Source organism: Stenotrophomonas sp. FBCC-B152 (genome assembly GCF_059134105.1).
Window position 1 is genome coordinate 3,580,628 of record NZ_CP101442.1, and the last position, 113,809, is coordinate 3,694,436.

The 113,809-nt window shown below is 63.9% G+C and carries 103 protein-coding genes, 2 tRNA genes and 3 pseudogenes (2 of these 108 cut by a window edge); 55 read left to right on the plus strand and 53 right to left on the minus strand.

Features of this window, described 5'->3' with window-relative positions:
• The 3 genes in view from NMB40_RS16360 to NMB40_RS16370 are tightly spaced (at most 38 nt apart) and all read left to right on the plus strand, a layout consistent with a single transcriptional unit that may run on beyond the window.
• Positions 1–59 carry the end of a DUF4126 domain-containing protein gene (locus NMB40_RS16360; RefSeq protein WP_494359111.1) on the plus strand. 565 nt of this gene lie to the left of the window's left edge, so 59 of the gene's 624 nt are visible here — the last part of the coding sequence; its start codon lies off the left edge, out of view; the stop codon is at positions 57–59.
• Between the two features lie 24 nt (positions 60–83).
• Positions 84–1,961: an EAL domain-containing protein gene (locus NMB40_RS16365; protein WP_448143749.1), complete on the plus strand. Its 1,878-nt coding sequence runs from the start codon at positions 84–86 to the stop codon at positions 1,959–1,961.
• Positions 1,962–1,999: 38 nt separating this feature from the next.
• Complete coding sequence (locus NMB40_RS16370) at positions 2,000–4,321, plus strand: hybrid sensor histidine kinase/response regulator (RefSeq protein WP_494361091.1); 2,322 nt, start codon at positions 2,000–2,002, stop codon at positions 4,319–4,321.
• A 1-nt stretch (position 4,322) separates the two neighbouring features.
• On the opposite strand, the gene bfr is transcribed toward NMB40_RS16370, so the two are convergent.
• Complete coding sequence (gene bfr, locus NMB40_RS16375) at positions 4,323–4,793, minus strand: bacterioferritin (RefSeq protein ID WP_282243312.1); 471 nt, start codon at positions 4,791–4,793, stop codon at positions 4,323–4,325.
• A 142-nt stretch (positions 4,794–4,935) separates the two neighbouring features.
• On the opposite strand from bfr, the gene NMB40_RS16380 reads away from it, so the two are divergent.
• Complete coding sequence (locus NMB40_RS16380) at positions 4,936–5,886, plus strand: hypothetical protein (RefSeq protein ID WP_494359112.1); 951 nt, start codon at positions 4,936–4,938, stop codon at positions 5,884–5,886.
• 4 nt (positions 5,887–5,890) lie between these two features.
• On the opposite strand, the gene NMB40_RS16385 is transcribed toward NMB40_RS16380, so the two are convergent.
• The 3 genes from NMB40_RS16385 to NMB40_RS16395 form a co-directional block, all read right to left on the minus strand.
• Positions 5,891–6,100 carry a (2Fe-2S)-binding protein gene (locus NMB40_RS16385; protein WP_068854279.1) on the minus strand — a complete coding sequence of 70 codons (210 nt, stop codon included), beginning with the start codon at positions 6,098–6,100 and terminating at the stop codon, positions 5,891–5,893.
• Between the two features lie 172 nt (positions 6,101–6,272).
• Positions 6,273–6,347 (minus strand) — tRNA-Gln (locus tag NMB40_RS16390).
• Between the two features lie 49 nt (positions 6,348–6,396).
• Positions 6,397–6,473: transfer RNA gene (locus NMB40_RS16395), tRNA-Met, on the minus strand.
• A gap of 121 nt (positions 6,474–6,594) precedes the next feature.
• Between NMB40_RS16395 and NMB40_RS16400 the strand changes: the two genes are divergently transcribed.
• Positions 6,595–7,230, plus strand: coding sequence for an RNA pyrophosphohydrolase (locus NMB40_RS16400; RefSeq protein ID WP_282243308.1), 636 nt, complete (start codon positions 6,595–6,597; stop codon positions 7,228–7,230).
• A gap of 70 nt (positions 7,231–7,300) precedes the next feature.
• Here NMB40_RS16400 and rpsI read toward each other — a convergent pair whose 3' ends face one another.
• Both rpsI and rplM read right to left on the minus strand, forming a co-directional pair.
• Positions 7,301–7,693, minus strand: coding sequence for a 30S ribosomal protein S9 (gene rpsI / locus NMB40_RS16405; RefSeq protein ID WP_017354549.1), 393 nt, complete (start codon positions 7,691–7,693; stop codon positions 7,301–7,303).
• Positions 7,694–7,695: 2 nt separating this feature from the next.
• A complete protein-coding gene (rplM, locus tag NMB40_RS16410) occupies positions 7,696–8,124 on the minus strand; it encodes a 50S ribosomal protein L13 (RefSeq protein ID WP_017354548.1) in 429 nt (142 codons plus the stop codon).
• A 182-nt stretch (positions 8,125–8,306) separates the two neighbouring features.
• On the opposite strand from rplM, the gene coq7 reads away from it, so the two are divergent.
• Positions 8,307–8,951 carry a 2-polyprenyl-3-methyl-6-methoxy-1,4-benzoquinone monooxygenase gene (coq7, locus tag NMB40_RS16415; RefSeq protein ID WP_494361092.1) on the plus strand — a complete coding sequence of 215 codons (645 nt, stop codon included), beginning with the start codon at positions 8,307–8,309 and terminating at the stop codon, positions 8,949–8,951.
• 2 nt (positions 8,952–8,953) lie between these two features.
• Here coq7 and NMB40_RS16420 read toward each other — a convergent pair.
• Positions 8,954–9,270 (minus strand): annotated as a pseudogene (locus NMB40_RS16420) (DMT family transporter).
• 171 nt (positions 9,271–9,441) lie between these two features.
• Complete coding sequence (gene speD / locus NMB40_RS16425) at positions 9,442–10,236, minus strand: adenosylmethionine decarboxylase (protein WP_017354544.1); 795 nt, start codon at positions 10,234–10,236, stop codon at positions 9,442–9,444.
• 171 nt (positions 10,237–10,407) lie between these two features.
• On the opposite strand from speD, the gene crp reads away from it, so the two are divergent.
• Positions 10,408–11,073 (plus strand): cAMP-activated global transcriptional regulator CRP, encoded by a 666-nt coding sequence (gene crp / locus NMB40_RS16430; RefSeq protein WP_068854282.1) that lies wholly within the window; start codon positions 10,408–10,410, stop codon positions 11,071–11,073.
• Positions 11,074–11,141: 68 nt separating this feature from the next.
• Positions 11,142–11,903 carry a sulfite exporter TauE/SafE family protein gene (locus NMB40_RS16435; RefSeq protein WP_494359113.1) on the plus strand — a complete coding sequence of 254 codons (762 nt, stop codon included), beginning with the start codon at positions 11,142–11,144 and terminating at the stop codon, positions 11,901–11,903.
• An 84-nt stretch (positions 11,904–11,987) separates the two neighbouring features.
• On the opposite strand, the gene NMB40_RS16440 is transcribed toward NMB40_RS16435, so the two are convergent.
• The 6 genes from NMB40_RS16440 to NMB40_RS16465 form a co-directional block, all read right to left on the minus strand.
• A complete protein-coding gene (locus NMB40_RS16440) occupies positions 11,988–12,701 on the minus strand; it encodes a haloacid dehalogenase-like hydrolase (protein ID WP_494359114.1) in 714 nt (237 codons plus the stop codon).
• Positions 12,698–13,501, minus strand: a complete 804-nt coding sequence (gene trpC / locus NMB40_RS16445; RefSeq protein WP_494359115.1) for an indole-3-glycerol phosphate synthase TrpC — start codon at positions 13,499–13,501, stop codon at positions 12,698–12,700. The genes NMB40_RS16440 and trpC overlap by 4 nt, the downstream gene beginning before the upstream one ends.
• 5 nt (positions 13,502–13,506) lie before the next feature.
• Positions 13,507–14,559, minus strand: a complete 1,053-nt coding sequence (trpD, locus tag NMB40_RS16450; protein ID WP_494359116.1) for an anthranilate phosphoribosyltransferase — start codon at positions 14,557–14,559, stop codon at positions 13,507–13,509.
• Entirely contained in the window at positions 14,556–15,143 is a 588-nt protein-coding gene (locus tag NMB40_RS16455) for an anthranilate synthase component II (protein WP_494359117.1), read from the minus strand. The genes trpD and NMB40_RS16455 overlap by 4 nt, the downstream gene beginning before the upstream one ends.
• 71 nt (positions 15,144–15,214) lie before the next feature.
• Entirely contained in the window at positions 15,215–16,690 is a 1,476-nt protein-coding gene (trpE, locus tag NMB40_RS16460; protein WP_093534930.1) for an anthranilate synthase component I, read from the minus strand.
• 212 nt (positions 16,691–16,902) lie between these two features.
• Positions 16,903–19,305: a Tle-like phospholipase domain-containing protein gene (locus tag NMB40_RS16465; RefSeq protein WP_494359118.1), complete on the minus strand. Its 2,403-nt coding sequence runs from the start codon at positions 19,303–19,305 to the stop codon at positions 16,903–16,905.
• Between the two features lie 243 nt (positions 19,306–19,548).
• Between NMB40_RS16465 and NMB40_RS16470 the strand changes: the two genes are divergently transcribed.
• Together NMB40_RS16470 and NMB40_RS16475 are read left to right on the plus strand one after the other, a co-directional pair.
• Positions 19,549–20,280: an ankyrin repeat domain-containing protein gene (locus tag NMB40_RS16470; protein WP_494359119.1), complete on the plus strand. Its 732-nt coding sequence runs from the start codon at positions 19,549–19,551 to the stop codon at positions 20,278–20,280.
• Positions 20,281–20,388: 108 nt separating this feature from the next.
• Complete coding sequence (locus NMB40_RS16475) at positions 20,389–21,195, plus strand: ankyrin repeat domain-containing protein (RefSeq protein ID WP_494359120.1); 807 nt, start codon at positions 20,389–20,391, stop codon at positions 21,193–21,195.
• A gap of 41 nt (positions 21,196–21,236) precedes the next feature.
• On the opposite strand, the gene yegS is transcribed toward NMB40_RS16475, so the two are convergent.
• The 4 genes from yegS to NMB40_RS16495 form a co-directional block, all read right to left on the minus strand.
• Positions 21,237–22,163 carry a lipid kinase YegS gene (yegS, locus tag NMB40_RS16480; protein ID WP_494359121.1) on the minus strand — a complete coding sequence of 309 codons (927 nt, stop codon included), beginning with the start codon at positions 22,161–22,163 and terminating at the stop codon, positions 21,237–21,239.
• A gap of 221 nt (positions 22,164–22,384) precedes the next feature.
• Entirely contained in the window at positions 22,385–22,876 is a 492-nt protein-coding gene (locus NMB40_RS16485) for a GNAT family N-acetyltransferase (RefSeq protein ID WP_494359122.1), read from the minus strand.
• A 2-nt stretch (positions 22,877–22,878) separates the two neighbouring features.
• Positions 22,879–23,556 carry a ribulose-phosphate 3-epimerase gene (gene rpe, locus NMB40_RS16490; RefSeq protein WP_068854293.1) on the minus strand — a complete coding sequence of 226 codons (678 nt, stop codon included), beginning with the start codon at positions 23,554–23,556 and terminating at the stop codon, positions 22,879–22,881.
• A gap of 40 nt (positions 23,557–23,596) precedes the next feature.
• Complete coding sequence (locus NMB40_RS16495; protein WP_282243259.1) at positions 23,597–23,926, minus strand: J domain-containing protein; 330 nt, start codon at positions 23,924–23,926, stop codon at positions 23,597–23,599.
• Positions 23,927–24,069: 143 nt separating this feature from the next.
• On the opposite strand from NMB40_RS16495, the gene NMB40_RS16500 reads away from it, so the two are divergent.
• The 8 genes from NMB40_RS16500 (at position 24,070) to NMB40_RS16535 (ending at position 31,861) form a co-directional block, all read left to right on the plus strand.
• Positions 24,070–24,996 (plus strand): phosphoribosylaminoimidazolesuccinocarboxamide synthase, encoded by a 927-nt coding sequence (locus NMB40_RS16500; protein WP_282243258.1) that lies wholly within the window; start codon positions 24,070–24,072, stop codon positions 24,994–24,996.
• 75 nt (positions 24,997–25,071) lie between these two features.
• A complete protein-coding gene (locus NMB40_RS16505; protein WP_093532758.1) occupies positions 25,072–25,557 on the plus strand; it encodes an Mpo1 family 2-hydroxy fatty acid dioxygenase in 486 nt (161 codons plus the stop codon).
• Between the two features lie 345 nt (positions 25,558–25,902).
• Positions 25,903–28,731: a monovalent cation/H+ antiporter subunit A gene (locus tag NMB40_RS16510; RefSeq protein WP_494359123.1), complete on the plus strand. Its 2,829-nt coding sequence runs from the start codon at positions 25,903–25,905 to the stop codon at positions 28,729–28,731.
• Complete coding sequence (locus tag NMB40_RS16515; RefSeq protein ID WP_494359124.1) at positions 28,731–29,117, plus strand: Na+/H+ antiporter subunit C; 387 nt, start codon at positions 28,731–28,733, stop codon at positions 29,115–29,117. Before NMB40_RS16510 ends, NMB40_RS16515 begins: the two co-directional genes overlap by 1 nt.
• The gene (locus NMB40_RS16520; protein ID WP_494359125.1) at positions 29,114–30,649 is read left to right on the plus strand and encodes a monovalent cation/H+ antiporter subunit D; all 1,536 of its coding nucleotides are present in this window, start codon (positions 29,114–29,116) and stop codon (positions 30,647–30,649) included. Before NMB40_RS16515 ends, NMB40_RS16520 begins: the two co-directional genes overlap by 4 nt.
• Positions 30,646–31,149, plus strand: coding sequence for a Na+/H+ antiporter subunit E (locus NMB40_RS16525; protein WP_282243249.1), 504 nt, complete (start codon positions 30,646–30,648; stop codon positions 31,147–31,149). The genes NMB40_RS16520 and NMB40_RS16525 overlap by 4 nt, the downstream gene beginning before the upstream one ends.
• On the plus strand, positions 31,146–31,430 hold the full coding sequence (locus NMB40_RS16530) for a K+/H+ antiporter subunit F (protein ID WP_068854300.1): 285 nt from the start codon (positions 31,146–31,148) through the stop codon (positions 31,428–31,430). Before NMB40_RS16525 ends, NMB40_RS16530 begins: the two co-directional genes overlap by 4 nt.
• On the plus strand, positions 31,427–31,861 hold the full coding sequence (locus NMB40_RS16535) for a Na+/H+ antiporter subunit G (RefSeq protein WP_494359126.1): 435 nt from the start codon (positions 31,427–31,429) through the stop codon (positions 31,859–31,861). The genes NMB40_RS16530 and NMB40_RS16535 overlap by 4 nt, the downstream gene beginning before the upstream one ends.
• 52 nt (positions 31,862–31,913) lie before the next feature.
• Here the strand turns inward: NMB40_RS16535 and NMB40_RS16540 are convergent, their stop codons facing one another.
• Positions 31,914–32,864, minus strand: a complete 951-nt coding sequence (locus tag NMB40_RS16540; protein WP_494359127.1) for a sodium:calcium antiporter — start codon at positions 32,862–32,864, stop codon at positions 31,914–31,916.
• Positions 32,865–32,964: 100 nt separating this feature from the next.
• The gene (locus tag NMB40_RS16545) at positions 32,965–33,567 is read right to left on the minus strand and encodes a hypothetical protein (protein ID WP_494359128.1); all 603 of its coding nucleotides are present in this window, start codon (positions 33,565–33,567) and stop codon (positions 32,965–32,967) included.
• 132 nt (positions 33,568–33,699) lie between these two features.
• Here NMB40_RS16545 and NMB40_RS16550 point away from each other — a divergent pair, with 132 nt between their 5' ends.
• Positions 33,700–34,242, plus strand: a complete 543-nt coding sequence (locus NMB40_RS16550) for a hypothetical protein (RefSeq protein ID WP_494359129.1) — start codon at positions 33,700–33,702, stop codon at positions 34,240–34,242.
• Positions 34,243–34,262: 20 nt separating this feature from the next.
• Here the strand turns inward: NMB40_RS16550 and hmgA are convergent, their stop codons facing one another.
• Positions 34,263–35,564, minus strand: coding sequence for a homogentisate 1,2-dioxygenase (gene hmgA, locus NMB40_RS16555; protein WP_494359130.1), 1,302 nt, complete (start codon positions 35,562–35,564; stop codon positions 34,263–34,265).
• A gap of 30 nt (positions 35,565–35,594) precedes the next feature.
• Positions 35,595–36,710 carry a 4-hydroxyphenylpyruvate dioxygenase gene (gene hppD / locus NMB40_RS16560; protein ID WP_494359131.1) on the minus strand — a complete coding sequence of 372 codons (1,116 nt, stop codon included), beginning with the start codon at positions 36,708–36,710 and terminating at the stop codon, positions 35,595–35,597.
• A gap of 129 nt (positions 36,711–36,839) precedes the next feature.
• Between hppD and NMB40_RS16565 the strand changes: the two genes are divergently transcribed.
• Positions 36,840–37,331, plus strand: coding sequence for a MarR family winged helix-turn-helix transcriptional regulator (locus NMB40_RS16565; RefSeq protein WP_494359132.1), 492 nt, complete (start codon positions 36,840–36,842; stop codon positions 37,329–37,331).
• On the opposite strand, the gene NMB40_RS16570 is transcribed toward NMB40_RS16565, so the two are convergent.
• The 4 genes from NMB40_RS16570 to NMB40_RS16585 all read right to left on the minus strand — a co-directional run bounded on the left by NMB40_RS16570 (position 37,332) and on the right by NMB40_RS16585 (position 41,809).
• Positions 37,332–38,471, minus strand: a complete 1,140-nt coding sequence (locus NMB40_RS16570; protein WP_494359133.1) for a hypothetical protein — start codon at positions 38,469–38,471, stop codon at positions 37,332–37,334. It lies immediately after the preceding gene.
• A 100-nt stretch (positions 38,472–38,571) separates the two neighbouring features.
• Positions 38,572–39,177 (minus strand): thioredoxin family protein, encoded by a 606-nt coding sequence (locus NMB40_RS16575; RefSeq protein ID WP_494359134.1) that lies wholly within the window; start codon positions 39,175–39,177, stop codon positions 38,572–38,574.
• 8 nt (positions 39,178–39,185) lie between these two features.
• Positions 39,186–40,688: a peptide MFS transporter gene (locus NMB40_RS16580; RefSeq protein WP_494359135.1), complete on the minus strand. Its 1,503-nt coding sequence runs from the start codon at positions 40,686–40,688 to the stop codon at positions 39,186–39,188.
• Positions 40,689–40,930: 242 nt separating this feature from the next.
• On the minus strand, positions 40,931–41,809 hold the full coding sequence (locus tag NMB40_RS16585; protein ID WP_448143767.1) for a tryptophan 2,3-dioxygenase: 879 nt from the start codon (positions 41,807–41,809) through the stop codon (positions 40,931–40,933).
• Between the two features lie 337 nt (positions 41,810–42,146).
• On the opposite strand from NMB40_RS16585, the gene pdhA reads away from it, so the two are divergent.
• Genes pdhA through NMB40_RS16605 form a run of 4 tightly spaced genes read left to right on the plus strand, consistent with a single transcriptional unit; the run spans position 42,147 to position 46,032 of the window.
• Positions 42,147–43,229, plus strand: coding sequence for a pyruvate dehydrogenase (acetyl-transferring) E1 component subunit alpha (gene pdhA / locus NMB40_RS16590; protein WP_494359136.1), 1,083 nt, complete (start codon positions 42,147–42,149; stop codon positions 43,227–43,229).
• The gene (locus NMB40_RS16595) at positions 43,222–44,289 is read left to right on the plus strand and encodes an alpha-ketoacid dehydrogenase subunit beta (protein WP_068854312.1); all 1,068 of its coding nucleotides are present in this window, start codon (positions 43,222–43,224) and stop codon (positions 44,287–44,289) included. Before pdhA ends, NMB40_RS16595 begins: the two co-directional genes overlap by 8 nt.
• 1 nt (position 44,290) lies before the next feature.
• Positions 44,291–44,644, plus strand: a complete 354-nt coding sequence (locus NMB40_RS16600) for an SH3 domain-containing protein (RefSeq protein ID WP_282243224.1) — start codon at positions 44,291–44,293, stop codon at positions 44,642–44,644.
• A complete protein-coding gene (locus NMB40_RS16605; RefSeq protein ID WP_494359137.1) occupies positions 44,641–46,032 on the plus strand; it encodes a dihydrolipoamide acetyltransferase family protein in 1,392 nt (463 codons plus the stop codon). The genes NMB40_RS16600 and NMB40_RS16605 overlap by 4 nt, the downstream gene beginning before the upstream one ends.
• Before the next feature lie 68 nt (positions 46,033–46,100).
• On the opposite strand, the gene NMB40_RS16610 is transcribed toward NMB40_RS16605, so the two are convergent.
• Positions 46,101–46,733 carry a Rossmann-fold NAD(P)-binding domain-containing protein gene (locus tag NMB40_RS16610; protein ID WP_494359138.1) on the minus strand — a complete coding sequence of 211 codons (633 nt, stop codon included), beginning with the start codon at positions 46,731–46,733 and terminating at the stop codon, positions 46,101–46,103.
• A gap of 103 nt (positions 46,734–46,836) precedes the next feature.
• On the opposite strand from NMB40_RS16610, the gene NMB40_RS16615 reads away from it, so the two are divergent.
• Positions 46,837–48,384, plus strand: coding sequence for a GGDEF domain-containing protein (locus NMB40_RS16615; protein ID WP_494359139.1), 1,548 nt, complete (start codon positions 46,837–46,839; stop codon positions 48,382–48,384).
• Between the two features lie 2 nt (positions 48,385–48,386).
• On the opposite strand, the gene NMB40_RS16620 is transcribed toward NMB40_RS16615, so the two are convergent.
• Positions 48,387–49,328, minus strand: a complete 942-nt coding sequence (locus NMB40_RS16620; protein WP_494359140.1) for a DUF808 domain-containing protein — start codon at positions 49,326–49,328, stop codon at positions 48,387–48,389.
• Positions 49,329–49,507: 179 nt separating this feature from the next.
• Here NMB40_RS16620 and NMB40_RS16625 point away from each other — a divergent pair, with 179 nt between their 5' ends.
• From NMB40_RS16625 to NMB40_RS16640, 4 genes are all read left to right on the plus strand, one after another.
• Entirely contained in the window at positions 49,508–51,148 is a 1,641-nt protein-coding gene (locus NMB40_RS16625; RefSeq protein ID WP_176472621.1) for an ABC1 kinase family protein, read from the plus strand.
• Positions 51,149–51,368: 220 nt separating this feature from the next.
• Positions 51,369–53,471, plus strand: coding sequence for a phosphoglycerol transferase I (locus NMB40_RS16630; RefSeq protein WP_494359141.1), 2,103 nt, complete (start codon positions 51,369–51,371; stop codon positions 53,469–53,471).
• 300 nt (positions 53,472–53,771) lie between these two features.
• Entirely contained in the window at positions 53,772–58,517 is a 4,746-nt protein-coding gene (locus tag NMB40_RS16635; RefSeq protein ID WP_494359142.1) for a hypothetical protein, read from the plus strand.
• The gene (locus NMB40_RS16640) at positions 58,453–59,508 is read left to right on the plus strand and encodes a hypothetical protein (protein ID WP_494359143.1); all 1,056 of its coding nucleotides are present in this window, start codon (positions 58,453–58,455) and stop codon (positions 59,506–59,508) included. The genes NMB40_RS16635 and NMB40_RS16640 overlap by 65 nt, the downstream gene beginning before the upstream one ends.
• A 16-nt stretch (positions 59,509–59,524) precedes the next feature.
• On the opposite strand, the gene NMB40_RS16645 is transcribed toward NMB40_RS16640, so the two are convergent.
• On the minus strand, positions 59,525–61,897 hold the full coding sequence (locus NMB40_RS16645; RefSeq protein WP_494361093.1) for a DUF3772 domain-containing protein: 2,373 nt from the start codon (positions 61,895–61,897) through the stop codon (positions 59,525–59,527).
• Positions 61,898–62,037: 140 nt separating this feature from the next.
• Positions 62,038–62,286 (minus strand): hypothetical protein, encoded by a 249-nt coding sequence (locus NMB40_RS16650; RefSeq protein ID WP_282243210.1) that lies wholly within the window; start codon positions 62,284–62,286, stop codon positions 62,038–62,040.
• A gap of 158 nt (positions 62,287–62,444) precedes the next feature.
• Here NMB40_RS16650 and NMB40_RS16655 point away from each other — a divergent pair, with 158 nt between their 5' ends.
• From NMB40_RS16655 to NMB40_RS16665, 3 genes are all read left to right on the plus strand, one after another.
• Positions 62,445–62,942, plus strand: a complete 498-nt coding sequence (locus NMB40_RS16655) for a lipocalin family protein (protein ID WP_494359144.1) — start codon at positions 62,445–62,447, stop codon at positions 62,940–62,942.
• A gap of 6 nt (positions 62,943–62,948) precedes the next feature.
• On the plus strand, positions 62,949–64,160 hold the full coding sequence (locus NMB40_RS16660; RefSeq protein ID WP_494359145.1) for an NAD(P)/FAD-dependent oxidoreductase: 1,212 nt from the start codon (positions 62,949–62,951) through the stop codon (positions 64,158–64,160).
• Between the two features lie 121 nt (positions 64,161–64,281).
• Positions 64,282–64,785: a hypothetical protein gene (locus NMB40_RS16665; RefSeq protein WP_448143778.1), complete on the plus strand. Its 504-nt coding sequence runs from the start codon at positions 64,282–64,284 to the stop codon at positions 64,783–64,785.
• A gap of 10 nt (positions 64,786–64,795) precedes the next feature.
• Here the strand turns inward: NMB40_RS16665 and NMB40_RS16670 are convergent, their stop codons facing one another.
• Positions 64,796–65,230: a PepSY domain-containing protein gene (locus tag NMB40_RS16670; RefSeq protein WP_494359146.1), complete on the minus strand. Its 435-nt coding sequence runs from the start codon at positions 65,228–65,230 to the stop codon at positions 64,796–64,798.
• A gap of 120 nt (positions 65,231–65,350) precedes the next feature.
• On the opposite strand from NMB40_RS16670, the gene NMB40_RS16675 reads away from it, so the two are divergent.
• From NMB40_RS16675 to NMB40_RS16685, 3 genes are read left to right on the plus strand one after another with little or no spacing between them, the layout of a single operon-like run.
• Complete coding sequence (locus tag NMB40_RS16675; protein WP_494359147.1) at positions 65,351–65,650, plus strand: PepSY domain-containing protein; 300 nt, start codon at positions 65,351–65,353, stop codon at positions 65,648–65,650.
• Positions 65,650–66,312, plus strand: a complete 663-nt coding sequence (locus NMB40_RS16680) for a response regulator transcription factor (protein WP_282243195.1) — start codon at positions 65,650–65,652, stop codon at positions 66,310–66,312. Before NMB40_RS16675 ends, NMB40_RS16680 begins: the two co-directional genes overlap by 1 nt.
• Positions 66,309–67,634, plus strand: a complete 1,326-nt coding sequence (locus tag NMB40_RS16685; protein ID WP_494359148.1) for an ATP-binding protein — start codon at positions 66,309–66,311, stop codon at positions 67,632–67,634. Before NMB40_RS16680 ends, NMB40_RS16685 begins: the two co-directional genes overlap by 4 nt.
• A gap of 95 nt (positions 67,635–67,729) precedes the next feature.
• Here the strand turns inward: NMB40_RS16685 and NMB40_RS16690 are convergent, their stop codons facing one another.
• Together NMB40_RS16690 and speA are read right to left on the minus strand one after the other, a co-directional pair.
• Positions 67,730–68,047 (minus strand): DUF6122 family protein, encoded by a 318-nt coding sequence (locus NMB40_RS16690; protein ID WP_494359149.1) that lies wholly within the window; start codon positions 68,045–68,047, stop codon positions 67,730–67,732.
• A gap of 40 nt (positions 68,048–68,087) precedes the next feature.
• On the minus strand, positions 68,088–69,977 hold the full coding sequence (gene speA / locus NMB40_RS16695; protein WP_494359150.1) for an arginine decarboxylase: 1,890 nt from the start codon (positions 69,975–69,977) through the stop codon (positions 68,088–68,090).
• Positions 69,978–70,127: 150 nt separating this feature from the next.
• On the opposite strand from speA, the gene speE reads away from it, so the two are divergent.
• Positions 70,128–70,982 (plus strand): polyamine aminopropyltransferase, encoded by an 855-nt coding sequence (gene speE / locus NMB40_RS16700; protein WP_494359151.1) that lies wholly within the window; start codon positions 70,128–70,130, stop codon positions 70,980–70,982.
• A gap of 141 nt (positions 70,983–71,123) precedes the next feature.
• Here the strand turns inward: speE and NMB40_RS16705 are convergent, their stop codons facing one another.
• Positions 71,124–72,029 carry an aspartyl/asparaginyl beta-hydroxylase domain-containing protein gene (locus NMB40_RS16705; RefSeq protein ID WP_494359152.1) on the minus strand — a complete coding sequence of 302 codons (906 nt, stop codon included), beginning with the start codon at positions 72,027–72,029 and terminating at the stop codon, positions 71,124–71,126.
• 457 nt (positions 72,030–72,486) lie between these two features.
• Between NMB40_RS16705 and NMB40_RS16710 the strand changes: the two genes are divergently transcribed.
• The gene (locus tag NMB40_RS16710) at positions 72,487–73,134 is read left to right on the plus strand and encodes an RIO1 family regulatory kinase/ATPase domain-containing protein (RefSeq protein ID WP_282243183.1); all 648 of its coding nucleotides are present in this window, start codon (positions 72,487–72,489) and stop codon (positions 73,132–73,134) included.
• Here NMB40_RS16710 and NMB40_RS16715 read toward each other — a convergent pair.
• On the minus strand, positions 73,131–73,469 hold the full coding sequence (locus NMB40_RS16715; RefSeq protein WP_068854331.1) for a P-II family nitrogen regulator: 339 nt from the start codon (positions 73,467–73,469) through the stop codon (positions 73,131–73,133). The two genes, NMB40_RS16710 and NMB40_RS16715, sit on opposite strands and share 4 nt — an antisense overlap.
• A 171-nt stretch (positions 73,470–73,640) precedes the next feature.
• On the opposite strand from NMB40_RS16715, the gene ubiK reads away from it, so the two are divergent.
• The 6 genes and pseudogenes from ubiK (at position 73,641) to NMB40_RS16745 (ending at position 81,021) form a co-directional block, all read left to right on the plus strand.
• Entirely contained in the window at positions 73,641–73,910 is a 270-nt protein-coding gene (ubiK, locus tag NMB40_RS16720; protein ID WP_068854332.1) for a ubiquinone biosynthesis accessory factor UbiK, read from the plus strand.
• Between the two features lie 11 nt (positions 73,911–73,921).
• Positions 73,922–74,821: pseudogene (locus NMB40_RS16725) on the plus strand (YifB family Mg chelatase-like AAA ATPase); the annotation flags it as partial.
• Positions 74,822–74,910: 89 nt separating this feature from the next.
• A complete protein-coding gene (locus tag NMB40_RS16730; RefSeq protein WP_494359153.1) occupies positions 74,911–77,139 on the plus strand; it encodes a hypothetical protein in 2,229 nt (742 codons plus the stop codon).
• Positions 77,132–79,234, plus strand: coding sequence for a hypothetical protein (locus tag NMB40_RS16735; protein WP_494359154.1), 2,103 nt, complete (start codon positions 77,132–77,134; stop codon positions 79,232–79,234). Before NMB40_RS16730 ends, NMB40_RS16735 begins: the two co-directional genes overlap by 8 nt.
• The gene (locus tag NMB40_RS16740; protein ID WP_494359155.1) at positions 79,227–79,781 is read left to right on the plus strand and encodes a hypothetical protein; all 555 of its coding nucleotides are present in this window, start codon (positions 79,227–79,229) and stop codon (positions 79,779–79,781) included. Before NMB40_RS16735 ends, NMB40_RS16740 begins: the two co-directional genes overlap by 8 nt.
• Before the next feature lie 535 nt (positions 79,782–80,316).
• The gene (locus tag NMB40_RS16745) at positions 80,317–81,021 is read left to right on the plus strand and encodes a tyrosine-type recombinase/integrase (protein ID WP_494359156.1); all 705 of its coding nucleotides are present in this window, start codon (positions 80,317–80,319) and stop codon (positions 81,019–81,021) included.
• Positions 81,022–81,083: 62 nt separating this feature from the next.
• On the opposite strand, the gene NMB40_RS16750 is transcribed toward NMB40_RS16745, so the two are convergent.
• A complete protein-coding gene (locus NMB40_RS16750; RefSeq protein ID WP_494359157.1) occupies positions 81,084–81,308 on the minus strand; it encodes a helix-turn-helix domain-containing protein in 225 nt (74 codons plus the stop codon).
• Between the two features lie 78 nt (positions 81,309–81,386).
• On the opposite strand from NMB40_RS16750, the gene NMB40_RS16755 reads away from it, so the two are divergent.
• Both NMB40_RS16755 and NMB40_RS16760 read left to right on the plus strand, forming a co-directional pair.
• Positions 81,387–81,782 carry a hypothetical protein gene (locus NMB40_RS16755; RefSeq protein ID WP_494359158.1) on the plus strand — a complete coding sequence of 132 codons (396 nt, stop codon included), beginning with the start codon at positions 81,387–81,389 and terminating at the stop codon, positions 81,780–81,782.
• An 85-nt stretch (positions 81,783–81,867) separates the two neighbouring features.
• On the plus strand, positions 81,868–82,383 hold the full coding sequence (locus tag NMB40_RS16760) for a hypothetical protein (protein WP_494359159.1): 516 nt from the start codon (positions 81,868–81,870) through the stop codon (positions 82,381–82,383).
• Between the two features lie 1,262 nt (positions 82,384–83,645).
• Here the strand turns inward: NMB40_RS16760 and NMB40_RS16765 are convergent.
• The 13 genes from NMB40_RS16765 to NMB40_RS16825 all read right to left on the minus strand — a co-directional run bounded on the left by NMB40_RS16765 (position 83,646) and on the right by NMB40_RS16825 (position 98,726).
• Positions 83,646–84,980 (minus strand): MFS transporter, encoded by a 1,335-nt coding sequence (locus NMB40_RS16765; protein ID WP_494359160.1) that lies wholly within the window; start codon positions 84,978–84,980, stop codon positions 83,646–83,648.
• 164 nt (positions 84,981–85,144) lie between these two features.
• A complete protein-coding gene (locus NMB40_RS16770; RefSeq protein WP_494359161.1) occupies positions 85,145–85,384 on the minus strand; it encodes a hypothetical protein in 240 nt (79 codons plus the stop codon).
• Positions 85,385–85,424: 40 nt separating this feature from the next.
• A complete protein-coding gene (locus tag NMB40_RS16775; RefSeq protein WP_494359162.1) occupies positions 85,425–86,063 on the minus strand; it encodes a hypothetical protein in 639 nt (212 codons plus the stop codon).
• A gap of 19 nt (positions 86,064–86,082) precedes the next feature.
• Positions 86,083–86,814, minus strand: coding sequence for a HupE/UreJ family protein (locus tag NMB40_RS16780; RefSeq protein ID WP_494359163.1), 732 nt, complete (start codon positions 86,812–86,814; stop codon positions 86,083–86,085).
• Entirely contained in the window at positions 86,811–89,948 is a 3,138-nt protein-coding gene (locus NMB40_RS16785) for an efflux RND transporter permease subunit (RefSeq protein WP_494359164.1), read from the minus strand. Before NMB40_RS16785 ends, NMB40_RS16780 begins: the two co-directional genes overlap by 4 nt.
• A gap of 9 nt (positions 89,949–89,957) precedes the next feature.
• A complete protein-coding gene (locus NMB40_RS16790; RefSeq protein ID WP_494359165.1) occupies positions 89,958–91,193 on the minus strand; it encodes an efflux RND transporter periplasmic adaptor subunit in 1,236 nt (411 codons plus the stop codon).
• Positions 91,190–92,440: a TolC family protein gene (locus NMB40_RS16795; RefSeq protein ID WP_494359166.1), complete on the minus strand. Its 1,251-nt coding sequence runs from the start codon at positions 92,438–92,440 to the stop codon at positions 91,190–91,192. The genes NMB40_RS16790 and NMB40_RS16795 overlap by 4 nt, the downstream gene beginning before the upstream one ends.
• Positions 92,441–92,531: 91 nt before the next feature.
• The gene (locus tag NMB40_RS16800; RefSeq protein WP_193069470.1) at positions 92,532–92,900 is read right to left on the minus strand and encodes a hypothetical protein; all 369 of its coding nucleotides are present in this window, start codon (positions 92,898–92,900) and stop codon (positions 92,532–92,534) included.
• 502 nt (positions 92,901–93,402) lie between these two features.
• Positions 93,403–94,731: a hypothetical protein gene (locus NMB40_RS16805; RefSeq protein ID WP_494359167.1), complete on the minus strand. Its 1,329-nt coding sequence runs from the start codon at positions 94,729–94,731 to the stop codon at positions 93,403–93,405.
• Between the two features lie 168 nt (positions 94,732–94,899).
• Positions 94,900–95,649 (minus strand): DUF3800 domain-containing protein, encoded by a 750-nt coding sequence (locus tag NMB40_RS16810; protein WP_494359168.1) that lies wholly within the window; start codon positions 95,647–95,649, stop codon positions 94,900–94,902.
• Between the two features lie 122 nt (positions 95,650–95,771).
• Positions 95,772–96,458, minus strand: a complete 687-nt coding sequence (locus tag NMB40_RS16815) for a hypothetical protein (protein WP_494359169.1) — start codon at positions 96,456–96,458, stop codon at positions 95,772–95,774.
• Positions 96,451–97,743: a hypothetical protein gene (locus NMB40_RS16820; protein ID WP_494359170.1), complete on the minus strand. Its 1,293-nt coding sequence runs from the start codon at positions 97,741–97,743 to the stop codon at positions 96,451–96,453. The genes NMB40_RS16815 and NMB40_RS16820 overlap by 8 nt, the downstream gene beginning before the upstream one ends.
• A complete protein-coding gene (locus NMB40_RS16825) occupies positions 97,743–98,726 on the minus strand; it encodes a PD-(D/E)XK nuclease domain-containing protein (protein WP_494359171.1) in 984 nt (327 codons plus the stop codon). The genes NMB40_RS16820 and NMB40_RS16825 overlap by 1 nt, the downstream gene beginning before the upstream one ends.
• 361 nt (positions 98,727–99,087) lie before the next feature.
• Between NMB40_RS16825 and NMB40_RS16830 the strand changes: the two are divergent.
• The 8 genes and pseudogenes from NMB40_RS16830 to NMB40_RS16865 all read left to right on the plus strand — a co-directional run.
• A pseudogene (locus NMB40_RS16830) lies at positions 99,088–99,267 on the plus strand (ATP-binding protein); the annotation flags it as partial.
• Between the two features lie 1,390 nt (positions 99,268–100,657).
• Positions 100,658–101,158, plus strand: coding sequence for a hypothetical protein (locus tag NMB40_RS16835; RefSeq protein ID WP_494359172.1), 501 nt, complete (start codon positions 100,658–100,660; stop codon positions 101,156–101,158).
• Complete coding sequence (locus NMB40_RS16840) at positions 101,155–103,434, plus strand: hypothetical protein (RefSeq protein WP_146033471.1); 2,280 nt, start codon at positions 101,155–101,157, stop codon at positions 103,432–103,434. Before NMB40_RS16835 ends, NMB40_RS16840 begins: the two co-directional genes overlap by 4 nt.
• The gene (locus tag NMB40_RS16845; protein WP_101099260.1) at positions 103,431–104,066 is read left to right on the plus strand and encodes a hypothetical protein; all 636 of its coding nucleotides are present in this window, start codon (positions 103,431–103,433) and stop codon (positions 104,064–104,066) included. Before NMB40_RS16840 ends, NMB40_RS16845 begins: the two co-directional genes overlap by 4 nt.
• 303 nt (positions 104,067–104,369) lie before the next feature.
• Positions 104,370–106,271 (plus strand): helix-hairpin-helix domain-containing protein, encoded by a 1,902-nt coding sequence (locus NMB40_RS16850; protein ID WP_172448145.1) that lies wholly within the window; start codon positions 104,370–104,372, stop codon positions 106,269–106,271.
• Positions 106,272–106,369: 98 nt separating this feature from the next.
• Positions 106,370–107,533 (plus strand): site-specific integrase, encoded by a 1,164-nt coding sequence (locus NMB40_RS16855; RefSeq protein WP_101116217.1) that lies wholly within the window; start codon positions 106,370–106,372, stop codon positions 107,531–107,533.
• Complete coding sequence (locus tag NMB40_RS16860) at positions 107,520–107,756, plus strand: hypothetical protein (RefSeq protein ID WP_146033470.1); 237 nt, start codon at positions 107,520–107,522, stop codon at positions 107,754–107,756. Before NMB40_RS16855 ends, NMB40_RS16860 begins: the two co-directional genes overlap by 14 nt.
• A 159-nt stretch (positions 107,757–107,915) precedes the next feature.
• On the plus strand, positions 107,916–108,395 hold the full coding sequence (locus NMB40_RS16865; RefSeq protein ID WP_232767659.1) for an NIF family HAD-type phosphatase: 480 nt from the start codon (positions 107,916–107,918) through the stop codon (positions 108,393–108,395).
• Positions 108,396–108,742: 347 nt separating this feature from the next.
• On the opposite strand, the gene NMB40_RS16870 is transcribed toward NMB40_RS16865, so the two are convergent.
• The 3 genes from NMB40_RS16870 to NMB40_RS16880 form a co-directional block, all read right to left on the minus strand.
• Positions 108,743–109,141: a hypothetical protein gene (locus NMB40_RS16870; RefSeq protein WP_101099348.1), complete on the minus strand. Its 399-nt coding sequence runs from the start codon at positions 109,139–109,141 to the stop codon at positions 108,743–108,745.
• A 728-nt stretch (positions 109,142–109,869) separates the two neighbouring features.
• Entirely contained in the window at positions 109,870–110,283 is a 414-nt protein-coding gene (locus tag NMB40_RS16875; protein ID WP_101099255.1) for a hypothetical protein, read from the minus strand.
• 569 nt (positions 110,284–110,852) lie between these two features.
• Positions 110,853–111,401, minus strand: coding sequence for a hypothetical protein (locus NMB40_RS16880; protein WP_101116305.1), 549 nt, complete (start codon positions 111,399–111,401; stop codon positions 110,853–110,855).
• Positions 111,402–112,119: 718 nt separating this feature from the next.
• Between NMB40_RS16880 and NMB40_RS16885 the strand changes: the two genes are divergently transcribed.
• Positions 112,120–113,139, plus strand: coding sequence for a beta family protein (locus NMB40_RS16885; RefSeq protein ID WP_494359173.1), 1,020 nt, complete (start codon positions 112,120–112,122; stop codon positions 113,137–113,139).
• Here the strand turns inward: NMB40_RS16885 and NMB40_RS16890 are convergent.
• Positions 113,136–113,696, minus strand: coding sequence for a sce7726 family protein (locus NMB40_RS16890; RefSeq protein WP_101099251.1), 561 nt, complete (start codon positions 113,694–113,696; stop codon positions 113,136–113,138). The two genes, NMB40_RS16885 and NMB40_RS16890, sit on opposite strands and share 4 nt — an antisense overlap.
• 76 nt (positions 113,697–113,772) lie before the next feature.
• On the opposite strand from NMB40_RS16890, the gene NMB40_RS16895 reads away from it, so the two are divergent.
• Positions 113,773–113,809, plus strand: the start of a protein-coding gene (locus tag NMB40_RS16895) for a hypothetical protein (RefSeq protein WP_102946302.1). It continues 293 nt past the right edge of the window; only the first 37 of its 330 coding nucleotides appear in the window; its start codon is at positions 113,773–113,775; its stop codon lies off the right edge, out of view.

Consider the following 113,809-nt stretch of genomic DNA (forward strand, 5'->3'; position numbering starts at 1 on the left):
GGCTGCTGCGGCAACCGGCGGGCAAGCCCGGGGCACTGGCCGACCGCGATGCCGCATAATCGCGCCGCAGACTGGGAGTACTGATGGCCGTCCAAGACAACGCTGTTGCATCCACCCGCGCCACCCGCGCCGAAACCCCGCCCGCCGATCATTGGCAGCGCTGGGCCAGCGCCGACGCGCCCGCCGTGGCGCCCGCGCCCAGCAACGTGGTGCCGCTCAACGCTGCCGCCGCCGCTGCCGTGTCCACCCCGCCGGTGCTGCCGCCGTCGCAGTGGCAGCAGGACGATGCCAACACGCCGCCGCTGGGCAGCGAGGCGCCCTACCGCGTGCTGATTGTCGAAGACGACCGCTCGCAGGCCCTGTTCGCACAGAGCGTGCTGCATGGCGCCGGCATGGAAGCGATCGTGCACAGCGACGCCGAAGGCGTGCAGCAGGTGATCAACGACCAGCGCCCGGACCTGATCCTGATGGACCTGCACCTGCCGGGCCTGGATGGCATGCGCCTGACCGCGCTGATCCGCCAGCAGCCGGGCCAGCAGCTGCTGCCGATCGTGTTCCTCAGCGGCGACCCGGACCCGGAGCGCCAGTTCGAAGTGCTCGACAGCGGCGCCGACGATTTCCTGAGCAAGCCGATCCGCCCGCGCCACCTGATTGCCGCCGTCTCCAACCGCATCCGCCGCGCCCGTGCGCAGGCGGCGATGCAGCCGGGCGCGCAGGGTGCGCCGGCCATGAACAACCCCGAGACCGGCCTGCCGACCCGCCACCACGTGATGCAGCAGCTCAGCACGGCGCTGGCGCACGGCGAGCATGGCGGCCTGTTCTTCATCGAAGTGGCCAGTGCCCTGGGCCTGCGCGAACGCTACGGCTATGCCGCGTTCGAACGGCTGATGGTGCAGGCCGCGCAGCGGCTGGCCGACAACGCGCACCCGCACCTGCTGGCGCGCCTGAACGACAACAGCTTCCTGGTCGTGGCCCGTGGCCTTGACGAGGAATCGCTGGACGCGATGGCGCACCAGCTGCGCGATGAACTGTCCGCACGCTCGTTCGTGATCCGCGATGAGGAATCGGTGCACCTGCGCGGCGTGGTCGGGCATGCCCAGCTCTCCGGCGGCTTCGGCGATGCCGGCACCGCGCTGGAAGCGGTGGAGCGCACCACGCTGCAGGCGCGGCTGTTGCCCTCCGGGGTGGCCGCGCACGTGCGCCGCGAAGACGTGGCCGCGCAGGAACACCTGGCCATGCTGGAAGGCCAGCTCGAACCGGCCTACCAGCCGATCGTGGCCGTGGCCGGCGGCAACACCGCCCAGTACCAGGTGCTGCTGCGCCTGCGCCAGGCCGATGGCAGCGTGCTCAACGCCGGCCAGGTGATTCCCGCTGCGGAAGCGGCCGGCCGCATCGCCGACCTGGACCAGCAGGTACTGGACCATGCGCTGGGCCTGCTGGATCTGTACCAGCACGCCACCCAACCGCTGAGCCTGTTCGTGTCGCAGTCGCTGCGCACCCTGGCCCGCGATGCCTTCGCCGACTGGCTGCTGGAAACCCTGCAGCAGCGCCAGCTGCCCGGCAGCGCGCTGGTCATCGACGTGCGCCTGCCTGACGCGTTGATCCACACCGTCACCCTGCAGCAGTTCTGTTCGCGCATGAGCGCGGCCGGGGTGCGCTTCTGCCTGAGCCAGTTCGAGCCCAGCGGCGAAGCCAATGCCCTGCTCGGCCAGTTGCCGCTGGCATTCGTGCGCATGGCCGCCCGCTTCTCCAGCAGCCATGCCAACCAGCAGACCCGCGATGAACTGCGCGGCGCGATCGATGCCGCGCACCGCGCCGGGGCGCTGATCATCGGCCAGCAGATCGAAGACCCCCAGGCCGCGGCGGCAATGTGGATGGGCGGGGTCGATTTCATCCAGGGCAACATGGTGCAGTCGGCCGGGAGCGAACTGAACTTCGACTTCCACACCGCGGTGCTCTGACCATGACGGCCCAAGGACGGGTTCCCTTCGCACTGTGGCTGGCGGCGATCGCGGCCGCCCTGGCCGCGACCGCCAGCGGCATGGCCGCAGCCGGCGCCAATGGCCCGTGGCCGATCATCGCCGCCGGCACCTCCGTGGTGGGCGTGATCGCCGCGCTGGTCGGCGTGAGCCGCTGGCGTGAGCTGCAGGCGCAGCTGGCCCTGGGCCAGCGCCGCCACGAAGCGCTGGCCGGCGAGCGCGACCACCTGCAGCGCGCCATGCAGCAGCAGGACATGCTGGAACAGGAACTGCTGCAGGCCAAGCAGGCGGCCGAAGCGGCGGCGCTGGCCAAGGGCGAGTTCCTGGCCACCATGAGCCACGAGATCCGCACCCCGCTCAACGGCATCCTGCCGATGCTGGACCTGATCGCGCGCGGCCAGCTGGGCACCGACCAGCGGCAGATGCTGCAGACCGCCACGGTCAGCTCGCAGCAGCTGCTGCGCATCGTCGACGACATCCTCGATTACTCCCGGCTGGAGGCCAAGGGCCTGGACCTGGAGATCACCACGTTCAACCTGCGCGAGCTTCTGGAAGGCATCGTCCAGCTCATGCAGCGCAGCGCCGAAGCCAAGGGCCTGGCGGTATCGCTGGAGCTGGACCCGGCCGTGCGGCTGTCGGTGCGCGGCGACCCGGTGCGGCTGCGTCAGGTGCTGGGCAACCTGATGGTGAACGCCATCAAGTTCACCGAGCGCGGCCAGATCCGCCTGCGGGTGACCCGCCAGGGCGAGACAGCCAGCCAGCACCAGCTGCGTTTCGAAGTGATCGACACCGGCATCGGCATCGAGGGCACCCTGCAGGCGCGGTTGTTCCAGTCCTTCAGCCAGGCCGATGCCTCCACCACCCGCATCTACGGCGGCACCGGGCTGGGCCTGGCCATCTGCAAGCGCATCATCGACCTGATGCACGGCAGCATCGGGGTGAGTTCGACCCCGCGCCACGGCGCCACGTTCTGGTTCGAGATTCCACTGCTGAAGGTCGTCGGCGACCTGCCGGCCGCACCGCTCACCACGCGCGCGCTGCTGGTCAGCGAAGACCCGCTGCTGGTGCAGCGCCTGCAGCGCGTGCTGCAGCACCACGACATCCGCTTGCACACGGTGGACAGCGCATCCGCCGCGTTGGACATCCTGCGCGCGCCGGTGCGCCCGGGGATCGAGCCGGACCTGGCCTGGGTGATCGCCGACACGCATGCACTGCGCCACGGCGCCACGGCGCTGCACCGCGCGGTGCTGCACGATGCCCGCACCCCCACCCCGCGCCTGCTGTGGCTGCAGGGCGACGAGCAGCTGGCCGCGCTGCTGCGCGAGAACACCCACGTGCTGCCGCGCGAGGCCGGCGACGTGGACCTGCATGCCGTGCTGCGCCCGGCGGTAGCCAGTGCGCGCCCGGCGCCCCTGCTGGCCAGCGTGGAGGCCTACAGCGGCCCGGTGGAGGCGCCGCAGCTCGGCCTGCGCCTGCTGCTGGTGGAAGACAACAGCGTCAACCTGCTGGTCGCCCAGCGGCTGTTGCAGGTGCTGGGCTGCACCGTCACCACGGCCACCGATGGCGAACAGGGCCTGCAGCAGCTGCAGGCCCGCGCCTTCGACCTGGTGCTGATGGACTGCCAGATGCCGGTCCTGGATGGCTACAGCGCCACCCGCCGCTGGCGCGAGCAGGAAGCGGCCGAAGGGCGCACCCGGCTGCCGATCGTGGCGATGACCGCCAACGCGATGGCCGGCGACCGCGAGCGCTGCCTGCAGGCCGGCATGGACGATTACCTGTCCAAACCGGTCAACCGCGAATCACTGCAGGCCTGCCTGCTGCGCTGGCAGTTCACGATGGAAGACAACGCCGCCGACGCGCGCAATACATCCGCGCCGGCGCGGGCCGCGCCGCCCGCTGTACCGGTGCTGGCACCGGCCCCCACCCCGTTGCCGCCACCGCTGCCGCCGCTGGTCGCTGAGCCAGGCAGTGACGATGGCGCGCCCGGGGTGCTCGACACCGGCGTGCTGGATGAGCTGCAGGAAGTGATCGGTGCGGAGACCGCGACCATCATCGCCGTGTTCCTGGAAGACACCCCGCCATTGATCCGGCAGCTGCAGGATGCCTCGGTGGCCGCCGACCTGGAAAAACTGCGCGCGCTGGCGCACAGCCTGAAGTCGGCCAGTGCGAACGTGGGGGCGATGGCGTTGTCGGTGGCGGCCCGCCGGATTGAACACGACGCCCGTGCCGGCACGCTGGAGCGCCCGGCCGTGGCCGTGGCGCTGCTGATTGCCGAATACGCGCGTGCGCGGCTGGCGCTGGCCGGCTACCTGGCCAGCATCCGCGCCACCGCCGCGCGCTGAATCAGTCTTCCAGCTTGGTGAGCAGGTAGTTCGGCTCGCCGATGCGCTCGATCAGCTCCAGCTGGGTTTCCAGCCAGTCGATGTGCTCTTCCTCGTTGTCGAGGATCTTCACGAACAGCTGGCGGCTGACGTAATCGCCAACCGAATCGGCGTAGGCGACCGCCTCACGCAGGGTGACGGTGCCTTCGCGCTCGAGGGCGAGGTCGCACTGCAGGATCTCGGTCGGGTTCTCGCCAATGCGCAGCTTGCCCAGCGCCTGGAAGTTCGGCAGTCCCTCAAGGAACAGGATGCGATCGGAGAGCACGTCGGCGTGCTTCATCTCCTCGATCGATTCCTTGTATTCGTGGTCGGCCAGTTCCTTCAGACCCCAGTTCTTCAGCATCTTGGCATGCAGGAAGTACTGGTTGATCGCGGTCAGCTCGTTGTAGAGGACCTTGTTGAGGAATTCGATGACCTTGGCGTCGCCTTTCATGAGCGTGCTCCTGCAGCGTGAAAACGCCGGCACTGTAGCGCGTTGCGCGGGGTGATGAAGGAACGCGAATCAACCTTAGTTGCGCAATCCAGCCAGAAAGCGTTTCATTCAGACCACGTGAAATCCACCGGATGGAGACCGCATGAACCAAGGATATGCATGGTGCCCGGGCGTGGGAATCGACCCTGCGGCACTTTCCCGGCTGCGTGACCACTTCCGGCGGCCCACGTCACCCATGGGAGAAGCTTGGTTCATGGGAGAGGAGCGCCGCCACTTCCCGGAGCTGATGGGCAACCTGGACGCATTGGCGGCCGGCGACATCCTGAGGCCGCTCGCGGAGATCGCTTCGGGAACCGTGTCGTTCGGCCAACGGCAGGAGTGGCGCGACTGGTTTCACTACCTGCTTGCACAATGTGCGGCCGATGACCGCGCGTGGATTGACGAGACGCTGACGGAGCTTCTGGTCACCGGCTTCATGGCGCACTACGGCGAAGGCACGGCGTCCGCGTACCCGGGGTTCCAGCAGGATGTCCTGGCGACGCTGGGGCGCTGCCTGATGGAGCCGCGTTGTTGGCAGGACGGCGACATCGTGGTCGGGCGGCTGCTGCATCGCTCGAATAGAAACCCCAGCCAGGTGTGGCGATGGTGGGACGCCAGCGGCGACCTGAGCGCATCTCTGTTGCTGTGCGCGAAGTACCTTCCAGCGACACAGGTAGGCGGCTGGTTCCGTTCGGTACTTGCCATCGAGTCACCGCACTGGCGCGCGCAGATGATCGTCTGGCTGATCGGCGCGCACGCTCTGCTGACCGGCCTCCAGCGCGCTCCGTCCGAACTGGATCCGGAAGCCTACCCCGCCATCACCTGGGGCTGGTCGCATTGCCTGCGCCCGTCCACGACCACCGAAGCGGGCGAGATCAGTCCCATCGTCGATTGGCTTCCACAGCCTGCGCGCACGCAGCTGCTGGACGAGGTGCGCGCCTGCTTCACTGATGACGTGTTCGTGGCCTGGCTCGAATCGATCGGCCGCGTTGATTACCTGCAGCGCGAACTGGCGGACCTTCCGTCCACCTTTGAACGCCTGTACATGCGGTAGAACCTCAGGCGACCTGCGCCAACCCCAGAACGGGCAACGGCAGGTCGTGGGTGTTGCGGGCCTTGGCCAGCAGGTCGGCTGCCATGTCCAGGCAGGAACCGCAGGTGGCGCCACAGCCGGTGCGCATGGTCAGCTCGGACACGCTGGCGACACCGCTCTGGGCGGCTTCGCGGATCTGGTGGTCGGTTACCCCGTTACAGATGCAGACGTACACGTGCGGACTCGGCAGGCAGGCCCGGATCGGCCTGTGGCTATTCCAATCGAAACGAGAATGGTTGTCAATTTCGTAACTGAATCATTCTCGATACGGTTCAGGGTGCCCGTTCATCCCGCCCGGCGCGGAGCAAAAAAAAAAGACCGATCTTTCGATCGGTCTCTTTCGTATTTGGCTGCCCCGGATGGATTCGAACCACCGAATGCCTGAGTCAGAGTCAGGTGCCTTACCGCTTGGCGACGGGGCAAAACGTGCGTGCAATTGTTGCACTTTCTCACTGGAAAACCAAGCGGACTTGGTGGCTATGGGTGGACTCGAACCACCGACCCCAGCATTATGAGTGCTGTGCTCTAACCGGCTGAGCTACATAGCCTCAGTGAGCCGGCAATTCTGGACATGTAAACGGAATCTGTCAACACCTTTTCACCGCGCTTGTGAGTGGGCAGCGGGCGTGTCACAGTCCTGACCAGTAGATTTTTCTAGGAGTCCGCATCGTGATCGATCCGGACGGCTATCGACCGAACGTCGGCATCGTGCTGATGCGGCAGGACGGGCAGGTGTTCTGGGCACGACGTGTGCGCCGGGATGGCTGGCAGTTCCCGCAGGGTGGCATGAATACCGACGAGACGCCTGTCGAAGCCATGTATCGCGAGTTGCATGAAGAAACCGGGCTGTTGCCAGAGCACGTCGAAGTGCTGGGTGCGACACCGGGCTGGCTGCGCTATCGCCTGCCCGCCCGTGCCATCCGCCGCAATGAACGGCAGGTCTGCATCGGCCAGAAGCAGGTCTGGTTCCTGCTGCGCCTGGCCGGCGACGAATCGCACGTGAAACTGGACCATACCGACAGCCCCGAGTTCGACCAGTGGCGCTGGGTGGATTTCTGGTACCCGGTCGAGCACGTGGTGATGTTCAAGCGCGGGGTCTATGCGCGGGCACTGCGTCACCTGGCGCCGTTGGCGCGCGGGGTGGCCGGCACCGGCGTGGACTCCATGCCCAAGTCCGCCCAGGAAGCCTGGATGCCGGGGCATGCGGCCGGCCACGACCGACCGCGCAAGCGCGCGCCCGCGCCCAAGCGGGGCGGCGGCTACTGGCCACGCAGCAAGGCCAAGGGCGACCCGGGCGCGGTGTAAGCGCACCCGGTTCCCCTGAAACGACAAAAGCCCGGCCGAAGCCGGGCTTTTGCTTTCCAGACGCGATGGATCAGCGCTTGGAGAACTGGGTAGCGCGACGTGCCTTGTGCAGGCCGACCTTCTTACGCTCGACTTCACGGGCGTCACGGGTCATGAAGCCAGCCTTGCGCAGCTCGGACTTCAGGGTTTCGTCGTACTCGACCAGCGCGCGGGCGATGCCCAGGCGGATCGCACCGGCCTGGCCGGTGGTGCCGCCGCCAGCGGCGGTGACCATGATGTCGAACGATTCGGTGTTCTTGGTCAGTTCCAGCGGCTGACGCACGATCATGCGTGCGGTCTCACGGCCAAAGAACTCGTCCAGCGGACGGCCATTGACGGTGATGTTGCCGGCACCCTTGCGCAGGAACACGCGGGCGGTGGAGGACTTGCGGCGGCCGGTGCCGTAGTTTTGAGTGATAGCCATGATTAGATATCCAGAACCTGGGGCTGCTGAGCGGCGTGCGGGTGCTCGGAACCCGAGTACACCTTGAGCTTGCGGTACATGGCGCGGCCCAGCGGGCCCTTCGGCAGCATGCCCTTGACGGCGGTTTCGATGACGCGCTCCGGGTGGCGCTCCAGCGCCTGGGCCAGAGTTTCGGTCTTCAGGTTGCCGATGTAGCCAGTGAAGCGGTGGTACAGCTTGTCCTGCAGCTTGTTGCCGGTGACGGCAATCTTTTCTGCATTGATGACAACCAGGTAATCACCGGTATCAACGTGGGGGGTGTAGACCGGCTTGTGCTTGCCGCGCAGACGGCGGGCCAGCTCGGTGGACAGACGGCCCAGCGTCTTGCCGGAAGCGTCGACGAGATACCAGTCGCGCTGGACGGTCTCGGACTTTGCAGTGAAAGTGCTCATGAAAGAACTCAGGTAGGTCGGGCTCATTGCGGCCATGGAGCGGCCGGAACTCTGCCACGCGTTGTGAAGAGGCGGGATTGTACTGGCCATTTGGCCCACATGCAAATCGGCCGGTGGCACGGGTTGGCAGACCGGCGCCGGGGGGCGAGAATCGGTGATCCCCCGCCGCGATGCCCGACCGCATGACCGCGTTCCGCCAGATCACCCCGCTCGACCACCTGCTGAACGAGGCCCAGCGTGCCCTGGACACGGTGTTCGGCAACCCGCCGGCCAGCCGCCCGTACCCGGCCGAGGCGACCCCGGACGCGCCGATGCCCGCCCCGGCCCGCCGCCATGCCGCCGGCCTGATGCGGATCAACCATGTGGGCGAGGTCTGCGCGCAGGGCCTGTACTTCGGCCAGGCCGCGGTAGCAAGGGAGCCGGAAACGCGCGCCCACCTGCTCGAGGCGGCTCAGGAAGAGACCGACCACCTGGCCTGGTGCGCCCGGCGCCTGCGCGAGCTGGACAGCCGGCCCAGCCTGTTCAACCCGATCTGGTACGCCGGCAGCTACACCATCGGCACCCTGGCCGGGCTGCGCGGGGATGGCTGGAACCTGGGCTTCGTGGTGGAAACCGAGCGCCAGGTGGAAGCCCACCTGGACGAGCACCTGGACACCCTGCCCCCGACCGACCAGCGCAGCCGCGAGATCCTCAAGGTGATGAAGATCGACGAGGCCCGCCACGCCGACCACGCCGAACATGCCGGCGCGCGCAGGCTGCCGCCGCCGATTCCGGGGGTGATGGCGCTGGCATCGAAGGTCATGAAGACCATCGCCTACCGGCTTTAAGGTCAGCCGGATACGAGCTTCAGGCCGATCACCCCGGCCACGATCAGCCCGATGCAGGCCAGCCGCGGCGCCGAGGCGCTGTCGCCGAACAGGAAGATGCCGAGGATCGCCACGCCCAGCGCGCCGATGCCGGTCCAGATCGCATAACCCGTCCCAACCGGGATGGTGCGCAGGGCCTGGGTCAGCAGGTCAGGCTGATGCCGGCCGAAATGATGGTGGCCACGGTGGGCCAGGGCTTGCTGAAGCCGTCGCTGTACTTCAGGCCAAGGGCGAAGCCGATTTCAAAGATGCCGGCCAGCAGCAGGTAGATCCAGGGCATGGGGGTTGCCTCCTAAACAAAAACAAAACGGCCCGGTGTCTTCACACCGGACCGTCGTCGGTAGCTTGCCGTGGAACATTACTTCTGCGCAAAACAGATGTTCCACAGGGCGGGGCGTCCCGCCTTGTGCAGCACCACCCGGGCCGTGGCCCGGGCGGGTGTCGCGTGGTGTTACTCGGACAGGTTGCGGCCGTGGAACAGCTCTTCGATCTCGCGCTTGAGCAGCGCTTCGATCTTCATGCGTTCCTTGAACGAGATGTTCTTGGCCTTTTCCTCGAACAGGTACTGGTCCAGGTCGAAGTCCTTCAGGTGCATCTTCGTGTGGAAGATGTTTTCCTGGTAGACGTTGACGTCGAACATCTCGTAACGCGACTTGATGTTCTTGGCCAGGAAGTTCTGGATCGAGTTGATCTTGTGATCGATGTAGTGCTTCTTGCCCTTCACGTCACGCGTGAAGCCACGGACGCGGTAGTCCATGATCACGATGTCCGATTCGAGGCTTTCGATCAGGTAGTTCAGCGCCTTCAGCGGCGAAATCACGCCACAGGTAGCCACATCGATGTCCGCGCGGAACGTCGCGATGCCTTCCTGCGGGTGGGTTTCGGGGTAGGTATGGACGGTGATGTGGCTCTTGTCCATGTGCGCTACCACGGCATCGGAGATCAACTCCTTGCCCGCCAGCTTCTTGTCGATCACCGGCTCTTCGGAGATCAGGATCGTCACCGACGCGCCCTGCGGATCGTAATCCTGGCGCGCGACATTGAGGATGTTGGCGCCGATGATCTCGGCGACATCGGTCAAGATTTGAGTCAGCCTATCGGCGTTGTACTCTTCATCGATGTATTCAATGTAACGCTGACGCTCCTCTTCGGTGCGGGCGTAACACACGTCATAGATGTTGAAGCTCAGCGCCTTGGTGAGGTTGTTGAAACCCTGCAACCTCAGGCGAGGCAACGGCTTGACCACGGCGGTCGATCCTGTGTGTGGTGGGAAAGGATCAATTATGGGGCAAAGTGATCGGGGGCGAAACTTGCATTGAAACAAGTTGCTGTGTTGGGGTTTGCCCTTCACAACCCTGATCGTTAAGCTCGCGGCACATAGCCGTGAATTGTTCATGAGCAAAGGGAGCGCCTCAACGTGTCATCTGTGCGCCTTGCCACAAGTCCATTGGCCCTGGACATCGCCACCATTGACCGCTTTCTGGCCCACAGCCACCGCCGCCGCTACCCGGCCCGCACGGACGTTTTCCGCCCCGGCGACCCCGCCGGCACCCTGTATTACGTGATCAGCGGCTCGGTTTCCATAATTGCTGAAGAAGAAGACGACCGCGAACTGGTCCTGGGCTACTTCGGCTCCGGGGAGTTCGTCGGCGAGATGGGCCTGTTCGTGGAAACCGACCGCCGCGAGGTGATCCTGCGCACCCGGACCCCCTGCGAGCTGGCCGAGATCAGCTACGAGCGGCTGCACCAGCTGTTCCTGGGCCCGCTGTCCACCGATGCGCCCCGGCTGCTGTACGCACTGGGCCAGCAGGTCTCCAAGCGCCTGCTCGACACCAGCCGCAAGGCCAGCCGCCTGGCGTTCCTGGATGTCACCGACCGCATCGTGCGCACCCTGCACGACCTGTCCCGCGAACCGGAGGCCATGAGCCACCCGCAGGGCACCCAGCTGCGCGTGTCGCGCCAGGAGCTGGCCCGCCTGGTCGGCTGCTCGCGTGAAATGGCCGGCCGCGTGCTGAAGAAGCTGCAGAGCGATGGGCTGCTGCATGCGCGGGGCAAGACGGTCGTCCTGTACGGCACCCGATGACGGTGGGTGACGACCGTGGGTCGTCACGCCGTATCACGCCGTTCACGCGCTGCCGCTAGGCTGATGGCATGGCACCTGGCAGCGAATTCTACTGGTTCATCCTGATCGGGCTTGGCGCGCAGCTGGTGGACGGCGCGCTGGGCATGGCCTTCGGGCTCGTGTCATCTTCGGTGATGCTCAGCATGGGCCTGCCGCCGGCGGCGGTGAGCGCAAGCGTGCATACCGCCGAGGTGTTCACGACAGGCGCCTCCGGCGTTTCGCATCTCGTGGCCGGCAACGTGGACAAGCGGCTGTTCCTGCGCCTGGCCCTGCCCGGCGCGGTCGGCGGGGTGCTGGGCGCCTATGTGCTGACCCAGCTGCCGGGCGAGGCGATCCGCCCCTTCATCTACGGCTACCTGCTGGTGCTGGCGGTCTTCATCCTGCTGCGCGCGGCCGGAAAGCTGGTGCCGCGCCAGGAAGTGAAGCGGGTGCCGGTGCTGGGCTTCGTCGCCGGGCTGCTGGACGCCAGCGGCGGCGGCGGCTGGGGCCCGGTGGCCACCTCCACCCTGCTCGCCCGCGGCGGCCAGGCGCGCACCACCATCGGCACGGTCAACGCGGCCGAGTTCGTGGTGACCCTGGCGGTGTCGATCACCTTCCTGCTCTCGATGGGCCTGCAGTACCTGAACATCGTGGCCGGCCTGCTGATCGGCGGCATGATGGCCGCCCCGCTGGCCGCGGTGCTGGTCAAGCGGGTCAAGGAGCGCTGGGTGCTGGTGGCGGTGGGCGTGCTGGTGCTTTCAATCAGCCTGTTCCAGATTTCCCGCGCCGTTCACGGGTGGTGGGGTGCGTGATGGCCGGCGCAGTGCGCCGTCGCACGACCAACGGTCGTGCGCTACCGCTTGATCGGCAGGTATCGACCGTTGGTCGATACGGCCTTACCGGTCGCCGCCGCGGTCCACGCAGCCCCAGTTGAGGATGCGGGTGCCGGGCTTGAGCACCTGGCGGAAGAACGCCACCTTGGAGTGCTTCGGGTTCACCACCACCGGATCCTTGGCCGCCAACAGCAGCGGCAGGTCGGCGGTGCTGTCCGAGTAGGCCACGTCGATGTCGCCATAGCCGCGCTCGCGCAGCATGCGCATCTTTTCTTCGTTGTGGCAGTGGCGGGTAGCGCCCACCGCACCGAAACGCGGGCCCACTTCACTGCCGATCACCGGCACGCCCTGGTGGGCAACAAACGCCAGGATCGCACGGGCCAGCTCCGGCGGTGCGCCGGTCGCCACCACCACGCGGTCGCCCTGCGCGCGGTGCGCGGCGAATACCTCCAGCGCCTGCGGCAGCAGCTTGGCGCGCAGCTGCGCCTCGTGCTTCAGCACGTAGGCGTCGATCACCCGGTTGAACTCGCGCGCACGATGCAGCCCGAAGGTGGCGATCCAGACGTACACCGAAATGCCTGTGCGCCGCGTGGGCAGCATCGCCACCAGCGGCCCGGCGATCGGGGTGACCAGCAGCGCGGCCAGCAGCCGCAGCGGGTTGCGCTTGATCAGCGAGGCAAACAGATGGCTGCCGGAATCGCCGTCGTACAGGGTGTGGTCGAAGTCGAAAACCACCAGCGGCGCATCGTCGCGCGGAGTCGGATAGATCACGGTCATGCGCTGAAGAATAGCTGACGCAGGCCCTCGCCGGGTTCTTCGACCCGCATGAAGGCCTCACCCACCAGGAACGCATGCACGCCGGTGTTGCGCATCAGGCTCACGTCGTCGGCGCCCAGGATGCCGCTCTCGGTCACCAGCAGGCGGTCGCGCGGCACGGCCTGGCGCATGTCCAGGGTGGTCTGCAGCGACACCTCGAAGGTGCGCAGGTTGCGGTTGTTGATGCCGATCAGCGGCACCGGCACCTGGATGGCGCGTTCGAGTTCGTCGATGTCATGCACTTCCACCAGCACGTCCATGCCCAGCTGCATGGCCAGGTCGGACAGCTCCGCCAGCTGGCGGTCTTCCAGCGCGGCCACGATCAGCAGGATGCAGTCCGCGCCCAGCACGCGTGCTTCGTACACCTGGTACGCATCGATCACGAAGTCCTTGCGCAGCACCGGCAGCGTGCAGGCCTCGCGGGCCTGCTGCAGGTAGGCGTCGTCGCCCTGGAAGAAATCCACGTCGGTCAGCACCGACAGGCAGCTGGCGCCACCGAATTCGTAGCTCACCGCGATATCGGCCGGATGGAAATCCGGGCGGATCACGCCCTTGGACGGGCTGGCCTTCTTCACCTCGGCGATCACCGCCGGGTTGCCGGCGGCGATCGAGGCGCGCAGCGCATCGGCGAAGCCGCGCACCGGCGGGGCACCCGCCAGGCGTGCCTGCAGCGCTTCCAGGGGAACCCGTGCACGGCGCTCGGCCACTTCAACGGCCTTGCGGGCCAGGATGGTCTCGAGGATGTCGCTCTTGTCGCTCATGTCGTTCAGGGTCCTTCAGGCCGGCCATTATCGGCCAGTCGCCGGGTGGCCTCCACATATTCCTGCATGCGCTGGCGCGCGCTGCCGTCGGCAATGGCCGCGCGGGCACGGGCCAGGCCGTCGGCGATGCTGCTGGCCACGCCGGCCACGTACAGCGCCGCGCCGGCATTGAGCGCCACGATATCCAGCGCCGGACCGGGCTGGTTGTCGAGCACCCCGCGCAGCATCGCGATCGATTCCTCCGGGTCGCTGACCTTGAGGTTGCGGCTGGCGGACATCGCAATGCCGAAGTCTTCCGGGTGGATCTCGTATTCGCGCACCTTGCCATCGCGCAGCTCGCCGACCAGGGTGCCGGCGCCGAGCGAGATCTCATCCATGTTGTCGCGGCCCCACACCACCATGGCGCGCTCGGCGCCCAGCTCGCGCAGCACGCGCGCCTGGATGCCGACCAGGTCGGGATGGAACACGCCCATCAGCACGTTGGTGGCGCCCACCGGATTGGTCAGCGGGCCCAGGATGTTGAAGATGGTGCGCACGCCCATCTCACGGCGCACCGGCGCAACGACCTTCATCGCCGGGTGGTGCATCGGCGCGAACATGAAGCCGATACCGGTTTCGCTGATCGCGCGGGCCACCTGCTCCGGGCGCAGCTCGATGACCGCGCCCAGCGCTTCCACCGCATCGGCGCTGCCGGACTTGGACGACACGCTGCGGTTGCCGTGCTTGGCCACCTTGGCACCGGCCGCAGCCACCACGAACATCGCGCAGGTGGAGATGTTGAAGGTGTGCGAGCCATCGCCACCGGTACCGACGATGTCGATCAGGTGGGTCTTGTCTTCCACCGGCACCGCCAGCGCCAGCTCGCGCATCACGGTGGCCGCACCGGCGATCTCGCCCACGGTTTCCTTCTTGACCCGCAGGCCGGTGAGGATCGCGGCGGTCATCACCGGCGACACTTCACCGCGCATCACCTGGCGCATCAGGTCGACCATCTCGTCGAAGAAGATTTCGCGGTGCTCGATGGTGCGCTGCAGGGCTTCCTGGGGGGAGAAGGTCATGCGGGGTTCCTTTGCAGGAAATTCTTCAGCAGGGCGTGGCCGTGCTCGGTGAGGATCGATTCGGGGTGGAACTGCACGCCTTCCACCGGGTGTTCGCGGTGGCGCAGGCCCATGATCTCTTCGATCGTGCCGTCCTCGTTCTCGGTCCAGGCAGTCACTTCCAGGCAGTCGGGCAGCGTGGTCTTGTCCACCACCAGCGAGTGGTAGCGGGTGGCCTGGTAGCGGTCCGGCAGCCCGGCGAACACGCCTTTGCCCAAGTGGCGGATCGGCGAGGTCTTGCCGTGCATGATGGTGCCGGCGCGGATGACATCGCCGCCGTACACCTGGCCGATGCCCTGGTGGCCCAGGCATACGCCCAGGATCGGGGTGGTCGGACCCAGCCGCCGGATCAGCTCCAGCGACACGCCCGCCTCGTTGGGCGTGCACGGGCCGGGCGAGATCACGATGCGCTCGGGGGCGAGCGCAGCAATCTCGTCTACGCTCAGGGCGTCGTTGCGCACCACCTTTACATCGGCACCCAGCGTCTGCAGGTACTGCACGAGGTTGTAGGTAAAGCTGTCGTAGTTGTCGAGCATCAACAACATGGCAAATTCCTGGAATCAAGGCTGCGATGGGGAATCGGTAGCGCCGGCCATGGGCCGGCACACCGCGAAAGTCAAAGGCCCTTGGCGGCCTGAGCAACGGCGCGGAACAGCGCACGGCCCTTGTTCATGGTCTCGTCCCATTCCTTGCCCGGGTCGGAGTCATACACAATGCCGGCGCCGGCCTGCACGTGCAGGCGACCGTCCTTGATCACCGCGGTGCGGATGGCGATGGCGGTGTCGGCATCGCCGTGCCAGCCGATGTAGCCGATGCTGCCGGCGTAGACATTGCGCTTGATCGGCTCCAGTTCGCGGATCACTTCCAGCGCGCGGATCTTCGGCGCGCCACTGACCGTGCCGGCCGGGAACGTGGCGCGCAGCACGTCGGCGTAGCTCAGGCCCGGCTGCAGCTGCCCGGTCACTTCGCTGACGATGTGCATGACGTGGCTGTAGCGTTCGATCACGAACTGTTCGCCCACTTCCACCGTGCCGGCCTTGGAAACGCGGCCGGCGTCGTTGCGACCCAGGTCGATCAGCATGAGGTGCTCGGCACGTTCCTTCGGATCGGCCAGCAGTTCGGCTTCCAGCGCGTTGTCTTCTTCCACCGTGGCGCCGCGCGGGCGGGTACCGGCGATGGGGCGCACGGTGACCTCCCCGTCCTGCAGGCGCACCAGGATTTCCGGCGAGGAGCCGACCACCTGCACATCGCCGGTGTCGAGGAAGTACATGTACGGCGAGGGGTTCAGCGCGCGCAGCGCGCGGTACACATCCACCGGGCGCGCCTTGAACGGCACGCTCAGGCGCTGGCTGAGCACCACCTGGAAGATGTCGCCGGCGCGGATGTATTCCTTGGACTTGTCCACGGCGGCAATGAAGCCTTCGCGGGTGAAGCCGGACACGAAGTCGTTCTCGTCCAGCACGTCGCGGGTGATCGGCACCGGGTAGCCCGCGCCGGGGGCACGCAGCTTGGCAACCAGGCCGTCCAGCCGCGCCTGTGCCTCGTCCCACGCGCCGGGTTGGCCGGGGTCGGCGTGCACGATCAGGTACAGGCGGCCCTTGAGGTTGTCGAACACCGCCAGCTCTTCCGAATGCAGCAGCAGGATGTCCGGCGTGCCCAGTTCATCGCGGCCGCGCGGCGGGGCCAGGCGCGGTTCGATATAGCCGATGCACTCGAACCCGAACCAGCCCACCAGGCCGCCGGTGAAACCCGGCAGGCCGGCCAGCTTGGGCACCGAATGGGCACTGCGCAGCGCCTCCACTTCGGTGAACGGGTCCGCCACCTCACGGGTTTCCACCACCTGGCCGGCTTCGCTGACGGTCAGGGTATGGCCGTGGAAGGCGTACACGCGGCGGGCCGGCAGGCCGATGATGGAATAACGCCCGAAGCGTTCGCCGCCTTCGACCGATTCAAACAGATAGGTATGCGGGCCGTCGGCGAGCTTCAGATAGACCGAAAGCGGCGTGTCCAGGTCGGACAGCACTTCGCGGACGACGGGGATGCGGGTGTGGCCTTCAGCGGCCTGCTGCTGGAACTGCTCGAGCGTGATCAAGACGACTTTCCTTCCGGGAAACGGCGGTGGCGGGACGGACGACGGCAACAGGCCACCATCGCCACCAACGGCGAGCGGAAGAAAGGGTATGCGGGGTCGTCAGAATGGACACCCGGGGACTGTACCGCATTGGCGGCACCGGATGGAACCCGCCCGTGCCCGGTCCACACCCGGCCCTGCCGGCGATTCAGCCGCCAACAGGGCCGGAGGCGTCAGCCCATGCGGCGCGCGGCCTGCTGCTCCTGTTCGCGCTGTTCGGCACCCAGGTCGGCCACCAGCGCCGGGGCGGCGGCGGTGCGCTCCTGCTGGCGGTTGACCTCGGCCACCTGCTCGGTGCTCACGCTGAGCGGCTGCTGCCGCCCGGCCACCACGTCCACCTGCGCCAGGTGGCGGTGCACGGAGGTGAGGTCCTGGGTATCGACCGCGAACACGCGGGTGCGGTCCTCGCTCAGTACCACCCGCTCGATGCGTTCCAGGCCTTCCTGGGTGGCCTTGGCCGCCAGCGCACCGGCCAGCTGGTCGCTCTGCAGGTCGGGCACACGGTTGTGGGCGGCATCGATGCCGTGGACGCCGGACTGGGCCCCCTGGAACATGTGGTATTGCCTGTGGCCGGGATCGTTGATGCCAACCACCAGCGTGGCGGGCTCGGCGACGACGGCGGCGTGCTTCTCCGCCGGGTGCTGGATGCGTTCGTGCTGTTCCAGCAGCGCGCGGGCCCTGGCTTCCTGCTTGCCCAGTTCGGCATCAAGACTGGGGATGACGGTATCGGCCATGCCGTGGCGGGCGGCCGATTCGCCGAAGGAAGGGCCAAGCTCGTCGATCAACCGCGCAGACTTGGCGAGATTGGAGAGGTTGTGCAGTGCCAGCGGTGGCGGCCCCGCCGGTACGTGGGTGGCCGCCGCCGCGGTAATACCCGCCCCTACTCCGCCTACCGTAGCGAAGACAGCCGGAGCGTGCGCGCTGATGCCCTTCACGTGGGACGCAGCCAGGTCGTAACCGCTGTCCACGTAGGCGCCAGCGGTGGCGAACCCGTTCTGCAGCTTGCCCGCAACCCACTGACCATTGTGACCAATGGCGGCGGCGCTGCGGTCGCCCACCGCCCGGATTCCGTCTGCATCGGACTGCGCGTGGCGGGTGGCGCTTTGCGCCCGATGTTCGCCGTCGTTGCGGGTGCGCTCGGCTTCCTTGGCCAGACGCTCGGACACGCTGTCCAGGCCGACCTTGTCGGTGATCCACGACAGTGCGGACATGCCACCCGAGCGCGCCTGCGATTCGGCCCGATGCAGGGTAGCTTCGATGCTGCCGGTCAGCTCGCGTCCGGACGCGATCACGGTGGTGCTGGCCTTGGCACTGACCTGCATGGTGGCAGACCCGAAGTTCACCACTTGGCCGATCGCCATGCCCTGGGTCTTGAGCACGACCTCGGCACCATCGCCCACCTTGTCCAGTACGTGCGCGCCGGCTGCGCCCACCCGTTCGACCTGCTCGCCGACGATGCGCCCACCGCGCATACCGTAGCCCGTCGCATGCAGCGCATGTGACAGCGGACCGGCCAGTTCGGCCACCTGGCTGGGTGCGGCCACATTCGGTCGGTCGACGATTCCGGCGTCCTTGTCGTTCTTGTCGACCATCTTGGAGTCCAGCAACAACTCAAGCTTGCCTGCCGCCACGGGGAAGTTTCGCAGCGCATCCTGCCCAGGCTTGGTTGCCAGCTGTTCGATGAACTGCGCGGCAGAAGTCTGCGCGCCCGCAGGCATCATCTCGCGAAGCTGGTCGCCGACGAGCTTCTGCATGGCGGGCTCTTTCAGCAGCATGCCCATTTCATTGGCGAGCACACCGTAGCCCCGGCGCTGTTCGTCGCTGAGCTTCTGCATGCCGTTCTGTACGTCATTCAACACCTCGCCAGCGGCCTGGTAGGTGTGCACGGTCTGCTGCGGATTGAAGGTGGGTAGTCCGTTCTCTTTGGCGAAACGCGCAGGCGTGTCAGGATGCAGGCCAGCCGCGTTGAAGGTAGTGGCACGGGCACCCGTGACGGCGGAGGCGGCGGAGGCCATGCCGCCGCCGAGGGAGTGGCCGGCGATTTCGAAGTTGTTGCCGACCCGGTCCTGCAGACGCACAGCCAGCGTCATCGCGCGATGGTAGTAATCGCTGCGCATGCCGATACCCTGCTGGCCATTGTTGAGGAAGTCCTCGCCGCCAGATTCGCGCCGACCACTCGGAGCGGAAGGGTCGATGATTTCGCCGGTCGAGCCTTTGAATACGACGACCGGCTTGGCTCCCTCACCCAACACCCCCTTGTCAGGAATGTAGATCTCTGCGCGGAACCCAGACTGGGTGGGGCTGAGATGATTGCGAATTTCTTCATCCGACATGTTGATGCCAGCGGCTCGAAGGGCCTCCGGATCAGCACTGGCGCGGATCCAACCGGCAGGCGGCTCGCCATCACCCTTGGCTGATAGATAGACATCGGCGGCAAGACCAGCCATCTCGCTCGCATGGTAGGTTTCCTGGAGACGATCCGCTTCGTTATCGTTGCCGCTTTCACGCAGCTGCTCGACAAGAAGATTCTGTTCCTGGATGGCGCGGGCACGCGCTTCGGTATCGGGACCACTCATGGCAAGCTCCATTGCACAGTGAAGGCGCGCGATCCCCCCGAGCCGCGCTGGTTATCGAATAGCAGAACGTTTTGCTAATGTCACCCCCTTCAGGGGTTCAACATCAGGATGATCATGCGCGCAGGCCTTCACAACTTGATGACAAAAGCCCTTCTAAGTGCGGCTTGGCTCACACTTTTTGCGCTCAGCGGGTGCGCTGCGACGTCTGCGCATGGGGCAGACCAGTATTTCACCGGAAGAGAGTTGAAGCTGGCCATCGCCAGTGAGGACGGCGATCTTGATGCCATCCAGCGGCTTATCAAGGACGACGGGGTTGAACCCGACAATTCGTTCTCCAGTCGCGATGGCATTCCACTGCTGGCATGGCCGTTGCGGGCAAAGAATCTGGACGGATTGCGCGGCATGTTGGAAAACGGCTCGGACCCCAATGCGCGGCTGGTGAAGCAGATGAACGGTGAGGTGGTCCACTTCAACAACGCCATGGTCTACGCCGCCAAGATGGACGACCCGCGCTTTCTCGCGTTGCTCCTGAAGCATGGTGGCGACCCCAATACGCGCAATTCCAACAACGAGACATTGCTCTACCAGGCGTTCATCAGCGGCAACCAGTGGGACAACGTGAAGCAGTTGGTGGAGGGCGGCGCGAACGTGAATGAGCCCAGCCTCGGCCCTTCCGATACCCCTATCAGCTGGTACAGCGGTCGTGGCGCCTTCGAACACGTTTACTGGCTTCTCGAGCACGGCGCGGACCCGAGCGTGGTGCTCAAGTCATCAATCGGCGAGCCGGACCGCATGTTCATTGCCGAACACATCTACTGGGGCATCACCACTCCGGATCTCTTACCTTGGCAAAAGAAGTGCCAACAGTGGCTCGTCGAGCGCAACATTCCCCGGCCACCCATGCCAGACGGAATCAGGCAGAAGCGTGAAGCCTTCGGTTTCCCAACGAGAGAGGAAGACATTCCGCTTCTCTGAGAATGCGCCCATCCTTAACCTTTCCGAGCACCAGAGTTGAGAGTACTTCCAGCCCCTCAAGCAGCCCACGCCGCGAAGATTGCGTTCGCTGTCTTGGCATTTCTGACTATGCTTCTGGCCATTGGCTGCGCAGCATCGTCTTCACATGGCGCTAGTGACTTTTTCGACGGCAAGGCGCTGCAGCTGGCCGTCGCAACCGAGACGGGTGACGCGGCAGCCATTCGCCACTGGATCAAGGATGAAGGTGTCGATCCCGACAAAACCTTTGCCCGTCGCGACGGCATTCCTCTGATTGCATGGCCGCTGCGGGCGCAAAACCTCGATGGGTTGCGCGCGTTGCTGGAGAATGGCGCCGATCCCAATGCGCGGGAGTTCAAGGAGGTTGACCGGCGCAGGCTTGGCTTCAACAACGCCATGGTCTACGCAGCCAAGATGGAGGACCCACGATTTCTCGAGCTTCTGCTCAAACACGGCGGCGATCCCAATACCCGCAGCTCCGCAAGGGAGACATTGATGTATGTGGCGTTCCTGAGCGGAAATCAGTGGAAGAACGTGCAGCTTCTTGTGGAAAACGGCGCCAACGTCAATGAACCGAACCTTGGCTCTGCAGACACCATACTGAGCCTGTACACCAGCCGAGGCGGCTTCAACTACGTCTATTGGCTCCTGGAGCACGGTGCAGACCCGACAATCAAGACCAAAATACTTACCGGCTCGGGCGAGGCACCACCGATGCGGATGGTCGACGATATCTATTGGGAGGTCACCACGCCCGACCTGCTTCCATGGCAGAAAAAGAGCCAGCAGTGGCTGGTCGCACGAAACATCCCGCGTCCGCCGATGCCTGAGCACATCCGCAGGAAGCGGGAGGCATTTGGCTTCCCGACCAGGGAAGAGGATATTCCGCTGCTCTGAGCAGCCGGGCAGGGCCCGGCTCTACGGCGGCGCGCCAACAGCTACTGCAGGAGCGCGCTGTCGAGCGGCAGGTGCATGCGCACGCGTGCTGCCACGCAGTCGATGCGGAACCGGCGCGCGCGTACTGGTTCGCCATCCAGGTTGAGCGTCATCGGCTCGTCGGCTTCGATCTCCACCCACGGCGCGCGGGTGCGTTCGGCGACCTGCTCCAATGCGCCCTGCTTGCCGCCCCGGATCAGCGCCCCGAGCGTCGAAGCCACTTCGCCACTCAGCTCCGGGATCACGGTGATGTCGAGCAGGCCGTCATTGACCAGGGCATCAGGGCACAGCACCTGGCCACCGCCGGCCTGTCGGCCATTGCCGATGCCGAGCGCGATGAAGCCCCCTTCCCAATTGAAGTCCGGCGCGCGCAGTCGGGCCCGGATCGGGTCGATCCGCCCCAGTCGGGAAATGCCGGTGACCAGGTAGGCCAACCCGCCCAGCACCTTTTTCAGGCCTTCGTCGGTTTCCACCGTCACCTCGGTACCGAAGCCACCACTGGCCACGTTCGCGCACCACCACAGCTCGCCATCGGCATCGATCCGCAGCAGGTCCACGGGACGTGCCGCCTGGGCCTGGATCAGCTTCAGCGCCTGCAACGGCTCGTCCGGAATTCGGGCGGCCGTGGCGAAGTCATTGGCGGTGCCCAGCGGCACCAGTCCCAGGGTAGGCAGCGCGTCGGCGCCCTCATCACGATGGGCCAGGGTTTCCGCCACTGCGCTCAGGGTGCCGTCGCCCCCGGCGGCAATGATGGTATCCACCCCATGCTCGATCGCCTCGGCCACGTAGCGCTCGGCGTCGCCGTCTTCCCAGGTGACGCGCGCTTCCAGGGTGACCCCCTCGTCACGCAGCGCGTGCACGGCCGTGCGCAGGTCGTCGTTGCCGGTGGACTTGCCGTTGAGGATCAGACGCCAGCGGGGACCACGCATGCTGCACTTCCACGGTAGGGGGAGGCGCAGGCTAGCAGTGCGATGTGTCAGGGGCGGTGAACGTCATCAAACGGTCACCGATCGCCCGGAGAATGGAAGGCCATAGCAGGGACGATGGATGGAGGCAGGATCAGCCTCCCGCTATTTCCAGGGCCGCATTCGCAGGAGTGCGGTCTTTTTTTTATCCTCGCGCAGACGCCGTATCGACCAACGGTCGATACCTACCGGTTTTGGGCGAACGCTTTCAGTGCTTCGCCTTCCAACCGGTACACCGTCCACTCGCTCTGCGGCCTGGCGCCGGCGGCTTCGTAGAACTTGATGGCCGGCTCATTCCAGTCCAGCACCGACCACTCGAAGCGGCCGCAGCCTTCGGCCACGGCGATGCGGGCGATGTGCTTGAGCAGCGCCTTGCCGGCGCCGCTGCCGCGCTGGGCGGGGCTGACGTAGAGGTCTTCCAGGTAGATGCCGTTGCGGCCCAGCCAGGTGGAATAGTTGTAGAAGTACACCGCGTACCCGATGGCCTGGCCATCGGCTTCGCAGACCAGCGCGCGCGCCTTGGCGCCCGCGCCGAACAGGCTGGCGACAATGCCGGCCTCGTCGGTCTGCACCGACGATTCGGCCTTCTCATAGATCGCCAGTTCGCGGATGAAGCGCAGGATCAGCGCGGCATCGGCAGCCGTGGCGTCGCGGATCCGCAGGCCGGCCGCGCCCATGCTCAGCCCCGCGCCTTGGCCACGTTGTGGCGCATCTGGTCGATCACGTCCTTGTAGCTGATCGGCGCGTTGAAGATCGCCGAACCGGCCACGAAGGCGTCGGCGCCGGCAGCGGCAATCGCGCCGATGTTGTCGGCCTTGACCCCGCCGTCGATCTCCAGGCGGACGTCGCGGCCGCTGGCATCGATCTTCTGGCGGACCACGCGCAGCTTGTCCAGCGCCGAGGGAATGAAGGCCTGGCCACCGAAGCCCGGGTTGACCGACATCAGCAGCACCAGGTCCAGGTCATCCAGCACCCAGTCCAGGATGTCCACCGGGGTGCCCGGGTTGAGCACCAGGCCCGGCTTGCAGCCCAGCGAGCGGATCAGCTGGATGGTGCGGTGCACGTGGCGGCTGGCTTCGGGGTGGAAGCTGATATAGGTGGCGCCAGCTTCGGCGAAGTCCGGAATGATGCGGTCCACCGGCTCCACCATCAGGTGCACGTCGATGGGGGCGGTCACGCCGTGCTTGCGCAGGGCCTGGCAGACCATCGGGCCGATGGTCAGGTTCGGCACGTAATGGTTGTCCATCACATCGAAGTGCACCCAGTCGGCGCCGGCGGCGAGCACGTTGTCCACTTCCTCGCCGAGGCGGGCGAAGTTGGCGGACAGGATGGAGGGGGCGATGATGCAGTTGGACATGGCCGGTGCCTTGGGGACGTAGAGAGGGGGCCGCGCGCGCTCAGCGCTTGCGCAGGGTCTTGATGCGGTCGTAGGCGGCGTTGAGCTGGCGCGACTTGCGCTCGGCCTGCTGGCGCAGCTCCGGGGCGGCGCCCACGACCTTGTCGGGGTGGTACTGGGACATCAGCCGGCGGTAGGCCAGGTCGACCTCGGCGTCGGTGGCCTCGGAGGTCAGCCCCAGCTCCCGGTACGGGTTCTCCCTGTTCAGGCGGAACCAGTCGGCGTCGAAGGCATGCCCGAGCAGCAGGCCGATGACGGCCCCGAACAGCGGGTTGGGCCTGAAAAGCAGGGCGCCGGCGATGAATCCAAGCAGTTTTCCGTACCAGCGCATGGTCGTCGGGGCGGCCGGGGCAACGAAGGAACTTCATTTTACGTCACAGCGGGCCCAACCCGCTTTACACTAGGCCGCCCGCTGTCCCTGCGGGCCCTCCGGGTGCCCTGGACAGCTGTCTCGACGAAGCCCCAGGAGTGCCCGTGCCGACCACGTTGTTGCAATCCGATCTCCCCGGCCTGCCCTTGCGCCATCGCGGCAAGGTGCGTGATGTTTTCGACATTCCGCGCGAACGGCTGCCCGCCGGCACTCCGCCGGGGGACTACCTGCTGATGGTCGCTACCGACCGTCTGTCGGCCTTCGACGTGGTGCTTCCCGATCCGATCCCCGGCAAGGGTGAAATGCTCTGCCAGGTCTCGAACTTCTGGTTCGCCAAGACCGCGCACCTGATGCCCAACCACCTCACCGGCATCGACGTGGCCAGCGTGCTGCCCGACGGCGTGGACCCCGCCCTGTACGCCAAGCGCGCGGTGGTGACCCGCAAGCTCAAGCCGGTACCGGTGGAAGCCATCGCCCGCGGCTACCTCATCGGCAGCGGCTGGAAGGATTACCAGCGCACCGGCAAGGTCAGCGGCATTGAACTGCCCGACGGCCTGCGCCAGGCCGAGCAGTTGCCCGAACCGATCTTCACCCCCTCGACCAAGGCCGCCGTGGGCGACCATGACGAGAACATCGATTTCGATGCGATGGTCAAGGCGGTTGGCGCGGACCTGGCCGAGCGCGTGCGCGATGCCACCCTGCGCATCTACAAGTTCGCCGCCGATTACGCGCGCGAGCACGGCATCATCCTGGCCGACACCAAGTTCGAGTTCGGTACCGATGCCGATGGTCGCCTGTACATCATGGACGAGATGCTGACGCCGGATTCCTCGCGGTACTGGCCGGCCGACGAGTACGAAGTGGGCACCAGCCCGCCAAGCTATGACAAGCAGTTCGTCCGCGATTACCTGGAGACGCTGGACTGGGGCAAGACCGCCCCGGGCCCGACCATCCCGGCGGACATCATCGAGCGCACCCGCGCCAAGTACGCCGAGGCGCTGCAGCGCCTGGCCGGGATCTCGGTGGACTGAGATTGTCTGGAGAGCCGGGCAGAGCCCGGCTCTACCAGCGGCGGCGGAGTATCCTGTGCGAACTCCGGAGGCCCAATGTCCACGACGACCCAGCTTGTGCGGCCCATCGACCGCTATTTCGCCAGCTATTCCGACGACCACCGCAATACGCTGAACCAGCGCATCCACGTGGTGGCGGTGCCGGCGATCCTGTGGTCGGTCATTGCCCTGCTGTGGTGCCTGCCGCCGCTGATCACCTGGTTCCAGTACGGAGTCTGGGCGGGCCTGGCGATGTTCACTGCGTGGTGCTTCTACAACCGCCTGTCGCGCCGGTTGGGCCTGGGCATGCTCGCCTTCTTCTTTGTGTGCGGCTGCACCTGCCGGTTGCTGGAAGCCGAAATCGGGCTGGCCAACCTGGCCTGGCTGGGGCTGGGCGTGTTCGTGGTGGCCTGGATCGCGCAGTTCATCGGCCACAAGTTCGAGGGGCGCAAGCCCAGCTTCCTGACCGATCTGACCTATCTGTTGATTGGGCCCGCCTGGGTGATGGCCAAGGCGTACCGGAAGTTTGACCTGGCCTATTGACCGGCCCAACCTGAACGAAATGGATGCTCACCCCTGCTCCACGGCTGCGGGTCCAGCATGGCCGTGGGCGCGATCCCGGGAGCGCGTTTCGTTCAGCTGCGAGGTAGCCGACGGGTGGGCGCAGGCCCTGCCGTTGCTGGGCTGAACGGCGGCGAGATCACTCAGATCGCAAAGTGCCGGCAACGTTTCCATACGGCGTTGAACAACCCCGGATGGACGCCGACACCGGCAGCAAAAAGATGAATCACGCACGTTGCATGCAGTTGGTGGCGTAATCGGGTATATCGGCGACAAATCCCTGCCTGTTAGACTGAAAGGCCTGCTCGTGAATCCCGCATTCCCTGCATGAATCCCAGCCTTCTCCTGCTGCTCGCCCTGCCCTTCCTGCTGGCGGTGGCGGTCATTGTGTTCCGTCACAGTTCCCGTGCCACCGCCGCCTGGCTGGCCGCGGCCGCGCCCGTGGGCGGTCTGGCGCTGCTCGCGACGATGACCCCCGCGATCCTCGAGGGCGGCGTCGTGCGCAGTTTCGGGGAGTGGCTGCCGCAGATCGGACTGGCGTTCTCGGTGCGGCTGGATGGGCTGGCCTGGATGTTCGCCGGCATGGTGCTGGCCATCGGCGCGCTGGTGGTGATGTATGCGCACTACTACCTGAGCGCGAAGGACAACGCCCACCGCTTCTACTGCTACCTGCTGCTGTTCATGGGCGCCATGCTGGGCATGGTGCTGTCGGGCAACCTGTTGCTGCTGATGGTGTTCTGGGAAATGACCAGCATCAGCTCGTTCCTGCTGATCGGCTTCTGGTCGCACCGCCAGGACGCCCGCGAGGGCGCGCGGATGGCGCTGGTGGTCACCGGCGGCGGCGGCCTGGCCCTGCTCGGCGGCGTGCTGCTGATCGGCCGCATCGTCGGCAGCTTCGAGCTGGATGCGGTGCTGGCCGCCGGCGATGTGATCCGTGCCAGCCCGCTGTACCCGTGGGCGCTGTTCCTGGTACTGGCCGGCATCTTCACCAAGAGCGCGCAGTTCCCGTTCCATTTCTGGCTGCCGCATGCCATGGCCGCGCCGACCCCGGTGTCGGCCTACCTGCATTCGGCCACCATGGTGAAGGCCGGCGTGTTCCTGCTGGCGCGGCTGCACCCGGCGCTGGCCGGTACCGACCTGTTCTTCTACACGGTCAGCGGCATCGGCGCGCTGACCCTGCTGATCGGCGCCTGGAACGCGATCTTCCAGCATGACCTGAAAGGCTTGCTGGCCTATTCGACGATCTCCCACCTGGGCCTGATCACCCTGCTGTTCGGCCTGTCCACGCCGATGGCGGTGGTGGCCGGCGTGTTCCACATCCTCAACCACGCCACCTTCAAGGCCTCGTTGTTCATGGCCGCCGGCATCATCGACCATGAAACCGGCACCCGTGACATGCGCAAGCTCGGCGGCCTGCGCCGGTTGATGCCCTTCACCAGCGCGCTGGCGATCATCGCCTCGCTGGCCATGGCCGGCATTCCGCTGCTCAACGGCTTCCTGTCCAAGGAAATGCTGTTCGCCGAGGCCATCACCGCGCAGGGCCCGGAGCCGATGCGCATCGCGGTGTCGATTGCCGCGTTGCTGGCCGGCGTGCTGGGCGTGGCCTACAGCCTGCGCTTCGTCCACGACACCTTCTTCGGCAAGGGTCCGCATGACCTGGACCGGGTGCCGCATGAACCGCCGCGCTTCATGAAGGTACCGGTGGAGGTGCTGGTGGTGCTGTGCGTGGCGGTCGGCGTGGCCCCGGCGATCACCGTGGCCCCGATCCTGCACGCGGCAGCCTCCTCGATCCTGGGCCCGGCCATGCCGGCCTACAGCCTCTCGGTCTGGCACGGGTTCAACATGCCGCTGATGATGAGCATCGCCGGTGTGCTGGGCGGCGTCGCGCTGTACTTCGGCCTGCGCCGGCTGATCAACCTGCATGCGGTGGTCAGCCATGCCATCGGGCGCAACCTGTTCCACAAGCAGCTGGACCTGGTGTTCGGCGTCGCCCACCGGCTCACCCAGGGGCTGGCCAACGGCAGCCTGCAGCGCATGCTGATGGCGCTGGTGGTGGTGGCGATCATCGTCGCTGCCGCCCCGTTCGTGGCCAACCCGGTATCGCCCAACTGGCCTTCGCCGCAGCCCATCCCGCTGCTGGGCTGGGCGTTGTGGGCGGTGATGATGGCCTGCGCGCTGGGCGCGCTGTTCGTGTACCGGCAGCGCCTGCTGGCGGTGCTGGTGGCCGGTGGCGTGGGCCTGATGGTATCGCTGACCTTCGTGTTCCTGTCCGCGCCGGACCTGGCATTGACCCAGCTGCTGGTGGAGATGGTGACGCTGGTGCTGATGCTGCTGGGCATGAACTACCTGCCGGCGCAGTCGCCGCCGGAGAAGTCGCGCTGGCGCAAGCGCCGCGACGCGCTGATCGCGGTGATCGGTGGCGGCGGCCTGGCCGCCATGGCCTACAGCGCGATGACCCTGCCTCCCAACACCATGGCCGGCGAACTGCTGGCGCGCGCCCTGCCCGAAGCCTACGGCGAGAACGTGGTCAACGTGATCCTGGTGGACTTCCGCGGCTTCGATACGTTCGGTGAGATCACCGTGTTCGGCATCGCCGCGCTGGTGGTGCATGCCATGCTGCGGCGTTCGCGGATGGCGCCGGAGCAGATCATGCCGGGCCCGCCGATCAAGCTGCCGGTACCGGCCGACCTGGCCCAGGTGATGTTCCCGCTGACGCTGACCGTCTCGATCTTCCTGTTCCTGCGCGGCCACAACGCACCCGGCGGCGGCTTCATCGCCGGCCTGGTGCTGGCGGTACCGCTGCTGATCCAGTACGTCATCCAGGGCACCACCTCGGTGGAATCGCGCTTCGGCTTCGATTACATCCGCTGCATCGGCGCGGGCCTGCTCATCGCCATCGTCAGCGGCTGCGCGTCGATGTTGTTCGGCGTGCCCTTCCTCACCAGCGGGCACCTGGACCTGGAGCTGCCGCTGATCGGCACGGTGCCGCTGGCCAGCGCGGTGGGCTTCGATACCGGCGTGTACCTGGTGGTGTTCGGCGGGGCAATGCTGATCCTGTCGATGATGGGCACGGTGAAGCCGTCGCGCACCCGCAACTCGCGCAAGGGCGAGATCGATCCCAACAACCGTTCGGCACGCACCGGGGAGACCCACTGATGGAACTGGCCCTGGCAAGCGCGATCGGCGTACTCGGTGCGATCGGCATCTACCTGCTGCTGCGCGCGCGCAGCTTCGACGTCATCCTCGGCATGACCTTCCTGTCCTACGCGACCAACCTGCTGATCTTCTCCGGCGGTCGCCTGGTCACCGGCAAGGCCCCCGTGCTGAAGGAAGGCGTGGACAGCACCCTGCGCAACTACACCGACCCGCTGCCGCAGGCCCTGGTGCTGACCGCGATCGTCATCGCCTTTGCGATGACCGCCGTGAGCATCGTGCTGGCCATGCGCAGCCGCAGCGACAACCACAGCGACCACGTCGACGCGCACGAGGATGAGGCCGCGGAGCTGGCCGATACCGCGCCCGGCCGGGAGGGTGGCCCGTGAACCATGCGGTGATCCTGCCCATCCTGATTCCGCTGTTCGGTGCGGCCTGTTCGCTGTTCGTCGAGCATCGTCGCTATGGGCCGAAGGTGCAGCGCACCGTAGCCTGGACCACGCTCACCGCGTTGGCGGCGGCGGTGGCCCTGCTGTTTGCACAGACCGCCGATGGGACCATCGCGGTGTACCTGCTGGGCGACTGGCCCTCGCGGCTGGGCATCGCGCTGGTGGCCGACCGTCTGTCCAGCTGGATGCTGCTGACCACGCTGATGCTGGCCATTCCGTGCCTGCTGCACGCCTGCTCGGGCTGGGACCGGCGCGCGCCGCACTTCCATGCGCTGTTCCAGTTCCAGCTGGTGGGCCTCAACGGCGCCTTCCTCACCGGCGACATCTTCAACCTGTTCGTGTTCTTCGAGGTGATGCTGATCGCCTCCTACGGCCTGCTGCTCAGTGGCGGACGCGGGCTGCGCATGCGCATCGGCCTGCACTACGTGGTGTTCAACGTCACCGCCTCCACGCTGTTCCTGATCGCATTGGGGCTGCTGTACGCCTCGCTGGGCTCGCTCAACATGGCCGAGCTGTCCCAGCGCATCGCCGAGGTGCCGCCCACGCATCTGACCCTGGTGAAGGCCACGCTGGGCCTGCTGCTGCTGGTGTTCTGCAGCAAGGCCGCGCTGATGCCGCTGTACCTGTGGCTGCCGGAAGCCTACGCGCGTGCACCGGCGGCGGTGGCGGCGCTGTTTGCGATCATGACCAAGGTCGGGCTGTACGCGGTGCTGCGGGTGAGCTCGCTGTGGTTCGGCGAAGATGCCGGCGCCATGGCCGGCTACGGCAGCCAGTGGCTGTTCTGGGCCGGCGTGGCCACGTTGCTGCTGGGCGGCTTGGGCGTGCTCGCCGCCGCGCGCCTGCGCGTGTTGATCTCCTACCTGGTGGTGGTCTCGGCCGCCACGTTGTTCATCGCCTTCTCGATCCGCACCCCGCAGGTGCTGTCGGCGGGCCTGTATTACCTGCCGCACAGTACGTTCGTGGCCGCGGCGTTGTTCCTGATCGCCGACCTGATCCGCCGCCGCCGTGGCGGCGCCAGTGACCGCAAGGAAATCATCGCGCCGATGCCGGGCAAGGAAACGCCTGCGGTGCTGTTCCTGATCGCCGCAGTGTCGGTGGCCGGCCTGCCGCCGCTGTCCGGCTTCCTGGCCAAGGCCGCGCTGCTGGCCGGCATGCCGGCGGCGTACACCGGCGTGGTCTGGGCGGCGGTGCTGGGCAGCAGCCTGATGGTGATCGTGGGCATCACCCGCGGCGGCATCCGCCTGTTCTGGCGGGTGCCGGTGCTGGAGGAAGGCGTGCCACCGCCGCGCAAGGCGCCTACCCGCACCGTGGAACTGTTCGCCGCCGCGCTGCTGCTCTGCTATGGCATCGGCATGAGCCTGTTCGCCAACCCGTTGATGCAGTACACCGACGCCATGGCCACGCAGCTGCTCACCCCGCAGGACTACGTGGGTGAGCTGCGCGCGACCACGCCGGAGATCCGCCAGCCATGAGCCGCCGCCCGTTCCTTCGCCGCCTGTTCCCCTCGACCTCGCTGAGCGTGATGGTCACCGGGTTCTGGGTGCTGATGTCCGACAGTTTCACCCTCGGCCAGATCCTGCTCGGCATGCTGCTGGGCGTGGTCGTGCCGCTGTTCGCCGCGCGGCTGGACCGCGAGTTCGCGCGCATTGGTTCGCTGCGGCCGCTGCCGAAGCTGATCTGCGTGACGCTGTGGGACATCCTGGTCTCCAACATCCGCGTGGCGGTGCAGGTCCTCGGCCCGGAACGCCGCATCCACCCCGGCTTCATCTGGCTGCCGCTGGATATCGCCAACATCCACGGCATCGCCGCGCTCACCAGCATGATCACCCTGACCCCGGGCACGGTTTCGGCCGCGCTGTCCGACGACCGTCGCCACCTTCTGGTGCACGTGCTGCACCTGGACGATCCGGACGAGCTGATCCGCCAGATCAAGAGCCGTTACGAAGCCCCGCTGATGGAGATTTTCCCATGACCGGTTTCACCTTCATCCAGACCACCATGGCCGTGTGCATGCACGTGGTCGGGCTGGCCATGCTGCTGGCCACCTGGCGCCTGCTGCGCGGTCCGACCGTGCCCGACCGGATCCTGGCGCTGGACACGCTGTCGGTGACGGCCATCGCCGAGCTGATGCTGTTCGGCATGTACCTCAATTCGGCGGTGTACTTCGAAGCTGCGCTGGTGATCGCGATGCTGGGCTTCGGCAGCACCGTGGTGCTGAGCAAGTTCGTGCTGCGCCGGGACATCGTCGAATGATCACCTTCATCCAGGTCGCGCTGTCGCTGCTGCTGCTGTTTGGCTGCTTCTTCATCCTGGTCGGGGCGCTGGGGCTGGTGAAGCTGTCCACGTTCTTCAAGCGCCTGCATGCGCCGACCAAGGCCAGCACGCTGGGCGTGGGCTGCGTGCTGGCCGGTTCGGTGCTGTACCACATCTTCCTGGGCGAAGACCCGCAGCCGCGCGAGCTGCTGATCACCGTGTTCCTGTTCATCACCGCACCGATCAGCGCGCACATGATGGCCAAGGCGGCGCTGTCGCTGATGATGGAGAAGCGGCCGAGCCTGCCGGGGCATGAGACGGCGAAGGAAGAGCAGTTGCCGCCACCGCTGCCGCGCAATGTGACGGAGGGGCGCGATGATGATGAACGTGTCGCCACGCGCACGGATCCGACCGCGCCTCCGGAGACGTAGGGACACGCCCTGCGTGTCCGCGCGGTGATGGAAGGACATGCGCGGCGTGTCCCTACCCGATCAAGGCAAGCTCCAGCGCGATCCACGCCAGGAACGCCACCAGCAGGATCCCGCCCTCGCGCCGGCTGATGGTCAGGTCGCCCTTGAGCATCGGGTACAGCACCAGCACGAAGGCGATCGCCGCCGGCAGTTCCACCTTCACGAACGACTCGGGCAGCGCCAGCGGGCGCAGCGCGGCCATGCCGCCGACCACGACCAGCAGGTTGAACAGGCTCGAACCAATCACGTGGCCCAGCACCATGTCGCCTTGGCCACGGCGCGCCGCCACGATCGCGGCGGCCACTTCCGGCAGCGCCGTACCGATGGCCACCGGCAGCAGGCCCACCAGCAAGGGCGACCAGCCCAGGCCGGCCCCCATCACCGGCGCGGCACCCACCACCCAGCGCGCGCCGTAGTACAGGCACACGGCGGCGAACACTACCCGCAGCACATTGAGGAACAGCCCGGTGCGGGTCATCGCATAACCGGCAATCGCCTCGCGCACCGGCTCGGATTCGCGTCGCGCCTGGCGAAGCACGAAGGCAAGCAGTGCCACGAAGCCCAGCAGCAGTACGCCGCCTTCCCAGCGCGCGATCACCCCATCCAGGCCGAATACGATCAGGGCCAGGCTGGCCACCGCCAGCAGCACCAGCAACGGCGAGAGCAGGCGTGCCCGCACCAGCAGCGGCGCGGCAAGCGCGGCCAGCGCCAGGGTCAGGCCCACATTGACGATGTTGCTGCCCACCGCGTTGCCCAGCGCCAGCTCCTCGGCGCCAACCACGAACGCGCGGGCGTTGACCACCAGTTCGGGCAGGGACGTACCGAAGGTCACCAGCAGCAACCCGGCCACGAACGGAGACGCACCGAAGCGCTGGGCCAGCCCTGAGGCGGCCTTGACGATGGAGTCGCCCCCGAGTGCAAGCAGCAGCAGGCCCAACAGGAACCAGGCAGTGGCAGCGATCATCGGTGGATCCCCAGGTGGCGTGGCCCGATTCTAGGGCCAGTTCCGGCCCGGCGCACAGGCGGTGCGCACGGGGCCGGGTCACCCGGCCCCGTGCCGTGGCTCAGGAGCAGCCTTCCACGTAATCCACCTGCGGGGTCTTGCCGACCCGCCAGGCGGTGACGGTGCCATCGCCATTGATCTCGAAGTTGACGATCGCTCCACCCTCGGCGGCAGGGCGTACCCGCAGGTTGTGGCCCTTCTCGTCGTACTTGTGCGGGGTCAGGTCGCCACGATCGGGGTACAGCGTCTGCAGCTGGCCCAGTGACATGCCGACCTTGCCGCCACCCGGCGCCACGATGCGGTCGTTGCGGACGTCGTAACGCACCAGCCGCTTGCCCTCGATCATCAGGATCACGTCATCGGCCTGGCTGCCCTGCGGGCGCAGTGCGTGGCAATAGTCATCGGCGACATCGCCCTGCAGCGGCTCCTTCCAGGCGGTACGGACCTCATCGAGGGTCGCGCCCAGGGTCAACGGGCCGTACCCATCCAGGCGTGCAGGACCCTGCGTTGCAGGATCGGCCGTGGGTGCTGCAGGTACCGCCGCGTCCGCAGCCGGTTCCACCACCGCCGCCTCGGCATCGGCCGACGGGGGCTCTGGGTGGCGGTCGCAGCCCGCCAATGCGATTGCGATACCGAATGCCAACACGCTTGCCAGCTGCTTCATATGCACGCCCTCCTGTCAGTGGGTCGCAGGCTAGCGTGGGGGACGTGCAGCGCGTGCATACATAGCGTGCTTGTCATCACAGTTACACCTGTGGCGTTCAGGCTCGGCCTGCACCGCTTTGACCCCACGCCCATGCAACCGCGCAAGACCGACCTCGCCCGTGACGCCCTGCAGGCCCACCGCGCGCCCCTGGACATGCGCCAGCGGCGCCTGCTGATCCTGTGCGATGGCCAGCGCGATCTGTCCCAGCTCACCGCCATGATCGGGCCGGAAGCGTCGGCCATGGTGATCCAGCTGATCCAGGCCGGCTATCTGGTGTCCACTGCGCCGCCCGAACCGATGCCAGCGCCCGAGCCGGTTGCGGCAACGGCTGCGGGCCCGACGCCGGGAAGTGCCGCTCCCGTCACCGAACGCCGGCGTTCGCTGGTGGCCGCACGCATCTACCTGCTCGGCATTCTCGAACTTCAACGGCACCCGCAGGCCGCCGCGCTGTTGTACGCCCTGCAGCAGGCGCGCAGCGACGAGCAGGTGGTCGCCGCGCTGCGCAGTGCCCTCGATGCGCTGCCTGGGCTGACCTCCGCCGGCTACTGCGAGCGCGTCCGCCAGCGCCTGTTCGAGGTGCTGCCCGAGACACACCTGGCACAGCTGGAGCAGGCCGGCGCGGTCGCCAGCTGATCGCCGCTGCCCGTGTGTGATTACGCCTGGACGTTCTTCTTCAGGCCCTGCCAGCAGTGCTGGTAGCCGCGCTGGCGGTGCGCCGCGTCCATCGCCTGCGCGGTGGGGCGAATCACGCCACGCGTTTCGAACATGAAGGCCATGGTGTCCTTGATCACGTCCGGCCGGCTCAGGTCGGCAGCGGACGCTTTCTCGAACGTGGCAGCATCCGGCCCGTGGCCGCTCATGCTGTTGTGCAGGGACGCGCCACCGGGCACGAAGCCTTCAGCCTTGGCGTCATAGGCGCCGTGGATCAGCCCCATGAACTCGCTGGCGATGTTGCGGTGGAACCACGGCGGCCGGAAGGTGTCCTGGGCCACCAGCCAGCGCGGCGGGAAGATCGCGAAATCCATGTTGCTGGTGCCCGGGGTGTCGCTGGGCGAATGCAGTACCAGGAAGATCGAAGGATCCGGGTGGTCGTGGCTGATCGAGCCGATGGTGTTGAAGCGGCGCAGGTCATAGCGGTACGGCGCATAGTTGCCGTGCCAGGCCACCACATCCAGCGGTGAGTGATCAATGTCCGCACGCCACAGCTGGCCTTGGAACTTGGCGATCAACGCGAAGGCACCGTCGACGTCCTCGTAAGCCGCGTGCGGCGTTTCGAAATCACGCGGGTTGGCCAGGCCGTTGGAACCGATCGGGCCCAGGTCGGGCAATTTCAGCAGCGCACCGAAGTTTTCGCAGATGTAGCCGCGCGCCTGCCCGTCGGGCAGTTCGACGCGGAAACGCACGCCACGCGGGATCACCGCGATCTGCTGCGGTTCGATCTCGATCACGCCCAGTTCGGTCAGCAGGCGCAGCCGGCCCAGCTCCGGCACGATCAGCAGTTCGCCATCGGCGTCGTAGAAGTAACGCCCCTGCATGTCCGCCGTGGCGGCGTACAGGTGGATGCCGACGCCGCCGTGCGCGTCCGGCGAACCATTGCCGCCCATGGTGTACAGGCCGTCGACGAAGTCCGTCGGCGTGGTGGGCAACGGCAGCGGATCCCAACGCAGCTGGTTGGGCGACACCGCCCCCTGCGCGAAATCGCTGTGCAGGCGCGGCTGCGCATAGGGCTGGAATTCCCCATGCGTCACCGCCGGACGGATGCGGTACAGCCAGCTGCGCCGGTTGCTGCCGCGCGGCGCGGTGAACGCCGTGCCGGACAGCTGTTCGGCGTACAGACCATGCGCCACCCGCTGCGGCGAGTTGCGGCCCACCGGCAGCGCGCCGGGAACCGCTTCACTGGCGAATTCGTTGCCGAAACCGGTCTGGTAGCCGCGCGATTCGAGGGAGGTGGGCATGGTCGGGTCCTGGAAGACAGCGAGATGGAATTACAGCACGCCGCGCTTGATCTGGTCGCGCTCGATGCTTTCGAACAGCGCGGTGAAGTTGCCTTCGCCAAACCCTTCATTGCCCTTGCGCTGGATGATCTCGAAGAAGATCGGGCCGATGCAGTTGGTGGTGAAGATCTGCAGCAGCTTGCGCTGCTTGGTCTCCGGATCCGCATCGATCAGGATCTTGTTCTTCGCCAGGCGCGCCACGTCTTCACCATGGCCGGGCACGCGCATGTCGATCACGTCGAAGTAGGTGTCCGGTGTGTCCAGGAACTCCACGCCCTGCGCACGCATCGCCTCGACGGTGTCGTAGATGTTTTCGGTGAAGCAGGCGATGTGCTGGATCCCCTCGCCCTTGTAGGCGTCCAGGTATTCGTTGATCTGGCTCTTCGGGTCGGACGATTCATTGAGCGGAATGCGCACGATGCCGTCCGGTGCGGTCATCGCCTTGGACACCAGGCCGGTCTTGAGGCCCTTGATGTCGAAGTAGCGGATTTCGCGGAAGTTGAACAGGCGCTCGTAATAGTCCGACCACTGCTGCATGTTGCCGAAGTACAGGTTGTGGGTCAGGTGGTCGATGAAGGTCAGGCCGAACCCGACCGGGTTCTGGTCCACGCCTTCGATCGGTGCGTAGTCGGTATCGAACATGCTGCCGGCGGCGCCATAACGGTCCACCAGGTACAGCATGCAGTCGCCGATGCCCTTGATGATCGGGGCCGGCACGGCCTTGGTTTCCGGCTTGAAGTCGATCGCTTCGGCACCGTTGCCAAGCGCCATCTGGAACACCTGATCGCCCGGCTTCTGGAAGCGGATGGCGAAACCACAGGCGCACGGGCCGTGCTTCTCGGCGAAGTCCGACGCGAACGAATCGGGTTCTTCGTTGACCAGGAAGTTCACCCCGCCCTGGCGGTACACGGTGATGGCGCGCTGCTTGTGGCGCAGCACCGCGGTGAAGCCCATCTTGCGGAAGTAATCGTGGAGCTCGGCGCCACGTCCGGCCGGCGCGGCGAATTCAACGAATTCGAACCCATCGATGCCCATCGGGTTCTCGAAGGTGGTGACCTGCATGCCCGGGTTGGGGGCGTGCGACGCGGTTGCGGGCTGGCTGCTCATGACGTGGCTCCAAAGCGGCCCACCCCCGGAAAAAAACCAGGTGCGGGCGGAAGGCAGACCCGCGAGAATGCGGAGTCCGGAAAGAAGGTTATAGTTTCACATGAAACCACCATCAAGGTGCACCGCAGCATGAGCCCACCCGATCCCAGCAGCCAGACCATCCGCGCCACGCACGCCCTGCTCGACCTGGAGCAGTTCCTGCCGTACCGGCTGAGCGTTTTGTCCAACCGGGTCAGCGGCAACATCGCCAAGCTGTATGGGGACCGCTACGGTCTGGCGATTCCCGAATGGCGGGTGATCACCATTCTGGCGCTGTACCCGGGCTCATCGGCGAGCGAGGTCTCCGACCGCACCGCGATGGACAAGGTGGCGGTCAGCCGGGCCGTGGCCAGACTGCTCGAACGCGGCTTCATCAAGCGTGAAACCCACGGCGATGACCGCCGACGCTCGGTGCTGGCGCTGTCGGCGGCCGGGTTCGAGGTCTACGAGACCATCGCCCCGCTGGTGATCGAGATCACCCGCAAGCTGATGTCGGTGCTGAGCGAGGAGGAGGAGCAGATGCTGGAGAAGCTGATCCTGCGCCTGGCCGGCGAAGGCCTGCAGCGGATGGATGAAGGCTGATCAACTGAGGTGCTTGCGCCGCGCGTGTACCCACGGGGCGGCCAACGCGCCGATGGCGCCGGCGGCCAGGCCCAGTGATGCCGCCACCGCAGCTGCTTCCAGCGCACCTGGCAGGGCCAGCGCGGCGATTACCAGAAGCGCGGCCGGCAGCGCGATGAAGGTGGCCAGAAAGTAGCGCCAGCGCGGCGCCCAGGTGCCGACCTGGAGCAGGCTGACCGGCATCCAGGTTTCGCCCGAGGCATCGTCGGCGATCTTGGCGGCTACCTTGGGCAGGTCCACTTCCACCGGGCCCTTGCCGGCGCGGGCGGTGGCCAGCGCGCGCGCCACCTCGTCGATCGACGGATACGAGGTCGGCCACGTCACGGGCGCAGTGACCCCATAGGCCGTCAGCACCGGCACGCTCAGCCACGGCGCCAGCAGCGGCCGCAGCTTGCGCCGGTCCAGCACGCACCAGACCTGGGCCACGCCGTTGGCCACGACGCTGTACAGCGCCAGCTGGCCCGGCTCCGGGTACGGCAGCACGTGCACGCGCGCGGCCATGCTGGTGTAGCCCATGTCGCGCAGGAATCCGGGCCGGGTGCGGCCCTCGTGCGCCCAGGCCAGGCCCAGAGGGGCAACCAGGTAGGCCTCCGCCGGATCCTTCACGCCTGCCGTGGCGCGGTCATCGCTGGCCAGGAAGAACGCCAGCGACTTCGGCTCGGCCACATCGGCCTGGTCCCAACGGCCGCTGTCGCCCAGCACGTGCTTGAGCGGCAGCCGCGCAGGCGCGGTTTCGGCCTTGGTGGCGTTGTGCAGGTAGGGCAGCACCGAGAGCACGAAGGCCTGCAGGTCCACCCCGCGCGTGCCGGTGCCCTGCCATTCGCTGGGCAGCAGGCCTATCAGCGCGGGGTTGCGGGCCAGCTGGTCGAGTTGGGCCTTCTGTTCGACCAGCTTCTGCACCGCCGCCTTGAGCAGCACGTTGTCGGGCACCGACACCTGCGGCAGGCGATAGAGCGTGGCCCCGGGTGCCGGGGTGTCCGCCTCGCTGCCTGCGTCGTGCGCCGAGTGGTCGTCCAGCAGGACATCCGAGGGCGGCAGGCTCACGCCGACGGCGGCGTCCAGGGAGATATCCGATGTGCTGTCGCTGGCGCCGGGCTGCATGCGTTCAATCCATGAGGTCCTTGGACATAGCGGCAGCGAAACGGGCATCTGTAGGGCGGACAAAAAAATGCCGCGATGATCGCGGCATTTCCTGTTCCGGTCAGGGCGCCTTCGGCGGCGCCCATTCCTTCATGAAGGCAAGGAAGCGTTCGCGGTTGTAGCCCTTGGGCTGGCCCTTGTCGGCCTCCAGTTCGCCGGTGAACTGCGAATGCAGCAGCGTGCCCTGCGCATCCAGCACGAACAGGTGCGGGTAGCCCTTGATCTGCGGGAACTGCGACAGGAAGGCGGCGTTTTCGTTGTCTTCGCTGTAGTTGACCTTCATCCAGACGTAGTTGGCATCGCGGAAGCTGCGGATCTCCGCATCCCCCTCGATGAACGCGTCCAGCAGGTGGCACCACGAGCACCACTCCCCACCCACGTCCAGCACGATCCGCTTGCCACCGCGCTGGGCCTCGACCTTGGCCGTGGCCAGGTCGGCGACCGGGTCGCGGGCCGGATCGAACTGCGCGTTGAGCCCGGCGACCGCGGCGACATCCGCCGCGGCCGGGGTGTTGCCCGAGGCCACCGGCTGGCCGGGATCGGCCACCGGTGGCTTCTGTTCGGTGGTGTCCAGCGGCTGCGCAGGTGCGGCAGTGGGCGCCGATGGCGAACAGGCGGCCAGCAGGCCGGCCAGGAGCATCGGGGACCACCGCGTTTTCATGCGCATCGCAGACCTCACTTGACGCCGTGCATCAGCTTGTTGATCAGCGGGGCGATCAGGAACAGCAGCACGCCCGAGCCCATCAACGCCCAGAAACCGAAGGTGTAACCGGTCAGCGCCGATTCGACGGTCATGCCGCTTTCGCCGCTGACGATGCCGGCGAAGATGCCCGACAGGTTGTTGCCAATGCCGGTGGACAGGAACCAGCCGCCCATGCCGAAGCCGACCAGGCGCACCGGGGCCAGCTTGGTCACCATCGACAGGCCGATCGGCGACAGGCACAGCTCACCGACGGACTGGATCACGTAGACCATGAACAGCGTCCAGAACGGGATCTTGCCATCCACCACCATGCTCGACAGCGCCAGCATCAGCAGCGCGAACGCGGCGCCATTGAACAGCAGGCCCAGGCCGAACTTGCGCGGAATGGACGGGTTGGCACGGCCCAGCTTGATCCAGATCCAGGCAATGATCGGCGCCAGCGCGATGATGGCCACCGAGTTCACCGACTGGAACCACGCGGTCGGGAAGGTCCAGTTGCCCAGCTTGCGGTTGACGATCTCGTCGGCCAGGAAGGTGAAGGAGCTGCCGGCCTGTTCGAAGAACATCCAGAACATCACGTTGAAGGTGAAGATGATCAGCATGGCGATCACGCGGTCGCGCTGGACCTTGCCTTCGCGGATGCCTTCGACCAGCAGCAGCACGCCCAGGGCAATGAACATCACACCCAGGATCCAGGCCAGCGCGGTCGCGCCGGTGGACAGCAGGAAGTAGGCCACCGGAATGGCCACCAGCGAGCCGACGAACACCATCACCACGCGGCCCAGGCCTTCACCACCGGCCGGCGGTGCGCCGATGCCCTTCAGGCCGGCGCGGCCGATGTAGAACCACACCAGGCTCAGCAGCATCCCGACGCCCGAGGCGATGAACACCATCTTGTAGGCCGGCATGGCTTCGGTACCGAAGACCTTTTCGGCCAGGTACTGGGTGAACACCGGGGCGATCATCGCGCCGATGTTGATGCCCATGTAGAAGATGGTGAAGCCCGAATCGCGGCGCTCATCCTTCAGGCCGTACAGCTTGCCGACCATGGTGGAGATGTTCGGCTTGAACAGGCCGTTGCCGATGATGATCGTGGCCAGGCCGAACTCGAACACTTCCTTGTTCGGCATGGCGACCATGAACAGGCCGGCGGCCATGATCACCGCGCCGGTCAGGATCGAGCGCTGGTACCCCAGCACGCGGTCGGCCACGTAGCCACCAAAGATGGCCGCGGCATACACCAGCGCCAGGTAGGCACCGTAGGTGCGGCTGGCCGCAGCCTGCCCGGCCGAGTCGCCGTCGAAGAACTGGGCCACGATGTACAGCACCAGCGCCCAGCGGATCCCGTAGAACGCGAAGCGCTCCCAGAACTCGGTCATGAACAGCATCCACAGCGGGCGCGGGTGGCCCAGCGTGGTCTTGAACTCCGGCAGCGCCGGTTCGGGAACGGATTTCGCGGCGGCGTCTACGCTCATGCGGGATTCCTGGGTTCGGTGGAAGACATGCACGTCCGATGTGCGAAACAACGCGGGAGAATCCCAGAACAACGGCGTTCACGTCAAATACACACCAATCTGTGCAGCTGGCCGCATGGTCGCTGAACTTGCATCTGCAACTACCGCCCCACGGCCGCCAGCGCAGCAACGGCGGGGCCTGCCGCACCGTAAGGGGGATGCGGCGGGAAAACATGAATGGGCCAGCCGCGCCCCCCGCCGGCTCAGGCGTCCGGCGGCATCGGGTCGTCGTTGCGGATCGTGGTGCGCACCTGGAACAGTTCCGGGAAGAAGGTCAGCTCCAGCGCCTGGCGCAGGAACCCCACCCCGCTGGAGCCGCCGGTGCCACGCTTGAAGCCGATCACCCGCATCACGGTGCGCATGTGGCGGAAGCGCCAGAGCTGGAAGGCGGTTTCCAGGTCCACCAGGTCCTCGCACAGCGCGTACTCGCGCCAGTAGCGGTCGGTGTTCTGGTAGATCCGCTCGAACACCGGGTGCAGCGCATCGTCGGCCACGTGCGGCTGCCGCCAGTCGCGGTCGATGTAGCCCGCCGGGATGGCATGCCCGAAGCGGGCCAGGTAACGCAGGAATTCCTCGTACAGGCTGGGCGCGTCCAGCACCTCCTGCAATTGGGCCTGGCCGGCCGGGTCGTGCGAGAACACCTGCAGCATCTGCGCGTTCTTGTTGCCCAGCAGGAATTCGATGTAGCGGTACTGCAGCGACTGGAAACCAGACGACGGGCCGAGCACATCGCGGAAGCCCATGTACTCCGAAGGGGTCAGCGTTTCCAGCACCGACCACTGCTCGGTCAGCTGGCGCAGCACCTGCTTGCTGCGCGCCAGCACCTTCTGGCACTGCCAGACCTGGTCGCGCTGCAGGAACCCGATCGCCGCGCGCAGCTCGTGCGCAAGCAGCTTCAGCCACAGCTCCGAGGTCTGGTGCTGGATGATGAAGAGCATCTCGTCGTGGTGCGGCGGGTTGGACAGCGGCTGCTGCGCCGAGAGCAGCTGGTCCAGCCGCAGGTAGCCGCCGTAGGTCAGGCGCCCCTCCAGATCGGTGTGGATACCGGCTTCAAGGTCGCGTTGGTTCTTGTCGACAGACATGGCGGGGGCCGCTGGAGGGGGCCAAAAGGGTAGCGCACCGCCTGCACCGGCGGGTGGGAGATGCCATGCGCAGGCGTGTGGTGGCCGACCGGGGACCCGAATCTGCGCGGCGGGCGGGGTTGCCCGCCTGCCGGACAGCGGCCTGCCACGGTCCGCTCATGCCCCGTTGATACAACTGAATACGTTGACGCCATTGGCGTTGCGGGCCCCTGATGGGGTATACCGGGCCGATGTCCCCCGGGACAGTATGCTGCGCCGCAGGACGCCTTTTTCATACGCCGTCCTTAACATGGCAATTCATATCATTTGTAACTTCCTGTCGAAGGTGCAGTACGCAATGACGGTTGCCGCTGAGTTCAAGATCGAATACCTGCAGTACCTGGACACGGACGGCACGCTCGTCCGCGATGACCTGCCCGAAGCCCTGCGCGACCCGCGCGCGCTGCTGCCGATGTTCAAGCAGATGCTGTTCGTGCGCGTGTTCGACGGCAAGTCGATCGCGTTGCAGCGCACCGGCAAGCTGGGTACCTATGCCGCCTGCCTGGGCCACGAAGCCGCCCATGTCGGCATCGGCGCTTCCATGCAGAAGGACGACGTGTTCGCGCCGTCCTACCGCGAGTACGGCGCGATGTTCATGCGTGGCGTGCGCCCGCGCGACGTCCTGATGTACTGGGGCGGCGACGAGCGTGGCAACGACTACGGCGGCAATGCGGCCAAGGACTTCCCGTTCTGCGTGCCGATTTCCACCCAGTGCCTGCACGCCGCCGGCGCTGCGCTGAAGTTCAAGCTCAACCAGGAAAAGCAGATCGCCGTGGCTGTCTGCGGTGACGGTGGCAGCTCCAAGACCGACTTCTACGCAGCATTGAACTCGGCCGGTGCCTACAAGCTCCCGCTGATCCTGTGCATCGTCAACAACGGCTGGGCCATCTCGGTCCCGCGCTCGGCCCAGACCGGTGCCGAAACGCTGGCGCAGAAGGGCCTGGCCGGTGGCCTGCACTGCCTGCAGGTAGACGGCAACGACCTGATCGCGGTGATGGCCGCCATGCTGCACGCACGCGAACGCGCGCTGGCCGGCGACGGCGGCACGGTGCTGGAACTGATGACCTACCGCCTGTCCGACCACACCACCGCCGATGACGCGCGCCGCTACCGCGACGATGCCGAGGTCAAGGATGCCTGGCAGCGCGAGCCGATGCTGCGCCTGCGCAAGTACCTGATCGGTGCCGGCGTGTGGAGCGAGGAAGAGGAACAGGCCTGGACCGTGGAATGCGGCAAGCGCGTGGATGAAGAGGTGAACCTGTACCTCAACACCCCGGTGCAGCCGGTCGAGGCGATGTTCGACTTCCTGTATGCCGATCCGCCGCAGGACCTGCTGGTCCAGCGCGCACAGGCGATCGCCCTGGAGCAGCGCCATGGATGAGATCAAGAACGGCGCGCCCGGCGCGCAGACCAACGCCGCCGACAGCGCTGCCATCGCGCGCGGAGAAGAGAGCATGACCACCACCCCCATCACCCTCATCGAAGCCATCACCCAGGCCTTGGCGTGGGAGCTGGAACACGACAAATCGGTGCTGGTGCTGGGCGAGGATGTCGGCGTCAACGGCGGCGTGTTCCGCGCCACCGCCGGCCTGCAGCAGCGCTTCGGCGCCGACCGCATCCTGGACACCCCGCTGGATGAAACCACCATCGCCGGCCTGACCATCGGCCTGGCCGCGCAGGGCATGAAGCCGGTGGCCGAAGCCCAGTTCGACGGCTTCATGTACCCGATGGTGGACCACATCATCTGCCACGCCGCACGCCTGCGTTACCGCACGCGTGGCCGCCTGCACTGCCCGATGGTGCTGCGCGTGCCGTGGGGCGGCGGCATCCGTGCGCCGGAACACCACAGCGAAGCCAACGAGGCGATCTTCACCAACGTGCCGGGCCTGCGCGTGGTGCTGCCGTCCTCGCCGCAGCGTGCCTATGGCCTGCTGTTGGCCGCGATCCGCGAACCGGATCCGGTGATCTACATGGAACCCAAGCGCATCTACCGCCAGTACAAGGAAGTGGTGGTCAACGATGGCGAAGCGCTGCCGCTGGACGTCTGCTTCGTGCTGCGCGACGGCACCGACGTGACCCTGGTGACCTGGGGCGCGCAGGTGAAGGAAGCACTGGAAGCGGCCGACAAGCTGGCCGGCGAAGGCATCAGTGCCGAAGTGATCGACGTGGCCACGCTGCGCCCGCTCGACTTCGCCACCATCGCCGAATCGGTGGCCAAGACCGGCCGCTGCGTGATCGTGCAGGAAGCCCCGAAGACCGCGGGCTTCGGCGCTGAAATCGCCGCGCGCCTGGCCGAGGAATCGCTGTACGACCTGCTGGCACCGGTCGAACGTGTCACCGGCTACGACACCCACATTCCGCTGTTCCGCCTGGAAATGAAGTACCTGCCCAGCGTGGACCGGATCGTGAGCGCGGCCAAACGCGCGGTGGCGGCGGGCTGACATGCGGGCCAGACTTCTGGGCCCGTACCGCAGCCAGTACCCCAACCCGCTCCGGTTCCGCACCGGCCAGATCGTCGAACTGGGTGTTCGTGACGAGGAATGGCCGGCGTTTGCCTGGGTACGCACCGATGACGGGCGTGCCGGCTGGGCACCGGTGGCGTGGTTGCAGTTGCTGGACGATGGCCGCGCAGAGGCCCTGCGCGACTATGACGCCCGCGAACTGGACGTGGACAGCGGTGAAATGGTCAAGCTGCATCATGAACACGGCGGCTGGTGGTGGTCTGAACGCGCGAACGGCGCGACGGGCTGGCTGCCGGCCCGCGATCTCGAACTGCTGGAAGAGAAATGCACATGAGTGAGAACAAGAATTTCCACCTGCCCGACCTCGGCGAAGGCCTGCCCGACGCCACCATCGTCGAGTGGTTCGTCAAGGAAGGCGACGTGATCACGCTCGACGAGCCGCTGGTCTCCATGGAGACCGCCAAGGCCGTGGTTGAAGTGCCCTCGCCGTTCTCCGGCAAGGTGCTGAAGCTGGCCGGCGGTGCCGGCGACATCATTCCCACCGGCAGCGTGCTGGCCCAGTTCGAACTGGACCCGAACCTGCCGCAGCGCGCCGATGGCCAGGACACCGGCCACAGCCACGGCCATGCCGCACCGGCGCCCACGCCGAGCACCGGCCAGGCTGCCCCGGCCCAGCCGGACAAGGTGGTGGCGTCCGATGACGGTGGCGAGATCGCCAAGCCGGGCGCCGAGCGCGATGACGCCGGCACCGTGGTCGGCGCGATGCAGAGCTCCAATGCCGTGCATGCCGAACAGGCGGTGGCGGTCGGCGGGGTCAAGGCCGTGCCGGCCGTGCGTGCCACCGCGCGCAAGCTGGGCGTGGACCTGGCCCGCGTGCGTGCCACCGGCGCCGATGGCGCGGTGACCATGGCCGACGTCAAGCAGGCCGCCGCCGATGGCAGCGCCAAGCTCGGCGCCGCGCCGGCACCGGTGGCTGCTGCCCCGGTCGCCGCTGCCGCACCGGTGGCCCGTGCCGCCGACACCCGCGCGCCGTTGTCCGCCGCGGGCAAGCCGATGCGCACCCAGCCGCCGGGCGTGGTCGCCAAGGGCCAGCCGGAACCGCTCAAGGGCGTGCGCCGCAACATGGCGCGGGTGATGGCCGATGCGCACAGCAAGGTCGTGCCGACCACGCTGAACGACGATGCCGACATCCACGCCTGGGTGCCGGGCAACGACGTCACCGCCCGCCTGGTGCGCGCGATCGTGGTGGGCTGCCAGAAGGTGCCGGCGCTCAATGCCTGGTTCGATGGCGATGCGCTCACCCGCACCCTGCACGCGCACGTGGACGTGGGCATCGCGGTGGACACCGACGATGGCCTCTTCGTGCCCGCCCTGCGCAATGCCGACGTGCTGGATGCACGTGGCATCCGCGAAGGCGTGAACCGCCTGCGCGAGCAGGTCGAAGCGCGCTCGATCGCCGCGTCCGAGCTGAGCGGTTACACCATCTCGCTGTCCAACTTCGGCATGTTCGCCGGCCGTTACGCGACCCCGGTCGTGGTGCCGCCGTGCGTGGCCATCGTCGGTGCCGGCCGTGCCCGCCACCAGATGACCCCGGTGATGGGCGGCGTGGAAGCGCACAAGGTGATCCCGTTGTCGGTCACGTTCGACCACCGCGCCGCCACCGGCGGCGAGGCCGCGCGCTTCCTGCGCGCGATGCTGGATGACCTGGCGCTGGCGAGCTGATCCACTGCCTGGTTGTTTGATGCGATGACGGCCACCCCAGGGTGGCCGTCATCGTTTGGCGCCCCGGGTCACGCCAGGTCGGCGGATCCCACGATGTGCACGCCAGGGCGGGGTTCCAACGCGGCGTCCACCATCGCGGCGGCGATGCGCTCGGCGGGATTGATCCGCCACGCGCGGGGCAGCACGGGGCCCAATGCGCCCAGCACCAGGCTGGCCAGGTGTTCGCCGGTGCGGCGTTCGCTGCGCTCGCCGCCGATCAGGCCCGGTCGCACCAGGGTCAGCGACGGGTAGCCGAGACCGCGCAGGTCCTGCTCAAGCCTTCCCTTCACCTGGTTGTAGAAGATCCGCGACCCGGCGTCGGCCCCCATCGCCGAGTTCAGCACGAACGCATGCGCGCCGTGCACCCGGGCCTGCGTGGCCACCTGCAGCGGGTAGTCATGGTCGATCCGGGCGAACACCTCGCGACTGCCGGCCTGCCGGATGGTGCTGCCCAGCGCGCAGATCACCGCGTCCACCGCCCACCAGTCCGCGTCCAACGGCAGCTGCTCGAAGTCCACCACCGGGTTGCGCAGGGCCGGGGAGGATGAGCGCAAGGGCCGGCGCGTGGGCGCCACCACGGCATCGCAGCGGTCATCGTCCAGCAGCTGCTGCAGCACCTGCCCGCCCACCAGCCCGGTGGCCCCAACCAGCATCACCTTCATCGCATACTCCCGCCACCGGATTGCCTACCATCGTGGCACAGCCTGTCGTTCAAGCCGGCGACAACGGCGCCGATATCGTTCCAACATTGCCAGGACCCGCCGCATGAAGGACCCGCAGGACGCCCTCCCCAGCCCCGGCACCGCCGTGGGCCGGCTGCTGTCGCGCCGCCAGGCATCGGCCACCGTGGTCGACGCGAGCGTGGACGCCCCGGCGGCCAAGGGCGGCAGCAGCGCCATGCTGCAGCGCCTGTTCGCCGGGGCCGACCAGCCCGAACCGCTGCTGGCCGTGTTCGCCCACGGCATGTCGACCCTGCCCGGCGAGCTGGGCGACATGGGCCTGCGCCTGCAGTCGGCGCAACGCAGTGCCGACTGGGTCAGCTATGGCCGCGCCATGCGCCAGCTGATCGACAAGTACATCCGCACCATCGAACAGGACAGCCCCGACGGACAGCCCGACAGCCTGCGCCTGCGCGAGCTGCTGCGCCTGACCCTGGGCGTGACCGTGGCCAGCCTGCTGCAGAACATGCCCGAGCTGAAGGACGAACCGGTGCAGCTGGCCGCCGACCTGCGCCAGTGGCATCCCGGCCAGCCGCTGCAGCCGCTGGAGCTGCGCCTGCGCGAGCTGACCCACCAGATCGGGGTGCGCAGCGATGGCTGGCAGGAACAGCAGGAACTGCTGCTGAGCCTGTTCGACCTGCTGCTGGACAACATCGGCGAGCTGCTCGACGACAGCAGCTGGCTGCACGGCCAGGTGCACGCGGTGCGTGCGCTGATCAGCGGGCCGCTGGACCGCGACTCGGTCGAGCAGGCGCGTGCCAACCTGCGCGAGGTGATCTACAAGCAGGGCCTGCTCAAGCAGGGCATCGTCGAATCCAAGGCGGCCATGAAGAGCCTGATGGGCGGCTTCATCGAACGCCTGGAGGGGATGGCGGTCAGCACCGGCGAGTACCACGACCGGATCAGCAGTTATGCGCTCGCATTGAAGGAGGCGCGCAGCATCGCCGACCTCAACCAGCTGCTGCAGGACGTGCTGCAGGATACCGGGCGGGTGCAGGAGCAGGCACTGCAGGCGCGCGACCATCTGGGCAATGCGCGCCGCGAAGTCGAGCAGGCCGAGGCGCGCATTGCCGAACTCGAACAGGAACTGCGCGATGTGTCCGGGCTGGTGCGCACCGATCCGCTGACCGGCGCACTCAACCGGCGCGGTTTCGATGAGCTGCTCGAACGTGAGCTGGCCCGCGCGGAGCGGCACTCACATCCGCTGGCGCTGGCGCTGCTGGACCTGGACGATTTCCACCAGACCAACAGCAGTTACGGGCATCCCGGGGGCGACGCGATCCTGCGCCACCTGGTCACCGTCTGCCAGCTGTTGCTGCGCAGTACCGATACGATTGCGCGCATTGGTGGCGACGAGTTCGTGCTGCTGATGCCGGAAACCCCGGGCGCGGACAGCATGTCCACCGTGCTGCGCCTGCAGCGCTCGCTGGCGCAGCGGCCGGTGGAGCTGGACGGGCACCGGGTGCTGGTGCATTTCAGCGCGGGCCTGAGCCAGTGGCAGCCGGGTGAGAACGCCGATGCACTGCTCAAGCGCGCCGATGCGGCGCTCTACGCGGCCAAGCGGGTCGGCAAGAACCGCGTGCAGGCCGGATAACCTCAATGCGCGGCGGTTTTGCCGCGCGCCTTCTGGATACCGGTTACTACCGCCAACACCACCGCGCCGGCGATCACGCCGACGACGAGATTGGCACCCGCTTCCACCAGCCAGCCCCACGGCGCCACCTTGCCGGCGATACCCAGCACGAGGTGATGCACCGCCGGCACGTTGTGCACCAGGATGCCACCGCCGACCAGGAACATGGCCAGGGTGCCGGCCACCGACAGGAACTTCATCAGCCACGGTGCGGACACCAGCAGGCCGCGGCCGAACGCGGCCAGCGCGCCGCCCTTCTTCGACAGATACAGGCCCGCGTCGTCCAGCTTGACGATGCCGGCCACCAGCCCGTAGACGAACACCGTCATGCCCAGCGCGATCACCACCAGCGCGGTGACCTGGTTGATGAAGGGCGCGGCCGACACCACGCCCAGTGACAGCACGATGATTTCGGCCGACAGGATGAAGTCGGTGCGGATCGCGCCCTTCACCTTGTCCTTCTCCCACGCCACCATGTCGACCTTTTCGTCGGCCAGCGCCTTGAGTCGCGCCGCCTTCTGCTGCTCGTCTTCCTCCTGCGTATGCAGGAAGCGGTGCGCCAGCTTTTCCACGCCTTCGTAGCAGAGGAACGCGCCGCCGATCATCATCAGCGGCACCACGATCGGGATCGGGTAGCCCTTGCCCTTGAGCCAGGCTTCCAGTGCGCTGATCACCAGCGCCGCCGGCACCAGGATCGCCTTGTTCACCAGCGAGCCCTTGGCCACCGCCCACACCACGGGCAGTTCGCGGTTGGCGTTGACCCCCGTCACCTGCTGCGCGTTCAGCGCCAGATCGTCGCCCAGCACGCCGGCGGTCTTCTTGGCCGCCACCTTGGTCAATATCGAAACGTCGTCCAGCAGGGCGGCAATATCGTCGAGCAACGCAAACAGGCTGGCACCGGCCATGGCAATCCAGAAATCAGAGGGTGGCGACGATTCTGACCGATCCGGCCACGTTCGTGGAAGATCGGGCGGATTCACCGCCCCACGACCGCCCTGCGGCGACACTGCGAATCCGTCCCGCCCCGGAGCCCTGCTTGAATACCACGCCCGCTGTTCCCGGCTCGCCGTCGCTGGTCAAAGGCATGAACCGCCGCAGCCAGATCCTGCGCCTGCTGCTGCGCTACCGCCATTCCGGGGTGTTTTCGGGGATGAACCTGGATTCGCGTGCGGTCCACGACCTGCCGCCGGAGGGCAACCCGGAGCAGTTCGTCACCGACCTGGAGTCACTCGGGCCGACCTTCGTCAAGCTCGGCCAGATGCTCTCCACCCGGCCGGACATGGTGCCGGTGGAGTTCGCCACCGCACTGGAGCGGATGCAGGAGAAGGTCGCGCCGATTCCGGTCGAGCGCATCTACACCATCATTGAACAGGAGCTGGGGGCGCCGGTGTCCAAGCTGTTTTCCAGCTTCGACCCGGTGCCGCTGGGCTGCGCCTCCATCGCGCAGGTGCACCGCGCACAGCTGCATGACGGCCGCGAAGTGGCGGTAAAGGTACAGAAGCCAGAAGTCGCGGCGCAGCTGCGCTCGGACCTGGAGGTACTGCGCAGCTTCGCATTGGCCGCCGACCACCTCACCCAGGTGGGTCGCCGGGTACGCCTGCGCGACTGGCTGAATGAATTCGCCAAGACGCTCATGCAGGAACTGGACTACCAGGCCGAAGCCGAGAACCTGCAGCGCTTCGGCCAGCACCTGCGGCCGTTCAAGCCGCTGTGGGTACCGCAGCCCATCTGGGACTACTGCAGCCATCGCGTGCTGACCATGGAGCTGGCGCAGGGCGTGCGCGTGGACATGATTCCCGACGTGCGCCGTACCGAGGAGCCGATGGCGCCGCTGGCGGCCGCGCTGATCCGCGGCTACATCGACCAGATCTTCGTGCATGGTGAGATCCATGCCGATCCGCACCCGGGCAACCTGCGGGTGACGCCCGAAGGACGATTGGCGATCTTCGACCTGGGCATGGTGGCGCACATGCCGCCGCGCCTGCGCGAGCGCTTGTTGAAGCTGCTGTTTGCCGCCGTGGACGGGCGCGGCGAAGAGGTGGCCGACGAGATCATCGGCATCAGCACGCGACTGGAAGCCTTCGATGAGGAGCGCTACCTGCGCGAAACCGGCCAGGTCATCGCGCGCTATGCCGCCAGCGGCACGTTCTCGGAAGGCCGGGTGGTGCTGGACCTGGTCCGCATCGCCACCGCCAGCGGGCTGCGTACGCCGCCGGAGCTGAGCCTGCTGGGCAAGGCGCTGCTGAACCTGGAAACGGTGTGCCGGTTGCTGTCGCCGGACCTGGATACGCGCCGCATCGTCGAACGCCAGCTGCAGCACGTGATGCGTGCGCGCTTGAAGAAGTCGCTGTCGGCGGCCAACCTGGCCAGTGAAGCGATGGAGGTACAGCAGCTGCTGCGCGAGGGCCCGCGCAAGATGTCCGACATCCTTGCGTTGCTGGCGGAGAACCGGCTGCAGATGAAAGTGACCGGGCTGGAGGAATCCCGGTTGATGGAGAATCTTCAGAAGATCGCCAACCGCGTGTCTGCAGGCATTGTCACTGCAGCGCTGATCCTTGCAGCAGCGATGATGATGAAGGTGGATACCGGCTGGCACCTGTTCGGCTATCCGGCCATCGCATTCACCCTGATGCTGATCGGCGTGTTCCTGGGTCTGGGCATCATTCTCAGTGCGTTGTTGTTTGATCGGCGTGCAAGATCACGCGAAGAGCGTGGGCATCGGTAAAAATCGTACCCACCAACGGTGGGCACCTACCGAAGGCGCGCTTTCGCGCGCCTTCTTCACGTGCGCTTTACCCTTTTGAATGCAATGCGGTGTAGAGCATCGCACCGCAGTTTCAACAAACATTTCAGTCAGGTTCGTGCAGGCATGATCGGGTCATCGGCCTGTCATGTGGGTGTGTTTAGGCAGCCGGTCGCACCTGTCTCCGCTGCCGATGATGCCCATGCTCTGGATCCTGCTGCTGTCGCTGTTGCTGCTCACCTGGTTGTTGCTTGCGTCCGGTCGCTGGGCCTGGTGGAAGGCAAGCCTGATGTCGCTGCTGCTGTTGACGCTCAGTGCGTGGTGGCTGATCAACAAGCTCTCCGGTGACGGCCTGAATGCGGCAACGCTGTACCACCTGGGCGCCGACATGGAAGGCGCCGGTGTCTCGGACTTCAAGGGCTACATCGCCGGCTTCATCGTCCTGGCCCTGCTCTCGCTGCTGCCGCTGCTCACCCCCGGCATCAAACGCTGGCACCGTACCGCACACGGTCGCGGCGTGTTCGCCGGATTCCTGGCCGTGTGGGTGCTGGCGATCGGCGTCAGCCCGCTGTACCGCGATGGCCAGCGCCTCTACCAGCAGATGCGCCCGGTGGACTACAGCATGGTCGCCCCCGAATACCGCGTGCCGCAGCAGCCGCTGCGCAAGCCACGCAATATCGTGTGGATCTACGGCGAGAGCCTCGAGCGTACCTATCTGGATGAGGCCACCTTCCCCGGCCTGATGCCCAACCTCAACCGCCTTGCCGGCCAATCGCTGGATGTGCGCGGGCTGGTCTCGGCCGAAGGCGGTGGCTGGACCATCGCCGGCCTGGTGTCGTCGATGTGCGGCGTGCCGCTGACCACCGCGCAGGGCGATGAGAACAGCATGGACCGCATGGGCAGCTTCCTGCCCGAGGCGGTGTGCCTGGGCGATTACCTCAAGCAGCAGGGCTACACCAACCACTACATGGGCGGTGCCAACGGGCTGTTCGCCGGCAAGGGCCAGTTCCTGGCCACGCACGGCTTCGACGCGGTGGATGACCTGGCCTGGTTCAAGCAGCAGAAGATCGCCCGTTCGCACTTCTCCACCTGGGGCGTGCATGACGATGTGCTGCTGGACAAGGCGTATGACCGCTTCATGCAGCTGTCCAAGGCCGGCCAGCCGTTCATGCTGACCACCCTGACCATGGACACCCACCACCCCGCCGGACACCTGCCGGTGGCGTGCAAGCGCACCCGTTACAAGAGCGACTACGGCGATATCGGCCTGCTCAACGCGCTCAAGTGCACCGATGGGCTGATTTCCAAGCTGGTCGACCGCATCCAGGCCAGTCCGTATGGCGAAGACACCCTGGTCGTGATCGCGTCCGACCACCTGGCCATGCCCAACGACCTGAGCCATATCCTGGCCAAGCAGAAGCGCGAGAACATGCTGCTGTTCCTGGGCAAGGACATCGCCCCGCGCCAGCTGGACGCGCAGCATGGCTCCACGCTGGATTCGGGCGCGACGCTGCTCAGCCTGATCGAGCCGGAGATCGGCGAGATCGGGTTTGGCCGCTCGCTGCTGCAGCCCGAGCGCCCCGCCAGCGCCAGCGCGGCGGTGTTCCGCGATGACGGCAGGGATTTCCCACGTTACCTGGCCTTCTCGCGCTCGCTGTGGCTGGGCGACAAGACCCGCCAGCTGCGCATCGACGAGGAGAACCAGGTGGTGATCGGCCTGCAGCATGTGCAGCCGCCGGTGCTGCTGGAGTACGACAAGCAGTGGGACCTGAAGTCGGTCTACCTGGAGAACACGTCCAAGCAGTTCGACCTGGCCGATCCGGACAACACGCTGGCCTACGTGGACCGCTGCACCGCCTTCGAAGACGGCTCGGCGGATGGCGACTGGTGCGCCATGCTGGTCAACCGCGACAAGGGCATCAAGCTCTACCGCGACGACCAGCTGCGCGAGGGCTTCGCGGTCGACGCGCCGCTGGATCCGTTCAACGGCCCGCGCCCGAGCATCCGCCAGGCGCACATGATCACGCAGAAGGGCCGACGCACCCGTGCCGGACAGTACATGCTGCAGTTCGTGGCCAAGCAGTCGCCTGATCGTGGCTTCTGGATCGAAGCGGTGTCGTCCAAGCGCAAGGTCGTGGTCGCCCAGCAGTGGGTGCAGCCCGATGCCGAGGGCCGGATCAGCGTGCCGTTTGGCCTGGACCATGAAGTGGACGATCTGGAGATCCGCGCCTGGCTGAATCATGCCGAGAAGCTGGCAGTGGACAACTTCGCGCTGATCCCGTCACGGCGCGGCAACCGCGGCTGACGGATCTGCGAACCCACGCACATCCTGATCCGCCCCTGATCGGCACAATCGTGCGCCTGCCGCTGCCGATCAGGGCCGCCTATCCTTCCGGTCACACTGCCGTCCGCCGACAGCCCACTGCCCGCGCGCAGTCCCCCTGACGCCAATGCTCCAGCACCGTCGCGGATCGCACCTTGCCGTATCCACAACGCGCCATGGACGCTTCAGGACGTCGCTCCACCTGCGGATGACACTGCGCTGTCACCCCCGCTGATCGAACTGCTGCGTCGCTGCCCGTTGCTGCCGTCGGAGCTGGAGCGGTTGGAGTCACACCTGCAGCTGCTGTTGCACCAGGCAGCGCCACACGAACTGGGCGCGCATCTCGCCGACGCCTTGCAGGGCACCTGCCCCGCAGCGCGGCCTGACGCGTTGGCGCTGGCGCTGCGTGCCTGGCCTTGTCCGGGCACACCCGCGGCCGAGGGGTGGCAACACGAATGCGGGCGGGTCGTTGCCGCGCTGGCGTCCGGTTTCGGCCAGCTGCAGTGCCGCCGCGCGGTTGGGATGGCACTGTATGGGATGGCGAACCTGGCGCTCGGCGTGCGCGGCGCGCAGCTGCTTTCGTGGTCACAGCAGGCCGCTGTGCTTCCCCGCCTGTTGCAGGAGGGAAGCGTAGCGCCCTGGCTGCGCTGGCTGTGCCAGCTTCCGCTGCCGTCGCTGCGCGGGCACGCGTGGGTGGAGGCGCTGATCGCCGTGCTTCCCGAGTGGGCCGTCTGGCTGGTACAACGTGCCGATGACATGCGTGCAGGCGTCCACCTGCACATGCAACCTCCCGCCTCGCCGTTGCGCCTGGTCCTGCTCGGCGCTGTCTGGGTGCTGTGGTTCCGCCGACAACCGCAGGCAGTGCCCACCACTACGCTGGGGCGCCAGATCGTGCGGCTGCCCGTCGCCCTGGAGCACTTTGACGTGGTCGGTACGGCCGCCCGCAGCGTGTTTGCCGCGACCGAACCCGCACCCGCTGCTGCATCTCCCGCTGCTGCGCCACTCTCTGTCACTGCCGCCACGGCCGCGGCGGAGCAGCAACGCCTGCTGCACCCCGCGCTGCCGCTCGTGCTCGCCACCGCAGCGGCGCTGCACATGGCACCCCACCGCCAGCATCGCCGCGCGCTCACGGCCATCGCCGGCCTTGGCGCTGCTGCGTTCGGCGGCAGTCTGGTCGCGCGCACCCTGCATGAAGCGGGTACGCCGCCAGTTGCCGAGGCAGGCCGGCCGATCGATGCGGAAGCATGGGCGATGCGCAGGGCACCACGTTCCCTGGCTTCGCCGCTGCCGGATGACGCGGCCACCCAGGACCAGGTGGCCCTGATCGATGCGCTGTGGGCGCTGCGCGATGCCGCCTCCGCCGCAGGCACTGCATCGATTCCACGTCACGCGTTCGCCGTCGCTGACGGGTCGCCCCTGGCGGCCGCGCTGCTGCGCGTGCGCCAGCAGTTGGCGTGGTTGTATCGACAGGACGATTTCCTTGAAGCCCTGTACGCAGAACGCACGCCCCCCGCATCGCTGGGCGTGGCCAACGGCAGCGTCATTGCCACGCGTGCCACGTCCGGCGCGGTGATCGTGCTGCACCCGCAGGCGGGTGCGCCGGAAGCCGTGGCGTGGTCGGCGACCACCGAAGCGCTGTTGACCGACCTGCAGCGCGCGGTCAGCCGGGCCGGTGGCTGCTTCGACAACCGGGTCCCGGCCCGTCTCGACTGTGCGCTGGGCTTCTATCTCGGTCACGCGGCGTCGGCGGCACCGTACACGGCAGGCAGCGTCGACCCGCTCATCCACCACCTGGAGCAGGCGCTGCAGCAGCGATCGAATGGCGGCGTTACCCCCACCAACGAGACCGCCACGCTGCTGCGGCTGCACGACCAGGTACTGCAGCTGAAGCACCTGCCCATCCGTGGACTGGAGCCCACGTGGGCCAGCTGGCGCCCGGACCCGCGCTCACACCTGGGCCACAACATGGCGCTGGCGCGCGGCCTGCTGCTGCAGGTGACGCGGAATGCCGAGGTGATCGCGCTGTGCTGGCACCACCATGCGGATCCTGCGCAGTTGGCCTATCCCGCGCAGGGCGCGGTCACCGCACGCGCGTTGCAGGGCACCCGCAGCGTGGAACTGTTCGACGCAGGACGCGCGCCCGCGGGGTTGGCCCCCATCGATACCATGCTGCGCGGCCTCGCCACCCTGCTGCATGCCCCGGTGCGCTCGGATGGCCGCCTGCATGTCCGCGAGATGCTCGCCTACTACATGGCACCGCTGCCGGCCGTGCCCATGGACGACGCGCAGTTCGACGCCTGCCTGGCGGCGCTGCAGCGGCAGCTCAGCCCAGCGCTCCCCACCGGTGATGAGCCGGTACGCCTGGAGGTGGCGTGGGATGCGCGCAGCGACTCTCCGGCGCAACGGGACCATCAGCGGTTGCTGGATCTGCTTTGGCAGCGGTTTGATGCGATGCCGGCGACACTGGACGAAGCATTGGCGCTGCAGGCGCTGGCACCTGCGGGAACCACCCCGCTGCACGCCGCGTGGGAAAGGGGGCAGCAACAGCTGCAACAGGCCTTCGAGCACCCCGAGCTGTGGCTGGAGATGCGCCGGCTCAATGCCTCGTTCCATTCCCTGCGGGTGGGCGCCGACGGCATCACTGCCCGGCTGCGTGGCTCGGGCCGGAGCGTCGTGGTCACCGATGGGCTTTCCAGCGCGCCGTCAGGGCCGCTGGGTGCGCAGCTGGAGACGTTGTACCGGATGACCGACCGCCTCGGCCGCTTCTCGCCCGGAAGCGCGGTTCCGCTCATCAATGCGCTGCAGTTCCATGGCGCGATCCCGACCCCCGCGCAGCCGCCTTGCGCGATACCGGTGCTGTGTACGCAGGCCCGGCTGCTGGAAGCGATTGCGCGGGTGCACGAACGCTGGCAGCGCCATGCCCCGCCGCTGTCACGCTGGCGGCAGGCCAGCAACGAGCTGCAGGACCTGGGGGCGCTGCTGTCGTTGCGGCCTGGCGCGGCAACGGATGTCCATCGGCCTGCGCTCGACACGCCCTCGTCGTCGGGGCTGCAGCCGGCGCTGCGCGCATTCGCGCAGCTGCTCGCCGACGCACAGGTCCAGGAGGTGATCCAGCGCGGGGACCTCACACCCCGATGGCTGACAGTTGACGCCGCCGGTGCCGTACAGGTGCACAACGTGTCCGGTGCGGTGTTCGCGCTCAACAACACCCACACCTTGCCCGTGGCAGCGCTTCCCGGCGTGGCGACAAGGTTCGGCGGCCAGGTGCGGTCAGATGGCCGGGCCGACATCTCCGACATGCTGGCCGCCCACGGTGGCTGCGGGCCACAGGAGGCCGCGCATGCCGACGGCGCGGCGCGCTGCGTTGAACGCCTGCTCGCCGAACTGCGGCTGGGGATGCGTGCCGACCTGCTGCATGCGGGTGATGCCCTCTCCACCGATGACCTGGAGCAGGTCCGCCAGACCACGACCCAGTTCCTGGCCCAGCGCGCGCCCGGTGAACAGACCCTGCTCGACTACCTTGCCCGCCCGCTGGTGCAGCGCGGTGACATGGCCTGGGACGAACTGCACCGCGCCAGCCATTTCCTGGTCGGCATGGCGCGCACGCCGCGTGCCGTGGCGTTGCAGACCGCCTTGCTGCGCGATCTTGGCTGGTACATGGGCAGCGTTGGCGCGCCTGTTTCCCCAACGCTGCTGGCCAGCCTGACCCGCGTGGCGATCGTGCTCGACCTGGGCCCGCCGTCGGACCGCGATGCACGCGTCGTGCTTGGCTACCGGCTGCACAAGTTCGCCAACTGGGGGCGCACCTTCGCGCAGATCCGCCTGGACTTCCACGACTACCTGCACAGCATGGGGCGCGTGCCTGCCTCCGTGCTCGGCATGGCCGCCACGCTGGTGCTGCAGGATCACGCGCCGGAACTGCTCCCTTCCGATGTCCCGGCCAACCTGGTCTATGCCAACACCATCGCCTCGATCAACTATGTCAGCGGGGTGCACCTGGCCGAGCGGCTGCGCCGTGGCCTGTCACAGCAGATGCGGTTCTCCGAGCTGATCACCCTGTCGGCGGACCTCGCCGAAGACCGTGACGTCCCGGACCTGGTCAAGCGGCTCACGGTCGAAGCACGGCGCCTGCCAACGCTGGACTGGTATGTGTTCCGGCAGCTGGAGCGCCAGGCATCGCTGCCGGTGCCCGCCGCCCATCGCATCGAGGTGGCGATGCGCGCCTTCGACCAGCGCGTCGCCGATATCGAACGGGCCGTTGCCGATGTACTGGCCCCGTTGCCGTATCGCATGCCATTGCTGGAAGTCGAGATCCGCCGGGTGTTTCCGCGTTTCCCCGGCGTGCTGGCCGACGAGGCATGGAACTCCACGGACTTCCGGCTCTGCAACGACAACAACCACTTCGGCCTCAGTTTCCCCTTCCACGAAGTCGTCGCCGCCGGCGCTCTGCGCAATGGCTCCATGCACTGGCGTCCCTGCCGCACCTTTGTCCCCAGCTCCGCGTTGGGCTACGCCCAAGGCAATCCACGCTACGAAGCGGCGCTGCAGAATGCATTCACCCAGATGCGGCCTGGCCTGGAACGGCTGGCCGACATCAACGCGCGCTACCAGCGGCGGTTCGATGCCTACTTCCGCAGGGCACAGCGTGGCTATGGCGTGCTGATCGAAGAGGCGCTGTACCAGCGCCCGGAGGAGGAGCGGGCCGCACTTCGGCGCGGTGCGGTCGAGGTGTTCACCCTGCGCACGCACGAACCGGACCTGGAAGCGCGGCAGGAAACCCGCAACGACACCGACCCGTTCCGCGGTCGCTTTGGGGTGCTCTACACGCTCACCCTCTCGGGCGAGCCGCGCCATTTCCAGCTGTTCCCCCCTACAGAGCAGGATCATCCCCTTGCCGGTGCAGGGACCGTTGCCGATCGGGGGCCGCCTGGAGAGCCGCAAGGTCCGGCTGCGCAGCGGCAACATGGCGACCATCAGCGTCCGCAGGGGCATGCCATTGAACGTGGACTGGGAGGCCTATGTGTCTGACAAGGCACCGGCCGATGGGCGCTGCTCGGATGTGATCATCGAGCCACTGCCGATGCCACCGCCCGATGCGGATGCGATGCTGCGCTCGCCCTTCCATGCGCTGGTCGATCCGGTCCAGCGCGGCTTCTTCTGGCTGGACCCGGCCGCATTCCGCCGCGAAGGCTTCGCGCCCACCGGCTATGAGCTGCACCTGTCCGATGATCCGCTATGGTTGAAGACCGTGGACTTCATCGTGCCCTTCGTGGAGAACCTGCGCCGGATTTCGTCGAAGAACCGCAATGAGTTCGCGATGGCCGCGTTCGGGCTGTATCTGGAATCGATCATCGTGGTCGGGCCGGTGGTCGGCGGCATGGTGAAGGTGCTGGCGCGCCCGGGACTGAAGCTGACCATGCCGCGTTTCGCCGAGTTGTCCTCCGTGCTGGGCCGGGGCGCACTGGATGCGCTCAATCCCGCCGCCGGCAGCCTGGCGCTGCTGCGGGTGGGCGCCAGCGTGGTACAGCGCACCGCGCGCGGCAACCTGCGTTTCCTGTGGTCGTTCCTGGATCCCAAGCAACCGGCTGCACGTGCCGCCGGCATGCGCTGGGTGATGCGCGAGGGCATGGCGCTGGCCAAGGAAGGCGGCTCACTGGCCTCGCCGCTGTATGAGATCCGGATACGCACCGTGGATGGCATTCCCGGTGCGATGGTCTCGCCGCCGCCGATGGCCAGCGGCAGCCGCACCCTGCACCTGGTCGACCCCGCCACGCTGACCCTGTACGGCCCGCAGCTGCAGGAACGGCTGGGCGAAGGCGGCGGCGCGGCCGGCATGCTGATCAAGGTGGGTGGCGGCCCGCGCACGCCGCACGTCTCACCGGGCAAGGCGCTCAAGCCGATCAAGCAGGGGCCGAAAGCCTCCGATGAAGAAGCAGAAGACGGGCAGCCGCCGCTGCAGCCGCCCGTGGTCAACCTGCCCGACCATCGCGGGCGCGATGCGTTCGGTCCCCGTTCGTAAGCGGGCCTGTCCTTCGTCAGGGATCTCGTTGCGGCGCGGGCTCGTGCACCAGGTGGATGTCGGTCGGCGACGACAGCGCGATACCGGCGGCGGCAAACTTCTGCAGCATCGTGAAGTACAGGTCGCTGCGTACCCCGTACACCGCGCGCGGGCCGGAGGTATAGGCGAAGCTGTTGATCGCCACCTGGCCGTTGGCGATGGAATCGATGAACACCGAGGGCGCCGGGTCGGCCAGTACGCCTACATGGTCGGTGTAGGCATCCAGCAGGGTCTGCCGCACCATCGCCACGTCGGTGCTGAGCGGCACGGTGAACTGGATCTGGATCCGCCCCTGCGCATTGCCCATCGTCATGTTGCGGATGGTCTTGGTGATCAGCTCTGAGTTGGGCACGATCAGGGTGGATTTGTCGCCCACCTGGATCTCGGTGGAGCGCACGTTGATGCGCTTGATGTCGCCTTCCTGGTCGCCCAGCTTCACCCAGTCGCCGATCTTCACCGGCCGCTCGGCCAGCAGGATCAGGCCGGAAACGAAGTTCTGGGTGATCGCCTGCAGGCCGAAACCAATACCCACCGACAGTGCGCTGACCACCAGCGCCAGCTTCTCGAAGCCGATGCCGAGCGCGGTCAGGCTCCACAGCACCGCCGCGATGATGCCCAGGTAGCGGGTAACGGTGCTGATCGAATTACGCGCGCCCGCGTCCAGCTCGGTCTTTGGCAGGTAGGTGTCGGTGAGCCAGCGCTGGAACGCCTGCATCACCGCCCACACCAGCAGGAACGCCAGCACTGCGTACAGCACGCTGCTGGGCTTGAGCACCAGGTTGTCGCCCAGGTTGATGCCCTTGGACAGCGTGTCCAGTCCGCCATACAACGCACTGAGGTTGCCCAGCGGCGCGGTCAACGCCATCACCGCGAGCAGGATCACGCAGATGCGCAGCCCGGCCGACAGCAGGACACCGGCCTGCACCACCCGCGATTCGCTCAGCCCGGTGGTCAGCAGCACGGTGCGGCCCACGCTGCTGGTCGGGCACAGCAGCCACGTGGCCAGGTCGTCGGCGAACTTCATCAGCAGCGAGGCCGCCAGCAGCACCACCGCGCCCCAGACCAGCTGCTGGGCCACGAACAGCGCCAGATTGAGGTAGCCCAGCAGCGTGGCGATCACCGCAGCGGCCACCACCACATGCCCGGCCAGCCGCGCGATCACGATCCAGCCGCTGCGGCGCGGCGGGCCTTTGCCCTTGCCGTCCGATTGCGCCTGTGCTTCCAGCTTGGCCGCCGCCTCGTCGGTCTGGCGCCGGTGCAGGCGCGCCAGCGAAACCAGGATGGCGATGATCAGCGCCATGTAGGTGGTGGCGATCAGGCCATCGACTGCCACGGTGGTGACCGCACTGGTACGCGCGGCGCGGTTCAGCGCCATCAGCACGATGCTGATCCAGGTCAGCGCGGCGGCGCCCCAGGCGTACTTGCGCAGGCGCCACGCGGCGGCGTCATCCAGGTTGAGCAGGCGCCACGACGGGCGCTTGGGCACCAGCAACGCGGCGCTCAATGCGGTGATGAAGGCCGCGATGTAGGTGGCCACCTGGATGCTGAACACCACTTTTTCCAGGCGAGGTGGAATCGCGCCGATGGCATCGAGCGCGCCGAAGAACACCACGCAGGCCAGGCCCGGCAGCATCGTGCCCACCACCAGCAGCCACACCGCCAGGCCGGAGCGGCGCAGGCGCCCGTCCGGCGCGCGTTCGGACTGCGCATACCGGCGCCCGGCCGCACGCAGCCACAGGCGCAGCGGGAAGAACAGCAGCAGCGCCACCGCCAGCCCGGTCAGCGGCGCGGTCCAGCCATGCTGCGCGATCGCCTTGCGGGCCGTGGTGTCGGCCTGCCGGTAAATCCGCCCCAGTTCCTGCAGGTCGGTGGGCACGTCACGGGCGAACTTGCGCCACAGCGACGGCGACAGCGGCGAATTGACCTTGCGGGCCAGGTCCTCGCTGAGCTGGGTGACGCGCATCTTCTCGATGTCCGCGCCCAGCTGCTTGGCATCCACCGCGAGCAGCTTGGCCCGGGCAACGGCGGCGGCGATATCGGCGCGCTGCTGGGTCAGCGACTTGCGCTGCTGGGCCACTTCGCGCGCTTCCACGGTGCCTTCCGGCACCGTGCCCAGCTGGGTCAGGCGGGTATCGAGCTGGTCCAGCTCCGGCTGCAGGGCGGCCTGCGCGTCGTCGGCATCGCGCTGCACGGCCATGGCCCGTTCGAACAACGGCGTGAGCGTTTCGCGGGTCTCCGCGTCCGGCAGGGCCGTGCGGATCGCCTTGAGCTCCTTGTCGGCCTGGTTGAGCTGGGTCTTGGCCTGGGCCGCCGGATCGTCAGGCGCCTGCGACCAGGCCGCGGGGGCCATGCACAGCCAGGTGAACAACAACAGACCGGCCAGCGGCCGCAGCAGGGGGAAACGATGACGGAAGGACAAACCAGCACCCAGGATTCACGCGGACTTGCCGGGGACTATAAACCGAGCGTCGTTCACACCGGGTATGCAGCTCAGTACTTCAGGCGCAGTTCCTCGACCTGCGGCTGCAGGGCCGCGTACCAGTCCTGGAATTCCTCCTCGCTGATCTCCTCCGGCGCATACACCGCGATTTCGTTCCACGCATGGTCGGTCGGCAGCGGCTGGCGCGGTCCGGCCCGCAACGAGTAGCTCACGCCCTCGTGGTCCACCACATCGTCGACCGTTTCCCACTGTGCGCGGGCGAAGCCGCTGTCGCTCTTGAGCAGGATCACCTGGTACATCCGCGCCTCCATTGAACGGGTCCCGGCCAGCATAGCGCCACGTCGGCGCGCCCGGCATGACGGCGCCACAACGTACCGTTCCAGCCCGCGCCGCGGCTTCACCCCGCCGTGGCGGCGGCCCATGCATCGTGGCTTCCACTTCCTCGACAACGCCCGCGATGACCACCCACGCCGACCTGAAGACCGTTCCCGACCTCAAGCTGCCGCGCTACCTGGGCACCTGGTATGAAATCGCCCGGCTGCCCATGAGCCACGAGCCGATCGACTGCACCGATGTCACCGCGAACTACAGCCTCAACGACAAGGGCCACGTCCGCGTGGTCAACCGCTGCCGCGTGGATGGCGAGGTTGAAGAGGCCGAAGGCGAGGCCTGCCCGGTCGACGAGAACGACCCGGCGCGGCTGGAGGTGAGCTTCCTGCCCAAGGGCCTGCGCTGGCTTCCGTTCACCAAGGGCGACTACTGGGTCATCCAGGTGGCACCGGACTACAGCGTGGCGCTGGTCGGCAGCCCGGACCGCAAGTACCTGTGGCTGCTGGCCCGCGAACCACACCTGGATGCCACCACCCAGGAGCACTACCTGGCACAGGCGCGCCAGCAGGGCTTCGACCTGACGCCGCTGATCCACACCCCGCAGACCGGCCACCCGACCGCCTGATCCCGCATGGACCTCAAGAGCGGGTACCCCTTCTGGGCGGTCAGCAACGGGCTGATGCACGCCTTCCCGCCGCTGCGCGAAGACCGCAGCTGCGATGTGCTGGTGGTGGGCGGCGGCATCAGTGGCGCGCTGATCGCGAACGAGCTGTGCGCGCATGGCCATGACGTGGTGCTGATCGAGCAGCGCGACATCGGCTGGGGCAGCACCGCCGCCAGCACCGCGCTGCTGCAGTACGAGATCGACACGCACCTGGTCGACCTGGCCAAGCGCTACGGCGAGCGCGATGCGGTACTGGCCTACCGCGCCTGCGCCGAGGCGATCCCGGCGCTGCGCGAGGTGGCCGCCGGTTTCCGCGGCGTGGACTGCCACCCGATGCAGAGCCTGTACTACGCCAGCAAGCGGCGCCACCGGTCGTCCCTGCAGGACGAGTACGCGCTTCGGCACACACATGGTTTCGACGTGCGCTGGCTGGACGCCGATGCCGTGCGTGCGGAGTACGGCATTTCCGCGCCCGGCGCGATCCTGAGCGCGCTGGCCGCGCGCGTGGATCCCTACCAGCTCACCTACCGGCTGCTGATGCGCCTGGCCAAGGCCGGCTGCGCCGTGCACGACCGCACCGTGCTGCACACGCTGCAGCCCACCGCACGCGGGGTGACCGCCACCACGCCCGAGGGCCTGCGCGTCCGCGCGCGGCACGTGGTGCTGGCCACCGGTTACGCCGGCCAGCGCTGGCTGAAGCAGAAGGTGGCACGCAACCGCAGCAGCTACGCCTTCATCACCGACCCGATCGATGCGGCGGCACTGGGGCCGCTGGTGGACACCATGGTCTGGGAGTCCGCGCGTCCCTACCTGTACATGCGCAGCACCGGCGACCACCGGCTGCTGGTCGGCGGTGAGGACGACGCGGTGGACATCCCCGCGCGGCGCGACAGCCGGGTGGCCAGCAAGACCGGCACCCTGCTCAAGCAGGTAGCCAGGCTGTTCCCGCACCTGCCGCTGCAGCCGGCGTTCTCCTGGGGCGGCACGTTTGCCGAAACCGAAGACGGCCTGCCGTTCTTCGGCCCGCACCCGCAATGGGGGCCGCGGGTCCTGTTCGCGATGGCCTACGGCGGCAACGGCATCACCTACTCGATGATCGGCGCGGGCCTGCTGCGGGCCCGGATCGAGCGCCGGAAGCACCCGCTGGCGGGCCTGTTCGGGTTCGGACGGCTGGATTGAACGGAGCGACCCACCGTCCCGACTTTGGTTCCCCTTGCATGCAGGGCCACGACAGGCATCATTCAAGCAACGGCTGCTAGCGTCAGCGCTGTCGGCCGCCTTGCCTGCCCCGGAGCTTCCCATGATCCGCCCGCTTTCCCTGCTGCTGTGCCTGTTGGCCCCCGGTGTCGTGCTGGCGCAGTCCGCTGCCGGTGCCACCGGCCCGCAGTCGGCGACCGATCTGGACCTGTCGGTGCCGCAGCAACCGTTGCAGTACCTCAACGACCCCACCCTGCGCGGTGATCCGCCCGGCACCTTCTATGGCGACAAGAGCGGCCGCCGCGCGACCCCGCGTGGGAGTGCCGCCAACGGCATCGCCGACGTCACCGATGACAAGCTGCGGGTCAACGGCAGCATCACCACTGGTATCGGCTACGCCAAGGGCTTCGGCAACACGCATTACAACGCGGCCGAGTTGAACCTCAACAAGAATTACACCAACGACGACGGCAAGACCCGCAACATGAACCTCAACATCCAGATCAGCGAGGGCAAGGGCCCTGGCTTCTATGGACCGTATGGGGGTGGTTACGGGTATGGCCGCGGCTACTGGGATGCCGCCGGGCCCGGCCCGGTCGGCTGGTAAGCACCAGGGCTCAGTCCCACCAGCCGTCGCGACGGCTCGACAGCACGCGGCCATCGTGGCCGCTCATGCGCACGTCGACGCGCTGGTTGCGGGCGTTGCGCGCTTCCAGCGTCCAGGTGGCACCCTCACGCTCGACCGATTCGATGTGGGTCAGCCCGGCCTTGCCGGCCAGGGTGAGGATCTGCCCGGCATCGAGCAGGGCGCGACCGCTGCGCGGATCGAAGATCTCGCCCGTGGCCGGGTCGATGATCACCTCGTCCACGCTGCCATCGGCGCGGGTCACGTCGGCTTCCCACACACCATCGTCGCGTTCCAGCTCGTGCACCTGGGTGTAGCCGGCGGCACGCAGCTTGGCCTGCACGTCGGCAGCGGACAGATCGGCGGCGAAGGCCGGGGCGGTGGTGAAGGCCGTCGCCAGGGCGGCGGCAAGGATCAGCTTGATCATGGGGGTATTCCTGAAAGGGGCACCGGACCATCCCGGCGCCGCCAGTCTGGCAAGCGTGCTTAAGCGGACCATGAGCCCCGCTGTCAGGAACTGTTTAAAGGCGCCGGGTATACCGTATGCATGACCGCCCTGTCGCTGCTCCTGCCCCTGCTGTTGACCGCCGCCGCGCAGGACCCCATGCGGGTCCTTGATGGCGGCGCGCGCCAGCAGCAGGCGGTGCGCCAGGCCGTGCAGCAGGGCCGCTACGTACCGCTGGAGACGGTGGTGCGCGATGCCATGCGGCGCTACCCGGGCCAGCTGCTGGAGGTGGAGCTGGATGACGGCAAATACGAAATCGAGATCCTCGGCCCCAACGGCGTGGTAATGGAGCTGGACTATGATGCGACCAGCGGCCGCCTGCTCAAGATGGAAGAGGACTGATGCGACTCCTGCTTGCCGAGGATGACGCCCTGCTCGCCAGCCAGCTGCAGCTGCTGCTGGAGGACGCCGGCTACGTGGTGATCCACAGCAGCGAGGGGCGCGATGCCGAGTACCAGGGCCAGGTGGAAGACATCGCCGCGGCGATCGTCGATCTGGGCCTGCCGGGCCTGGACGGGCTGAGCGTGATCGAGCGCTGGCGCGAGGCCGGGCGTGATTTCCCGGTACTGGTGCTGACCGCGCGCACGCGCTGGCACGACAAGCTGGCCGGCTTCGACGCCGGCGCCGATGACTTCCTGACCAAACCGTTCCAGCCCGAAGAACTGCTGCTGCGGCTGCGCGCGTTGATCCGCCGCAGCGCCGGCCACGCCAGCCCGCGCCTGCAATGCGGACCGCTGCGGCTGGACGTCAACGCCGGCCGCTTCGAACTCGATGGCGTGCTGCTGCCGCTGAGCCCGCAGGAACACCGCATCCTGAGCTACTTCATGCACCACCCCGATGTGGTGATCAGCCGTTCGCGGCTGGGCGAGCATGTGTACGACGCCGGCTTCGACCCGGACTCCAACACGCTCGATGTACTGATCGGTCGGATCCGCCGCAAGCTCGGCAGCACGCTCATCCACACCCATCGCGGCCAGGGGTTCCGGCTGTCGGCGCAGCCATGAAGACCCGCTCGCTGCGCGGCCGCCTGCTGCTGGCCGGTGGCCTGGGCATGGTGCTGGTCTCGGCACTGGCCACCTGGTGGCTGGGCGCGATGTACGAGCGCTCGGCGCGCACCTCGCTGGACCAGCAGCTGGGCAACGATCTCATCGCGGTGTTGGCGCTGGTGGAAATCGGTGCGCAGGGTGCGGTGCAGGTCCGCGGCGAACTGGGCGACGAACAGTATCGGCGGGTGTTCTCCGGTGCGTACTGGCAGCTGCAGGACGCGCAGGGCCAGGCGCTGGGGCAATCGCGCTCGCTGTGGGATGAAACGCTCGCGGTGCCGGCCACGCTGCACACCGGGCCGGCCCAGGCGTTCGACACCACCGGTCCGCTGCAGCAGCCGCTGCGTGCGTTGGCCCAGCAGGTCACCCTGCCCCGCGCGACCACCCCGTTGCAGGTGGTGGTGGCCACCGACCGCAGCCAGCTGGATGCGCAGGTGACGGCCTTCCGCCAACGCACCGCGCTGGCGCTGATCGTCCTGATCGCGCTGTGGTTCGCGGTGCTGGTCACCCAGGTGCATTACGGGCTGCGCCCGCTGGCCCGGCTGGGCCGCATTGCCGAGCAGGTGCGCAATGGCGAGGACGTACGCTTTCCGCAGCAGGGGCTGGTGAAGGAAGTGGCGCCGTTGGCCAGCGAGCTCAACGCGTTGCTGGACCACCACGGGCGCATGGTGCTGCGCGCGCGGCGAAGCGCTGAAGACCTCGCGCATGCATTGAAGACGCCGCTCACCGTGTTGACCACCGAAGCGACCGGCGACGGACGGGACTGGCGCAGCACGCTACGCAGCGAAACCGCGCGCATGCAGGCCAGCATCGACCGTTACCTGGCGGTGGGCGTGGCTGCCGACCACCAGCAGCGCACGCCGGTGGCACCGGTGGTGGCTGCACTGTGCGGATTGATGCAGCGCGTGCATGGCGAGCGCGGCGTGGCGTTCGCCTGCGATGCAGAGGCGGCCGGCGTGTTTGCCGGTGCGCGCGAGGACCTGGAAGAGATGCTGGGCAACCTGCTCGACAACGCCGGCAAGTGGGCTGCGCGGCGGGTGGAGGTGAAGGTTTCGCGGGCCGGGAACCGCATCCAGATAGAGGTCAACGACGACGGCAGCGGGTTGCCGGAAGACGATCTTGAACGCGTGCTGGGTCGTGGCGTACGGTTGGACCAGCGCGCGCCTGGCAGCGGTCTGGGCTTGGCGATCGTGGCCGATATCGCCGAGAGCTACGGCGGCAGCCTGGTGCTGCGCAATGGCACGCCGGGGTTGCAGGCAACGCTGACGTTGCCGGCAGGATAGAGCCGCGCGTCGCCGTTATCAGAGCTTGTGTTACGGGTAGCGGCGCGACGTGGGCGCGTGGCGACGCGTTCTTCCCTGCGGCGTCCATCGGTGTGTCATGCGCGCATCCACCAGCAGTCAATCGCATCCAACACGATGTGGATGATCAACCCGATCCCGAACAACCGCGTCTTCTTCGGTACGCACAAGCCCGCATACACCGCGATGGCCGGTGCGGTGTGCAACGGATGGAAACCGATGCTGCAGCGGTTCGGCGCATAGATCGGATCGGCCAGCAGGTGGTCCAGGTCGATGATCCAACCCAGCAGCAGCAACGCCCAGGCCGACAGGAACCGCTTACGCCAGAACATCCAGGCCAGCAGGGCCGGCACCGCCGCGTGCAGGAACAGATGGAAAATGGCGCGGCTGCTCATCAGGCAGCCGCGCCGCAGGTCGCGATGGCAACCGTGCCGATCAGATCAGCGGCTCATCAGAAAGGTACGTGTACCCGGTCAGGCCCGCTTCCAGTGCCTCGGACAGCTCCTGCGCGCGTTCCGGCGACAGCTTGGCCGCCGCCACCCGCTCGGCGTAGCTGGCGCGCAGGTCAGCCAGGCTGTAGCCCACGTAATCCAGCATCACGTCGGTGGTGTCGCCGCGGCGCTGCTGGGTGATCGCGTAGCCATCGGCCTCGGCCCGCACTTCCACCGCGTCGGTATCGCCGAACAGGTTGTGGATGTCGCCCAGGATTTCCTGGTAGGCACCCACCATGAAGAAGCCGATGCGGTAGCTTTCGCCCGCGCGCACCGCATGCAGCGGCAGCGAGGTATCCAGGCTCTCGTTCTCGACATAGGTCTTGACCATGCCATCCGAATCGCAGGTCATGTCGGCGATGATGCCGCGGCGCTGCGGCGCCTCGTCCAGGCGCTCGATCGGCACGATCGGGAACACCTGGTCGATCGCCCAGGCGTCGGGAATCGACTCGAACACGCTGAAGTTGACGAAGTACTTGTCCACCAGGCGCTCGTTCAACTCATCCAGCGCCGGGCGGTGGCTCTTCTCGTCATAGCTCAGGCGTGCACGCACGGCGTGGGCGATGGCGTAGAACAGGTCATCGATGCGGGCCCGCTGCGGCAGGTCGATCTGGCCCAGCGCATAGCTGGACAGGCCTTCGGCGTGGAAGTGCTGGGCTTCCTGGAACAGTTCCACCGCCGGGCGCTGGTCCAGCTCATCATGGATCTCGCGCAGGTGGCGGATCGCGGCCGGCTCGTCGTCGTGCTGGTCGGGCACGCGGCCTTCCTGCGCTTCTTCGACTTCGGACACGTTGGCGATCAGCACCGCGTGGTGCGCGGTCATCGCGCGGCCGCACTCGGTGACGATCCGCGGCGGAGTCAGGCCGTGTTCTTCGCAGGCATTGGCCAGCGGCTGCACGATGTTGCTGGCGTACGAATCCAGCCCGTAGTTGATCGAGCAGAAGCTGCGCGAACGGGTGCCTTCGTAGTCCACGCCCAGCCCGCCGCCCACGTCCACGTGGGTGATCTTCGCGCCCAGGCGCGACAGCTCCACGAAGTAGCGGGTGGCTTCGCGCATGCCGTTGGCGATGTCGCGCACGTTGGAGATCTGCGAGCCCATGTGGAAGTGCAGCAGGCTCAGGCAGTCGGCGTACTCGGTGTCGCGCAGCGACTTCCACAGGTCCAGCAGCTGGCGCGGGGACAGGCCGAACTTGGCCTTGTCGCCGCCGCTGTTCTGCCACTTGCCCGCGCCCAGCGAGGCCAGGCGCATGCGCACGCCCAGGCCCGGCTTCACGTCCAGGGCCTTGGCTTCCTCCAGCACCAGCTTCAGCTCGGAGGGCTTTTCAATGACGATGAAGGTCTGCAGGCCCAGCTTGCGGCCGATCAGGGCCAGGCGGATGTACTCGCGGTCCTTGTAGCCGTTGCAGACGATCAGGCCGCCCGGGCGCGACAGTGCCAGCACCGCCATCAGCTCCGGCTTGCTGCCTGCTTCCAGGCCAAAGCCTTCGCCGTGGTGGCTGGCCAGGGTGCCGGCCACGCCACGGTGCTGGTTGACCTTGATCGGGTACACCGCCGTATAGCCGCCGGCGTAGTCCCAGTCGGCCTGGGCCTGCCCGAAGGCGGCCTGCAGCTTGCCCAGGCGCTGGCCCAGGATGTCCGGGAAGCGCACCAGCAGCGGCAGCTTGGCCCCGGCCGCGCGCGCGGCGTCCACCACCTTGGGCAGGGACACCACCGGGCCGTCCTGGCCAGTCGGTCTCACCACCATGTGTCCTGCCTGATCCACGTCGAAGTAGCCATCCGCCCAATGCGGAATCGAGTAGGTCTTGCGGGCTTGGTCGAGGGACCAATCGGTCATTGCAGTCGGCCTGGTTGGTAAAAAAGGGGGTGCATGATAACGCCTATATGGCGACAGCTCCGTTATCATGCGCGCCCGCGCCCGTGCCCAGGCTGGAACCTGAACAGGCTTGCCCGGCTCCATCCCCCCTCCGAACAGGACCGTTATCCCATGACTGACAACAACAACTGGTACATCGAGCATTTCGAGCGCACCGGCTCGGCCATCGGCTACCGCCTGACGGGCAAGCTGGACGAAGTGCAGTCGCCGTTCCAGAAGATCGAGATCTTCGCCACCACCGACTGGGGCAACCTGATGACCATCGATGGCGCCATCATGTTGACCAGCAAGGACAACTTCTTCTATCACGAGATGATCAGCCACCCGGTGCTGTTCACCCACGCCGCCCCCAAGCGCGTGGTGATCATCGGCGGCGGCGACTGCGGCACCCTGCGCGAGGTGCTCAAGCACCCGGGCGTGGAGAGCGTGACCCAGTGCGACATCGACGAGCAGGTCACCCGCATGGCCGAGAAGCACTTCCCGGAACTGTGCGATTCCAACCATGACCCGCGCGCCGAGCTGATGTTCGACGACGGCGTGGCCTACATGGCCAACTGCCCGGCCGGCAGCGTGGACGTGGTGATCGTCGATTCCACCGACCCGGTCGGCCCGGGTGAGGGCCTGTTCAACAAGGCCTTCTACGAGAGCTGCTTCAAGGCGCTGAAGGAAGACGGCATCCTGGTGCAGCAGTCCGAATCGCCGCTGATGCAGCTGGACCTGATCAACGAAATGCGCACCGAGATGGGCAAGGCCGGCTTCCAGTCGTTCAAGACCCTGCCGTTCCCGCAGCCGTGCTACCCCACCGGCTGGTGGAGCGTGACCCTGGCGCGCAAGGGCCAGAGCAGCTTCGACTTCCGCCAGGCCGATTCGGCCTCCAAGAGCTTCGACACGCTGTACTACACCGCCGCGCTGCACACCGGCGTGCTCGTCACCCCGCCCTTCGTGGCGGCCGCCCTGAAGGGTTGATCGGGCCGCGTACCGACCAACGGTCGGTACCTACCGGGTAGGTGACGACCGTTGGTCGTCACACGTCGATGAAAAAACCCGCGCTGGCGACAGCGCGGGTTTTTCATTCCGGTAGGTATCGACCGTTGGTCGATACGGGCCTCAAAGGGCCCAGATTCCCGCGATCACCAGCAGCACCAGCCCCCACTTGATCGCGTGGTAGGCGAACGCGCTGCGCGCGCGCAGCGCCTTGGCCTTCAGGCGCACCTTGTACAGGCCGCCGAACGCCTTGTTCACCCCACCGGTCGGGTCGCCCGGCAGGTTCGGCGAAGCCCCACCGGCCAGCAGCGTGGCCGCCACCGCACGGTTGAACAGGCCCGGCAGGCCGAAGCGCAGCGGGCGCGCGATATCGCAGAACAGGATCACCCGGTCTGCATCGGTCTCGTTGTGCGCGTGGTGGATGTAGGTTTCGTCGAACATCATCCACTCGCCATCGCGCCAGCTTTTGCGGATGCCGTCCACTTCGATGTAGCAGCGGTCATCGTTCGGCGTGGCCAGGCCCAGGTGCAGGCGCAGCGAACCGGCGAACGGGTCGCGGTGCGGGCGCAGCTCGCTGCCCGGCGGCAGCTGGGCGAACATGGCCGCACGCACGTCCGGAATCGACTCCAGCAGCGCGGTGGTCTTCGGGCACAGCTGCTTCGCCGACGGGTGCGACGGGCCGTACCACTTCAGGTAGAAGCGCTTCCAGCCGCGGCGGAAGAACGAATTGAAGCCGGCGTCGTTGTACGAACTGGACGCGGCAATCTTCTCCGCATCGCGCAGCGCCAGTGCCTCGTCACGGATCATGGTCCAGTTGGCGCGCAACGGTTCCAGCTGGGGGAAGTCCTTGCCCGGGTCCAGGAACGGCGTGGTCGGCACCTTGGAGAACAGGTACATGATCACGTTGATCGGTGCCATGAAGCTGGAATGGTCGAGCAGCTGGCGCGACCAGCGCGCGCGCACCTTGCCGCGGTAATGCACGTACAGCACGCATGCCACGAACAGGGCCACCACAATAATCTTGATCATCAAGCATCCACCGGCCGCTGCCGGACGCCCATGCGGGCCAAAAAGAGGGGGAGAGCCGGGCGCGACGGAGACGTGCCGTCAGGTGCGGTGCTGCCGCGCAGGCCGTGTTCAACACCGCTATGGTCCGCACCCTTCCTGTCCCGGTCAAGCCGGTCGGACGGGACGTTCATGCCCACCTGTCGAAGCGCCTCAGGACGGCCGTGGGAACGAGGCATCGGCTCAGGTAGCGGGCACAAAGATCCAAGTCATTGATTTGTAACTACTATCCATGGAACCAGGCGCTGCGCGCCGGGTGAACGCGACAAACTGTTCCACCCCCGGTTATGACATTTTTGCGACAAAGGGTGGTTTGGTGTACTCGCGAGTACTAAAATTAACGAAATCATCACCCACCGCCATTCAGCTACACCGGTACGCCTGACGCTTTGCGCCGACCGCCGGGTCGCCCCAGAACGTCATGAATACAATCGTTGCTTCGTGTGTCGACGACACCGCCCCCGCCGAGCTGCTCAAGCGCGGCGAACGCCTGCTTGAACCCGATGTCTACCGCACCTGCCTGAATGGGCAGCCGGCCGTGGTCAAGGACTACACCCGCTACCGCGGCACCCCGCTGTCGCCCATCGCGCGCCTGCTGGTCCGCCGCGAGGCCCGCATCCTGCAGCGCCTGGCCGGCTGGAAGCACGCCCCGGCCCTGCTGGGCACCATCGGCGGCCTGGCGCTGGGCATGGAGTTCATTCCCGGGCAGACCCTGAGCGCGGCCCAGTCGGTGGGCATCGAGGTGTTCGAACAGCTGCAGTACGCGCTCGAGCGCCTGCATGCGGCCGGCATCACCCACAACGACCTGCATGGCACCAACGTGATGGTCAACGGCAACGTGCCGGTGCTGGTGGACTTCACCTCGGCCTGGCGCAGCCCGCGCTGGCTGCCGGTGCACCCGGTGTCGCGCCAGCTGCGCCGCAGCGACCGCAAGAACCTGCTCAAGATGCGCCAGCGCCTGACCGGTACCCGCCCCAGCGCCGCCGAAGCGGCCCAGGTGGCCGACCCGCGCTGGGTGGCCGGCGTGCGCGTGGCCTGGAAGCGGTTCTACCGGTGGTTCAAGGGTTAAAGCGCGTCGGCGTCCAATTCGCCGGTGCGGATCCGCACCACGCTGCCCAGGTCGTAGACGAACACCTTGCCGTCGCCGATCTTGCCGGTGCCGGCGGCCTTGACGATGGCTTCCACCACCTCGTCGACCTGGCCGTCGGTGACCGCCACTTCAATCTTCACCTTCGGCAGGAAATCCACCACGTACTCGGCGCCCCGGTACAGCTCGGTATGCCCCTTCTGCCGCCCGAAGCCCTTGACCTCGGTCACCGTGATCCCGGTGACACCCCGTTCGGCCAGCGCTTCGCGCACGTCATCGAGCTTGAACGGCTTGAGCACCGCCATGACCATCTTCATTCGTCTGCTCCTGTCTTCGCGGCAGAGGATAACGCCTGTCCCCCGGTGAACGCGATGCACCCGTATCGCACCGGCTCCTGCGGTGCGGATTATCCTTACCCGTGAAGCCTGGCCCGCCTGATGGTGGTTGCGGCCCGCCACGCCGAGAATTTCCCCACCTGCGGAGACCCCATGATTGACCTCAACCAACTCGATGATCTGGCGCGCCGCCTGAGCGACATGGTCCCCCCGGGGCTGCGCCAGTCGCGCGAAGAACTGCAGGCCACCTTCAAGAGCGCGCTCCAGGCCGGCCTGGGCAAGCTGGACCTGGTGACCCGCGAGGAATTCGACGTACAGCGCGCCGTGCTGCTGCGCACCCGCGAGAAGCTGGAAGCGCTGGAGAAGACCGTGGCCGCGCTGGAAGCGGCCGCCCAACCGCCGGCCGAGCGCCCGGCCCCGTAAAAGGAAACCCGATGAGCCTGGCGCTGGTGCACAGCCGTGCCCGCGCCGGCGTTCACGCGCCCGCGGTCCGGATCGAAGTCCTCCTCTCCGGCGGCCTGCCGCATACCCAGATCGTCGGCCTGCCCGAAGCAGCGGTGCGCGAATCGCGCGACCGGGTCCGCGCCGCATTGGTCTGCGCCCAGTTCGAGTACCCGCAGCGGCGCATCCTGATCAACCTGGCCCCGGCCGACCTGCCCAAGGAAGGAGGTCGCTTCGACCTCGCCATTGCGCTGGGCATCCTGGCCGCCAGCGACCAGATCGATCGCCAGCTGCTGGCCAACTACGAATTCCTGGGCGAGCTCGCCCTCACCGGGGAGCTGCGTGGCGTGGACGGTGCGCTGCCCGCGGCCATCGCGGCGGCGGAACTGGGCCGGACCCTGATTGTCGCCAGCGCCAACGGCGCCGAAGCCGCCCTGGCCCAGCACGCGGATGTCCGCGTCGCCCGCACCCTGCTGGAAGTGTGCGCCGCGCTGGAGAGCCGCTCGCTGCCACGTGCCGTACCGGCGCCGGTGGTCCCGCTGGCGGTGCCGGACCTGCGCGATGTGCGCGGCCAGCAGCAGGCGCGCCGCGCACTGGAAGTGGCCGCCGCTGGCGGGCACCACCTGCTCCTTCTTGGCACGCCGGGTTGCGGAAAGACCCTGCTGGCCTCGCGCCTGCCCGGCATCCTGCCCGACGCCAGCGAGGCCGAAGCGCTCGAAACGGCGACCATCGCTTCGTGCAGTGGGGCTGGCATCGACACCGCCCGCTGGCGTCATCGCCCGTACCGCGCGCCCCACCACACCGCCAGCGCCGTGTCGCTGGTCGGCGGCGGCTCCTATCCCCGGCCCGGCGAGATCTCGCTGGCGCACAACGGCGTGCTGTTTCTGGACGAGCCGCACTTTTAGTCTTTGCCACGTGTTGTCAAACACGTAGAACGCGCTAAAACATAGCGAGGAAAATCAAACATATCTATAGGTGACCTATGACACTCGTCACAGCTCCAGACTGCTTCAGCACCTACAACAGCCCTGCTGTTTGCGATCAAGTCCGGGCCACACTTCGCTCGCTGAAAAATGCGCCTATCAGGCTGCTGACACTTCTCGAAGCGTACTTGGAACTGACCGGGCAACAGCTACACGCGCAGAACCGCAACACTCCAATGTGGGAATCCGCTGCCCGCGGCTTCATCGGTGCGCTGCACTCAAGATCCTTTGCCGAGCTAAGTGCGGCAAAGCGATACAACTACAGCAGACTCTTTCTCTCAGCAATTTCAGTACTAGATCCACAGTTCACCCCACCACTTGTACGGCTTACCAAAGCCATACCAGCCTCTACCCAAGCACTAGCTGAAGCATTCGAGAACACTACTCTTGATGGAGACCGTCGAATCTTCTGGGCGGGCTGGACTATCAGCAACCGAAGAGGGAAGTCCTCCTACCTTGAACTCCACGCTGTTGAAGAAAGATATGGCACAGAGTTCTGTACAAGGCTCCATAAGGCACTACGGCAGTGGTACTCACAAACCTTGCTCGATGGTCCAATCGGCATCAAATCCCTTGTGTCACACCTGTCTAAGCAGCCCCTTTCTGTAGGAGCCGATCACTTCCAAGATCCTGTATGGATGACGCATTTCACGCGAGACCTCTTTGTTTCCTTCTTTAGGGAATCTCACGCCAATTTCAACGCGATGCGGGTCGCAAAGAGACAGTGGGCAGAACTCGCCAGAACACTTGAGCGGCATGTCCTTGGCATCATCTGGTCCACGCCTGATGCACCGATTCCGATCCCCCCCGCACCTCGCGTCCCCGAACGGCTTCTGCGCGTGAAGAAGTCGAAGGATGGTTGCGAGTACAAGTCGAAATTGTTGACAGACATTCCTTTGAGCATACGAGATAGGGAGGCAAAGCAAGCGATCTATGACCGCTTCAAGCGCGACATTTACGCTGTAGAGTGCTGGGCAAAAGAAAGGTGCGAACGCGCCCTGAAGGGTCAGCGACTGCGCGAGTCGATAACCGCAGACATGCGGGCAGATCCGCAACCAAGAATCTTGGATCGATTGCCAAAGAACTTTACGCATCGAGAGGCGATCGAAGCCACTGCGGAGAGGTTCGAAGCGAGAGCTATGCCACTTGTCTGCGCTCCGAACTCAAAAGTCGTGAGCGGAAAACTAGCCTCAGATGCACTGGGAATTGCAACGCCGATGGACCTCCTGGCCTACTCCGCAGTACTGATACTGAGTCACCCAGCGATCACTCCAGCATTCCTTCAAGAATTGGAGATCGCCGATGCACACGGCCGGCCGCTAGGCATCATAGATATTGATGGTTCCACATATCTTGTTGGCATGAAGCGAAGGAGGGGATCAAATCTGGCGGAACAGCGAATCCGACTGAATGAGAAGACCGAGCAAATAGTCCAAGACATCATTCAAGTTACCTCAACGCAGCGTGCCATCCTAAAGGCCGAAGGGAATGACCATTGGCGACGACTGCTTCTACAGTGCACATCGCCTCATCGACCAGTCAGTGTCTTCAACGCAGTAAAGCACGCTAACTACCTTACGCCGCGCCTTGCACAGGAGTTCCGGTTGCACTGCGAATCGGATGAACATGCAATGCAACTAGCAACACGCTTTTCACTCTCAAGCCTGAGATCGAGTGCAGGCACCTTGGTCTATCTGGAGACTGGCAGTCCTCATGCTATGTCCCGGGCCTTGGGCCATGACGCATATAGCCCTAGGCTTCTAGATCACTACCTCCCCCGGGTGATGAGGGAGTTCTTTGAAGAGCGCTGGATTCGCACCGTACAGACTTCCGTAATCTGCCAAGCACTTGTGGGATCTGACCTGCAACTCCCAGCGTCCGGCTTCAAGACCGTCCAAGAGCTAGAGGAATTCATGAGGCTTCATGCGTTTGAGATGGCACAGCATCAGGCAGAAGCCGGGGATAACATCACCAATGTCAGCGGCATATCGGAGACGGCAGGAAAGATACTTTTTAACGTTGAGCAGCAAGTCGTGGCGGCGCTCATAAGCCTGCAACTTGCTGTGGATGCAGCGCCCGATTCCTTCTGCGATAGGGCGCATTGGTGGGCCAATCTATACCGTAAGATTCGGCCTGAACTGGAAGACAGGACGGATTTGGCGCCCATCCTCGCGAAGGCTCTAGCCATGGCCGACCCAGCGATCGTGAAGGGAATCGCATATGCGTAGCACCAGAAAAGAAGGTGACTCAGGCCATAGTACTCTTCATCCGGACCTGCAGTTCCTCGAGGCATATTTGCCTACCAAAGGCCACAAGTACAGGAACCCGACCTTTCTTACCCAATGCGACTACTCAGCGACGGTCTGGATCTTCGAGTGCGCACATCCGTTCGTTATTGACTGGAGAGTAACGGTGGGCAGGTCAGGCGCCCTGCTCACGGATCCGAAGCATGAGGAATTGTGGCATGTCTTCCGATCGTGGCTCTCGATACAAGCGCATCCGGACACGTCCAGGACTGTGGTGTCCAATACCTCGCTATACAACCGCCTTCGGTACACGCTTGCGCTGATCGACTACCTACTGATTCATGCATCCGCCTTGGGTATCGATAAACTCGGAATATCTGCCGTTACCAGGAATGACCTGGTCGCCCTATTGGACAGGCTGGCGCGCGGCCATGTCAGCACTGCAATCTATGATTGGCCTAGCCGTCTCTCTGCATTGCTTCGCGATTTGATCGAGGAAGACAGATCGTTGGGAATTGCGCCATGCGAGGCCACACTTCCGCACAGCAGTGACATCCCGCCCGAGAGAGTCACCGATCTTGAGGATGCTGAAATTGCGAAGGCCAGGTGCGCGCTATGGAGGCGCGGCTTCTACGAGCGCCATGGAGGCTCCGACAAACTTCACGCGTACCGGCCTAACTCACGACTCTTGATGCCGCTGCTATTTCCCAGCGGGCTTGTGAGCAACCGAAACCTTCCGATCCCTCCCGAGCTCCTCATTCACTCCGGACGCAGAAGAATGCGGGAGTGCTCGGCGGTGCCGATTCGAGCCGGCGCGGAGAACCCTGGCAGGGCTCAATCCATCGATGTCTATAGGGGTATCATCCAGTCACTGGCCCTGCTGAGTGCAGACAACCTGCCTTCGGCGGATATCCCATCTCGGCACGTGCTGACCGTAAATTCAGTCCTTCCGGGCAGGTTCCGTACCGTGCCTGCGGCGACTGTACTCCTTGCCTTCAGGAAGGCCACCGAGTTCGTTATGTTGCACGGTGACGATCTCGTGGATAGCTACTTGGCAGTTGCACGCAGTGCGGCAGACGCAGGTTTGACGATCTCGACACTTAGCCGTGTCGTAGGTATTGAGAGCGTTATCACGCAGGGCTGTCGCTCCCTTGGCGTTCGTCGCTGGTCGATCTTGGCAGGTTCTCAGCAAAGCGATGGCGCAATTGAAGCGTCCTATCATGTTCATCTACGGGCAAATGTAGGCTTGGTGGAGGCACTTCGCGTTCTCTACGGTGCGTGTCTGGTCCTGGTCGGCTCCCTATCAGCCCGGCGTGACGGTGAGCTCTGCGACTTGATATCCGGCGAGGCGACGGATTCATCTGGAGAATGGATGTTCATCCGGAACCGAAAATCTGGCCCTGTGGGTCTTCGTGATGTCCATCGCGTTCCGCTTCCATCGCTAGCCTGCTCCTGTATCAGAATGCTGGAGCGTCTTCAGCAGGGTCTGATAGCTCTCGGAGGCCTTCCGCGGCCTACAAAGCTGTTCGCTTACCCTAAGAGCAGAGGGCACGGTCTTGTGGCATCGGAGACTTCCTTCACCGACGTCGCGTTGGACTCGTTCTGCGATTGGTCAGAACTTCCGATCAACGAGTTTGGTCAACGCAACTACCTGAGGCAGCACCAACTACGTCGATTCTTTGCGATGGCCTTCTTCTGGGGCAACGGCTTTGGCGGGCTCGACACGCTCAGGTCATTCCTAGGCCATGCGGATGTATCCCACGTGTATCACTACATAAGTGAAGCAATGCCTGGTGCCGTCCTTAGAGGAATCAAGGCGCAGTATGTTAGGGATGCGCTGAGCTCAAGTTCTTCTGAAGAATTGATAGGAGACGGGGTCAGAGAGATGCTTTTCAAGCGCTTCAGTACGTTTGAGTTCCACCTGCTTAGTGGCGATGATCTAGAGGCCTACGTGAGGGATATGATCGAAGATGGATCAATGCACGTAGAACCCGTATTTCTCGACCGCGGAGGCAAGTACAAGGTTCTGGTTGAGGTTCGGCCAGAACGCCGAATCCTTGGAGGAAGCGATGCCTAAGAGATCCCCCAAAGTCGATCAGGACAGCTTGCTGGCGCTAGTGCAACTGCTGCGCAGCATCATCGGCGGCAGCCATACGCCGGAAGATAGCCTTGTGCAGGCGCTTCGCTCTCAGTCTTCTCTTGCCGCGTATTCGCGTCAGGACAAGACGGTATCCGCAATGAGCCTGAACCACCAGAAATTCACCGCCGGAATTGTCCTTGGTGACTTCTCCATCCTAGATCGCCTTCGCAGAGAGACGCTCTCGAGCCTTAACGCTCGATCTAAGACGGCTGAGGGGCGACTTCGCCCTACTCGAAAGGACGTTGAGAACACAGTGGCACTTCTGAAACGTGAGTGCCAGATTCTGCGCGAGGACCTTTTCCTGCTACAGCGAGCATTTGATATACGTTGCTCTCAGGCACGACGCTACGCCTTGGCTGCCGGTGAGCCGACAAACTCTGTTTGCGTGAAGGAGCAACTTGAGATTGACCGAGGCCTTTCGCTGCGCCGCATCCTCGCAGAACCGAGCAAAGTAATTCACCTGCGAGGAAAGAATGTCAAGTAACAAGCAGTTGTACAGCCTCAGCACAACTTTGGCGCTTCCGCATTGCATTGATGCCAGCGGGCGCCTATCGGTCATGGATGCCAAGGATGTTGCGATGTTTCAATGGCCAGACGGATCGTGGTGCCATGACGCAAATAGATTCATCAGGGAACTTACCGAACGGCGGCTATCCAGAGTCAATCGCGGTGGTTCAATCGCCACCTTTGCGGCACACATATCCCACCTCCTGCGATTCGTTTGGGCTAGAAAGATCAGCCTGTCTACCATCACAGATGCGGAGTTCACCAGCTTCATCCATTTCATCTCGGAGCATGGAACAGGGCGCAGTCCGAAGATGGTTCGAGAGATTGGACGCACCTGCCTCCAACTCATGAGGTCGGTTGCCGCCCATGGCGGGGAGGCTGACGCGGTTTCCGAGACTGGACGAATACGGATCTACTTCACCAAATCGAACAGCAGCCGAAGTAGCGCAAGGAGGGCAGCTGGCGGGCTTAACCATGCATCCTTCCCACGTCCGGAACCGCAGCGCCGCCGCATGCCCACCACCAGGGAAGTAATCGACTCGCTGGTTGCTGCCAGCGAAACTGCCTCGACTAATCCTCATCAGAGAATGCGGCGTTTGGTAATGCTTCGATTGATGGAGATCACAGGTGCTCGCCGTGGCGAGCTAGCACTTTTGACCACTCAGGCAGTGAAGTCAGCCTTAGCAATGACGAGGCCGATGCTCAAGCTAATTACGTTGAAGACGCGCGCCTGGACGCCACCGAGCCGCCTGATTCCCATCAACCGGCGCGACATCGAATACATCAATACGTACATCGAGATCTACAGATCGCGGATCGTGTCTAAACACCTGAAAGGGAACGATCACGGGTACGTTCTAGTCAACGGCAGAGACGGGAGCGCGCTTCGGCCAAGTACGCTGACCCAGGAGGTAGCGAAGCTTGCTGCACATGCAGGCTTGAGAAGCAGGGTCTCGCCACATCTCTTCAGGCATCGCTTCATAACCCGTCTGTTCGTTGCCCTGATCGAGCAGCACGAGTTGGAGAACGAGGATCAATTCCGCCGCGCCCTCCTTGAGGGCGAGACACTGCGCTTCAAGGTCTCACAGTGGACGGGGCACCGTAACCTTGCGTCGCTCGATCACTACATACACCTAGCCTTTGACGAAGCCATGGGCAGTCGCGGCTTCAACATCGACGAGCTGATGGTGGCGGCGCTTTCCAGGCCGGGGGATTGATCCGAGCACGTTCGCAATCGGTATCCCATCAGAGGTAGACGGCAGGATGAAGGCTTATCGTCTCACTGGTCGAAAGTCGCAAAGATCTCGGACATCCTCAGCCCTAATCCGGCGCAGATCCTGCTAAGAGTCGCAACGGTGAGGTTCTTGGTTCCGCGCTCTATGTGGCCGTAGTAGGCGCGGTGCATACCGATTGCGTCAGCGAAGCCCTCTTGACTCAAGCCTAGAGAGGTTCGCCGCGCTCGCATAGCGCCCCCAAGGCCTCGCAGTAGCTCATGGTCGTCCATGGGCTACAAACTATGACCTTGATACTTTTAAGACTACGCCTTTAAAGGTAGGCTACTTAAAAGTATAGGTCAAGGCCCATGTCCTTTTTCCTCGTCTGTCCTGAGCTTGACTTCACATTGGAGCTTCAACTTACAGCGACTGCTGAAGAGCAGATGCTAAGGCAGATCGTAAGAGTCCAGGACGAGGGCGACCTGACCAGGTTTGAGATGCGCTTGGCCACGGAGCTTGGCAAGGTGTTGCCGGAGGCCGTTGACTGGGACATCAAATCGCCAACTCGGGCGCAACTTGCGTTGGCCCAGTCGCTGGCGAGGCAATTGGGCTATCCGATCTCTGACTTGGCACGATCTTCGCGGTTTGAAATGCACCAGTTCATCTCTTTGCTGTCTGGAATGAAGAAGATGACTGCATCGGACTCTCGGAAGACAGGCACACGGGGCAAGACCTCCAAGCGGGGCCAGGCGAGTCCAGGCTAATTTGAACCAAGAGGCCGCTTCACCCGTAGGGCACTTCATCGGTTCACGGCCTCGTTGAGCCCAACCAAGTTCCGGAGCATGAGCAATGGCGTTAATCAGCCTAGTTGGAAAAATGCCCTTCGTAGCATTAGGTCTTTCGTTCCTAGGAGGGGCGGCAGCCTCGCTCGTGATTGTGACAATCAAGGACCGGCTATGGTGGCCGAGCGTTTTACGCGAAAGCTCGCTCAACACCGAAGGTCATAGAGATCAGTTGACGGATGTTCTAGAACCTGAAAAGCGACAATGGCTACTGTCCCAAGCTGCTCCACATGTCTGGGCCGCAGCATTTGTAGCGAACGTGGACTCGGGTCAAACCTCCGCGCTGCATAGTGCAGACAGTGCCGCTGCAATGCTAGAGCGCGTCAGGCGCATGCCACCTGCGGAGTTGGAATCGGTGTTAGCCCGTTCCGGGCTCGTCATTGAAGAGCAGGACTTTAGGGGCTGGTACTTCGTCTGTGACAATTTGCGAAATGGAAGGTCCCCGGAATACGAGCCGCCGGGGGAGACGCAACTTCACGATGCGTATGTCAACTATCAACGAGGCTTGGGAGATTTCTATTGACTACTTCCAGAGATTTGATCTGCGTGACTGGTGTCTTGGATGTGCATTCCCAGTATCGGCGCCCATGTCCGCATCTGGCCGAAGGTAGCCTTGGCGCAAAGAAGTTAGTGAGTGGCTGATTGGCAGGGGAGCGGCGGCGGCGCGATGAGGTGCCACGCGTGTGACGCACTGAAAAAAGGCATCAGTCCCTGTTGTTCTGGCGATAAGCAAGCCAAACCGCTGCCGCAGTAAGCGAGACGATCAAGAGCACGATCACCCCGGCAACGATGCTCATCTGTTGAAAGAGTGTCAGATTATTCATCATCTGGTCGCCTGAATGGGTAGTGGGGAAATATCGCGCGATATCGGAATCAGGCAGCCATCGACGCAGCTCTAAGGAATGTTATTGGCGCGAAAATCACGTATTTCCTTAGTTGAAAGTCTACCGTTGGACGTCTCAAAGAAGCAATGTTGCGGCTGGTGTGGCTACAAGTTGCGGGCAGCATGGCTGCATTGCCAGGGCGCTATCTGCCGCGTGAGTTCCAAGAAAATGCTGCGAGCACGCGGAAACGACTGCCTACAAAATCCTGGCCCAGGATGAGTATGAGGTTCAATCAGCGGGATGGAAGAGCATGCTCGGGGAGAAGACGCCTCTCGTGTCAGGACCCCATGGATGTAGGAGGCTATCGATCGGGAGCTCGATTCCGCGAGAATGCTTGATCGCACTGGTTGACCACGCTCTGCCGGTCCTTGTGACCGGGGTGCGTGTCGCGAGATCGGCTTAGTGCCTCAGCGGAAGGGAAATGTCGTCGCGCACATTGCCACATTCAAGAAACGCTCATTCGTCCTCTTTTGGCCGGTAGCGGACATTGCGGAACGAAAAAACCTTCGAGCCTGAATAGGCGACGTCGCGGCCACCATGGCGGCGGTGCTAGGATCTGAGCCATGGAGATGGGCCGCATAACCGTTGCCATGGGCGTCGCCCTCGCCGCAGTTTCCTGCGGCGGGTCCCAAGGGCGCTGGACTGCTTTTGTCTATCCGCCGGGCGTATCTGCTCAGGAAGTCCGTCACGCTGTTTATGGCGACTACGATACCTTCGAGCATTGCCAGGCAGCTGCAATAGCTGCCCTGAGAGATAAGCCTCCAGTGCCCTGGTCGGAGGAAGTGGGCTCTTACGAATGTGGACTTGCGTGTCGATATGACGTCGACGTGGACATGTACGTGTGCGATCAAACTCGCAAGTAAGTAGCCCATCCGTGCCCTCCGCCCGCCTGACGTCCTGGTCAGCCTGGCCAGCGCGTGTGAAGCTGATCGATGACAAACCGGTGGCGGTGCATACCATCCGTGTCGCGGTGTGCCAAGAGGTGCGGGTCGTCCTCAGCAAGATGTTCGTGCTGGTGCGCTATCTGCTCAGGATCGTGCGCCGGCCACCTTCGCCACGCGGTGACCAAACCGATTGCGGCCAGAGTCACCAAGGCGGCCAAGGCAACATGCAGGCCGTAGCGGGCACCAACCCAGCCGGCCAGCGGATAGGCGATCAACCAGCAAACATGCGAAAGGGAAAATTGGGCGGCGAAGAGGAATGGCAGATCGGCGGACTCAGCCGAACGTCGCAGCAGCCGTCCGCCGGGGGTAACCAGACCGGCATATGCCATGCCCAACAGCGTCCAGGTCGGAATGACCGCCGCCCATCCAAGATTTCCCTTCAGGGCAAACCAGACGCCGAGGAAGGTGGCCAGGACAACTGACATGAACAGCCCTGCAGTCAGCATCACTGTCCGGTCCGAAATGCGGTCGAGAGCCTTCGGAAGAAGAAGCGCTACCAACATGGAGCCGCCGCCGAAGGCCGCCAGTGCCCACGCAACCTGTTCCTCAGCCCCGCCCAGAACGGTGCGGACCATGACCACCGTATTGACGAACACCATCGCGCCGCCGGCTGCGGCACAGAGGTTCAATGCGAGCAGGCCCTGCAATCGCGGGGTGCGAAGGTAAATTCGCATTCCACGGATGGCTCGCGCATAGGGACCATCCATGGAAGCGACCGCAGCGAGGGCGGGGAACGTGGTGGACGCGACGAGCACCGCCGAGAGGATGAAGCCTACCGAGGTACCAGCGAACAGCCCGTGGAAGCTGATGATCGTCAGCAGCGCGGCAGCAAGCGCTGGGCTCAGCAGGCTCTCAAGGTCATATGCCAATCGGGAAAGTGAGAGCGCGCGGGTGTAATCGCGCTCTTCTTTGAGGATTTCGGGGATGGTGGACTGAAACAGCGGCGTGAAGCATGCCGACGCCGACTGCAGCACAGCGATGAGGACATACACCTGCCAGATCTCGGTGACGAATGGCAGACAGACCGCCACAGCGGCGCGAACCAGGTCGAGTGCGATCAGCACCCGCTTGCGCAGCCGTGCTGGGACCAACGCTCCAGAAACGGGAGCCAAGGTTACGTACACGACCATCTTGATGGCCAGTGCGGTGCCCAGCACCGCGCCCGCCTGGGCGCCCGCCAGGTCGTAGGCCAGGAGGGCAAGGGCGACAGTGGCCAAGCCGGTTCCGACCAGGGCGACTATCTGTGCACCAAATAGGCGGCGAAACGTCGTGTGACTCAGTACTTCGAGCATGGAATTGTCCTGGTAGCAACGTTTTGACGGCCCCAACCCGTGGACACCATCTGCCTAGCTTCAAGGCAGAGGCGGCAGACGGGCGGAGTGTACGCCCACTACTGTTTGGGTCGGGGTGACGACCCCGCCGGCATGGCGGGGTCGTTCGCTAAACGCGAGTGGACTTACTTCTTCTTCGGCGCTGCCTGCGCTTCGCAACGTTCCTTCAGTGCTTTGGTCTGGGCATCATTTAGGTCCACCTTGAACTTCGAACGGTCCGCAAGCTGTTCGCAGGTCGTCGGCTTGGCCTTGGGGGCAGCCGTGGGGGCTGGATCGGCATGAAGGGCCGGATCATGGGCGGACGCCGTGGTGAAAAGGGACATGCTGAGAAGCAGGCCGGCAATTACTGCGCTATAAGCTTTCATGTTGTTTCTCCTCGGTTTGGATCGGCAAAGTGCCGGGGTGTTACGGCTGATAGATGTCGGCTTGGTAGCCAATAAGTTCGATGCTCACGGTCACCGGCTTGTCGCTTCGGTTCTGCCAGTACCACCCATGAGTTCCCCCAAATGGCGCGATGAAGGTGCCGCGAGCCTCCCGCTGCGCACCTTCGACGGCGTAGCTGGTCCATGCGCCCTTCACGTCGGGGCGCTCGCCGTGCATATCGACTGCCACTTCACCAGTTGCCTTCCAGCGGAACAGCATTCCCGCGCCAGCAACCATGTGGGACTTGACCTCTTTTCCCTTGCCCGGCTCCAGCGTGATCGTCATCGCGTCCTGGCGAAGCTCACCGTTGGTGAGCGATACCGCGCCTGGATCAAGCGATTGCCCTTTGTTCGCCCCGAATGCGGCCGCGGCCTTCTCCGCCAAGGCGGCCTCTGCCCCCGATGCTGTTGAGGACGTCGGCGTGGACGGGTCGATGACGGTGCTTCCGCCGTCCGCCAGGGCGGTCAAGCCCAGCGCCCGGCCGATCCCTGTGGGATCAAGGCCGTACTCCGCCGGCAGAACGGCCGTGACGAGAAGCGCGCCGGCAATGGCAGCGGCAAGAAGGGTCGACTTCAGCAGGCGGCCAGTGGTGGGAAGTGGTTGATTGGTGGTGATCGACATAATGGGTCTCGGTCAGAAATCAGGAAACGAAGTAGCCGGTGAGCTGCATGCCGATGAGCACGAAGCCGGCCATCATCAAGATGGTGTTAGCGCCGTAGGCCTGACGGTTGAAGGACGGCAGTCGACGCCAGAAGCCCATCACAATCAGGATGCCGGCAAGCGCTAGCAGTTGGCCGAGCTCAACGCCCACGTTGAACGCAAGCATGTTGGGGACCAGCCCGTCCGGCGATAGCGAGAAGTCCTGAAGCTTCGTGGCCAGGCCGAAGCCGTGGAAGAAGCCGAAGACAAGGACCGCAATCTTGGTGTTGGGCTGCACGCCGAACCACCGCTTGAACGCGCCCATGTTGTCCAAGGCCTTGTAGACCACCGACAGGCCGATGATCGCGTCGACCAGATAGGCGTTGACGTGGAAGCCGCCGAGCACGCCGAGCAGCAGCGTCGTGCTGTGACCAATGGCGAACAAGGTGACGTAGATGCTCACGTCCCGCATGCGGTAAAGGAAGAAGATCACCCCGAACAGGAACAGAAGGTGGTCGTATCCAGTCACCATGTGCTTGGCGCCGAGGTAGGTGAACGCAATCAGTTGCCTACCGGTGCTTTCTTCAAGGAAGGCTTGGTCGCCCTCGCTTACACCGTGCGCGAACGCCGCAAACGGCAGGAGGACTGCGGCAAGCATCGAAAGCCATGCAAAGAGCTTGGTGGGGGAAGTCAAAGACGAGTTCCTTGTGCGGAAAGGAGATGGATGATTCATGGGGAGCGACTTTCCAGATCAGGTTTTTCGCGGTGGATCAGTCGATAGAGCGCCGGTAGCACGAGCAGTGTCAGCAGCGTTGAAGAGATGATTCCGCCGATCACTACGGTCGCGAGTGGGCGCTGAACTTCCGCGCCAGCGCCGACGTTCAGGGCCATGGGAAGGAAGCCAAGGCTCGCCACCAGGGCCGTCATCAGGACCGGCCGGAGGCGGGTAAGAGCACCTTCGGTGACAGCCCTATGCAGGGGCATGCCTTCTTCCCGCAGGTTCTTGATGAAGCTGATCATTACCAAGCCGTTGAGCACGGCAACGCCCGAAAGCGCGATGAACCCCACGCCTGCGGAGATGGACAAGGGAATGTCGCGCAGCCACAGCGCCACCACGCCCCCGGTCAGTGCGAGCGGCACGCCACTGAAGACGATGGCGGCATCCTTTCCGGAGCCGAATGCCATGAACAGCAAACCGAAGATCATCACCAGAACCACCGGCACGACGATCGACAGGCGCTTGCTTGCCGAGATCAACTGCTCAAAGGTGCCGCCGTACTCGATCCAGTAGCCTTCAGGCAGCTGGACTTCTTGTCCGACTTTGCTGCGCAACTCCTCGACAAAGGATCCCAGATCGCGTCCGCGCACATTGCTGGTGATCACCACCCTGCGTTTGCCATTCTCGCGGCTGATCTGATTGGGACCGGGTGCAATCTCGACCTTGGCCAACTGACCCAAGGGCACGAAGCTACGCTCTTGGCCTGTGCTCGCCCCCGGGGCGACGGCTACAGGTAGTGACGCCAGTGTTCCGATGTCCTGGCGCAGGTTCTCCGGTAGACGAACCACGATATCGAAGCGGCGATCGCCTTCGAACACCTGGCCGGCCGATTCACCTCCCAGCGCCACCGAGATGGTCTTCTGCACGTCGTCGATGGCTACCCCGTATCGTGCAAGTGCGTCCAGGTCGGGCGTGATCGTCATCAACGGCAGACCGGTGACCTGCTCAAGTTTCACGTCGGCCGCTCCCTGGATTCCGCTGGCAACGTCCTCCACCTGAGCGCCGATGGCTGCCAGCTGCTCCAGGTCGTCGCCGTACAGCTTGACGGCAACCTCAGCCCGAACGCCGGCAATGAGCTCGTTCATCCGCATCTGCACCGGCTGCGTAAATTCGTAGTTGTTGCCAGGAATGGCGCGAACCACTTTCTCGAGCTCGGCAACAAGCTGCGCCTTCGGCTTGCGCGGATCGGGCCATTGGTCCCGATCTTTGAGCATGATGAAGGTGTCGGCTACGGAGGGGGGCATGGGATCGGTAGCCACCTCGGCGGTGCCGATTTTGGCGACGACTTCGTCCACCTCCGGGAACTGCTTGATTGCCGCTTCGAGCTGACGTTGCATTCCGATCGCCTGGGTCAGGCTGGTCCCGGGAATTCGGAGCGCGTGCAGTGCGATATCGCCCTCATCCAGGTTCGGAATGAACTCGGTGCCGAGGCGACTTGCCAGCAGGCCGGCAAGGACGGTGAGCATTGCGGCCGAGGCGACCACTACCTTGCGTGCGTTGACGGCTCGCTCAAGCATCGGGCCATACAGCTTGGTGACCCCGCGCATGGCCTTGGTTTCCTTCTCCGAAACCTTTCCCGTTACGAACTGGGCCACAGCGGCCGGCACGAATGTCAGGGACAGCGCCATGGCACCGGTAAGCGCGATGACCACGGTAAGCGCCATCGGGTGGAACATCTTCCCTTCCACGCCGGAGAGGGCAAAGATCGGGATGTAGACCGCCGCGATGATGAAAAGGCCGAACAGGCTTGGCTTGATCACTTCTGCGCTGGCACTTGCCGCCAAGGAGAATCGTTCTTCCCGGGTCAACAGGCGGCCCAGAAGATGTTGCCGCTCGCCAAAGCGGCGCAGGCAGTTCTCCACGATGATGACCGCCCCATCGACGATCAAGCCGAAATCTAGCGCGCCCAAGCTCATCAGATTCGCGGAGACACGATTCTGGACCATGCCTGTGATCGTCAGCAGCATCGTCAATGGAATGACCGCCGCAGTGATCAGCGCCGCACGAAGATTGCCCAGAAGCAGGAAGAGGACCGCGATGACGAGCAGGGCGCCTTCGAGAAGGTTCTTCTTCACCGTCTCGATGGTCCGGTCCACCAGTTCGGTTCTGTCGTAGACGGGATGCGCCCGCACGCCGTCAGGCAAGGTGGCATCGATGTCCTTGAGCTTGGCGGCGGTTCGCTGAGCCACGTCCCGGCTGTTTTCACCGATGAGCATGAATGCTGTGCCAAGGACTACTTCCTTGCCATCCTTGGTTGCCGCGCCTGTGCGAAGCTCGGTGCCTTCAACAACGTCCGCCAGATCGCCAACGCGCAATGGCATGCCATCACGGTTGGCCACAACGATCTTGCGCAACCCCGCCATGTCGGCCACCTGGCCCGGCACGCGGACCAAGTACTGCTCACCGCTCTTCTCGATGTAGCCGGCGCCTACGTTGGCGTTGCTGCGTGCCACGGCTTCCAGCACATCCTGCAACGTCAGTCCGTAGGCCTGGAGCTTCTTCGGGTCCGGCGTGATGTGGAACTGGCGGACATAGCCCCCGACGGTGTTGACCTCCGTTACGCCCTTCAAGTGGCGCATCTGCGGTCGGACCACCCAGTCCTGCAGCGTACGAAGCGCCATCGGCGTCCACGTCTCCTCAGCACCAGGCTCAGCTTCCACGGTGTACATGAAGATCTCGCCCAGGCCCGTCGCTACCGGTCCAAGGCTGGGCTTGAGTCCCTCGGGCAATTGGGATGCCGCTTGCTGAAGCCGCTCTGCGACCTGTTGACGGGCGAAGTAGATGTCCGTGCCATCTTCAAACACCACCGTGACCTGAGACAGGCCGTAGCGTGAGATAGAACGGGTGTATTCCAGCTTTGCCAACCCGGCTAACGCTGTTTCGACGGGGAACGTGACCCGTTGCTCGGCCTCCAGCGGTGAGTAGCCGGGAGCTTCGGTATTGATCTGCACCTGGACATTGGTGATGTCAGGAACGGCGTCGATGGGAAGCTTGCTGTAGTTCCAGATCCCAAGGCCTGAGAAGGCCAGGACCAGAACGAGCACAAGCCATCTGTGCGCGATGGACGCGCGAATGATTCGCTCTAGCATGGGGCGTCCTTAGTGGTCGTGGCTTGCGCCGGACTTTTCGATGTCGGCACGAATCAGGTAGCTCTGCTCGGACACGTAACGGGTGCCTGGCTTCAGTCCTTTCAGAACCTCCACGCGCTCGCCATCGCGCCTACCAAGTTCAAGCATCCGCACCTCATAGCTGTCGCCCACCTGGGCGAACACAACGGTGAAGTCCCGGAAACGCTGAAGGCCCGATTCTTTTACCGTCAAAGGAACCTCCGTTTCCGCGATGACGACCTCGGCGGATACGGCCATTCCCGGTCGCCATCTGCCTTCACCGTTGGCAAGGGCCACGCGTGCCACCACGGTCTGGCCCGCGCTGGCCAGCGGCAGGATGCCCTGCAGCTTTCCCGTTGTTTCCAAACCACCTGTTGCCGAACGGATGGTCACCGCTTGGCCCGGGGACAGGCGCTCGGCGTCGCTTCCCAGCGCACGCAAATCCACCCAGACCTTGGAAAGGTCAGCTATCTCGAACAGCGTGTTGTCGGCAGCGACATCTCCTACCGCCGTATTGCGTGCGAGCACCACGCCACTGAAAGGCGCCGTGACGGAGTAGGTCCGCATGCTGTCGTTGCCCTCCACCGTGGCCAGCGTCTGGCCCGCAGAAACGCGCTGCCCCATCTCGACGGCCACACTGCGGACCACGCCCGGGAAGCGCCCCTTCACCGCAGCAAATCGACCGGTGTCGACGGCGACGTTGCCCATGAGGGCGACCGTGTCACGGATGATCCCCGGTTCGGCGGGCTCGACCACCACGCCTGCGTCGGCAGCCGCTTTCGGGTCAATGGTGGTGCGTCCTTCGTACGAGGCGTAGGACCAAGTGTAGTTTTTGCCACTCACCACTGCATCGGCTTTGACGTCAAAGGAGTGCGGTTCGACCACCTCCCCGTTGCCCACCAGGTAATCGCTCTCCGGAGCAAAGCTGAAGTTATTCACTTCGCCGTCCAGTCGCTTGAGCTGCATCGTCGCTTTGACTTCGCCAGGTGCAAGCGGCTTGTCGTTGCGATAGGCATACAGCCGGAACTGCGGCGGGGTATTGGTTTCGTAAACAGTCACTTCAAGGGCGAAGTCGCCGTCGCGAAGCATGCGCCCGCGATGCGGCCCTCGTTCGTAATCGCCTGCGGCCGCAGCAGTCGCTTCAGGCTTGTCTCCCTGCGGCGCTTCGTTGCCTCCACATGCGGCTAGGGCGAACGGGAGCAGGATCAAGAATACGTATCGGTTCATGGGCGGATGTCCAAGGCGGAAGCGGTCAGGCGGTCGGCCTCGACCAGGAGGCGGAGATAGCGGGCGGCGGATTCGACTTCCCGTTCGCGAAGGTCGAAGAGCCGCTGCTGCGCTTGGCTGAGTACGAGGAAGGAGAAGCGACCTTCCTCAAAGCCTCTGCGGCTCTGATCAAAGGCCTGCTGGGCCTTTGGCAACTGGCGCTGGCGCACCGACTCCACCTCGGACTGCGCTTGCTTGAGCTGCTGGTAGATGCCAAACAGCTCTTGACGCACCTCCAGCATCTGCGCCTCGCGCCTGTACTTGAGCGAGGTCAGCTCGTAGTCCGCTTCGGCGACGGAGAAGTCCGATCGCCGCCGGCTCCCCAACGGGACAGAGACGGACATCACCAGGCCGCTGTCTTTGGTGGCTTCCAGTCGGCGAATGCCAAGGCCAACGCTGACATCCGGCTTGGCGCTGGCCCGGGCGATCTCCCTTCTTGCACCCAGAACCCCGGCCTGGGCCTCCATGGCCCGCTGCTGTGGTGTCGTGGCGAGGCGCAGGCTCAGATCATCGAAATCATCCAGAGGGGGAAGGACCCCGGTATCCCCTGCAACCGAGCCGAAATCCGGGCTGGGCGCCCCCCACATGGCCGCCAGCGACATCCGCGCGCCTTCCAGGGCCTGCAACGCCTGCTCCCGCTTCAGCTCGGCATCAAGCAGGGCGATCTCGGCGGATCTCAGGTCCGAGTCCGGATTGCGGGCGGCCGCTACCCAGCGGGCCACTTCACGACGCATGGCTTGGGCCATTTTGATGCGCTCTTCGGCGTGCTCGATATGCTCCTGAGCGGCCAGCACGTCGACGAAGCGCCCCGCGGCCAAGGTGGCGATGGCGATACGGGTGACGTCCGCGCCGCTTCGGGCGGCGTCCACCTCCGCGCCACCGAGTGCTTGGCGCGCTGCCCGCTTCCCACCCAGTTCCAGAACCTTGGAGACGCGAAAGGTGGATTCGGCGGCGTCCAAGCCGCTCAGGCCACCTGAGCCAGCCACGTTCTCAAGCTCGCCGCCCAGCACAAGCGGCGTAGGCAATGCCTCCCGGCCCGCACGGCTTCTGACAGCTTCTAGTTGAGCAGCGTCTGCCTGCACGCTGGGATGGGTGCCTAGGGCACGGGCAACCGCATCCTCCAGGCGCAGCACTTCAGCGGCGTGGCCAGGCACGGCCACACCGCAGGCGCCGGCAATAGCCAGCGCCCACAAACTACGTAATTTCACGGAAAATCTCCGACAAATAGTCATGACGATGCGCTGCCAGCCACCATTCGGTGGACAGCGCGCTCAGGCCGCTACAGCGCGGCAGGAGTCGTCAGACGATCGGAGGTCTGAAAGGTGAGCCGCGATGGCCAGAGGGCTCATCAACGGAGTGCAGACCGGGCAACAAAGATGCCGGGGGAACCGTAGCCAGGTTCAGATTCGAGGACACCAGCATGCCGGCAAAGCTCACATCGGCCTGGTGAAGGACGCTGTGGACGCCTGATGCATGCTTCGGATCTACGTTGTCGCCATGTCCAAGGGCGTGTGAGTGCCCATGCTCCGCCGTTGCAGCGATGTCGTGCTCGGCAGTGTGGAGCTCGCCCTGCTGGATCACAATCGGCCGAACAACAACGCTCAACAGCATCAGCACAAAAATGCTGAACCGGATGAGTCGACGGTGGCGGGCCGAGAAGGCGGACATGAAATGAAGAATAGTCGTATCGAACCTGGGTTGTCGAGAGCCTTGAGTTGGGGGGAGCGGGGCCTGCTCCAATATAGACTCGCCTCTTGAGGAACGCGTCGCTCAAGCCCGCTCCGATCGACCTTGCCTCAGGCGTGGCCGCCCAAGGTGTCCGGTTCTGGCCGGTAGCGGACATCAAAGGATGTTCTCGTACCACTCCTCATCGATATCCTCCTGGACCACGTGGCCAAGGAGACAAGGACACGGGGCTGGGCAGATCGGCTATGCCTCGCAACTGCGCTGACCGTCAGTTCGTCCGCTGAAGTTGCTGTTCAGCGCGTCGTCGCATCGCTCATCCTCGAAAATCTGCGATCAACCTCGGACCGACTGCTTGATCCACGAGCTTGGCATAGCAAACTAAAAGTCACGGACGGCAATGCCATGAACAGCAGCTGCCTGCTATTAGCTTCGTGCCCGTGGGCGACTTCCGTGCAAGGGCTGCAGGAATGGACTCGTCCTGCGATCAGCTTCTACGTAGTTCTTCTGAGCGTGAAGCGTACCAACGTATGCACTGCTCAGCCGCTATTCGCGCGCATACCACCAAGCTTTGGAGCTGCTCCTGCGGGCATTCCTTACCCGTCACACGATAGTTGGCCTTTGCGTGAGCGAGCTGATTCCTGGTGGCAGAAAGAACAGCCGCCAAGTCCACGAGCGCCTGATTGCGATTTTCCGAAGAGCTCGACGAGTGGATCTTGGCAAGGCTGCGGAGAATTGGCGGTGAATGCAGTTTCATAGGAAGTGGATCACAGCAACGTTCGATCGACAAGCGAAGCGCCTCTGCGTCCCGGGTGAAGACTCGATTCTCCTCGAACAGCACAAGGAGGCCATCCATGAACTCAGCATTGGGGTTGAGTGCATCCTTTGAGAGTAGCCGCTTACGCAGATCCTCGTACTGCTTTTCCCTAACCACGGTTGCAGAAACGTACTCAATGCACTTAACGTAGGCCAAGAGCGCCGCATCCCCCATAGACAATCCATTCACGCTGTTGAATTCCGAGAGCACCGCCACTAGCCCCGGGCCCGTGAGCAGCGGCCTCATGTTGTTTGCCCGCTCTACAAGGTCGCCGATCTCCTCATCCTCCGGATACTCGATGTCGAATTCCACAGGCCGAGGTGCCTCTGAGAAGTCCAATCCGAGAGTAACGTGCAATTCAAACAAGTAAGCTTGGATCAGAGCGTTCGATCCAGCTATTGTCGCGCCCATGGGATGATTAACTTCGACGAAGAACTCGTCCCAACCCAGCGGAGGGTTGTACTTATCGTAGAAATGATCCTTGACGACGATTGCCGCGCCGAAATGAGGTGATGGTGAAAGAAGAGAGACCGAGACCGGATTCCCTTCTATCTCACCGATAATCTTGCCTCCTTCATTCTCCGGCGAGCCGATCCTGCTGACAAATCCGTCTGACCTCAGGTCCCAAGACTTCATCCTGACTACGGTGCGAAACTTGGAGTGATAGGTCAGACCATCGCATGTGGATGCAGGGTCGGTCACCTCAAGCGACAGCTCTATCAGGTCACGAATCGTGAGTTCGGCATCAACCTCCGATCGCGGAAAACTGAGGGTTAGAGACGTACCCAAAGCAAGCGTAACTTCTTCATCCAAGTCGACATCAAGCTCGGAATCCAGCTCGACTCCCTGCCACTCGACTCCGAATGCAGAGCCCAGCCTAACAATTGCATCTTGCAAAGCCGCCTGAAGCTCTGGTGGTTCAAAAATAATCATTGTGGTGATGTCAGAAGTTCTTGTCGTCGCTGGAATCAGCGAGTTTGATGAAGTTTTCAAATCCAATGCAGTATGCTGGACTGCTAGCCTCTAGTCCTACCAAGCTGATGTTTGAAGCAGGCCGGCATCACCCAGGCGGTTGAGTCTGTCCGAGCTCACTGGCCGTTCGCGTGGACTGGAGACTTCCGCTCCCCGCATCGCGGTAGCTATTCAATTGGCGTAGTAAGCCACGTCCTATTCCTCGCCCCCCGGCCATAGCTTGTACTTCGTAGGCCACATGATCCCCAGGTCCTCGCGCAGGTAACGAAGCAGCTCGACCTTAATGCCGCGTGCCTCGTCACTTCTATCAGCCAGTTGCTTGAACCACATGTATACGTCCGCGAGCTGAAGCAGTCTAGAGTGATGTGAGTGCGCGAAATGAACCGTGTCTATCACGCGATCTATGTCTTGGCCATAGGCGTAGAGCGTTCCATTCTGTCGATACTGCGCAAGGCTCCTGACCGAACGTTCGACAACTCCACCATGCTCGAAGTCGCCAATCATTAGCGCAAGCTCTTGCCGTCCTCTGCAGAGCTGGTTCACCTTCTCCACGAGAAACATAAATGCCATCGCCTCATAGTCCACGCCTCCGGCTATTCGCGCCACGTCCATTCGCACGACCACCCTAAAGATACTCTCTGGCCTCGCTATAACCTGTGCCAGCCTCTTAAGCACTTCTAGGCGCCGGTCTGGGCGAATCCACCGCCTAAAGTTCCTATTTCCCGAGCAGATGTCAGTTGCATGGAACTCAGTTGATGGAAGAAGATCATAGGTTCCAAAGCACTCGTACCCAAGGGCGGACAGGTCGGACTCTACCTCCTGCAGAATTGAATCGCGCATGGCCAATCCACCGAGCCAATAGTACGGCTGGCCGTCGGGATTGGGCTTCACCTCATCGAAATAGCAGATCAACATAGAAGTGCCCCAAGGCTTCGAGTAGGTCATATGCGACCGCTTGGCTTATATTTTGATGCGATCCGTCCGAGGGGAACACGAAGGGCGCGCTAGTACCGACGTGAAACGCAAGCACTGAGCGATAGATACGAATCTCTTTCCACCCGCAGACGTCACTTCTCTTGCAGAGCCTCCTCCATAACGTTCCAGAGCATATCAATCGCAGTCCGTGGCAACGTCGTACTAATGGAACCGTTGCGCACCACACTTAGGCGCGACTTCCCGCTATGAGCATCGGTGTGCACGATGTCGATCTTGCCTATACAGCGGCGGTGCTGCGGATAGAGCTTCAAGGCCCTCTCAAGTGCATCCTGCTGATCCGTTATCGCTATGTCCGCAACGACATTCTCGGCGAGCTGGGCTCCAGCGATTTTGACCGAAGTAACCGTGCAAGTGCCAAGTATCGACCGCACCAAGCGCTTGACACGTATTAGGTCGAGTAGAGGCGATTGAACTGTCACATTGTGGTCGAGCAGAGTTGACACGAACATCATGAAGCTACTCACAGATCGCGGAGGACTTGCGATTACCAAGCCGCACCGCGTAGGCCGCAAGATAAAATTCGTGATGACGAACCCCACTCTCTCTACCGTAGAGGTGGCACCGCCCGGCAGCAGCTCCTGCTCCTCATAGGAAAACTTTTGAAAATATCGCCCCTCAATGAAAGATCTACCCGCCTTGGTTAACCGCACTCCATGACTGACCTCATCATTGAACTCGGACTCTTCCAGGCGTTTTCTCAGCAGCGCAAACTGCTTGGGGGAAACCGACCACTGATAGAAACGATATCGACTAGCCATGCTGTTGCCCCTCAATGCCTGATCCGGTCGAGTCGCTTGGAGTAGATTGCTCATCGACGATGGAACTTGAAGACGGTGCCACGATGGCGTTCTCTGAGTCGCCGCCACTCAAGTCTGATGGCGGCCCTGAGAAGCCTGGGTCCACCGCTTCAAGGGCGCTTACTGATGCGTCCTCCAACAGCCTCATGTAGTGGGAATTCTCAACATCCGTGCATGGCCTTGACGTTTTAACGAATTCCTCTCCATCTCCAGACTTCTTGCGATCAATGACCCCTTTGACTTTGTATCGAAAGCCTATGCAAGCTTGCGGGTTCTCAAATGCCGCTTCAAACTGAACGATCTTACCCTTTTCAAAGTCTTCCTCCCCTGTCCACTCCATACCATAGAGGAAGAAGTGCTTCTTCATCATCTGAAACTCGGGGCTAGTCAATAGTGAGACTCCTCGAAGGATTGCGCCTCGAACTTGATTTCCTACGAGGTCGAGGTCTGCTTCATTCAGATCTTCCTGGTCGTTCTCGGCGTCAGGGCCGTCACCATCTTCATCGCCGTCTTCTTCGCTATCGAGCGCTGTGTCGACGTCGTTTGAGTCCATGCCGAAGTGTTCTGAGCGCTCCACCTGCACCTTGCTAACGTCCGAAAGCTTCATTCCTTTAACCCCACCTATGAGGGTAAGGAAGAAAGCCGTCCTGCTCTCGGCGCTGGGCAGATGAGAAAGCTCGATCTTGCGCGCCGCTACTGCTTCTTCCTTCTCGGCGGCCATAGCTTTTATTAGCTCGTCTACAGCGGCTGACATCTTTTCATTCGCTTCATGACGCACGCTAACGCCCTGATGCCCTATCTCCAACCTAATCGAACCATCTCGAGTACGTTTTTGTCTTAGTCGCGTTTTCGCCGGATCGAGCTCTGAATAGGTTGCAGACGCCAAAAATGGCCCTCCCGCAGACTTCGTGACAGTGATCGAATCGAATAAGGGCCCGATCTCTCCCTTTTTCAATTTTTCCAAGGCTTTACGAACGTCTTCGGCAGTGAAGTTACCCACAACTGTGGCGGATGTGTACCGCTCGGCCCTGTCCGCCCGCGCCGTTCTATCAAGCAGCCAGTTTAGATCTTCGAGATCCAACGTCCACATTGAGATCTGGTCAAAGAGGTCTGCCTTCGTGGCGTCATCTGAGACGATCATTCCGCGGCGCAGAAGGAATGCCCGCAACACGTCGAGCGTTAGCTTTTGCTTGGATGTCTCGAGTAGGTCGCGAACGTCCTTGTTATCAGCAAAATACATAGCCATCAACGCTCACCCATGCCAATTTCGACCTGACTAAAGACCGTCACAACATTTGTAATTGTCTCCAACTTGACTCGACCCAGACGCTCTCGCACCTCTTGAAGGTCATTGAAGTCCGAGACGTAAGCATCCACCGCTTTTTTGAATAGAGCGGGGGCTTCTGCAACAGCACGAGCCATACGGATAACGATCTGATCGCAATTGCTTAGCAACTGATAGCGAAACAAGTAGTCCAGGATGTACTTGAACTCATCGATATGCTCTCCTTTCCTGGAGTAGTAGACCAAAGCGCCTGTCGTAGCTGGGCCAACAGACTGGTCAAGGATGTACTCGCACACAATGAGAGGGCCACAAAGAGACTCGATCGTCGCAGATTTAGCTCGTGGCTGCCGAGATGGCTCGCCGATCAAGTCCGGGTAAAAGAACCAGAACCTTGATTCATCCACGGGAAGCTTCTTCTTTCCCTTTAGAGCTACGATGTCATTTGCCACAGTGACAAGGTATGCAACCCTTTCCGGATCAACAACGTGAAGGACAGTTGAGGAAGAAAGACCCGTTTTTGCTGAGTTCGCATCTGCTAGCAACTCATCAAAGTTGCCTGAGTACTCCCCGTCGTGGTTGTAGACAAATAGCAACCCACGCACATCCCACTTCGTGTCAGATGCCAAATACAGCGTTTGCCAAGCGTCACTGATGGCCGCACAAGCGGCAGACATGCCCAAAGAGGCGACTGCCTTTCTCACCTGCTGCTTGGTCACCGACCCCTTCGCGAAACTCTTGAGGTCCGTAGTGAAATATATGGTCGAGTCCAGATAGGGATGCTTGTACCGAAAAACAACATCGCTCGGATGCGTCTTCTTCTCATGCTCTTCAGTTACGCAATCCCAGTTCTGATCGCTGGGCAGGACTCTCTCCCAGCCGAATATTTCAAAGATGTCGCCCGACACCTTTTCGGCCATCTTGGCGATATTCGCGGTCTCAGCCATCTCCCCCCCCTGGAAGTCTTACGGCGCTACCACACTCGCTAATGCCTCGAGGCGAGGGTGTGAGGGCGCTCCATGCGCCCTGACGAAGATTATCCAAATTCGATGGTCTTTTCCACCAGGCCATTTCCGCTGAGGCCATGAGCCGCCTATCTCCCGGCCAGTATTTGTGATGACGGGCGCCAGCTCCCTTGCGAGCGCCCATCTCGATTTGACAATGTGTCGACTTGTCAGGCAATTCGATCGCTGATTGCCCGACCGGGGTCAGGGAGGACAGGCGCCTACACGCTCATCGATGGGCAGAGGCCTTGGAGATGAAGGGGTACGCTGCTCTATCTGACAACCTTGGGTTGACAAGTGCTAAGTTCCCGAGTGGAGCCGGCACACCCTCGAAGTACTACGCGAGCCGCTGGAATCGGGCACGGTCATGGTCGCCCGCGCCGCACGCACCCACGCGTTCCCTTCGCGCTTCCAGCTGGTGGCAGCGATGGAGTGTATTCTAGGAAATGTGTACCTACCGACCACGCGGCTTAAGCTATTGGAACCGAACACTTTTTTTTTATCCACTGCTGAGGGATCACTAGGATCGCGTATAGCAGGGAGCGAGAAGCGAGATCTTGCCATTTCAGTGGAGCGTCAACGCGGAGGCAGGCGCAGCATCGGCACCAGCTTGCTGGATCTGTCAGATTGGCCAGCGGATTCAGCGCTTTACCAAGCGGTAGTCGCCTTCCAGCAAAAAGCCCTCTTGACACCTATGCCTTGCGGCCCGGTGTCCTCCTTCAGACGGGCACTCAAGTGCCTACAGATCGGTTCCATCGCTTTGTTTCGAAAGCGTGTAGACCAAATCACCGCAGGAGAGGTAGTTGCGTTACTGCATGCTATCGAGGGCGACCTTCAGAGCACGCAGGGCCTCTCCATTAATACTAGGACCAAGTACTCAGCGGCGCTTCGTCAGGTCATCACATCCGGGCCTGACGTTCTCAAGGACGGAAATAGTTTGCAGCACACGATCCAAGAACACTTTCCCCGACTACGTCGCCCGCCGAAGCTCCGCCGAAATGATCTTCCGGCAAGTATTGCCGTCCAATCTCACGAAGACTGGGACGATCTACGCCAGAAGACTCACGCGCTCCTGCAGAGTCGCAATAATGCGATTGAATCCGCGATCGCCAATGAGTTTGCGGCGTACGAGCGTCTCTGCACGTGGCAGGAGGAACTGCTAATCGTCCAAGTTCCAGAAGGCACGCGCGACCTGGTCCTTCGCTGGATGAACGCATCGAACCCTGTCGGGGGGCGTGTCAGATTACAAGATGCTCCGATCAGCGACATCGTCGCAGTGCTTCTGCAGGAGCAAACCGGCCCGCGCACGGCATACGCAGCGAACGGTTGGCCCATCGGACGTTATCCCGTGCAAGAGGAGTTCGCAGCGCTTGAAGGTTTCGGCGCATACCTATTTCGCGCGGTATCTTCACCATGGTTCCACGCACGCGATCGACTGCCCAACGCGGTGTTGACCGCCATCTTTCTTGCCCTAATGCTACACACGGGCTGGAACACCGGCTCAGCCACTTGTCCAAGGAGGGTATCGACTTCAAGGATACAAAGGCAAAACCGACGACGACACTCCAGTCGTAGACATCCCACCTTCCGCGAGAATGGTGTGCAAGGCGGTTTCCTTACTTCTATGGAACCGTAGCCAACTGGAGAAGGCCGGACTGATAGACGCTTCCGAACGTCGTGTCTGGTTTGGCTGGCAACGCGACAACTTCTCCAACATCACAGCCTTCACCTCGGACAAGCGAATCCACGCCTTCTGCGAGAGAAATGGCCTAGAACGCTTCAGACCTTCGGAGATACGAACGCTGAAGGCTGGGCTCACTTACCTCCCGCAGCGTGATCTCGAGGCGGTACGCGTCCTACTTGGACATAACGACTTGACCGTCACTGATTCGTACCTCCGTGACACGCTCTTCTTCCGCATGAACGAAGCAAACATGCTTCAGTTTCAGCGCCGCATCGAGACCACGATTACTTTCGCTCAAGGCGGCGAGACCCTCGTAGATAAGCGCCAACTACGATTGCTCGATGTCGATGCCGCGCTCATGCTACCCACCGGTGACGGGGGCTTGTGCACGAACCCTTTCTCCGGACCACCAGGCCACTCAATGGAAACCGACGAACCATGTGCGGGCTTGCATTGCCAGACAGGGGTGGGCTGTCCTCACTATCGGCTTCACGCCGACGAGCACACGCTAGAGATGGCACTACGAACCCAGAGTTACTATCGCGCACGTTGGTTCGAGCTCTCACGCTCCAATCCTGAGGCATTCTCCCGCATTCACCTTCCTCGCCTGCTGTATATGCACGTGCTATTGAAGATCGTGCAGGACCGTCGCCCAGACCTTCTCCGAAACGCGCAAAGGGCACTGACATGATGCTGCCTAAAGCACGACTTGGTTCCGAATCCGCTTCCACTGCATCCGATCCCTATCTGGTTCAGTCCAACCGCTTGACTCTGGAAGGGACTTACCTGAGCTATCGAGCAGACGACAGCACTCACCAATTTGATCTGTCCGAACTATTTCTCCCTCCGACCAGCTCGCACCAAGCCGTATCACGGCTGCCCGACGAGCCGGCGTACTTGGCCACCGCACTGGCCATCGCCGATCGCCGACTGCTTAGCGCAAAAACGGGCATGCCTGCGCCGCGCATGCTTAGTCGCCAGCTCTACCTGTTCCGCCATACTCTCGACTGGCTACGTGCACACGGTGTGTATCGCCTATCTGACGCTACTTCAGAACACACCAGCACCTTGATCAAAGAGTTTGTTACCCGTGGCTGGCCCGGAGCATTGGACCTGACCGCCCGATGGCACCGCGCTCTTGATGTGATCACACCTGACGAGCTCGCCCGCGGTTTCCACTACCGCATTCAAGGTGGCTCTATCGCGCACATCGAAACGCTTCTGCAGCCTTTCTGGCGAGCACGACTAGGCTGGGGCGGGATTCTGGGACTTCCAGAGATCATCAAGGCGCGCATCGAGAGCATGGTGGATGCACCACTCTCGCAGGGATGGACAGACCGGTCCGTCATCTCAGACGGTGCTCCAGGAGAAGGAGTAGTTCATAACACACTGGGCTGGCTTAACGACTGGTGCAATCTACCCGCTACTGTTGATCGCCTTCGGCACCGCGTTGCTAACCGACCCTCGCATGTCGCAGCGCGTATGTCACTTAAGGCAGCAGGGCGCACCGACAACCTCAGCCTGCCAACGGCGATTGATCTTCTGAAGGCTTCCTTGCGCCTTCTGTATGACGTCGCGCCACGCGTTGTTGAACTCTGCCAGTACGCAAAGGCTGTCCAGTGCGCCGTTACACCCGCCCCAATCCTATCGGCCGAATGGCTGCAGTCACAGCCTATTACCAAAGAACTTGGCACGCTGACAGGAAAGCCCGTGGCCCGCTGGGTTAATAGCGGCCATTACGGCAAGCAGGATGATGTGTATACGGTGGAACAGTTGATTGGTGCAGTCCAGGGAGCGTGCGGCGTGCTATTGGCCGCGATGAACGCCCGCCGACAGCGAGAGATCTGCGATCCTCATATTGGCGTGCGCGTGGGCGACCTAGAAGTTCTCGATGACGATCTTGGGATCTATCAGACAAGCTTCTACATCCAGAAGACGTACTTCGATCGCCATACCTTCTACATCAATCGCACCTCTGCCGATTCCCTGCGCTGCCTAGAGATGCTTAAAATTGCCTGCGCTCCGTTCGATACCGCGATCACTGCTGGTGATAGCTTATTCGCTTGCGGGCGACGCACCCAAGTTGGAGTGAAGCCAGAAGCCCACTATGCATTCACCTTCGATAAGGGGCGCACGCGATCTTTATCGAGCTTCTTGCAGGTAGCGTTTGGCGACGCGGAACGTTCTCCCTTCTCCACTCATATGTTCCGACGCTTCTATGCAATTCTTTACTACCATCAGTACGACCACGCCGAGTTGCGCGCGCTCAAGCAACATTTGCGACATCTTGACGTAGCGATGACGCGAGTATACGTCACCGATCCCGCATCACGCCCATTAGCTGAGCAGATCCGCGCTACCCTGGGACGCGACCGGTTCATGGTCGCTAATGAGAAGGTGCGCACTGCACTCGATGAACAGCAAGGTGACCTGGACGCTGCATTGGCTGAGGTTGAGCGAGAGAAATTGGAGCAGGCGATCGAACAGGTTCTGGAAGGTAGACCCACCGCAGGAGGCTTTAGTCGTGTTGTGCGGAAGCTGTATCGACAGATGTCTTCGCAGATCACGATAGGCGCTGATCAGATACCCGAGATTGCCGATAAGCTCGCCGGGCGCGGCTACCGAGTGCGGCCAATGAGCCATGGCCAATGCCACGCGCCAGACAGCAATCGTCACCTGAAGGCGCGATGTGAGCGCGCAGGCGAGCTTGCGCGCGAGCATGCTGGTGCGCGCCAATGTCACGCCTGCCCCTATCATTTCAACAATGAGGCTTACTTGGAGAACCTGCAAGAGGACTTGCGGCAACTGGAGCAGGAAGCGCACGACATTCTGCTACCCCCGATGCAGCAGGCACGCGCTCGCTTTGATCACTCCAATCTTGACCGCTTGATCAGTCTCACACGGGAGAACATGGACTCCAATGCCGAGCACATGCGCGCCTTGCGGGCTCAGCGGGCCAAGTCATGAAGACCTCAGCTCACCAGTCGCAAGTTGCCAAGCAGGCCGCGCAGGCGGCAATCGACCGAAAATTGGCTGTGCTGCGCGACTGGGCAAGCAACGGCATCCCCTATCGGCACGACGCGAGTGGACACACCTTGCTGGATACGCATGACAGAAAGCTACTGGAATATTTTCCGTCGAGCTTGCGTCAATTCAAGCAATGGGATGGTTCGCAGAACTCACCTGAACTGAGGACCGCCTTGCCCAGGCTGAGTGTTACAGGCAACGATACACTTGCGAAACGACCAACCAGTACAGAGCAGGCGGTAAGACTGATCGCCACCTTGCGAGATCGCGCAAGGAGCCAAATGGAAGAAGGGCGAGCGTCGACCCTGCGCCGCCTTGAGGTGGAGCTACGATTGACGCGCCAGGCCGTAGACCTGCGTATTGGGGAAATCCGAGAGCAACAGCGTCAAATTCGGGACTTGCGTCGTGATTACTCAAACCTGCAGGCCAAGCATCAAGGCGAAACTGAAGAGTTCAAACGCGTGTTCGACCGCTTGAGCAGTGCTCTGAACGAGGAGCGCGGGCGCAACGCAGAGTTAGCCGCTCTGATGGCAAAAATTACTCCGCTGAGGAAGAGCGGCCATGGCACCTAAGGCAAATGATCCAGGCATCTCTTTGGTGGAACGACTGGAGGGCTGGCTCACCGAGGGCCATAGGGTTCCGCGAATTCGTGGTCGGGTAAACCGTGCTGCTCTGTGTCGCTTGGTTGGCCTTAGCCGGTCTTCGGCCAACAGTAACGTCGACCTGCGCGCACTGATAGATTCACTGGATGGTGGCGACGACTCCCTGTCTTATCCTTCAAACACCAGATGCCCCACTCAGGCGGTAATCGAGCACGAACTCGCCAGACTGCGCGAAGAGAACGCGCAACTCAAGCGTCAACTGAAGTCCGTCTCATGGCTACTGTCATCCGGTCGGATCATTCGATCATGAAGGGCACATTAGCGAACGAGGATCCGGTGTGGCACATCGGCATGATTGAAAGCGTACTGGAGATTGATGAAGCTGGCCTGTTTGTACGCTGGCAAACCGAGAATGGAGCTTGGCGCATCCATGTTCCCACTGGCGTACTGCCCGCTGGACCCAAGACAGGGCAGGTATGGAGATTCTTGGGGAGGGCGATGCATCACCCTATGGGTGGAGAGCTATGGCAAGTTCAGCGCGGAGAGCGCGCCCTGCCCCCAGGTGCTCTGATTTCACGCTTTCTGAGCTACCACATTCCAGGCTTGGTGGAATACCGGGCGGCGCGCTGGCAGAAGCGTTGGCCCGGATCACTTGGTGATGCTCTTACTAGAGCCCGATACACAGAACTCGCGGAAGTGCTCGCCCCCCACCCGTTAGCGGACTGCTGGGCCACGCAAGCTGTGGAGTACTGGCAGCGCCAGACCCACCATTTGGCATTGGTGCGAGAGATGAACGAGCACGAAGCAAGCGACGAGTTGGCCGCACATATGCTGGACCATTATGGCGAAGCTGCCGCTGCGATGCTAAACGATGACCCTTATAGAATGCTCGCCTTTGCGTCCTTTGCTACGGTGGACGCCATTGCGGGCAATCTCGGCGTTCAATCTCACGACCTTCGTCGGCTGCGTGGCGCCGTGGATGACCTGATGCATCAGGCGCTCGATGTTGGACGGGATGCATTGCCGGATTCCGACTTGCGAGAGGCGCTGGTGAGCGTCTTAGGTGATCGCGTAGGTGCAACGCTAGCTATCTCTGCTTCGTGTCAATCTGGCCGCATTGTCAACGCCCCACGGGATGCGTGGATCAGTGATGCAACAAGCCATGTGATCACATTCGTTGCAACGCGGCTCCATATGATGTGTAGCGGCGATGCAGGCGGCGCTTGGGAACCTGCGGATCGTCCAGAAGTAGACGCGCAACCCTCGGAGCCGAGAAGAATTCACTGGGTGCGAGGGTGGACGGATACCAACCAAATCGCACAGCTACATAGCCGCCTTGAAACCGCGCCACAGGGTGGCATCACAGTTGTCGTGACTGATAGCGCGGTCGTCACCAACTGTCTACGGACTCGATTGCCTGGCGCCACTATCGTGGAACAGCAGAAAATCGGCATGCCCTGCGCCTTGCTGGAAAGCGCGACCCGGGTGATATGGGTCACCGCCAGAGCCAGGGTTCGTGTCTTAGCCCGCATTCTGGCCAACGTGCGGCACGTATGCTGCCTGACCGTCGTCGATGATGGATCAGCACGATCTGGGGACGATGTCGTGGCGACGATGTTGAAGCGCTGCGAATCGGAGGAGACGCGGCTAGCGCAATTAGTCACCGATGATGGACGTATCCCCGCGATTGACTCAGATGGTGTCTTACAGCTGCCTTCGTACGACTCTCGACGGGCTGACCGCAAAGGTGATTTGGTGCTTCAGATAGCGCAACAGCAGCTCGAGGCTGCACTACTGGGGGTATGCTATCAAGCTGCTTTAGAGGGTTCGGTGTGTGTGGTGGGGCTGAGCGATTCCCAGCGCGATGCCCTTCTGCGGCAATGGCATCACAAACACATGCGATGCACCAACATCGTCGAGATGCACACTGGAACGGCTCCCCATAGCTGGTTCGAGGGGAGTGAATTCGAAACCTTGATCATCGTCTGGCCGACGGCACAGTCGCCAACTATCGGCTGGTGGGAGGAAGTTCACTGCCTTGCCAACCAGCGCACGGTCGTGGTTGCCACCCAGATGCTGAAGATCGATTCCAGCTCTGACCAGTTGATATCTTTAGCCGTGCCCAAGATCACCGACCCCGTATCACTCAACGACCGAGTGGAGGTGGTAATTTGATTTGCGTCGACAGAGTCGTCCTACGTAAGGACCGCGCCCATGACGGACGGATATTCTGGCATCTAACGGGATCTGATGGCCATACTGACTGGCCATTCTTGGATTACATCATTGACTGCATTGATACGCAGCAGTTGGCTAACAAGACGGTTGAAAACCGCGCCTACACACTGGTGAAGTGGTATCGATACTTAGCCGAACGGAGACTTGAACTGTGGCAAGCCTCGGATAACTTGATCAAACAGTTCCGCGATGGGCTGATGGCACGTGATGCGATCAATAGCAGTGGCGACCAGCAGGCCCGGCGGCGCACAGTCAACCTTGACTTGCGCAACGTTTACTTGTTCTACGCTTGGTTACAGCGGGATTACGTGTATGGCAACGGCCGTCGTCTACTCGGTCGCACAGCTTGCCAGATTACAAGCACGTTGGTGGATGAAAGATCCGAAAAGATAGCTTCACCACGTAAGCGCTATCCGTTGACCTTCCGCAATGCCGGAGAACGTAGCAAGCACAGGATGGGCTTTGTACCAGGTGAAGCCGATCGCGCCGCGCTCACCGAGTACTTCTACGATACCTGCCCGCCAGATCAGGCGCGTCGGAACTGCCTTCTTTTTGGGCTGGCGTGGGCCGTCGGATGGCGACGGGGATCGATCCTCAGCCTGACCACAGGTGACTTCGATCCCGCACGCAATCGGCCTGACACGGACCTACAGATAGCACCATCGGCACAGAAATTTGGCTACAGCAATAGTTTCAGTGTGCCCGCTGGCGCTGCATTGCAGGTGCTTGATTACATCGACAACGAAAGACGCGCGATCATCCAACGTACGGATAGTGTGAGTCGCGCTGTATTTCTCAACGAGAGGACCGGGAATCCACTCACCGCTGGCGCTGTATCCACGATGTTTAGCAAGGCCCGCATTGCGCTTGCTTGGCCCAGGGGAGCTGGGCTTCACGCTTGGCGACGCGGATTCACCAACGCCTATCTGGAGCGCGAGTTGGACGCCCGCATTGAACTGGGCTTAGACACAGGAGGCGATGCAATCGCGATGTCAATCGCAAGTGCACTTGGCCAAGAAAGCCTTGGCAGCCAAGCTGCTTACGTACGAGATGTACAGCGACGTATACGCGGAACTGCGACCTTTAGGGACAAGGAGGAACACGTCCGCCTATCCGATGAGAATGCTCACCTCCGCGGCCAGATCGCTTCTCTACGTGAGGCCCTAGCGAAGCGAGGTGTTGGCAATGACCGTGCATGAGATGTTTGCGGATTTCTTTTTCGCAAGCCGATCCTTGCTTGTGCACCGCGACGTGGCTGTCCGCCGGAAGAGCATCGAAGCATGGGGGGTCTACGTTCAGTTGTCATTTCCATTGATTGCCGAGGTCGGACGTTCATTGTTGAGAATGAATGCAGGCGGACGCCAAGACCCCAATCACAACTTATTGATTCGTCTGGGAGTCGCTGCAGTTGAGTCAGAGTGATCGTTCACGCCTAACGAACCTTCTGCCGCCTCGGTGTCACTTGCAAGCTACTGGAACAGGTAACCCAGTCCAACCGGCCCCACTGCGAACTACGGGCTCAAGCATTCGCCTAACCAGTAGGCGCGCGAGATAGACAGAGACACGCCAAAGGAGCAATGTGTGCGCAAGCATCTTTCGCAGAGACAGGGGATGAAGCCGACAATCTTGGCGCTGGACCTTGAAGGAACGCTCATCTCCAATGCAATCAGTCAGATTCCCAGGCCCGGACTCTGCCGGTTCCTGGAGGACGTCCGAACGCGATTTGATCGATTGATGATCTTCACCACTGTTCCCGAAGAGCGATTTCGGACCATCGCCACACTTCTGGCTCGAGATGGCAGTGCCCCTGACTGGTTTGCATCACTCCAGTACATCAACTGGTCGGGGAAGACAAAGGACCTACGACTCATTTCGCCACATCTAGGTCAAGCGCTGTTACTCGATGATTACGGCCCCTATGTGCATCCTGGCCAAGAGCATCTATGGGTGAAAATTCCTTTGTTTGGATCTCCCTATCCAGCAGAAGACGACGGCCTCAGCCTCGCAATGGAACGCCTGCTTGGATGCCTCAATGATGGCGACGAACTCTCTATCACCTAGTAGCTGGCGAGTAAGGAGCCAACTAGCTGCGAGTTTTTTATGAACCCTGAGCCTGATCCATGCCGCTAAAGCAATCGCATTAAGCCGATATCTAAGAGTGTCACGAGTCACGATCAACGCGACTAGCTCATGCCGTTACAGCAACCCTTGGGGTACTTTCCGGCGACACATAGCTCTGATCCAGTCGACTGGCCACAGTGCCGCGCACCATCTTCCATGCGCGGCCGAACTGCACAGTGGCGTCGGGACCAGCCACACTTTTCGGAAGTGAATAGGCCAACCTAGGCAGGCTCAGATCAGCGATCTTTGGCAGCTTGCAGTGTCTCGATTCGTTTAAACAGCTGCTGTTACGCGACCTTCATGCCTTCGTCCTCCAGCGGATAAGGAGATCCGAACAGCGGTATCTCCACCCAGAACTTCTCCTGCCCGGGGTGGACGTAGGGGCCATGGTCATCCAGTAATAGCGCCTCGCCAAGGCGAGCAGACACAAAGCTAAGATCCTTGGTCTTGCCGGACCATTTCACATATCGAAGCTGCGCGAACCAGGCCGGAGCACTGCCCTCGCTGACCAGCAGGGCGGCGATGCTGCGCATCCGGTCCTCAGGAACGGTGGTAAACATCACCAGCTCCCCAAATCGCGATCGCGCATCCTCAAGAAATCCATAGAGGCCAGCCCGTGGGATCTGGCTGATGGCGTTAAAGATGAGTGTTCCTTCCAGGTCCAATGCCAGGATAGAGGGCTTCATGTCTGGCCCCTCAAAGGTCGCGTCCACTTACATTGCCCCTCCCCAAGGGCTTGTCGATCACTTAAGCCTTCTGACAAGGATCAGCCCGCCGTGCTTCGGTGTCGTACGCTGGCTCGGACCTGGTAGGGACAGCACCTGAATTACCCCAATTGAAGTTCAAGATAGTCCCGGACCGCCTGCAAGCTACCAGCAGCCCCGCTGCACAATGGCCTGACGGCCGGGTCACCACCGAACAATGGCGCAGAGTTGGCGCGATGGATCCAGGTATCGGCTTGAGCCGCATCAGGGAACAGGGTGTGCAAGGCCCTGTAGATCGAAAGGATGTACCCGATCCGCAAAAGGACCGAATCATCAACCATTCCTTCCACGGACTCATCTAACCGAGGCAGGTCGGGCACCCCAAGGATCTGGCGTTGCTCATTGTCAGACAGCCGCCACGCCTGCGAGATCCGTATGAAAGTCCGAACCGCGGCACCTTTCACGTCTTCGATTTGGCCAACCGATGGTTGAGGCATGGTCCAAAAACCTCCTTGTGGTCTGGTCCGAGAATACTCTCAAAATCCGACCTTATCCGGCACAGGTCCCGGCCAGGCCATGACAGGCCATTTGGTCACGATGGCATCCCAAAGCAGAGGCGCAGGACTCCACCCAAAAGAAGAAGGCGTGCCGGGTACGGCACGCCCTTCCGTTACATCTGTCGAGTTATTAGGGACTCGGGCGGTGCGTCCTTAGGACTCACCGGAGTTGGTGCCCGGCGTGCGCGCGGACCACATGCTGGCGGCGGCATTTACCGGTTCCTGGTATTCCAGAACAGCCTGCGCCAGTTCGTCAGGAGATTGGGCGGACAAGATCCGTTCCTCCAAGCCCTGCATGCCAGACTGAAGATCATCGATCTCGCTGTCAATTGGACCGCGCAAGGGATGAGCATCGTTCATCGCACCCTGCAGAGCCTTCAGGTTCGTCCACGCGTGGCTCTTTGTGACTTCCAGTTGGTCCGGGATGTCAGAGCACTGTGCCCAGCTCATGAACGCGTGCTTACGATCAACGCTGAGCCCGGATGCTGCACTGAAGGTCGTCACACCAAAATTGGTGATGAGATCTAACGTGCTGGGCGTGTCGGTATTTGCTTCATTCCTTTCCATTTCTCTAATCACTGGTGAAAGTACTCGCGACAGTCCCCTTGGACGGCAGGTCGAGGCTGGCAGTGCCGGCAACTCAGTTTTAGCACGATCACCTGTCACTGCAAGCTACGAGCTAATTTTTTACCGGCGAGAATCAAGAACTTAGATTTGCTGCGACTGAAACAGCTTAAATGGTGGGTCGGAAGTCGCACATTCGTTCATACTTCCGACCCCGTTCTGGCCCCCCCCATAGAACCGTCAGTCGCCCCTCCCATCACGACGACCTAGCCGGCTCGTCACCTGGCCAGGTCGACGGCGGCGTCGAAGCACCTCAGCGCCATCCTCGCTCGCTTCTCAGGTCTTCATAGTCCACCTACTCGAAGAGTAGGCGCTTCGCAGCTGTTCCTCGGTTCTCTTGATGCCTACTTCTTTCAGCACCATGAGCATGGGCTGTCGGTGAGGTCGATTCGGCACCCCGGTGTCGCCGGCGAGATTGACCGCGCGATGCTGGCCAATGTCGTACGGTTCATCCTGACCGCGTAACTGCTGCTCTCCAATCGTCGGCAAGATGCCCCTTCGGCCGCTCGCGTCTAGAGCGGGGTCCACCCGAGCTGTTGCTCGATGTCCCGCCTGTAGGGTGTCGCGATCTGCAAAGGCGTGCGGCGGATGTACTCCTCTGCCCGCTCCCGCACCTCACCGTTGAGATCACTGAGGTAGGTCAGCACCTCGTCCGCACTGGCAATCAGGTTATCTTCGCCATTGAACTTGGGCGGCAAGGCCGTCCATAGAACTACGTCGATCTCACGGGCCGCAGCCCATTGCTGCAACCCAGGGATGCCGGCCGGATCGGCTGATCCGGAAAGCCAGACGCCAACATGGCGATCAAGGTTGCGAGGCAGAATTTTCTCACGAGCACGCAGGCTGTCTTTGGCCTGCAGGACATCCTCTCCACCGTCGTAGACGGTCCAGAACGATGGGAGCGCAGATGTGTTCGGGCTTAGAACCAGGGTAAGGCGTCCGTTGCCTGACTGCCGCAGGTACTCCACCTGCACGGGCGGCCCATCTTCCCGCCAGCCCCCGACCATCGATAGATCACGAGGCTGCCACACCAGAGAACCCCATCCCAGGTACACGATCATGCCCAGCTCCCCTCTCAGTCGGTGTTACGCAGGCCCCTCGCGAGGCGGATCAGCCATTAGGTCCTGGACATCCGCATCGAGTTCCGTCGACCTCCCATCCTGACGAAGGAGGTGTCGCCACAGAGCCAATGATGGTTGGCGCTCAGGCGCTGGATACACCAGCGCCTGGCGACCTGTGAGTACCACAACCTGGCTCAAGACGGATTGGCCTCCAAGCACGCTGCTTGCGGTGGATGGTTGCCGATGCCTGTCCTGACCCAAAACGTTTAGGGATCAGGAGCTACTTATCACAGAACTGCGCCCTCAGTACTTGACGCGATAATTTGAGGCCGGCTCCCGTTTCCCAGGCATGATCCGTCCCCGCAGACGTTCGTCACCTCCCCGCCGGAGCAACCAACGGCGTACCACTGCTGCGGCTTACGGCTTCCAGCCTAAAATTTTTGGGCGGTGGCGTACCGCTGCGGACATCACACACTCCGTGTCAATTGCATTGGGCACCGGTGCGGGGTTACGGGCTTGCCAGCTGAAGAGCATGGAGAGAAGCCGGCATTTGCCTAAATGAAATGGCGCTCGGTCTTTGGGTCGGGTGATTTGACTCTTTCTCAAAACCCTAAGAGTATCTGGGCTACTCCATGGAGGGAGTTTCCTTCAGGAGTGATATTGCTGGCGATGTCCACCAATGGCTCGCCAGGACATATTAACTGCCAAGGAGGGGGCCATGGCGGCTCGATTCGACACGCATCCGCAATATGTTCCGATCATCAAGTGGCAGAAATTCGAGCAGCGCGCATTGTCCGAGCTGGTTGCTCCAGTGGTGGGGCGAACCCTGCCGTGCATCGAGGTTCGCTTGCCTGGGCAGCACGCATCCATGCTCGAATCCTATGCTGATGTATGGAAGCAGCCAGCGCTGATTGATTACTCCAATCCGGATGGCGACCTCAATGCCAGCCGCATCAAGGAACTCAACGAGTTCTTAAAGGTGGTAGGCGGCTCAGGCAAGCTGGTCACGCCGGTCCTCAACCCCGCCACCGCGGCAAAGGACTTCCCGGCCATTGGGCCATCCCTGGGCAACAGGAAGATAGCCCTTCGTCTGCGCCTCCCTGAGCCAGGCGATGCGCCAGGCGCAATCCTGATTGTTAAGGCCGCCCTTGAAGTCCCCGGACTACGACAACGGGTGGAGCGACTCATCGTCGACTTGGGCCAGACGCCGGCGATCTCTGCTGCAAACCGACCGGTGCTAGCGGCTTCCCTGCAGGCGCTGAAGGGCCAGGGCTTCAAGCACGTGCACCTTGCGTCGGGTTCCTTCCCTGTATCGCTGGCTCACATCAATGGTGCTGGCGAGGTAAAGCGCAAGGACTGGGAGCTATGGACGCAGATCAATGCGTTGGCACCGGACACGCTCATTGGCTTCGCCGACTATGGACCGCTCAACCCCAACTGGTCCGAAGAGACGCTCAAGCGGCGAGGCAATCGGGTCATCATTCGCTACGCCCTGAATGACAAGTGGCGCATCATACGCGGTCAGAACGCCACCAAGGCCGAGTCGATCGCCATCTCCAAGGTCATGACCACGGTGTATGCCAACGAATTCTTGGGAGCCCCGTTCTCATTCGGCGATCGCCTGATTGCAGATCGGGTCGATCCAGCCGTTCCGCTGAAGAACAAAGCCGGCGGCCATCTGCACATCTCTGAGTTCTGGACACATCACATCAGCTATGTGCTGAAAAAACAGTATTAGTGGAGCGCCACTGCGCTGTTCGCCCGCACGAGCAGCGCAGTGCGAATGTGTGCCTTGATCTCCTCCAGACTCAGCGTCTCGGTGATGTGCTGCTGGATCAGGTACAGGCTCTTGCTCTTCCAGCCTCTCAATTGCCCTTCCAAGCGCAGTACCTCCAATGCCTCCTCCTTGTTCAGGATGGAAGCGAGGGATGCGGCCTTGTGCCGGACATTCAAGCCCGCCTCGCGCAAGCACTGGAAGGTACCCGTCTCAGCGTCGACCACCATTGCACCCCACCAAGGCGGCAACAGGTCCATAGCCTTGGCCACGTGGCAGGGGGCCATGACCAAGGTGACCCGATCGAAGACCCAGCCGTAACGAGAGCCTTGATTGATCAGCCGGGACAGGCTATCGGCCTCGCTCTTGATCTCAAAGCAATGCATATCCTCAACCAGCACCAGATCGGCCCGCACCTCCCCACCGTGCAGCCGCAGCTCTTCCAGCAGCGAGATCGCTTGGACAGCAGATTGCCTCGCCAGATGGCCGGCCAAAGCCTGTTTGATCTGTAGCTCTCTCATGGGAACCAAGGCGGAGGGGTGTACAGCGGGAGGATATCATAGTTATGCTTATATGCACTTCACAATATCTATTTGCATGAAACGTCTGAAGCAGCCGCACCGCCTGGCTCTGG

Bases quoted from the DNA above. Each gene is read 5' to 3' on its own strand.
- NMB40_RS16365 (WP_448143749.1), top strand. From the start codon at position 84: ATGGCCGTCCAAGACAACGCTGTTGCATCCACCCGCGCCACCCGCGCC.
- bfr (WP_282243312.1), bottom strand. From the start codon at position 4,793: ATGAAAGGCGACGCCAAGGTCATCGAATTCCTCAACAAGGTCCTCTAC.
- NMB40_RS16380 (WP_494359112.1), top strand. From the start codon at position 4,936: ATGAACCAAGGATATGCATGGTGCCCGGGCGTGGGAATCGACCCTGCG.
- rpsI (WP_017354549.1), bottom strand. From the start codon at position 7,693: ATGGCTATCACTCAAAACTACGGCACCGGCCGCCGCAAGTCCTCCACC.
- rplM (WP_017354548.1), bottom strand. From the start codon at position 8,124: ATGAGCACTTTCACTGCAAAGTCCGAGACCGTCCAGCGCGACTGGTAT.
- coq7 (WP_494361092.1), top strand. From the start codon at position 8,307: ATGACCGCGTTCCGCCAGATCACCCCGCTCGACCACCTGCTGAACGAG.
- NMB40_RS16435 (WP_494359113.1), top strand. From the start codon at position 11,142: ATGGCACCTGGCAGCGAATTCTACTGGTTCATCCTGATCGGGCTTGGC.
- NMB40_RS16440 (WP_494359114.1), bottom strand. From the start codon at position 12,701: ATGACCGTGATCTATCCGACTCCGCGCGACGATGCGCCGCTGGTGGTT.
- trpC (WP_494359115.1), bottom strand. From the start codon at position 13,501: ATGAGCGACAAGAGCGACATCCTCGAGACCATCCTGGCCCGCAAGGCC.
- trpD (WP_494359116.1), bottom strand. From the start codon at position 14,559: ATGACCTTCTCCCCCCAGGAAGCCCTGCAGCGCACCATCGAGCACCGC.
- NMB40_RS16455 (WP_494359117.1), bottom strand. From the start codon at position 15,143: ATGTTGTTGATGCTCGACAACTACGACAGCTTTACCTACAACCTCGTG.
- NMB40_RS16465 (WP_494359118.1), bottom strand. From the start codon at position 19,305: ATGAGTGGTCCCGATACCGAAGCGCGTGCCCGCGCCATCCAGGAACAG.
- NMB40_RS16475 (WP_494359120.1), top strand. From the start codon at position 20,389: ATGCTTCTGGCCATTGGCTGCGCAGCATCGTCTTCACATGGCGCTAGT.
- yegS (WP_494359121.1), bottom strand. From the start codon at position 22,163: ATGCGTGGTCCCCGCTGGCGTCTGATCCTCAACGGCAAGTCCACCGGC.
- NMB40_RS16485 (WP_494359122.1), bottom strand. From the start codon at position 22,876: ATGGGCGCGGCCGGCCTGCGGATCCGCGACGCCACGGCTGCCGATGCC.
- rpe (WP_068854293.1), bottom strand. From the start codon at position 23,556: ATGTCCAACTGCATCATCGCCCCCTCCATCCTGTCCGCCAACTTCGCC.
- NMB40_RS16495 (WP_282243259.1), bottom strand. From the start codon at position 23,926: ATGCGCTGGTACGGAAAACTGCTTGGATTCATCGCCGGCGCCCTGCTT.
- NMB40_RS16505 (WP_093532758.1), top strand. From the start codon at position 25,072: ATGTCCACGACGACCCAGCTTGTGCGGCCCATCGACCGCTATTTCGCC.
- NMB40_RS16510 (WP_494359123.1), top strand. From the start codon at position 25,903: ATGAATCCCAGCCTTCTCCTGCTGCTCGCCCTGCCCTTCCTGCTGGCG.
- NMB40_RS16515 (WP_494359124.1), top strand. From the start codon at position 28,731: ATGGAACTGGCCCTGGCAAGCGCGATCGGCGTACTCGGTGCGATCGGC.
- NMB40_RS16525 (WP_282243249.1), top strand. From the start codon at position 30,646: ATGAGCCGCCGCCCGTTCCTTCGCCGCCTGTTCCCCTCGACCTCGCTG.
- NMB40_RS16530 (WP_068854300.1), top strand. From the start codon at position 31,146: ATGACCGGTTTCACCTTCATCCAGACCACCATGGCCGTGTGCATGCAC.
- NMB40_RS16535 (WP_494359126.1), top strand. From the start codon at position 31,427: ATGATCACCTTCATCCAGGTCGCGCTGTCGCTGCTGCTGCTGTTTGGC.
- NMB40_RS16540 (WP_494359127.1), bottom strand. From the start codon at position 32,864: ATGATCGCTGCCACTGCCTGGTTCCTGTTGGGCCTGCTGCTGCTTGCA.
- NMB40_RS16545 (WP_494359128.1), bottom strand. From the start codon at position 33,567: ATGAAGCAGCTGGCAAGCGTGTTGGCATTCGGTATCGCAATCGCATTG.
- NMB40_RS16550 (WP_494359129.1), top strand. From the start codon at position 33,700: ATGCAACCGCGCAAGACCGACCTCGCCCGTGACGCCCTGCAGGCCCAC.
- hmgA (WP_494359130.1), bottom strand. From the start codon at position 35,564: ATGCCCACCTCCCTCGAATCGCGCGGCTACCAGACCGGTTTCGGCAAC.
- hppD (WP_494359131.1), bottom strand. From the start codon at position 36,710: ATGAGCAGCCAGCCCGCAACCGCGTCGCACGCCCCCAACCCGGGCATG.
- NMB40_RS16565 (WP_494359132.1), top strand. From the start codon at position 36,840: ATGAGCCCACCCGATCCCAGCAGCCAGACCATCCGCGCCACGCACGCC.
- NMB40_RS16570 (WP_494359133.1), bottom strand. From the start codon at position 38,471: ATGCAGCCCGGCGCCAGCGACAGCACATCGGATATCTCCCTGGACGCC.
- NMB40_RS16575 (WP_494359134.1), bottom strand. From the start codon at position 39,177: ATGCGCATGAAAACGCGGTGGTCCCCGATGCTCCTGGCCGGCCTGCTG.
- NMB40_RS16580 (WP_494359135.1), bottom strand. From the start codon at position 40,688: ATGAGCGTAGACGCCGCCGCGAAATCCGTTCCCGAACCGGCGCTGCCG.
- NMB40_RS16585 (WP_448143767.1), bottom strand. From the start codon at position 41,809: ATGTCTGTCGACAAGAACCAACGCGACCTTGAAGCCGGTATCCACACC.
- pdhA (WP_494359136.1), top strand. From the start codon at position 42,147: ATGACGGTTGCCGCTGAGTTCAAGATCGAATACCTGCAGTACCTGGAC.
- NMB40_RS16595 (WP_068854312.1), top strand. From the start codon at position 43,222: ATGGATGAGATCAAGAACGGCGCGCCCGGCGCGCAGACCAACGCCGCC.
- NMB40_RS16600 (WP_282243224.1), top strand. From the start codon at position 44,291: ATGCGGGCCAGACTTCTGGGCCCGTACCGCAGCCAGTACCCCAACCCG.
- NMB40_RS16605 (WP_494359137.1), top strand. From the start codon at position 44,641: ATGAGTGAGAACAAGAATTTCCACCTGCCCGACCTCGGCGAAGGCCTG.
- NMB40_RS16610 (WP_494359138.1), bottom strand. From the start codon at position 46,733: ATGAAGGTGATGCTGGTTGGGGCCACCGGGCTGGTGGGCGGGCAGGTG.
- NMB40_RS16615 (WP_494359139.1), top strand. From the start codon at position 46,837: ATGAAGGACCCGCAGGACGCCCTCCCCAGCCCCGGCACCGCCGTGGGC.
- NMB40_RS16620 (WP_494359140.1), bottom strand. From the start codon at position 49,328: ATGGCCGGTGCCAGCCTGTTTGCGTTGCTCGACGATATTGCCGCCCTG.
- NMB40_RS16625 (WP_176472621.1), top strand. From the start codon at position 49,508: ATGAACCGCCGCAGCCAGATCCTGCGCCTGCTGCTGCGCTACCGCCAT.
- NMB40_RS16630 (WP_494359141.1), top strand. From the start codon at position 51,369: ATGCTCTGGATCCTGCTGCTGTCGCTGTTGCTGCTCACCTGGTTGTTG.
- NMB40_RS16640 (WP_494359143.1), top strand. From the start codon at position 58,453: ATGGCGACCATCAGCGTCCGCAGGGGCATGCCATTGAACGTGGACTGG.
- NMB40_RS16645 (WP_494361093.1), bottom strand. From the start codon at position 61,897: ATGGCCCCCGCGGCCTGGTCGCAGGCGCCTGACGATCCGGCGGCCCAG.
- NMB40_RS16650 (WP_282243210.1), bottom strand. From the start codon at position 62,286: ATGTACCAGGTGATCCTGCTCAAGAGCGACAGCGGCTTCGCCCGCGCA.
- NMB40_RS16655 (WP_494359144.1), top strand. From the start codon at position 62,445: ATGACCACCCACGCCGACCTGAAGACCGTTCCCGACCTCAAGCTGCCG.
- NMB40_RS16660 (WP_494359145.1), top strand. From the start codon at position 62,949: ATGGACCTCAAGAGCGGGTACCCCTTCTGGGCGGTCAGCAACGGGCTG.
- NMB40_RS16665 (WP_448143778.1), top strand. From the start codon at position 64,282: ATGATCCGCCCGCTTTCCCTGCTGCTGTGCCTGTTGGCCCCCGGTGTC.
- NMB40_RS16670 (WP_494359146.1), bottom strand. From the start codon at position 65,230: ATGATCAAGCTGATCCTTGCCGCCGCCCTGGCGACGGCCTTCACCACC.
- NMB40_RS16675 (WP_494359147.1), top strand. From the start codon at position 65,351: ATGACCGCCCTGTCGCTGCTCCTGCCCCTGCTGTTGACCGCCGCCGCG.
- NMB40_RS16680 (WP_282243195.1), top strand. From the start codon at position 65,650: ATGCGACTCCTGCTTGCCGAGGATGACGCCCTGCTCGCCAGCCAGCTG.
- NMB40_RS16685 (WP_494359148.1), top strand. From the start codon at position 66,309: ATGAAGACCCGCTCGCTGCGCGGCCGCCTGCTGCTGGCCGGTGGCCTG.
- NMB40_RS16690 (WP_494359149.1), bottom strand. From the start codon at position 68,047: ATGAGCAGCCGCGCCATTTTCCATCTGTTCCTGCACGCGGCGGTGCCG.
- speA (WP_494359150.1), bottom strand. From the start codon at position 69,977: ATGACCGATTGGTCCCTCGACCAAGCCCGCAAGACCTACTCGATTCCG.
- speE (WP_494359151.1), top strand. From the start codon at position 70,128: ATGACTGACAACAACAACTGGTACATCGAGCATTTCGAGCGCACCGGC.
- NMB40_RS16705 (WP_494359152.1), bottom strand. From the start codon at position 72,029: ATGATCAAGATTATTGTGGTGGCCCTGTTCGTGGCATGCGTGCTGTAC.
- NMB40_RS16710 (WP_282243183.1), top strand. From the start codon at position 72,487: ATGAATACAATCGTTGCTTCGTGTGTCGACGACACCGCCCCCGCCGAG.
- NMB40_RS16715 (WP_068854331.1), bottom strand. From the start codon at position 73,469: ATGAAGATGGTCATGGCGGTGCTCAAGCCGTTCAAGCTCGATGACGTG.
- ubiK (WP_068854332.1), top strand. From the start codon at position 73,641: ATGATTGACCTCAACCAACTCGATGATCTGGCGCGCCGCCTGAGCGAC.
- NMB40_RS16730 (WP_494359153.1), top strand. From the start codon at position 74,911: ATGACACTCGTCACAGCTCCAGACTGCTTCAGCACCTACAACAGCCCT.
- NMB40_RS16735 (WP_494359154.1), top strand. From the start codon at position 77,132: ATGCGTAGCACCAGAAAAGAAGGTGACTCAGGCCATAGTACTCTTCAT.
- NMB40_RS16740 (WP_494359155.1), top strand. From the start codon at position 79,227: ATGCCTAAGAGATCCCCCAAAGTCGATCAGGACAGCTTGCTGGCGCTA.
- NMB40_RS16745 (WP_494359156.1), top strand. From the start codon at position 80,317: ATGCCCACCACCAGGGAAGTAATCGACTCGCTGGTTGCTGCCAGCGAA.
- NMB40_RS16750 (WP_494359157.1), bottom strand. From the start codon at position 81,308: ATGGACGACCATGAGCTACTGCGAGGCCTTGGGGGCGCTATGCGAGCG.
- NMB40_RS16755 (WP_494359158.1), top strand. From the start codon at position 81,387: ATGTCCTTTTTCCTCGTCTGTCCTGAGCTTGACTTCACATTGGAGCTT.
- NMB40_RS16760 (WP_494359159.1), top strand. From the start codon at position 81,868: ATGGCGTTAATCAGCCTAGTTGGAAAAATGCCCTTCGTAGCATTAGGT.
- NMB40_RS16765 (WP_494359160.1), bottom strand. From the start codon at position 84,980: ATGCTCGAAGTACTGAGTCACACGACGTTTCGCCGCCTATTTGGTGCA.
- NMB40_RS16770 (WP_494359161.1), bottom strand. From the start codon at position 85,384: ATGAAAGCTTATAGCGCAGTAATTGCCGGCCTGCTTCTCAGCATGTCC.
- NMB40_RS16775 (WP_494359162.1), bottom strand. From the start codon at position 86,063: ATGTCGATCACCACCAATCAACCACTTCCCACCACTGGCCGCCTGCTG.
- NMB40_RS16780 (WP_494359163.1), bottom strand. From the start codon at position 86,814: ATGAATCATCCATCTCCTTTCCGCACAAGGAACTCGTCTTTGACTTCC.
- NMB40_RS16785 (WP_494359164.1), bottom strand. From the start codon at position 89,948: ATGCTAGAGCGAATCATTCGCGCGTCCATCGCGCACAGATGGCTTGTG.
- NMB40_RS16790 (WP_494359165.1), bottom strand. From the start codon at position 91,193: ATGAACCGATACGTATTCTTGATCCTGCTCCCGTTCGCCCTAGCCGCA.
- NMB40_RS16800 (WP_193069470.1), bottom strand. From the start codon at position 92,900: ATGTCCGCCTTCTCGGCCCGCCACCGTCGACTCATCCGGTTCAGCATT.
- NMB40_RS16810 (WP_494359168.1), bottom strand. From the start codon at position 95,649: ATGACCTACTCGAAGCCTTGGGGCACTTCTATGTTGATCTGCTATTTC.
- NMB40_RS16815 (WP_494359169.1), bottom strand. From the start codon at position 96,458: ATGGCTAGTCGATATCGTTTCTATCAGTGGTCGGTTTCCCCCAAGCAG.
- NMB40_RS16820 (WP_494359170.1), bottom strand. From the start codon at position 97,743: ATGGCTATGTATTTTGCTGATAACAAGGACGTTCGCGACCTACTCGAG.
- NMB40_RS16825 (WP_494359171.1), bottom strand. From the start codon at position 98,726: ATGGCTGAGACCGCGAATATCGCCAAGATGGCCGAAAAGGTGTCGGGC.
- NMB40_RS16840 (WP_146033471.1), top strand. From the start codon at position 101,155: ATGATGCTGCCTAAAGCACGACTTGGTTCCGAATCCGCTTCCACTGCA.
- NMB40_RS16845 (WP_101099260.1), top strand. From the start codon at position 103,431: ATGAAGACCTCAGCTCACCAGTCGCAAGTTGCCAAGCAGGCCGCGCAG.
- NMB40_RS16850 (WP_172448145.1), top strand. From the start codon at position 104,370: ATGGCTACTGTCATCCGGTCGGATCATTCGATCATGAAGGGCACATTA.
- NMB40_RS16860 (WP_146033470.1), top strand. From the start codon at position 107,520: ATGACCGTGCATGAGATGTTTGCGGATTTCTTTTTCGCAAGCCGATCC.
- NMB40_RS16870 (WP_101099348.1), bottom strand. From the start codon at position 109,141: ATGAAGCCCTCTATCCTGGCATTGGACCTGGAAGGAACACTCATCTTT.
- NMB40_RS16875 (WP_101099255.1), bottom strand. From the start codon at position 110,283: ATGGAAAGGAATGAAGCAAATACCGACACGCCCAGCACGTTAGATCTC.
- NMB40_RS16880 (WP_101116305.1), bottom strand. From the start codon at position 111,401: ATGATCGTGTACCTGGGATGGGGTTCTCTGGTGTGGCAGCCTCGTGAT.
- NMB40_RS16885 (WP_494359173.1), top strand. From the start codon at position 112,120: ATGGCGGCTCGATTCGACACGCATCCGCAATATGTTCCGATCATCAAG.
- NMB40_RS16890 (WP_101099251.1), bottom strand. From the start codon at position 113,696: ATGAGAGAGCTACAGATCAAACAGGCTTTGGCCGGCCATCTGGCGAGG.